The 113,962-nt window shown below is 63.9% G+C and carries 98 protein-coding genes, 2 tRNA genes and 1 pseudogene (2 of these 101 only partly in view); 56 read left to right on the forward strand and 45 right to left on the reverse strand.

Translation table 11 applies throughout. The annotated features are described in order from the left end of the window. Both ACUCV0_RS08160 and ACUCV0_RS08165 read right to left on the reverse strand, forming a co-directional pair. On the reverse strand, nucleotides 1–554 hold the 5' portion of the coding sequence (locus ACUCV0_RS08160) for a GNAT family N-acetyltransferase (protein ID WP_482212470.1). It extends 277 nt beyond the left edge of the window; 554 of the gene's 831 nt are visible here — the first part of the coding sequence; it begins with the start codon at nucleotides 552–554; its stop codon lies beyond the left edge, outside the window. Continuing rightward, complete coding sequence (locus tag ACUCV0_RS08165; protein ID WP_482212471.1) at nucleotides 545–1,066, reverse strand: cupin domain-containing protein; 522 nt, start codon at nucleotides 1,064–1,066, stop codon at nucleotides 545–547. The genes ACUCV0_RS08160 and ACUCV0_RS08165 overlap by 10 nt, the downstream gene beginning before the upstream one ends. 88 nt (nucleotides 1,067–1,154) lie before the next feature. Between ACUCV0_RS08165 and ACUCV0_RS08170 the strand changes: the two genes are divergently transcribed. From ACUCV0_RS08170 to ACUCV0_RS08195, 6 genes are read left to right on the forward strand one after another with little or no spacing between them, the layout of a single operon-like run. Next, nucleotides 1,155–3,380, forward strand: coding sequence for an ABC transporter substrate-binding protein (locus ACUCV0_RS08170; protein ID WP_482212472.1), 2,226 nt, complete (start codon nucleotides 1,155–1,157; stop codon nucleotides 3,378–3,380). Next, nucleotides 3,377–4,354, forward strand: a complete 978-nt coding sequence (locus tag ACUCV0_RS08175) for an ABC transporter permease subunit (protein WP_313647510.1) — start codon at nucleotides 3,377–3,379, stop codon at nucleotides 4,352–4,354. Before ACUCV0_RS08170 ends, ACUCV0_RS08175 begins: the two co-directional genes overlap by 4 nt. A 5-nt stretch (nucleotides 4,355–4,359) precedes the next feature. Next, nucleotides 4,360–5,817, forward strand: coding sequence for an ABC transporter permease (locus ACUCV0_RS08180; protein WP_482212473.1), 1,458 nt, complete (start codon nucleotides 4,360–4,362; stop codon nucleotides 5,815–5,817). Further along, nucleotides 5,814–7,466: an ABC transporter ATP-binding protein gene (locus ACUCV0_RS08185; RefSeq protein ID WP_482212474.1), complete on the forward strand. Its 1,653-nt coding sequence runs from the start codon at nucleotides 5,814–5,816 to the stop codon at nucleotides 7,464–7,466. The genes ACUCV0_RS08180 and ACUCV0_RS08185 overlap by 4 nt, the downstream gene beginning before the upstream one ends. Continuing rightward, nucleotides 7,463–7,999, forward strand: coding sequence for a GNAT family N-acetyltransferase (locus tag ACUCV0_RS08190; protein WP_059315445.1), 537 nt, complete (start codon nucleotides 7,463–7,465; stop codon nucleotides 7,997–7,999). Before ACUCV0_RS08185 ends, ACUCV0_RS08190 begins: the two co-directional genes overlap by 4 nt. Further along, nucleotides 7,996–8,568: a GNAT family N-acetyltransferase gene (locus ACUCV0_RS08195; RefSeq protein WP_482212475.1), complete on the forward strand. Its 573-nt coding sequence runs from the start codon at nucleotides 7,996–7,998 to the stop codon at nucleotides 8,566–8,568. The genes ACUCV0_RS08190 and ACUCV0_RS08195 overlap by 4 nt, the downstream gene beginning before the upstream one ends. A 39-nt stretch (nucleotides 8,569–8,607) precedes the next feature. On the opposite strand, the gene ACUCV0_RS08200 is transcribed toward ACUCV0_RS08195, so the two are convergent. The 3 genes from ACUCV0_RS08200 to ACUCV0_RS08210 form a co-directional block, all read right to left on the reverse strand. Beyond that, entirely contained in the window at nucleotides 8,608–9,819 is a 1,212-nt protein-coding gene (locus ACUCV0_RS08200) for a nitrate/nitrite transporter (protein ID WP_313647514.1), read from the reverse strand. Between the two features lie 354 nt (nucleotides 9,820–10,173). Continuing rightward, the gene (locus ACUCV0_RS08205; protein ID WP_059315443.1) at nucleotides 10,174–10,689 is read right to left on the reverse strand and encodes a DUF4142 domain-containing protein; all 516 of its coding nucleotides are present in this window, start codon (nucleotides 10,687–10,689) and stop codon (nucleotides 10,174–10,176) included. 123 nt (nucleotides 10,690–10,812) lie between these two features. Then, nucleotides 10,813–10,980, reverse strand: coding sequence for a hypothetical protein (locus ACUCV0_RS08210; protein ID WP_482212476.1), 168 nt, complete (start codon nucleotides 10,978–10,980; stop codon nucleotides 10,813–10,815). Nucleotides 10,981–11,035: 55 nt separating this feature from the next. Here ACUCV0_RS08210 and ACUCV0_RS08215 point away from each other — a divergent pair, with 55 nt between their 5' ends. The 5 genes from ACUCV0_RS08215 (at nucleotide 11,036) to ACUCV0_RS08235 (ending at nucleotide 18,335) form a co-directional block, all read left to right on the forward strand. Further along, complete coding sequence (locus tag ACUCV0_RS08215) at nucleotides 11,036–12,658, forward strand: recombinase family protein (RefSeq protein ID WP_482212477.1); 1,623 nt, start codon at nucleotides 11,036–11,038, stop codon at nucleotides 12,656–12,658. Nucleotides 12,659–12,772: 114 nt separating this feature from the next. Next, the gene (locus ACUCV0_RS08220) at nucleotides 12,773–13,954 is read left to right on the forward strand and encodes a hypothetical protein (RefSeq protein ID WP_482212478.1); all 1,182 of its coding nucleotides are present in this window, start codon (nucleotides 12,773–12,775) and stop codon (nucleotides 13,952–13,954) included. A 77-nt stretch (nucleotides 13,955–14,031) separates the two neighbouring features. Continuing rightward, nucleotides 14,032–14,448 carry a hypothetical protein gene (locus tag ACUCV0_RS08225; RefSeq protein WP_482212479.1) on the forward strand — a complete coding sequence of 139 codons (417 nt, stop codon included), beginning with the start codon at nucleotides 14,032–14,034 and terminating at the stop codon, nucleotides 14,446–14,448. 425 nt (nucleotides 14,449–14,873) lie between these two features. After that, nucleotides 14,874–16,415: a hypothetical protein gene (locus ACUCV0_RS08230; RefSeq protein ID WP_482212480.1), complete on the forward strand. Its 1,542-nt coding sequence runs from the start codon at nucleotides 14,874–14,876 to the stop codon at nucleotides 16,413–16,415. 219 nt (nucleotides 16,416–16,634) lie between these two features. Continuing rightward, nucleotides 16,635–18,335 carry a replication endonuclease gene (locus ACUCV0_RS08235; RefSeq protein ID WP_482212481.1) on the forward strand — a complete coding sequence of 567 codons (1,701 nt, stop codon included), beginning with the start codon at nucleotides 16,635–16,637 and terminating at the stop codon, nucleotides 18,333–18,335. 445 nt (nucleotides 18,336–18,780) lie between these two features. Here the strand turns inward: ACUCV0_RS08235 and ACUCV0_RS08240 are convergent, their stop codons facing one another. The 9 genes from ACUCV0_RS08240 to ACUCV0_RS08280 all read right to left on the reverse strand — a co-directional run bounded on the left by ACUCV0_RS08240 (nucleotide 18,781) and on the right by ACUCV0_RS08280 (nucleotide 27,806). Then, on the reverse strand, nucleotides 18,781–19,380 hold the full coding sequence (locus tag ACUCV0_RS08240; protein WP_482212482.1) for a hypothetical protein: 600 nt from the start codon (nucleotides 19,378–19,380) through the stop codon (nucleotides 18,781–18,783). Beyond that, on the reverse strand, nucleotides 19,380–19,574 hold the full coding sequence (locus ACUCV0_RS08245; RefSeq protein WP_017642174.1) for a hypothetical protein: 195 nt from the start codon (nucleotides 19,572–19,574) through the stop codon (nucleotides 19,380–19,382). The genes ACUCV0_RS08240 and ACUCV0_RS08245 overlap by 1 nt, the downstream gene beginning before the upstream one ends. Before the next feature lie 94 nt (nucleotides 19,575–19,668). Then, nucleotides 19,669–20,910: an alanine transaminase gene (gene alaC, locus ACUCV0_RS08250; RefSeq protein WP_482212483.1), complete on the reverse strand. Its 1,242-nt coding sequence runs from the start codon at nucleotides 20,908–20,910 to the stop codon at nucleotides 19,669–19,671. 150 nt (nucleotides 20,911–21,060) lie between these two features. Next, complete coding sequence (locus tag ACUCV0_RS08255) at nucleotides 21,061–21,384, reverse strand: TM2 domain-containing protein (protein WP_237140520.1); 324 nt, start codon at nucleotides 21,382–21,384, stop codon at nucleotides 21,061–21,063. Nucleotides 21,385–21,482: 98 nt separating this feature from the next. Next, nucleotides 21,483–22,055, reverse strand: coding sequence for an ANTAR domain-containing response regulator (locus ACUCV0_RS08260; protein ID WP_059315440.1), 573 nt, complete (start codon nucleotides 22,053–22,055; stop codon nucleotides 21,483–21,485). An 11-nt stretch (nucleotides 22,056–22,066) separates the two neighbouring features. Next, nucleotides 22,067–23,263, reverse strand: coding sequence for a CmpA/NrtA family ABC transporter substrate-binding protein (locus ACUCV0_RS08265; RefSeq protein ID WP_313647518.1), 1,197 nt, complete (start codon nucleotides 23,261–23,263; stop codon nucleotides 22,067–22,069). 244 nt (nucleotides 23,264–23,507) lie between these two features. Then, nucleotides 23,508–25,889: a penicillin acylase family protein gene (locus ACUCV0_RS08270; RefSeq protein WP_482212484.1), complete on the reverse strand. Its 2,382-nt coding sequence runs from the start codon at nucleotides 25,887–25,889 to the stop codon at nucleotides 23,508–23,510. A gap of 126 nt (nucleotides 25,890–26,015) precedes the next feature. Next, nucleotides 26,016–26,795 (reverse strand): hypothetical protein, encoded by a 780-nt coding sequence (locus tag ACUCV0_RS08275; RefSeq protein WP_482212485.1) that lies wholly within the window; start codon nucleotides 26,793–26,795, stop codon nucleotides 26,016–26,018. A gap of 42 nt (nucleotides 26,796–26,837) precedes the next feature. Continuing rightward, the gene (locus ACUCV0_RS08280) at nucleotides 26,838–27,806 is read right to left on the reverse strand and encodes an alpha/beta hydrolase (RefSeq protein WP_313647521.1); all 969 of its coding nucleotides are present in this window, start codon (nucleotides 27,804–27,806) and stop codon (nucleotides 26,838–26,840) included. 134 nt (nucleotides 27,807–27,940) lie between these two features. On the opposite strand from ACUCV0_RS08280, the gene aroC reads away from it, so the two are divergent. The 12 genes from aroC to ACUCV0_RS08340 all read left to right on the forward strand — a co-directional run bounded on the left by aroC (nucleotide 27,941) and on the right by ACUCV0_RS08340 (nucleotide 38,352). Then, on the forward strand, nucleotides 27,941–29,032 hold the full coding sequence (gene aroC / locus ACUCV0_RS08285; protein ID WP_313647522.1) for a chorismate synthase: 1,092 nt from the start codon (nucleotides 27,941–27,943) through the stop codon (nucleotides 29,030–29,032). 157 nt (nucleotides 29,033–29,189) lie between these two features. After that, on the forward strand, nucleotides 29,190–30,350 hold the full coding sequence (locus ACUCV0_RS08290; RefSeq protein ID WP_313647523.1) for an MFS transporter: 1,161 nt from the start codon (nucleotides 29,190–29,192) through the stop codon (nucleotides 30,348–30,350). Next, on the forward strand, nucleotides 30,334–30,948 hold the full coding sequence (locus ACUCV0_RS08295) for a methylthioribulose 1-phosphate dehydratase (RefSeq protein WP_059315433.1): 615 nt from the start codon (nucleotides 30,334–30,336) through the stop codon (nucleotides 30,946–30,948). The genes ACUCV0_RS08290 and ACUCV0_RS08295 overlap by 17 nt, the downstream gene beginning before the upstream one ends. Further along, complete coding sequence (locus tag ACUCV0_RS08300) at nucleotides 30,945–31,496, forward strand: cupin domain-containing protein (RefSeq protein WP_313647524.1); 552 nt, start codon at nucleotides 30,945–30,947, stop codon at nucleotides 31,494–31,496. The genes ACUCV0_RS08295 and ACUCV0_RS08300 overlap by 4 nt, the downstream gene beginning before the upstream one ends. Further along, nucleotides 31,493–32,179 (forward strand): acireductone synthase, encoded by a 687-nt coding sequence (mtnC, locus tag ACUCV0_RS08305; protein ID WP_313647525.1) that lies wholly within the window; start codon nucleotides 31,493–31,495, stop codon nucleotides 32,177–32,179. Before ACUCV0_RS08300 ends, mtnC begins: the two co-directional genes overlap by 4 nt. 105 nt (nucleotides 32,180–32,284) lie before the next feature. Next, nucleotides 32,285–32,497, forward strand: a complete 213-nt coding sequence (locus ACUCV0_RS08310) for a PLD nuclease N-terminal domain-containing protein (protein WP_420480519.1) — start codon at nucleotides 32,285–32,287, stop codon at nucleotides 32,495–32,497. Nucleotides 32,498–32,593: 96 nt separating this feature from the next. After that, nucleotides 32,594–33,445, forward strand: coding sequence for a polyamine aminopropyltransferase (gene speE, locus ACUCV0_RS08315; RefSeq protein WP_271655319.1), 852 nt, complete (start codon nucleotides 32,594–32,596; stop codon nucleotides 33,443–33,445). A gap of 102 nt (nucleotides 33,446–33,547) precedes the next feature. Next, entirely contained in the window at nucleotides 33,548–33,889 is a 342-nt protein-coding gene (locus ACUCV0_RS08320) for a ribonuclease E inhibitor RraB (RefSeq protein WP_059315428.1), read from the forward strand. Between the two features lie 257 nt (nucleotides 33,890–34,146). Further along, nucleotides 34,147–35,556: a circularly permuted type 2 ATP-grasp protein gene (locus ACUCV0_RS08325; RefSeq protein WP_313647527.1), complete on the forward strand. Its 1,410-nt coding sequence runs from the start codon at nucleotides 34,147–34,149 to the stop codon at nucleotides 35,554–35,556. A 62-nt stretch (nucleotides 35,557–35,618) separates the two neighbouring features. After that, nucleotides 35,619–36,572 carry an alpha-E domain-containing protein gene (locus ACUCV0_RS08330; RefSeq protein ID WP_059315426.1) on the forward strand — a complete coding sequence of 318 codons (954 nt, stop codon included), beginning with the start codon at nucleotides 35,619–35,621 and terminating at the stop codon, nucleotides 36,570–36,572. Continuing rightward, nucleotides 36,569–37,369, forward strand: a complete 801-nt coding sequence (locus ACUCV0_RS08335; RefSeq protein ID WP_059315425.1) for a transglutaminase family protein — start codon at nucleotides 36,569–36,571, stop codon at nucleotides 37,367–37,369. The genes ACUCV0_RS08330 and ACUCV0_RS08335 overlap by 4 nt, the downstream gene beginning before the upstream one ends. Before the next feature lie 893 nt (nucleotides 37,370–38,262). Next, nucleotides 38,263–38,352 (forward strand) — tRNA-Ser (locus ACUCV0_RS08340). A 73-nt stretch (nucleotides 38,353–38,425) separates the two neighbouring features. Here ACUCV0_RS08340 and ACUCV0_RS08345 read toward each other — a convergent pair. The 3 genes from ACUCV0_RS08345 to ACUCV0_RS08355 all read right to left on the reverse strand — a co-directional run bounded on the left by ACUCV0_RS08345 (nucleotide 38,426) and on the right by ACUCV0_RS08355 (nucleotide 40,641). Continuing rightward, nucleotides 38,426–39,238 (reverse strand): HDOD domain-containing protein, encoded by an 813-nt coding sequence (locus tag ACUCV0_RS08345; protein ID WP_482212486.1) that lies wholly within the window; start codon nucleotides 39,236–39,238, stop codon nucleotides 38,426–38,428. Between the two features lie 183 nt (nucleotides 39,239–39,421). Further along, complete coding sequence (lpxH, locus tag ACUCV0_RS08350) at nucleotides 39,422–40,150, reverse strand: UDP-2,3-diacylglucosamine diphosphatase (protein WP_313647528.1); 729 nt, start codon at nucleotides 40,148–40,150, stop codon at nucleotides 39,422–39,424. Beyond that, complete coding sequence (locus ACUCV0_RS08355) at nucleotides 40,147–40,641, reverse strand: peptidylprolyl isomerase (protein ID WP_059315422.1); 495 nt, start codon at nucleotides 40,639–40,641, stop codon at nucleotides 40,147–40,149. The genes lpxH and ACUCV0_RS08355 overlap by 4 nt, the downstream gene beginning before the upstream one ends. Before the next feature lie 146 nt (nucleotides 40,642–40,787). Here ACUCV0_RS08355 and ACUCV0_RS08360 point away from each other — a divergent pair, with 146 nt between their 5' ends. Both ACUCV0_RS08360 and cysS read left to right on the forward strand, forming a co-directional pair. Continuing rightward, complete coding sequence (locus ACUCV0_RS08360) at nucleotides 40,788–42,476, forward strand: glutamine--tRNA ligase/YqeY domain fusion protein (RefSeq protein WP_313647529.1); 1,689 nt, start codon at nucleotides 40,788–40,790, stop codon at nucleotides 42,474–42,476. Further along, the gene (cysS, locus tag ACUCV0_RS08365) at nucleotides 42,476–43,861 is read left to right on the forward strand and encodes a cysteine--tRNA ligase (RefSeq protein WP_313647530.1); all 1,386 of its coding nucleotides are present in this window, start codon (nucleotides 42,476–42,478) and stop codon (nucleotides 43,859–43,861) included. The genes ACUCV0_RS08360 and cysS overlap by 1 nt, the downstream gene beginning before the upstream one ends. A 210-nt stretch (nucleotides 43,862–44,071) precedes the next feature. Here cysS and rhlE1 read toward each other — a convergent pair whose 3' ends face one another. Then, complete coding sequence (rhlE1, locus tag ACUCV0_RS08370) at nucleotides 44,072–45,388, reverse strand: RNA helicase RhlE1 (RefSeq protein ID WP_434774518.1); 1,317 nt, start codon at nucleotides 45,386–45,388, stop codon at nucleotides 44,072–44,074. 138 nt (nucleotides 45,389–45,526) lie between these two features. Between rhlE1 and ACUCV0_RS08375 the strand changes: the two genes are divergently transcribed. Then, nucleotides 45,527–47,419 carry an alkaline phosphatase family protein gene (locus ACUCV0_RS08375; RefSeq protein WP_313647532.1) on the forward strand — a complete coding sequence of 631 codons (1,893 nt, stop codon included), beginning with the start codon at nucleotides 45,527–45,529 and terminating at the stop codon, nucleotides 47,417–47,419. Nucleotides 47,420–47,421: 2 nt separating this feature from the next. Here ACUCV0_RS08375 and ACUCV0_RS08380 read toward each other — a convergent pair whose 3' ends face one another. The 6 genes from ACUCV0_RS08380 to ACUCV0_RS08405 all read right to left on the reverse strand — a co-directional run bounded on the left by ACUCV0_RS08380 (nucleotide 47,422) and on the right by ACUCV0_RS08405 (nucleotide 54,061). Further along, nucleotides 47,422–48,654: a TIGR03862 family flavoprotein gene (locus ACUCV0_RS08380; protein WP_482212487.1), complete on the reverse strand. Its 1,233-nt coding sequence runs from the start codon at nucleotides 48,652–48,654 to the stop codon at nucleotides 47,422–47,424. A 55-nt stretch (nucleotides 48,655–48,709) separates the two neighbouring features. Further along, nucleotides 48,710–49,951: a zinc-dependent alcohol dehydrogenase gene (locus ACUCV0_RS08385; protein ID WP_059315416.1), complete on the reverse strand. Its 1,242-nt coding sequence runs from the start codon at nucleotides 49,949–49,951 to the stop codon at nucleotides 48,710–48,712. Between the two features lie 155 nt (nucleotides 49,952–50,106). Continuing rightward, nucleotides 50,107–50,880 carry an NYN domain-containing protein gene (locus ACUCV0_RS08390; protein ID WP_059315415.1) on the reverse strand — a complete coding sequence of 258 codons (774 nt, stop codon included), beginning with the start codon at nucleotides 50,878–50,880 and terminating at the stop codon, nucleotides 50,107–50,109. Nucleotides 50,881–50,892: 12 nt separating this feature from the next. Next, nucleotides 50,893–51,819, reverse strand: coding sequence for a histone deacetylase family protein (locus tag ACUCV0_RS08395; protein WP_059315414.1), 927 nt, complete (start codon nucleotides 51,817–51,819; stop codon nucleotides 50,893–50,895). Next, a complete protein-coding gene (locus tag ACUCV0_RS08400) occupies nucleotides 51,816–52,448 on the reverse strand; it encodes an exopolysaccharide biosynthesis protein (protein ID WP_313647534.1) in 633 nt (210 codons plus the stop codon). The genes ACUCV0_RS08395 and ACUCV0_RS08400 overlap by 4 nt, the downstream gene beginning before the upstream one ends. Further along, a complete protein-coding gene (locus tag ACUCV0_RS08405) occupies nucleotides 52,445–54,061 on the reverse strand; it encodes a histidine kinase famiy protein (RefSeq protein WP_313647535.1) in 1,617 nt (538 codons plus the stop codon). The genes ACUCV0_RS08400 and ACUCV0_RS08405 overlap by 4 nt, the downstream gene beginning before the upstream one ends. A gap of 171 nt (nucleotides 54,062–54,232) precedes the next feature. On the opposite strand from ACUCV0_RS08405, the gene tesB reads away from it, so the two are divergent. The 3 genes from tesB (at nucleotide 54,233) to ACUCV0_RS08420 (ending at nucleotide 57,050) form a co-directional block, all read left to right on the forward strand. Continuing rightward, a complete protein-coding gene (tesB, locus tag ACUCV0_RS08410) occupies nucleotides 54,233–55,093 on the forward strand; it encodes an acyl-CoA thioesterase II (RefSeq protein ID WP_482212488.1) in 861 nt (286 codons plus the stop codon). A 114-nt stretch (nucleotides 55,094–55,207) separates the two neighbouring features. After that, on the forward strand, nucleotides 55,208–56,656 hold the full coding sequence (locus tag ACUCV0_RS08415; protein ID WP_059315410.1) for an ATPase domain-containing protein: 1,449 nt from the start codon (nucleotides 55,208–55,210) through the stop codon (nucleotides 56,654–56,656). Nucleotides 56,657–56,681: 25 nt separating this feature from the next. Next, nucleotides 56,682–57,050 carry a response regulator gene (locus ACUCV0_RS08420; protein WP_059315409.1) on the forward strand — a complete coding sequence of 123 codons (369 nt, stop codon included), beginning with the start codon at nucleotides 56,682–56,684 and terminating at the stop codon, nucleotides 57,048–57,050. An 80-nt stretch (nucleotides 57,051–57,130) separates the two neighbouring features. On the opposite strand, the gene ACUCV0_RS08425 is transcribed toward ACUCV0_RS08420, so the two are convergent. After that, nucleotides 57,131–57,496, reverse strand: coding sequence for a CsbD family protein (locus ACUCV0_RS08425; RefSeq protein WP_313647538.1), 366 nt, complete (start codon nucleotides 57,494–57,496; stop codon nucleotides 57,131–57,133). A gap of 24 nt (nucleotides 57,497–57,520) precedes the next feature. On the opposite strand from ACUCV0_RS08425, the gene ACUCV0_RS08430 reads away from it, so the two are divergent. The 3 genes from ACUCV0_RS08430 to cadR all read left to right on the forward strand — a co-directional run bounded on the left by ACUCV0_RS08430 (nucleotide 57,521) and on the right by cadR (nucleotide 59,946). Then, complete coding sequence (locus ACUCV0_RS08430) at nucleotides 57,521–58,933, forward strand: hypothetical protein (protein ID WP_482212489.1); 1,413 nt, start codon at nucleotides 57,521–57,523, stop codon at nucleotides 58,931–58,933. A 161-nt stretch (nucleotides 58,934–59,094) separates the two neighbouring features. After that, nucleotides 59,095–59,274: a hypothetical protein gene (locus tag ACUCV0_RS08435; RefSeq protein WP_059315406.1), complete on the forward strand. Its 180-nt coding sequence runs from the start codon at nucleotides 59,095–59,097 to the stop codon at nucleotides 59,272–59,274. 201 nt (nucleotides 59,275–59,475) lie between these two features. Next, on the forward strand, nucleotides 59,476–59,946 hold the full coding sequence (cadR, locus tag ACUCV0_RS08440) for a Cd(II)/Pb(II)-responsive transcriptional regulator (protein WP_313647540.1): 471 nt from the start codon (nucleotides 59,476–59,478) through the stop codon (nucleotides 59,944–59,946). Here the strand turns inward: cadR and rimO are convergent. Further along, nucleotides 59,943–61,268 (reverse strand): 30S ribosomal protein S12 methylthiotransferase RimO, encoded by a 1,326-nt coding sequence (gene rimO, locus ACUCV0_RS08445; RefSeq protein ID WP_059316908.1) that lies wholly within the window; start codon nucleotides 61,266–61,268, stop codon nucleotides 59,943–59,945. The two genes, cadR and rimO, sit on opposite strands and share 4 nt — an antisense overlap. 305 nt (nucleotides 61,269–61,573) lie before the next feature. On the opposite strand from rimO, the gene ACUCV0_RS08450 reads away from it, so the two are divergent. Then, the gene (locus ACUCV0_RS08450) at nucleotides 61,574–63,415 is read left to right on the forward strand and encodes a potassium transporter Kup (RefSeq protein ID WP_059315404.1); all 1,842 of its coding nucleotides are present in this window, start codon (nucleotides 61,574–61,576) and stop codon (nucleotides 63,413–63,415) included. Nucleotides 63,416–63,461: 46 nt separating this feature from the next. On the opposite strand, the gene ACUCV0_RS08455 is transcribed toward ACUCV0_RS08450, so the two are convergent. From ACUCV0_RS08455 to ACUCV0_RS08475, 5 genes are all read right to left on the reverse strand, one after another. Then, nucleotides 63,462–63,767 carry a hypothetical protein gene (locus ACUCV0_RS08455; protein ID WP_059315403.1) on the reverse strand — a complete coding sequence of 102 codons (306 nt, stop codon included), beginning with the start codon at nucleotides 63,765–63,767 and terminating at the stop codon, nucleotides 63,462–63,464. Between the two features lie 268 nt (nucleotides 63,768–64,035). After that, nucleotides 64,036–65,310, reverse strand: coding sequence for an AcvB/VirJ family lysyl-phosphatidylglycerol hydrolase (locus tag ACUCV0_RS08460; RefSeq protein ID WP_313647541.1), 1,275 nt, complete (start codon nucleotides 65,308–65,310; stop codon nucleotides 64,036–64,038). A gap of 7 nt (nucleotides 65,311–65,317) precedes the next feature. Then, on the reverse strand, nucleotides 65,318–67,975 hold the full coding sequence (mprF, locus tag ACUCV0_RS08465; protein WP_059315401.1) for a bifunctional lysylphosphatidylglycerol flippase/synthetase MprF: 2,658 nt from the start codon (nucleotides 67,973–67,975) through the stop codon (nucleotides 65,318–65,320). 191 nt (nucleotides 67,976–68,166) lie between these two features. Further along, nucleotides 68,167–68,243, reverse strand: a tRNA-Met gene (locus ACUCV0_RS08470). A 91-nt stretch (nucleotides 68,244–68,334) separates the two neighbouring features. Then, nucleotides 68,335–68,481, reverse strand: a complete 147-nt coding sequence (locus ACUCV0_RS08475) for a hypothetical protein (RefSeq protein ID WP_167348565.1) — start codon at nucleotides 68,479–68,481, stop codon at nucleotides 68,335–68,337. 168 nt (nucleotides 68,482–68,649) lie between these two features. On the opposite strand from ACUCV0_RS08475, the gene ACUCV0_RS08480 reads away from it, so the two are divergent. The 3 genes from ACUCV0_RS08480 (at nucleotide 68,650) to dinB (ending at nucleotide 70,424) form a co-directional block, all read left to right on the forward strand. Next, nucleotides 68,650–68,967: a hypothetical protein gene (locus tag ACUCV0_RS08480; RefSeq protein WP_059315400.1), complete on the forward strand. Its 318-nt coding sequence runs from the start codon at nucleotides 68,650–68,652 to the stop codon at nucleotides 68,965–68,967. 32 nt (nucleotides 68,968–68,999) lie between these two features. Then, nucleotides 69,000–69,233 (forward strand): hypothetical protein, encoded by a 234-nt coding sequence (locus ACUCV0_RS08485; protein WP_059315399.1) that lies wholly within the window; start codon nucleotides 69,000–69,002, stop codon nucleotides 69,231–69,233. 93 nt (nucleotides 69,234–69,326) lie between these two features. Continuing rightward, nucleotides 69,327–70,424 (forward strand): DNA polymerase IV, encoded by a 1,098-nt coding sequence (gene dinB / locus ACUCV0_RS08490; protein WP_482212490.1) that lies wholly within the window; start codon nucleotides 69,327–69,329, stop codon nucleotides 70,422–70,424. Between the two features lie 6 nt (nucleotides 70,425–70,430). Here the strand turns inward: dinB and ACUCV0_RS08495 are convergent, their stop codons facing one another. Continuing rightward, nucleotides 70,431–73,199, reverse strand: coding sequence for a response regulator (locus ACUCV0_RS08495; RefSeq protein ID WP_482212491.1), 2,769 nt, complete (start codon nucleotides 73,197–73,199; stop codon nucleotides 70,431–70,433). A gap of 212 nt (nucleotides 73,200–73,411) precedes the next feature. Between ACUCV0_RS08495 and ACUCV0_RS08500 the strand changes: the two genes are divergently transcribed. The 5 genes from ACUCV0_RS08500 (at nucleotide 73,412) to mazG (ending at nucleotide 79,852) form a co-directional block, all read left to right on the forward strand. Further along, a complete protein-coding gene (locus ACUCV0_RS08500; RefSeq protein ID WP_313647544.1) occupies nucleotides 73,412–74,302 on the forward strand; it encodes an alpha/beta hydrolase in 891 nt (296 codons plus the stop codon). Nucleotides 74,303–74,383: 81 nt separating this feature from the next. Continuing rightward, entirely contained in the window at nucleotides 74,384–75,283 is a 900-nt protein-coding gene (gene cysM / locus ACUCV0_RS08505) for a cysteine synthase CysM (protein WP_059315395.1), read from the forward strand. Further along, nucleotides 75,270–76,634: a 23S rRNA (uracil(1939)-C(5))-methyltransferase RlmD gene (gene rlmD / locus ACUCV0_RS08510; protein ID WP_482212492.1), complete on the forward strand. Its 1,365-nt coding sequence runs from the start codon at nucleotides 75,270–75,272 to the stop codon at nucleotides 76,632–76,634. The genes cysM and rlmD overlap by 14 nt, the downstream gene beginning before the upstream one ends. Before the next feature lie 63 nt (nucleotides 76,635–76,697). After that, complete coding sequence (relA, locus tag ACUCV0_RS08515; protein WP_434774509.1) at nucleotides 76,698–78,938, forward strand: GTP diphosphokinase; 2,241 nt, start codon at nucleotides 76,698–76,700, stop codon at nucleotides 78,936–78,938. 68 nt (nucleotides 78,939–79,006) lie between these two features. Further along, on the forward strand, nucleotides 79,007–79,852 hold the full coding sequence (mazG, locus tag ACUCV0_RS08520) for a nucleoside triphosphate pyrophosphohydrolase (RefSeq protein ID WP_482212493.1): 846 nt from the start codon (nucleotides 79,007–79,009) through the stop codon (nucleotides 79,850–79,852). A gap of 114 nt (nucleotides 79,853–79,966) precedes the next feature. Here mazG and ACUCV0_RS08525 read toward each other — a convergent pair whose 3' ends face one another. Together ACUCV0_RS08525 and fliK are read right to left on the reverse strand one after the other, a co-directional pair. Then, entirely contained in the window at nucleotides 79,967–80,281 is a 315-nt protein-coding gene (locus tag ACUCV0_RS08525; protein WP_059315391.1) for an EscU/YscU/HrcU family type III secretion system export apparatus switch protein, read from the reverse strand. Next, nucleotides 80,278–81,852: a flagellar hook-length control protein FliK gene (fliK, locus tag ACUCV0_RS08530; RefSeq protein ID WP_313647546.1), complete on the reverse strand. Its 1,575-nt coding sequence runs from the start codon at nucleotides 81,850–81,852 to the stop codon at nucleotides 80,278–80,280. Before fliK ends, ACUCV0_RS08525 begins: the two co-directional genes overlap by 4 nt. 107 nt (nucleotides 81,853–81,959) lie before the next feature. On the opposite strand from fliK, the gene ccmA reads away from it, so the two are divergent. From ccmA to ACUCV0_RS08580, 10 genes are read left to right on the forward strand one after another with little or no spacing between them, the layout of a single operon-like run. Then, nucleotides 81,960–82,565 (forward strand): cytochrome c biogenesis heme-transporting ATPase CcmA, encoded by a 606-nt coding sequence (gene ccmA, locus ACUCV0_RS08535; RefSeq protein WP_482212494.1) that lies wholly within the window; start codon nucleotides 81,960–81,962, stop codon nucleotides 82,563–82,565. Continuing rightward, on the forward strand, nucleotides 82,562–83,233 hold the full coding sequence (gene ccmB, locus ACUCV0_RS08540) for a heme exporter protein CcmB (RefSeq protein WP_482212495.1): 672 nt from the start codon (nucleotides 82,562–82,564) through the stop codon (nucleotides 83,231–83,233). Before ccmA ends, ccmB begins: the two co-directional genes overlap by 4 nt. A 10-nt stretch (nucleotides 83,234–83,243) precedes the next feature. Next, a complete protein-coding gene (locus ACUCV0_RS08545; RefSeq protein WP_313647549.1) occupies nucleotides 83,244–83,990 on the forward strand; it encodes a heme ABC transporter permease CcmC in 747 nt (248 codons plus the stop codon). Further along, a complete protein-coding gene (ccmD, locus tag ACUCV0_RS08550) occupies nucleotides 83,987–84,163 on the forward strand; it encodes a heme exporter protein CcmD (protein WP_313647550.1) in 177 nt (58 codons plus the stop codon). The genes ACUCV0_RS08545 and ccmD overlap by 4 nt, the downstream gene beginning before the upstream one ends. Next, a complete protein-coding gene (gene ccmE / locus ACUCV0_RS08555; protein WP_482212496.1) occupies nucleotides 84,160–84,615 on the forward strand; it encodes a cytochrome c maturation protein CcmE in 456 nt (151 codons plus the stop codon). Before ccmD ends, ccmE begins: the two co-directional genes overlap by 4 nt. Beyond that, nucleotides 84,612–86,570, forward strand: a complete 1,959-nt coding sequence (locus tag ACUCV0_RS08560) for a heme lyase CcmF/NrfE family subunit (protein WP_482212497.1) — start codon at nucleotides 84,612–84,614, stop codon at nucleotides 86,568–86,570. Before ccmE ends, ACUCV0_RS08560 begins: the two co-directional genes overlap by 4 nt. Then, nucleotides 86,570–87,103, forward strand: coding sequence for a DsbE family thiol:disulfide interchange protein (locus ACUCV0_RS08565; protein ID WP_313647561.1), 534 nt, complete (start codon nucleotides 86,570–86,572; stop codon nucleotides 87,101–87,103). The genes ACUCV0_RS08560 and ACUCV0_RS08565 overlap by 1 nt, the downstream gene beginning before the upstream one ends. Continuing rightward, the gene (locus tag ACUCV0_RS08570) at nucleotides 87,100–87,546 is read left to right on the forward strand and encodes a cytochrome c-type biogenesis protein CcmH (RefSeq protein WP_313647552.1); all 447 of its coding nucleotides are present in this window, start codon (nucleotides 87,100–87,102) and stop codon (nucleotides 87,544–87,546) included. The genes ACUCV0_RS08565 and ACUCV0_RS08570 overlap by 4 nt, the downstream gene beginning before the upstream one ends. Continuing rightward, a complete protein-coding gene (gene ccmI / locus ACUCV0_RS08575; protein WP_482212498.1) occupies nucleotides 87,546–88,730 on the forward strand; it encodes a c-type cytochrome biogenesis protein CcmI in 1,185 nt (394 codons plus the stop codon). The genes ACUCV0_RS08570 and ccmI overlap by 1 nt, the downstream gene beginning before the upstream one ends. Nucleotides 88,731–88,765: 35 nt before the next feature. Further along, nucleotides 88,766–89,662, forward strand: coding sequence for a hypothetical protein (locus ACUCV0_RS08580; protein ID WP_313647554.1), 897 nt, complete (start codon nucleotides 88,766–88,768; stop codon nucleotides 89,660–89,662). Here ACUCV0_RS08580 and ACUCV0_RS08585 read toward each other — a convergent pair. Next, entirely contained in the window at nucleotides 89,588–91,693 is a 2,106-nt protein-coding gene (locus ACUCV0_RS08585; protein ID WP_323149822.1) for an NAD(P)/FAD-dependent oxidoreductase, read from the reverse strand. The genes ACUCV0_RS08580 and ACUCV0_RS08585 overlap by 75 nt on opposite strands. Before the next feature lie 172 nt (nucleotides 91,694–91,865). Here ACUCV0_RS08585 and ACUCV0_RS08590 point away from each other — a divergent pair, with 172 nt between their 5' ends. Both ACUCV0_RS08590 and ACUCV0_RS08595 read left to right on the forward strand, forming a co-directional pair. After that, complete coding sequence (locus ACUCV0_RS08590; RefSeq protein WP_482212499.1) at nucleotides 91,866–98,477, forward strand: response regulator; 6,612 nt, start codon at nucleotides 91,866–91,868, stop codon at nucleotides 98,475–98,477. A gap of 6 nt (nucleotides 98,478–98,483) precedes the next feature. Beyond that, nucleotides 98,484–99,398: a diguanylate cyclase domain-containing protein gene (locus tag ACUCV0_RS08595; protein WP_059315379.1), complete on the forward strand. Its 915-nt coding sequence runs from the start codon at nucleotides 98,484–98,486 to the stop codon at nucleotides 99,396–99,398. Between the two features lie 17 nt (nucleotides 99,399–99,415). Here ACUCV0_RS08595 and ACUCV0_RS08600 read toward each other — a convergent pair whose 3' ends face one another. From ACUCV0_RS08600 to ACUCV0_RS08635, 8 genes and pseudogenes are all read right to left on the reverse strand, one after another. After that, entirely contained in the window at nucleotides 99,416–100,438 is a 1,023-nt protein-coding gene (locus ACUCV0_RS08600; RefSeq protein ID WP_059315378.1) for a GGDEF domain-containing response regulator, read from the reverse strand. A gap of 96 nt (nucleotides 100,439–100,534) precedes the next feature. Then, complete coding sequence (gene cheB, locus ACUCV0_RS08605) at nucleotides 100,535–101,572, reverse strand: chemotaxis-specific protein-glutamate methyltransferase CheB (protein ID WP_059315377.1); 1,038 nt, start codon at nucleotides 101,570–101,572, stop codon at nucleotides 100,535–100,537. Further along, nucleotides 101,569–103,755, reverse strand: coding sequence for a hybrid sensor histidine kinase/response regulator (locus tag ACUCV0_RS08610; protein WP_059315376.1), 2,187 nt, complete (start codon nucleotides 103,753–103,755; stop codon nucleotides 101,569–101,571). Before ACUCV0_RS08610 ends, cheB begins: the two co-directional genes overlap by 4 nt. After that, nucleotides 103,752–104,279: a chemotaxis protein CheW gene (locus ACUCV0_RS08615; protein ID WP_482212500.1), complete on the reverse strand. Its 528-nt coding sequence runs from the start codon at nucleotides 104,277–104,279 to the stop codon at nucleotides 103,752–103,754. The genes ACUCV0_RS08610 and ACUCV0_RS08615 overlap by 4 nt, the downstream gene beginning before the upstream one ends. Next, nucleotides 104,276–105,526: a CheR family methyltransferase gene (locus ACUCV0_RS08620; RefSeq protein ID WP_482212501.1), complete on the reverse strand. Its 1,251-nt coding sequence runs from the start codon at nucleotides 105,524–105,526 to the stop codon at nucleotides 104,276–104,278. The genes ACUCV0_RS08615 and ACUCV0_RS08620 overlap by 4 nt, the downstream gene beginning before the upstream one ends. Beyond that, nucleotides 105,523–105,978: a chemotaxis protein CheW gene (locus ACUCV0_RS08625; protein WP_482212588.1), complete on the reverse strand. Its 456-nt coding sequence runs from the start codon at nucleotides 105,976–105,978 to the stop codon at nucleotides 105,523–105,525. Before ACUCV0_RS08625 ends, ACUCV0_RS08620 begins: the two co-directional genes overlap by 4 nt. Nucleotides 105,979–105,980: 2 nt before the next feature. Next, nucleotides 105,981–107,786 (reverse strand): methyl-accepting chemotaxis protein, encoded by a 1,806-nt coding sequence (locus tag ACUCV0_RS08630; RefSeq protein ID WP_313647208.1) that lies wholly within the window; start codon nucleotides 107,784–107,786, stop codon nucleotides 105,981–105,983. Between the two features lie 215 nt (nucleotides 107,787–108,001). Then, nucleotides 108,002–108,178 (reverse strand): annotated as a pseudogene (locus ACUCV0_RS08635) (con-10 family general stress protein); the annotation flags it as partial. A 650-nt stretch (nucleotides 108,179–108,828) separates the two neighbouring features. Between ACUCV0_RS08635 and ACUCV0_RS08640 the strand changes: the two are divergent. From ACUCV0_RS08640 to cysE, 3 genes are read left to right on the forward strand one after another with little or no spacing between them, the layout of a single operon-like run. Then, nucleotides 108,829–109,371, forward strand: coding sequence for a helix-turn-helix domain-containing protein (locus ACUCV0_RS08640; RefSeq protein ID WP_482212502.1), 543 nt, complete (start codon nucleotides 108,829–108,831; stop codon nucleotides 109,369–109,371). Nucleotides 109,372–109,380: 9 nt separating this feature from the next. Beyond that, nucleotides 109,381–109,947, forward strand: coding sequence for a GNAT family N-acetyltransferase (locus ACUCV0_RS08645; RefSeq protein WP_059315369.1), 567 nt, complete (start codon nucleotides 109,381–109,383; stop codon nucleotides 109,945–109,947). Between the two features lie 15 nt (nucleotides 109,948–109,962). Continuing rightward, nucleotides 109,963–110,751, forward strand: coding sequence for a serine O-acetyltransferase (gene cysE, locus ACUCV0_RS08650; protein WP_059315368.1), 789 nt, complete (start codon nucleotides 109,963–109,965; stop codon nucleotides 110,749–110,751). Here cysE and ACUCV0_RS08655 read toward each other — a convergent pair. Beyond that, the gene (locus ACUCV0_RS08655; protein WP_313647210.1) at nucleotides 110,733–111,473 is read right to left on the reverse strand and encodes an NUDIX domain-containing protein; all 741 of its coding nucleotides are present in this window, start codon (nucleotides 111,471–111,473) and stop codon (nucleotides 110,733–110,735) included. The two genes, cysE and ACUCV0_RS08655, sit on opposite strands and share 19 nt — an antisense overlap. Before the next feature lie 5 nt (nucleotides 111,474–111,478). Next, nucleotides 111,479–113,962, reverse strand: the 3' portion of a protein-coding gene (locus tag ACUCV0_RS08660; RefSeq protein WP_482212503.1) for a mechanosensitive ion channel domain-containing protein. 48 nt of this gene lie beyond the right edge of the window; the window shows 2,484 of its 2,532 coding nt (coding positions 49–2,532); its start codon lies beyond the right edge, outside the window — the gene reads right to left on this strand; its stop codon occupies nucleotides 111,479–111,481.

Here is a 113,962-nt window from a genome sequence, read left to right on the forward strand (position 1 = left end):
ACACCCCACCAGTCGCCCAGGCCGCTGTCGCTCAGTGATCGATAGCGTCGCGCCTGGTAATCCAGATAGCGCCGGTGCGCTTCCGGATCCTCCGCGCCCGGAGTCACCTCTGCTTGGAGCTCACGCCACTGTTGCCAATCGGCCGGCTGTTGAAAGGTTCTGATGTGGAGCCCCTCAGGCAGGACCGGGGCGGGCTGCAGGGCATCGGCGGCCAGACGCATCCAGACCAGGCGCTGATAATCGTAGGCGCAAGGCAGGTCCGCCGGTGGCGCCTTGGCCTGCTGCTCTGGCCAGACGAAAGCACGATGCCCCAGGGGCTGTGGGCTGCCGAGCAGCTGCTCGAAGTCCGCGGACCAGGCCAATACCTGCTGGGCGGTCGGGCGCTGGTCCAGCAGGAGGTAGTTGCCGAAGTAGTAGTCGGGGCAGTCCGGTGTGCGGATCGCCACCTCATGCTCACCGTAGGTCAGGCGGGTATCGGGCGCCAATTGCAGCTGGGTGAGAAGTCCTGCGTTGGCGCGAATGGAGGCAGGGAGTCGCAACGGATTCACGGGCATTCGTCGTCCTCTCGTGGCGACATTGCCTCACCCGAATGCGGCCCCAATTCTCGCTTGGGACACTCCCGCCACTGCTTGTCCCCAAGACCTGCGGTGTATTCCGGATGCAGCGGATAGTGCAGCCGATTGTCCGCCCGGCTGGTATCGCCCACCACCAGCAGCTCCACCGGCTCCGTGGTCTCGTTGATGAAGGTGTGGGTGACGCCATCGCCGGCCTTGAAGCCTACGCCATCGCCCGGTTCCAGCCGGTGGGCGTGGCCGTCGATCCAGGCCGTGGGGTGGCCCGCGATCACATAGATGAATTCGTCCTCGGTGGCCTCGGCATGGGGCCTTGAGGTACGCCGGCCAGGTGGCAGCCATTCATGGTGGATGCCCAGGCGGGCGAAGCCGAAGTGGCGGCCGAAGGCGGCGCCCAGGGAAAAGCGCTCGTCACTGTCGGGATAGCCGGGGCCATCGGGGGCCTGGAGCTGGGACCAGTGGACGATCTTGTCGAAATCTTTCCGGGATTGCATGGGGTGCTGCGCCTCGCGGGAAAATAGCTCAAGCTTAGTCGTTTAGGCCGGCGCTGCCGCCTCAGGTCTCTTTCGGTGCAGGAACGCGATGCCCAGACTGTCCAGACAACTCCTCGCACTGCTGACCCTGGTGCTACTCGGTGGCTGTTCACCCGACGATACGCCGATCAACAGCCCCTACCGCGCCGGAGCCGAAGGCCAGAATACCCTCTATACCGCCTTTACCACCCGTTCGCCGAAGTACCTGGATCCGGCCAGTTCCTATTCCGGCGACGAGACCAACTTCACCTACAACATCTATGAGCCGCTCTATGGCTATCACTATCTCAAGCGGCCCTATGAGCTGATCGCCCGCGGCGCGGAGCGAGTGGTCGCACCCTATTACCTGGATGCCCAGGGCCGGCGACTGCCGGACGATGCGCCGCCGGCGCAGATCGCCGAGAGCGTCTACGACATTCCCATCCGCCGTGATGCCCGCTATGCGCCGCATCCGGCCTTTGCCCGCGATGCCCAGGGCAATTACCGTTACTTCCCAATCAAGCCGGACGATCTGGCCGATCGCTACCAGATCCCCGACTTCCCCGAGACCGGCAGCCGCGCCCTGACCGCCGCCGACTATGCCTACGGCCTGCGCCGCCTGGCCAGTCCGCGGCTGGTCTCGCCCAGCTACGCCATCTTCGCCGAGCACCTGGTGGGCATGCAGGCGTTTGGCGATAGCCTGCGCGCCGCCGACAAGACCCTGCGCGCCGGCCTGCCCAAGGGCGCGCCGCTGCCCTGGCTGGACCTGCGCCAGGGCGAGTTGCCCGGGATAGAAGTGCTGGATGACCACACCCTGAGGTTGCGGGTGATCGGCAAATACCCCCAGTTCAGCTACTGGCTGGCCACGACCTTTGCCGCGCCGGTGCCCTGGGAGGCGGATCGCTTCTACAGCCAGCCGGGCATGGCCGAGCACAACCTAAGCTTCAACAGCTGGCCGGTGGGTACCGGGCCCTATCGCCTGGCCGAATCCATTCCCAATCGCCGCCATGTGCTGGAGCGCAATCCCAACTACCGCGCCGATCCCTATCCCTGCGAAGGTGAGCCTGGTGATCGCGAGGAGGGTCGGCTGGACGACTGCGGTAAGCCCATGCCGCTGATCGACCGCGCGGTGTTCAGCCTGGAAAAGGAAGGGGTGCCGCTGATGGGCAAGTTCATCCAGGGCTACTACGATACCCCGCAGGTCGAGCGCGGCGAGTATGGCGTGGCGCTGCGCACCAAGGCGGGCGACTCGGCCGACTCCGCCGAACTCTATCGCGAGCGCGGCCTCAAGTTACCCACCGCGGTGGAGGCCTCCAACTGGTACCTGGGCTTCAACTGGCTGGATCCGGTGGTAGGGCAGGGCGCGACCCCCGAGCAGCAGGTGCGTAATCGCAAGCTGCGCCAGGCGCTGTCCATCGCCTTCGACTGGGAGAGCTACATCACCGTCTTCCTCAACGGCAACGGCCTGGTCGCCAATGGCCCGCTGCCGCCCGGTGTGCTGGGCTATGAGGCGTCGCCGGCCGGTACCAACCCGGTGGTCTACCGGTTGGTGGACGGCAAGCCCGAACGGCGGCCCATCGAAGACGCGCGGCAGCTGCTGGCCGAAGCCGGCTATCCCGATGGCCGCGATGCCAAGAGCGGGCGGCCGCTGATCCTGCAGTACGACGCCCAGAGCAGTGGCGACAGCGCCATGTTCGACTGGATGCGCCAGCAGACCGCCAAGCTGGGTATCCAGCTGGAACTGCGCGGCTCGGACTACAACCGATTCCAGGACAAGATGCGCAAGGGCGCGGCGCAGATCTTCTTCTGGGGGTGGAACGCCGACTATCCCGACGCCGAGAACTTCCTGTTCCTTTTCTACGGCCCCCAGGGCAAGGCCAAGCATGGTGGCGAGAATGCCGGCAACTACAGCAATCCCGAGTACGACCGGCTGTTCGAGCAGATGAAGAGTCTCGACGACGGTCCCGAAAAGGTGGCGCTGATCCGGCGCATGGTTGCCATCGTGCAACAGGATGCGCCCTGGCTGTTCGGCTGGAATCCCCTATCGGCGGGTGCCTATCAGCAGTGGGTGTACAACGCCAAGCCGACCCAGATGGTGCGCGACCAACTGCGCTACCTGCGCCTGGATCCGGCCCTGCGTGAGCGCAAGGTCCAGGAGTGGAACCAACCGGTGCTCTGGCCACTGTGGCTGCTGCTAGGGCTCGCGCTGCTGCTGGTGTGGCCGGCCTGGCGCATCCTCCGGCGCCGTGAACGCCAGACCGCCTTTGGCGATTCGGCAGGGGAGAAGCGGCCATGATCGGCTATCTGCTGCGGCGCCTGGCCTATGGCGTGCTCATCCTCATCGGGGTGAACCTGCTCACCTTCGTGCTGTTCTTTGCCGTCAACACCCCGGACGACATGGCGCGCCTGGCGATTGGCGGCAAGTACGTCACCGCCGATGCCATCGAGGACTGGAAGGCGGAGCACGGCTACGACAAGCCGCTGCTTATTAATACCACCCGTGAAGGGGTGGGGCGATTCACCGATACGCTCTTCTTCGAGCGCTCGGTGAAGCTGCTGGCCTTCGATTTCGGCACCGCCGACAGCGGTCGCAGTATCGCCCGGGAGATCGGCGAGCGCGCCGGGCCCAGCCTGGCGCTGGCGCTGCCGACTTTCGTGCTCGGCCTGGTCGCCAGCGTGGGCTTCGCCCTGCTGCTGGTGTTCTTTCGCGCCACCCGCCTGGACTTCTGGGGCGTGGTGCTCTGTGTGGTGCTGCTGTCGATCTCCTCGCTGTTCTACATCATCGCCGGTCAGTGGCTGTTCGCGAAGATCCTGCGGCTGGTGCCCTATTCGGGCTACGAGGAAGGCTGGAATCTGCTGCGCTTCCTGCTGCTGCCAGTGGTGGTGGCGGTGATCTCCGGCCTCGGCAGCCAGGCGCGCTTTTACCGCGCGCTGTTTCTCGAAGAGATCGGCAAGGACTATGTGCGCACCGCCCGCGCCAAGGGCCTGGCCGAGCGCCAGGTACTGCTGCGCCATGTCCTGCGCAATGCGGCCCTGCCGATTCTCACCGGGGTGGTTTCGGCCATCCCGCTGCTGATCATGGGCAGCCTGATCGCCGAGTCCTTCTTTGGCATCCCGGGCCTGGGCAGCTACACCATCGACGCCATCAACGGCCAGGACTTCGCCGTGGTCCGCACCATGGTGTTCCTGGGTTCGGTGCTCTACATCGTCGGGCTGATCCTGGCGGACCTGTCCTACACCCTCGCTGATCCGCGCGTTCGCTTCAGGTAGCCGCCATGCCGAAATTCGTCTTGCTCTGGACCGATATCGCCCTCTACCTGCTGGTGGCCGGTAGCCTGTTTTACGCCTGGCGTGCCCGTCGTCAGCCGGCCCTGCGCGCCAGTTGGCGACGGGTGCTGCAGGACGCGCCAGCGATGAGCGCGGCCGTGGTGCTGGCCAGCTTCGTCGCCATCGCCCTGCTGGATTCCGTGCACTACCGTCCGCAACTGCCGGCCGCGCCTGGCGCGACGGCGCCTATCTATTCACCCACGGTGCTCTCGGCCCTCGACGGCCTGCTGGCCGGGACCAGTCTCACCCAGCGCGAGAAAACCTACTCCGCACCGCTGGCCACCCACCAGTTCTCCAAGGAGACCCTGGGCACCACCGCCGATGGCCAGCCGCTACGCGACTTTCCGCGTCTCAAGCATGCCGGTACGACCTTGGCCGATCCTGCTAGAGAGTGGCGCGGCGATGTGCTCCAGCGGTTGCTGGTGGGGCTTCTCGGCGGTCTGGCAGTGGCCTTGGTGGCCGCTGTGCTGGCGGCGGCGCGGTTGCGCGAGGCGGGCGGCCTGGGTGCGCGCTGCCTGCTGATCCTTCGCGGTCATACCACCACCCCCTGGCGCGCCATCCTGCTGACCTGGCTGGGCGTCTGCCTGGTGGCCGGCAGCGTGACCGCCCTGGCCAGCGGCTATCACGTGCTGGGGACCGACAGCACCGGCAACGATGTCCTCTACCAGTCGCTCAAGAGCATCCGCACCGCCTTCGTGATCGGTAGTCTGACCACCCTGGCCATGCTGCCACCGGCCATCGGTTTCGGCCTGGCCGCTGGCTACTTCAAGGGCCGGGTGGACGACATCATCACCTATCTCTACACCACCCTGACCTCCATCCCCGGCGTGCTGCTGGTGGCGGCCTGCGTGCTGATGATGCAGGTGTTCATCGACCGTCACCCGGAGCTGTTCGACACCGGTGCGGCGCGCGCCGACCTGCGGTTGTTCATGCTCTGCCTGATCCTCGGCCTCACCGGTTGGGCCGGGCTGTGCCGCCTGCTGCGCGCCGAGGCGCTCAAGCTGCGCGAGCTGGAATACGTCCAGGCGGCGCGCGCCTTTGGCGTCTCTCACTTCACCATCCTGCGCCGGCACCTGCTGCCCAATGTCTTCTACCTGGTGCTCATCACCCTGACCCTGGAGTTCTCCAGCCTGGTGCTCTACGAGGCAGTGCTGTCGTACCTGGGTATTGGGGTCGATCCGACCATGAATTCCTTCGGTTCCATGATCAATGACGCCCGCACCGAGATGTCCCGCAGCCCCATGATCTGGTGGAATCTGCTGAGCGCCTTCGCCTTCATGCTGACGCTGGTGCTGGCCGCCAATCTCTTCGCCGATGCCGTGCGCGACGCCTTCGATCCGCGCAGTCGCCGATTGAGGTCCGCCTGGCTCGGAAGAAGGCCTGGCCAGGGTGAGGTGCAGCCATGAATCCAGTGCTGGAAATTCGTGACCTGGAGATCCTGATCGAAGGCGAGGAGGGCACGCGCCAGGCGGTCAAGCAGCTGGGGCTGGCCATCGCCCGTGGCCAGACCTTTGCCCTGGTGGGCGAGTCCGGCAGCGGCAAGAGCGTCACGGCGCTCTCCCTGCTGCGGTTGCTGCCCCCCTCGCTGGGTATCACCCGCGGCGCGGCGCTGCTGGCCGGTACCGACCTGCATCGCCTGCCGGAGCGCCGCCTGCGCGAATTGCGCGGCGGGCGCATCGGCACCATCTTCCAGGAGCCTGCGACCAGTCTGAATCCGGTGATGCGCATCGGCGAGCAGATCGAGGAAACCCTGCGCGCCCACACCCCGCTGCGCGGCGCCGCCGCGAGAGCCCGGGTGATGGACTGGCTGCGCCGAGTCGGCATTCCCGAGCCGGAGCGGCGGATCGACGACTATCCCTTCCAATTCTCCGGTGGCCAGAAGCAGCGCATCATGATCGCCCTGGCGCTGGCGGCCGAGCCTGACCTGCTGATCGCCGACGAGCCCACCACGGCGCTGGACGTCACCGTCCAGGCGCAGATCCTGACCCTGCTGGCCGACATCCAGCGCGAGCTGGGCATGGCCATCCTGCTCATCACCCATGACCTGGCGGTGGTGCGCCAGGTGGCCCATCACGTGGCCCTGATGCGCCACGGCGAGATCGTCGAAAGCGCCCCGGCGGAGGACTTCTTCCAGGCGCCCCGGCATCCCTATGCCCGCGAGCTGTTCGCCGCCATCCCCACCTTCGCCAAACGCGGTCAGACCCTGGCGGGCACACCCCGGGCCTTGCCCGCGCGCGACCCAGGTGAGCGGCTGCTGGAGGTGCGCGACCTGGCCGTGCACTATCCCATCCGCCGCGGTGCCTGGGGCCGGACCCGCGACTGGGTCAAGGCGGTGGACGGCGTGACCTTCGATCTGCACGCCGGCGAGACCCTCGCATTGCTGGGCGAATCCGGCTGCGGCAAGACCACCACCGGCAAGGCCCTGCTGCGGCTGCTCGACGGCCCACGCATCCAAGGTAGCGCGCGCCTGGGCGGCGCAGACCTGCTCACCGCCGACAGACGTACCCTGCAACGGCTGCGCCGGCAGATCCAGATCGTCTTCCAGGATCCCTTCGCCTCCCTGGATCCGCGCATGCGCATCGGCGCCACCCTGGAGCAGGGGCTGCTGGCCCTGCGGCCGGAGCTGGACGCCAGCGAGCGCCAGCGCCGCGCCGCGGCCCTGGTGGAGCGGGTTGGCCTGCCCGGCGATACCCTGCAGCGTTTCCCCCACGAGTTTTCCGGCGGCCAGCGCCAGCGCATCGCCATCGCCCGGGCGCTGATCGTCGAACCTCAGGTACTGGTCTGCGACGAACCCACCTCGGCGCTGGACGTCTCGGTGCAGGCGCAGATCCTCGATCTCTTGCGCGAACTGCAGGCGGAGATGGGCCTGGCCTATCTCTTCATCACCCACAACTTCGGCGTGGTCGAGTACCTGGCCGATCGCATCGCGGTCATGGACGGCGGCCGTATCGTCGAACAGGGCAGCGCCGAGCAGGTGCTGCGCGCGCCCGCTCACGCCATGACCCAACGCCTGCTGGCCGCGGTGCCACGGCTGGATTTCGGACCCACGCCATGAACTTTCCGCCCCGTATCGCCCTGGCCGACTTCGAGCTGGTGTGGCCGCAACCGCGCCTGGCAGAGGCCTTCGCCGAGGCGCTTAACTGGAGCTATGCCGAGCATCGCCGCTTCCTCGGCTGGGCCCGGGAGCACACCACGGTCGCCCAGGCGCGCGACAGCCTGCTCGCGGCCCGCGGCGCCTTCACCCTGGCCCAGGGCGAGAAGCGCTACTTCCTGGTGCGCGGTGACGAGATGCTCGGCTGCCTGGGACTCACCCCGCTGGAGGGCGGCCGCCGCTACGAGATCGGCTACTGGACGCACAGCCGTCACGCGGGGCAGGGCCATATGACCGCGGCGCTGCGCCACTTCGTCGAAGGGCGCGGCGCCGCGGGGCTCTATCTCACCACCTCGGCGGCCAATGCCGCCAGCCAGCGGCTGGCCGAGCGGGTCGGCTTTCGCCGCATCCGGGTGCTGGAGAACGATCGTGAGGGACCCGAGGGCGGACGCTGCGCCACCTGGGTCTACGAATTGCCGCCGGAGACGAAGCGATGACCGCTCTGACCATTCCGCTGCAGTATCCACCCCGCTTCACCGTGACCGAGGCGGTGGAACTGATCGATCTAACCCTGGCCGATCCCGCCGCAGTGGCCGACTACTATCGGCGCAATCGCCAGCATCTGGCGCAGTCGATGCCGCGGCGCTCCGACGCCTTCTACACCCAGGCCCAATGGCAGGGGCAGGTAGCGGCCTATCGGGCGGGCGGACCGGGCGTGAGCGAAGTACGCCTGGTCCTGCGGGCAGGGCCCCTAGTGATAGGCACGGTAAATTTTAGCCAGATCTTTCGCGGCGGCTTCCAGGCTTGCTTCCTGGGCTATGGCCTGGACGAGGCCTGGCAGGGGCGCGGCCTGATGCGCAATGCCGTACGGTTGGGCCGCGATTTCGTCATCGGCGAGTTGGGCCTCAATCGCATCATGGCCAACCATCTGCCGGACAACCTGCGCAGCGCTCATCTGCTCCGGAGCCTGGGCTTCGAACGCGAGGGCCTGGCCCGCCGTTATCTGCAAATCGACGGCGTCTGGCGGGACCATGTGCTGACCAGCTACGTCCGTCCCGCCCCTTGAAGGACGAAACCCGGCGAGGTTGATCCGCCGGGTCCTGGCTCAGACGCGTGCCGCCGTGACCGCGGCCGAGCCCCAGGTGGTGCGCCAGCGGCGCTTGACGCTCAGCAGGCCGAACCAGGCGAGTACGCCCAGGCCCGCGAACAGCCAGAGGCCGAGCTGGTAGTCACCGGTGGCCTGCTTGATCGTGCCCAGGCCCGCGGTGAGGGCGAAGCCGCCGATGCCGCCCGCCATGCCGATCAGTCCGGTCATGACGCCGATCTCCTTGCGAAAGCGCTGGGGCACCAGTTGGAACACCGCGCCGTTGCCGGCGCCCAGGCTGAGCATGGCGACCACGAACAGCGCCAGGGCGGCCATGGCGCTGGGCAGGTGGAAGCCCACGGCGGCGATGCAGATGGCCGCCACGGTGTACATGCCCAGCAAGGCACGGATGCCACCGATGCGGTCGGCCAGGGCGCCGCCCAGGGGCCGCATCAGGCTGCCAGCGAAGACGCAGGCGGCGGTGTAGTAGCCGGCGATCACCGGTTCCAGGGCGTACTGGTCATGGAAGTAGCCGGGCAGGGTGCTGGCCAGACCCAGGAAGCCACCAAAGGTCACGCTGTAGAAGAACATGAACCACCAGCTGTCCTGGTCGCCCAGGGCACGGGCGTAGTCCGCCAGCTTCTTCGGGGCCGGGCGTTCCGGTGCGTTGCGCGCACAGAGCACGAAGACCACCAGGGTCAGGATCAACGGGATCAGCGCGAAGCCGAACACGTTGGTCCAGCCAAAGGCCTTGGCCAGCGCCGGGGCGAAGAGAGCGGCGAACACGGTGCCGGAATTGCCGGCGCCGGCGATGCCCAGGGCCTTGCCCTGGTGCTGCGGCGGATACCACTGGGAGGCCAGCGGCAGGGCTACGGCGAAGGAGGCCCCGGCGAAGCCGAGGAACAGGCCCAGCACCAGGGTTTGCTCATAGCTGTGCACGCCATGCTGCCAGGCCACCAGCAGCGCCAGGATCACCACCACCTGGCCGATGATGCCGGCGGTCTTCGGCGACAGTCGATCAGCGACGAAGCCCAGGATCAGGCGCAGGACCGCACCGGCGAGGATGGGCGTCGCCACCATCAGGCTGCGCTGCTGGGTGGTCAATTGCAGGTCAGTGGCGATCTGCACGGCCATGGGGCCGAGCACGTACCAGACCATGAAGCTCAGATCGAAGTAGAGGAAGGCGGCGAACAGGGTCGGCGCATGGCCGGCTTTCCAGAAACTGGGACTCATGGAGGCACCTCGGGCACGTCACGGGCATGAAAAAGGCGCCAGTCACCCTGACCCGTTGCCGGGAGGTGAACTGACGCCTTTGTCGATTGGGGTGACCGCCGTTGGCCACCGCTGCCCAGGTCTTTGCAAGAGCGACGCCAAGTCGTGCGTGCCTTGTATTGACGGGGCTTGGCGGGATTCGGAGCGGGTATCGGGGCAAGCCAGCGCCCAAGGATTGGGCGTAGCTACAAGAAGTCGCCCTCTATTGGCGCCCTGTGGGAGCGGCCGCATCCGCGGACCGCCATGGCCGCGATAGGCTAGAAGAAAAGGCCGTGGCGATCACTCGCCACGGCCTTTTCTATCGGGATAACGCTATTACTTGGCGTACTTGGTCTGCAGCGCCTTGGCTTCCTGCAGGTGGTGTTCCAGCTTCGGCAGAGTCTTCTCGGCGAAAGCCTTCAGCGCTGCGTCATCGCTGTTCTTGGCTTCGGTGCGGAAGATCTCGATGGTCTGCTCGTGGGCGACGACCTGGTTGTTGGCGTAGGAGCGATCGAAGGAATCGTCACGCACCTGCAGGATCATGGCCTTGGCCTTGTCCATCAGCTCGGCGTCGGTGGAGACTTTCAGCTTCTTCTCCTGGGCCAGACTCTTGAGCTGCTCGTTGGCCTTGGTGTGGTCGTCGATCATGCTCTGGGCGAAGGTCTTGATGTCCTGGGACTTGCTCTTTTCCAGGGCCAGCTTGCCTGCTTCGATCTCAGCGATGCCCTTGGCCGAGGCGTCGTCGACGAATTCGGCCGGAGACAGCTTGTCAGCGGCCTGGGCCAGACCGGCACCGGCAGCCAGCAGGATGGCGAGGGACAGGCTGGAGGCTTTCTTCAGCATGGGCGTCATGGACGTGCTCCTGATTTCTTAGGCAGTTAGGAAAGGGCGTCACCGCGTGGCAGTGAACGCGCCTGCAAAATGGGACCTGCCTAAAAAGTCATACGTTCCCTGCGAAAGCGTCGTCAAACCCTATCAATTGCGGCTGACACTTGAGCGAAACGCTTCATAGGCGTCGAAATCGAAGCGCGTCGCCGAGACGATCTGGCTCTGTTTCAGCGTCAGGTAGATGTCCTTGCCCTTGTCCGCATAATGGGTGGTGAAGGTCACCCAGAGTTTGTCCTTGTCGCGGTAGCCGCTCATGAGCGGTTTCTGTTATTGTCAAAGCCTTTAGAAGTCCATCTTAGAGGCTTTTCAGATGTCTCTTGCATACGCATACGTCCGCTATTCCACCGCTCGCCAAGGTGCGGAAGGTCGAGACAGCGAGACACGTCAGACGGCCCCGCTTGCAGCTTTCGAGCAGGCTTTTGACATAACTATAGATGAGCGGAACATTGTCTATGACAGAGGGCGAAGTGCTTTCGATGGCTCTAACGCCCTCAAAGGCAACCTGAAAGCCCTGCTTGAAAAGCTACGAGAAGACGACTTTCTTGTAGTCGAGTCGATTGACCGACTTACCCGGCAACGAGTCTTGAACGGTGTAGAACTTATCCAAAACCTCCTGAAAAGAGGCATAAAGCTCTACACCACATCCGATAAAAAGCTTTATGAAATATCTGACCCTTCTCGTGACCTAGAAACGCTTCTGCTCATTTCTGTAATCGCAAAACGGGCAAATGAAGAATCAGAAACAAAGAGTATTAGACGAAAATCTGCTTATCAATATGCGAAGAATGCGGCAGCAGAAAGCGGGAAGATTTTCAATAAGAAAACCCCTCCTTATGGGATTAGATTTGATAACGAAGCTCAAAAGTTTGTAGAGGATAAAGAAGAAGCCGATGAGATTCGGGAGATTTTCTCTTCACTCAAGACCTTTGGGTTGACCGAGACATTAAAGCGTATCAATAAAACTTCGAAGCGTAGGTGGTCCAACAGAGCAGTTGAAATTCTAATACAGAACAAGAGCCCACTGGGCACGTTGGCGGTTTATTCAAGGTTGAAGAAAGATGGTAAAGAAAAACGAGTCTTCGAAAGATTTATTGATAATTACTATCCGCAAACAGTAAGCGAGAGCGATTTCTTTGGCGCAATCGAAGCAATGAAAAAAAGAAAGACAAATCATGCTTCCGGAAGGACAACAAAAGAAAATATAAACATCTTTAAGAAAGCAGTTTTGTGCGCTAAATGCAATGGAACAATGCTTTTTTCCCGCACAAACTTAAAGGCAAATGAGAAGGGATATACTTATCTAATCTGTAGGAACAAAAGAGAAATCGGTAATTGCGACGCAGAAAACATCAATTTCGACTATGCATTAGGGTCGCTTTTTAAACTCAACGAGATGGCTTTGGTAGTAAATTCTCATTTTGAAAAGCTCAACATTCCTCATAACCGACTTGCAAGCACTTCTAGCCTATTTCTAAAGCTGGCAACAGAAAAATCTAAATCCTCAAAAAATGATTTTGAACTCACCTCTAAATTAAAGCAGCGCTCCGAGAAAGAAAACCAGCTAAAAAACATTACATCATCATTAGATTTCAACGCTAAAATACCGTCGTTTTTGGTTCAGCAAATGAGTAAGCTTGAACAGGAAATAGAAGAGCTGAATAGGCAAGTAGCCACATTGAATTTATCACTAAGCGTTGATTCCAATCAAAATCTCGGAGAGTTTATCGACCTGAAAAACTCGGTTTCGACAGAAGAGGGACGAATAAAGGTAAATAGATTTTTTGTAGACAATGGGATACTCTTCAAGTTCTTAACATATAAAGACTCAGCAACAGACGAAAAAGTCATTGCAACTACTATCTTAAAGAAAGACGATAATTCGATAAATGCGGTGTTGTCGAATATAGTTAGCATTGCAGAATTACAGAATTAGCCTCTCGCACTGCTGTCTTTCCAATGGTCTGCGCGCTTCGCCTCTTGACGAGTAAAAGGCGCCCTGCTTTACTCAGGGCATTGATGCATAAATAGCATAGTAGTAGGAGAAAGGATGTCTACCGTCAAGCGCAGTGATAATAGCGGCTACTTGAACTTTTTCGAGATAGACCTGAGCGGGCTTTACAAGATACAAAGAAGGAAAAGCGAAGAAGACATCGTATCGACCTGCTTCGGCCTCGAAACGAAGACAGTCTTTAAAGCAATGGCTGCTTGGATGGAAGGCCGGCAGTTTAGAGAAACGTGCCCCTGGGTATTGGAAGGAAAAACAGGGGAAGACCCTGTAATGTGCTATTGCAAGGAGATAAAGGAGTTCGATAATGGCGACTTTATTTTAGTATTGTGGAAGCACGACCCTAGCGACGTTAGGGGTTTCAGAGGTCTTGAGATAGACAAAGATGGCAATCCAACTGGAAAATACATCAGTAGCACTGCCGATAAGACCAGTGATAACTATATCTGGGGACACCCTTGCTACTACTGGATAATTCCAGACCATGACCTGGTCGTGTCATTGAAGTTTGAAGACTCAAAGTGTGACACAAATTTGATGCAAAAATGGGTTTCCCACATGGTGAGGCATCGCATCAAATTTAAGGACTACAACCAAAGGGCATCGGGCGACACAGAGACCCGAATTATGTTCAGCACGCCGAACGCGCCCGAAACTTATGATGTTTTGTATAAGTTCAAGGTCAAGATAAAAGAGTTCAAAACAAGTGTTGAAAGGCTCGAACAAATATGCGCTTCAACGAAAAGTGTTTTGCTTAGAAACGAGGTTTATGTAAGTGCTACCGCTGCTAGCGTAGAGGCCGCCTCTATTCTAGATAAGAAAAATGGTTTAGAAAAAGCTAACGGCGAACTTTTCGACCTCTTTCAGACTTTTCTAAGCAAGTTCTTTTCTAAAGAAAGTGATGATGAAGACAACGTAAGAAAGGTGGAGATACTCATTGAAGCCACTCCGTCCATTGAGCAAATGGCAGAGCTTATGGAGTATTCAGCTGACTTTTCGGAAGACGGGTATGCAGATGTAATATTTGTAGACGAAGAAGGCAAAAAGACTTCCATAAAGAAACATCGGCTTGTAGAGCGAGTCATATTGCCACAAGGAATTGGTGCATATAGTTGCGAAAGCCTCTATGGCATCATCAATGAACAGCGTGCTTATTATATACATAGCGTTAGGCCAGATTTGGCCACTCACACAGAGCCGGCTCCGCAACCTGCGCAAGGTTAAATATGTCGATAATACTTTTATGTATTATAGTCCCGACTGGGCTGTGGATATTCGGCATCGACCTTAAACAAGATTCAGTGCCTAATATTCTCAGCCTATTAGTTGCCGTCGCTGGTGCAATTTTTACGATAATGAGTATTTGGGTAGCTTTTTTATACCCCAATGTTCTAAAGACGCTACGCGGCGAAAATCTATTAAATGTAGATTTTTCTGGTGGCGGTGAAGATAACGTCCGACTGAAAGAGATAATTAGCGTAATAGTCCAGTCTGCTCTGACAATGATTGTGGCTTTGTCATTATTGATATTTTCAGCGTTTCTGGATGGTTTCTCCTTTCGCTATAAGCCATATGCGGAAAGCGTAATTCAGTTTCTTATGATTGCTTTCAGCTGCCTTCAAATAAGCGCACTGATAAGCACCATAGCTATTAATATGAGCTTCATTAGTGTTCTTGATAAGCAGGCAAAAAAGCGTGCTAAAGACCACGATGCATAGAATTTGAATTGCTCATTCAAGCCCTCCACGAGAGGGCTTTTTTATTGGTGCTGTATAGCGCGCTTCAATTTATTAGAATCTATTAGCCATTTCTGTTTTTAATTAAAATCAGACTTTTGCGTATGGTATATTTTTAGTAGGGCCTATGGTAACTATGGTAACTCGCTACACCTTTCACCACACTTTGCTTCGCAAAGACGCACTTCGTGCTTGCGGTTTCAGGTTAGCTCGCAACTTGTCGTTGAGACAGAATCAAAAGCAAGAGCCAAAGCACTCTACGAAACTGATTAAAAATTTTCGCTCTCGCTCTAATTTTAAATCATTTCTACTACTGATTTAGAAAAAAATATCGCTATGTCGCTCAATATTTTTCTCTAAATCGATAATAAAAGGAACACAAAAAAACAAAAAATAATGGTGATATTATGACAACAAAAAAAGCAGTAACGATGATATACAAACATTTGAATTTTAAAAATGACAAATTCGGAAAAGCGAAACTTTTCAAATCTGTTGCTCACTCTCTTCGTATAGCTCCACATGAAAACAGTCAAATAATTTCGACAAAAATTTTAGAGTGGGACGAAGATAAATCAGATGAGAATTTGGTTTGGTTCCCCTCAATAACTGGCACAAATACAATAAAACTCAACGAGCTTACAGAAGAACAAAAAAAAATAATCCAAGAATCATTCATCCACAAAGTCAATGCAGAACAAAAATCCAAAAACGAAAAATCAGATGCTACTGATGCTTTGAGTAAATACAAAGCAAAAGTTAATAAGTGGCATAATTCAATCCCAGATAATAACGATGCTTTAAAGATATATCTTGCAAAAATCTTGGAGAAAAAAGAAAGTTTCAACATAAACGAAGAAATTGAGCAGCTTTCAGAGTTCGATTTTTCACGCAAAAATCAGAAGATTGAAACAGTAAGGAAATTCTTAAATCTTCACAATGAAGTAATAGAAAATAAATCTGACATTGCTCGCAATAAAGTTTTCATACAAGAAGCATTTTTCAAAATCCCAATGCATAACAAAGTCAACATAAAACCCTTAGATATGCTCTCAAACATTCACTCTTTCTATTCTAAAAACTTCCCAGATTATCCAGTCAAGTTAGTTGTCTTTCACGGTGATGAAGTCGGGAATCATCCTCATATTTTTGTCGAAGCAAAAAATAAAAAGACAGGTAAATATGACTTGCTTAATGCTCAAAAGCAATTCGTGAACGACAACATCGAGAAAATCAAGCAACAATATCCAGACGCTGAAAAGCTCGACTTCTCAAATCGTTCATACAAATCAAAAAAACTACAAGCTCAATATTTTCAAACATTATTTTATCAACATACCAACAATATGCTTCTGAAATATAATGTCGAAGCAAAAAAACTAGATAACACAGAAGAGCACAAAAAGAGAATGAAGCTCATAGAAGAAGATGCGAGAAAGCCTAAAATCGAGAGAGTAGCGAGCTTTCACAATAAACAGATTCTTGACTTAAACGATGAGCTTAGCAAAATCAAAGTCGATATTAAGAACGATGAAGACATTCAGAAAGCTCTGAATAATTCGATTATGGAAGACCAAAAAATTCATCAGGCAATTATTAGCTCCATAGCTGAGAAACAAGATGAAGAAGAAAATCTAGATGTAAAAATAGATAACAAGAGGACAATTTTTGAAAGGTTAAATTCAGACATTCAAAGAATAAAAGATGAACTTCTCGATTTCTCTAATCTCATCATTGAAAGAGTGATTGATATATTCTCGAACTCAGAAGAAAGCAAAAGCCTTGATAAAAAAATTGCAGGTAAATATGAATCTTTTGAAGATAAAACACCGGCTGACAATTTGCTAGATAAAGTATCAGTGAACTTAAAGACAAAGAAAAAACTTAACGAAGATATAGAGTTCGAGAAGTTGAAAAAGTATTACCGAAGTGGAAAGGTGAAAATTTAAAACCCTCAAAACTGCACAATCAGGGCTTGCGACAGTTATTTTAGAGTTATCCAAGAAGAGCAAAAATCGAAGAGCCATGTCGAAAACTTGATTTATGTTTAAGCGACATAAGATTATTAAAGACGACATAACTTATTCAAATCAATAAAAAAGAGCCTTTCGGCTCTTTACTTATTTTTTTATTTGTTATAATGAATTTACCACAATTTAATATAACAAATGACTTTACTTAGATATATCATACCATTTATTTCAGAAACACAACCCCTTTCATCAGAATTCAAAAAAAATATTTCTGATGCTGCTGCACTATACGAAAAAGAAGATATTCATATTTATGAACTTTGTGCAAAGCTTAAAGTAATAATATCTAACTTATCTATAGCTACCAAAACTTTTGACTATATAGACAATGTTAGTTTCGAGCAAAAACCCTTTATCCCCTTCCTTTCTAGCGCTGAACAAGAGCCAGAATTTCAAAAGATTCTATTAGGCAAAAAACTTGTTACGCTAAAAAACTTCAAGGCATCTACATTTTCATACAGAGAAAAAATCACTGATTACGATAAAGAAACAATATCTTTTGCCAACATAATCAACAGAATCTTTCACTATATTTGCGAAAACAAAGCTATTAAAAAATTGATTCTGGAAGCTTCATATATAAATTTGTATAGAAAAGAGCTTGCAGATTTGCATATTTATAAGAGCATTCGATTTAGAGACTTGAAGGGCCAAGGCACAATTTTCGATAAGATTTCAAACTACTACATAGAAACGTCTGAAATAGTTAAAGCGAACAATAGCAATATTGTTAAGGCGGATTTTTCTATTACCGAAAATCGCGAATTCAGGAAATTAAAGAAAATAATCGAGCGTGTGGCAAGGCGAGATAGAGAGCTACACTTATTGAAAATTGGTGCTATTGGCAAAAATAAGACCCAATATTGCAGTGATGAGCTTCTTGCATATCAAGAGAAAATTGATTTGGAACAAGCTGAATTTATTGAAAATGCAGAGGTGGTCATCATCAAAGATGACCAAACAGAAGAACGTAAAAAGTTATCAGACTTTGCACTGACTGATGAGCGCAAGGCATCTGAACTCTACATGAAGGCAAAGGACCTTGAAGAGCAAGCCGTCAGCCTTGGCTATATGGCTCTATTCACTACGTTCACGTGCCCAGCGAGCTTCCACCCCAACCCTGGTAACGGAGCTACAAAATGGAACGGATCAACACCACGAGAAGCCTCAGATTGGCTTTCTAGCAGGCTTGTCGCTCTCAACAAAGACAGAGAGCGCCACGGCATCGAGACGCTTGGATTGTGGTCAAAAGAAGCACACAAAGACCAATGCCCGCATATGCACAGCCTTTTTTATGTTCATCCAACCCAATCGGAAGAACTCAAAAGACTCATCTACAAGCACTTTGGACATAGCGATAAAGCTGTTCGCATTGTCGAAATTTCAGAAGCGGAAGCAAAAAAAGCGGGTGTAAAGGCTGCATCGCCAACCTCGTATATCACTAAATACATAATGAAAAGTCTTCGAGACAAGACAGATGATGCAATGAAAAATAAAGCAGTAGCTCGGCTCTGGAGATATAAGACTTACAATTTCTTCGGAAAGACAAAATCGGTAATGTGGAGAAAATTTAATCGATTCTTTAATCTTGACTTGAAGAGCTTACAGAAAAACCTGGGAAATCAAAACTTGGTTAAATTAGCACTATTAAGACAGGAGAATAAATTTTGGCAATTTTGCAGGCTAGCAGATGAGCATATTGAGAATATTGTTCTAGAAGATTGCCTAGAAACAATGAGCGGCTTTGAATACATTAAATATACGCTATGGGGTTATCGAATAAAGGGAACGGATGACTGCTTACAAACAAAGTTTAATTGCTATTTAGCTGTATAATGTAAAAAAACCACTTTGATTCCTATGGGATACTGTAAAGCTTGCGATTTATTTTTTTTAATATTCTGTTTATTCTGCTTTGTGCTATATGTAAATCCGCAAAATTTTTCGCCTGAGTCGATTGCCGCTTCAAAAGAAAGAAACGCACATAATAAAAAGCAATTAGATGAAAAAACAAATCAAGATAAAATTATTTATGCGTGTTTAAGTAGAGCTACCATTGAGTTTAAACACGAGAGCACAAAAAATGGCGGCGCTTACACTCGTGCAACAAAGCACGTATTTAGCTATAAAAATGACAAATGCGAAGAACGCATTGATGAGTATTTCATCGAAGGTTATGTTTAATCACGCTTTGAAGGGTTATCGCTAGTGATGACTGCGCTATTCGAGGTAGGCGTTTCCTAGGCAGAACAAGCACTATTAGTTTTTTCTGACAAAAGACCTAGCCGATCATGATCGGCTTGATGCAGACGTCCTGGTCGGCCCCTTCCGTTTCGCTCGGCTCGCCCAGGGTGGTAATGCGACCGACATACACCTTGCGCTCTTCCAGGGTCAGCATCAGCGTCTCCCGGTTGATCGAGGCGGTCATCAGCAGATCGTCCAGCGGACTGTCCTTGAGGATGCCGGCCAGGATGAAGGTGCGGTAGTTGTCCTCGGTGAGGCCGTACTTGCGCTTGATGGTCGCGCGAGCCAGTGCTGCCCAGGCCGTGGGGATCAGCAAGGCGGTCACTGTCACCAGCAGGATCCAGGCGGCCTGCAGCGGATCGTCCAGGGTACCGGTACGGCGCAACAACTCGGCGAGACCGGCGAAATAGTCGAAGGAAAAGGTCCGCTCACCCCATGACCAGCTGCGCCCCTGCAGCAATTGGGCGATGCCCAGGTGCAGGCTCACGGCGAGCAGGGTGCAGAACAGACCGAAGCGGGCGCTCTGCAGATAGAGGTACTGGCCCTCGTAGCGATGCAGGCGATAGAAGTACAGCGGATGCTTGTGGCAGACGAGAAAACCGCTGACCAGGATCGGCAGGAGCAGCAGCAGGAACATCAGCGGTTGATGAGCCGCCGGGCGCGGTCCAGGTCTTCCTTGAATTCGGGGGAGTCGAAGACCTCCGCCGGATCGATGCGCAGGGTGCCGCGGCCGACCACGCGCATGGACTTGTAGGAGTTGTTGATGCTCGCGGCCAGCTTGAGGTCGTCCGCGGAGGGCGATTTGAGCAGGTTGAACAGGCCTTTCAGCATGACGATATCCCGAGGGTGCACTAGGCGCTTATAGCTTGGAACACCAGAACCGGCAAGGATTCGCCGCGCCGCCGGTCGACGGCGCGGCGAGGACTCAGGCCGGTTCGACCCCCGTTTTACGCGAGGCAACCTTGGGCAGCACGCCATCGGCGCGGAACATCTGCTTGATGCCGCGCACCGCCTGGCGGATGCGGTCCTGGTTCTCGATCAGCGCGAAGCGCACGTGGTCGTCGCCATAGTCGCCGAAGCCCAGACCGGGCGAGACGCAGACCTTGGCCTCGGCGAGCAGCTTCTTGGCGAACTCCAGCGAGCCCAGCTGGGCGTAGGGTTCGGGAATCTTGGCCCAGACGTACATGGAGGCCTTGGGGATCTCCACCATCCAGCCGGCTTCGTGCAGGCCACGCACCAGCACGTCACGCCGGTGCTGGTACTGCTGGGCGATGTCGCGCACGCACTGCTGGTCGCCTTCCAGGGCGGCGATGGCCGCTACCTGCAATGGGGTGAAGGTGCCGTAGTCGTGATAGCTCTTGATGCGCGCCAGGGCGGCGACCAGCTCGGGATTGCCGACCATGAAGCCGATCCGCCAGCCGGCCATGTTATAGCTCTTGGACAGGGTGAAGAATTCCACCGCGATCTCCTTGGCCCCGGGCACCTGCATGATGGAGGGCGCCTGCCAGCCGTCGAAGACGATGTCGGCATAGGCCAGGTCATGCACCACCAGCACGTTGTAGCGCTTGGCCAGCTCCACCACGCGCTCGAAGAAGTCCAGCTCCACGCACTGGGCGGTGGGGTTGGAGGGGAAACCGAGGATCATCATCTTCGGCTTGGGAATGCTTTCGCGAATGGCTCTTTCCAGTTCGGCGAAGAAGTCCATGCCCTGCACCAGGGGCACCGAGCGCACCTGGGCCCCGGCGATCACCGCGCCATAGATGTGGATCGGGTAGCTGGGATTGGGCACCAGCACGGTATCGCCGGCATCCAGGGTCGCCAGCATCAGGTGCGCCAGGCCTTCCTTGGAGCCAATGGTGACGATGGCTTCGCTGTCGGCGTCGATTTCCACCTGATAGCGGTCGCGATACCAGTGGGAGATGGCGCGGCGCAGGCGGGGAATGCCCTTGGAGCTGGAATAGCCGTGAGTATCTTCGCGCTGGGCGACCTGGCAGAGCTTCTCGACGATGTGCGGCGGGGTAGGGCCGTCGGGATTGCCCATGGACAGGTCGATGATGTCCTCACCCCGACGGCGCGCGGCCATCTTGAGTTCGGCGGTGATGTTGAAGACGTAGGGGGGCAGGCGATCGATGCGCGCAAAGCGGCGCACGGGACTGGAATCAGTCATGCGTTCCTCGAAGTACGTAAGCGCCCGGAACCGTCCGAGCGACGTGGGTCACAGGAGGTGACCTGCATCGGACAGTAGCCGCAGGCCGCTGCGCTTGTCGAGGAAAAAATCAGCGGGGTGCTGTGGGGTGGCGAAGCGCCCCGGAACGGCTCAGAGCGCGTGGCTCGTCTGCAGCGCCGCCACTTCCAGCCGCGCCTGCTGGCGTGCCTTGTCCTGATGCTGCTGGATCATGCCAGGGATGAGGAAGGCGTCGATCAGGCACCAGATACCCAGGATGATCCAGGGGATGAAGAAGGTGACCCAGCCGAGCAGCGAGAGCACCAGCATGATGGCGGCGGTGCCGGTGCGGCCGAGGTAAAAGCGATGACCGCCGAGCATGCCGAGAAAAAACCAGATCAGGTAGGCGGCGCCGGTGGATTTGCGCGCATTGGCGACCTTTTGTTCGACCAGCATTTCAGCTTGCAGCGAGCTCATGACAGAAGTCCTTTTCGAGCGTGGATATCCAGGGGGCGCGGATATTGCCACACAAATCGGTGCCAGACTATTTCCAGAGTTCTGCCCCTGGCGCCGGTTCAGCCCAGCAATTCGCTCATGGCGATGATCTGGTCGGCCACCTGGATCAGCTTCTGTTGCTTGCTCATGGCCTGGCGGCGCATCAGGGTGTAGGCCTCGTCCTCGCTGCAACCACGCATCTTCATCAGCAGGCCCTTGGCCTGGTCGACCTTCTTGCGCTCCAGCAACTGCTGCTCGCGGGCCTGGAGTTCGGCGCGCAGCGCCTGGTCGGTCTCGAAGCGGGCGCGGGCGACGTCGATGATGGCCTGCAGGCGACTGGTCTGGATGCCCTCCACGATATAGGCGCTTACCCCGGACTGGATGGCCCGGCGCATCACCGCCGGGTCGTGTTCGTCGGTGAACATGACGATGGGGCGCGGCTGGTCGCGGGTCACCAGACAGACCTGTTCCATGACGTCGCGACCGGGTGACTGGGTGTCGAACAGGATGACGTCCGGCCGTAGCGTCTCGATGCGCGCCGGCAGGTCGATGGTCAGGCCGGATTCCTCGATGACCTCGAAACCGGCTTCGATCAGCGCGCTCTTCAGGCGGCCGACCTGCTTGGGGGTGTCGTCGATGAGCAGAATGCGCAAGGTCGTTCTCCCTAGTGATCGCTGAGCGCGTGGATGGCGAAGCTGCGGGCGTAACCGGCTGGATCGCTGCCGTCCCAGGTGCGACCGTCGAACAGGGTGCTGCTGCGCCGGGGCGGCGGTACCGCCAGACCGAGCTCGGTGGCAGCCTCGCGGTACAGCTCGGTGCATTGCACGGCCTCGGCGATGGCCAAGTAGTCCGGGTCCTCGCGCAGCAGGCCCCAGCGGCGGAACTGGGTAAGGAACCAGAGGCCGTCGGAGAGATAGGGCGGGTTGACCGCGCCCTGGCGATGGAAGGCCAGGGGATGTTCGTCCTCCCAGCGGCGGTCGAGGCCATCTTCGTAGTGGCCGAGGAAGCGTCCGGCCAGCAACGCCGGATCGGCGTTCACGTAGGCGGCATCGCTGATCAGCTGGGCGGTGCCGAGGCGGTTCTCACGACTTTCCTCGATGAAGCGGCTGGCATCGAGCAGGGTGCGGATCAACGCCCGGGCCGTATTGGGATAGCGCTCGGCGAAGCGGCCGGTGCAGGCCAGCACCTTTTCCGGATGGTCCGGCCAGATCGCCTGGGTGGTGGTCAGGGTGAAACCCTGGCCGCGTGCGACGGCGGCGGCGCCCCAGGGCTCGCCGACGCAGAAGCCATCGACCCGGCCGGCGGCCAGGTGCTCGGGCATCTGCGGTGGCGGTACCAGCGCGGTGCGCACGTCCCGTAGCGGATGAATGCCCTGGGCAGCCAGCCAGTAGTAGAGCCAGAAAATGTGGGTGCCGGTGGGAAAGGTGTGCGCCAGGGTCAGGGGGCTGGTGCCCGGCTGGCGGATCCGCTCGACCAGCGAGGCCGTGTCCTGAACCCCTTCCCGGGTCAGGCTGCGCGCCAGGTTGAGGCTCTGGCCATTCTGCGCGAGACCCATCAGCACCGCCATGTCGGTGGCGGGAGTGCCGCCCAGCCCCAGGTGCATGCCATAGACCAGGCCATAGAGGCAGTGGGCGGCGTCGAGGTGGCCGTTGAGCAGGTTGTCGCGCAGGGCCGACCAGGATGGCTGGCGGTGCAGGTTCAGGGTCAGGCCGTGTGGCTCGCCAAAGCCCTGGGTCGCCGCCACGATTAGCGAGGCGGCGTCGCTCAGCGGGAGAAAGCCCAGATTGAGCTCGGGCTTTTCCGGGGCATCCGAACCCGCGACCCAGAGATGCGCGGCGTGAGGAGGAAACTGGGCAGGCATGGTGTCTCCGGCAGCTGACGGACGCCAGGGCACCTTTCTGTGCACCGCTATGGACGTCTCGACTAGGGTCTGCACCATTGTGGTGACAGGCACGGCACCATCACCGGGCGCTTCCATTGCCAGGCACCTGCGGGACCGCGCCTCTGCAGCGGTCCGCGGCGCGGTGGAAGGAAGCGACGCCGGCTGAGGTCTGCCAGAGCAGGGGCAAAACCCGCGCCAAGTCGCGGGTTGCCGGTGGAGAAGTCTACTTCTGCGGAATCAACAGCAGGCGGTCGCGCCCATAGACGCGCTCCAGATTCTGCGGCTGTAGCGGCAGGCTCTGGTACTGCCCGCGGGCCCACCCCTTGCCCAGGGTGCCGGCCTGACTCGCCTGCAGGGGTTCGGCCAGGCCGAAGTCCACCACTAGGCGAAGTGCGGGTGCCAGCCAGACCTGATCGTTACCGCCCCAATGGCTGGCGGTCAGGTCCAGGGTCGAGCCGTCACCACCGCTCGCATTGCCGTCCAGACGATGCAGGCGGCCCCACTGCCAGGCGGCGCGATCGCTGCCCAGTTTGGCCTCGCAGGTCGCGATGGCCCCGGCCAGGGCGCGGGCGAAGATCGCCGGCTTGTCTTCGCGAGTGGGCGTGCTGACGTCATCCCAATAGGGGCTGTCGTCGCGGGCCAGGAGGTGATCGACGATGGCGTTGTAGCCGGTATCGCTGAGGGTGGTGAAGGCTTGCCAGGCCTTGCTCCTGGTGCCACCCAGTTCATCGGCGAAGGTCTGTTCGGCCAAGGCCTGCAAGAAGGCCTCGTAGAGCGCCGCATCGGCGGAGCCGCCGGCCAGGCGACCGTCGAAGCCCTGCAGACGCCGCAGGGCTTCTTCCGCCGCCTGGCGCTGGGCAGCGGGTAGCGCCGCGATGGCCTGGCGCAGCGGGGCGGCGAAGCCGGGGGCGTCGAGTTGCGTCTTCAGCTTGGCGGCGAGGGTGGTGGTCTGGTCCTGCTGTAGCGCCATGGCGTCGCGGCTGTCCAGGCGCGCCGAGCGCCCGGCCAGTTGCGCCAGGCGCTCCTGGCGCTCGGGGCCCGACCAGTTGCTGGACAGCTGCATGCCGTAGCCGCGCGGCACCACACGCTGGTTGGCGGCGCCCAGCCAGCCCTGGGCCGGGTCCTGATCATAGGGGTGCAGCATGGGATCGGCGTAGCCGTCCCAGGCGTAACGTTCGTCCCAGCCGGGCGAGGGCAGCAGCCCCAAACCGCTGCGGCGATTGGGATAGCGCCCGGTCACCTGCCAGCCGACGTGCTCGGCATCGGCGAACACCAGGTTCCAGTCACTGGCGCGCAGCTCGCGGGCCAGTTCGAAGGCGCGTTCCACGTCCTTGGCGCGGGACAGGTCGAAGAGCGCGTCCAGGCTCTTGTCGGCTTCCAGACGGCTGCTGCGCAAGGCCAGGCCATAGCCGTTGGCGTCCGGCGCCAGCGCCAGATTCAGCAGGGGGCCGCGCGGGCTGGTGTAAAGGGTTTCGCGACGCGGTTTCTCGCCGCGCACGAAGAAGGTTTCCACCCGTTCGCCGGCGGGTTGCCACTGGCCGCCGCTCTGCACCTGCAGGCGACCGCCCTGGCGTTGCAGGCGCTCGAGGTAGAGGTCCTGGCTGTCGCCCATCAGGGTCGCGGCGCCCCAGGCCAGCTTGCCGTTGTAGCCATCGAGCAGCAGCGGCAGGCCGGGCAGGGTGGTGCCCACGGCTTCGAAACGGGGCGCTCTCAGGGTCACCAGGGTGAAGGGCGACTGGCCATTGAAGGCGCTAACCTTGTCCACCCCGAGCAGGCTGCGGCCGCTGCGGGTGTGGCCCGGAGTGGCCGCCCAGGCGGTACCGGTCGGGCCACCGAAGGGCGCCAGTTGAGCCAGCTGGCGCTGGACGTCCAGCAGGGCGTCGAGGCCGGGCAACTGGCCCCGCAGATTCAAGCCACGCAGCTTGGCCGTCTCCTCCTCGGGCAGGGGTTCGTCCGGATAGGTGGGCAGCAGCCAGGCGAGGCGCTCGGGGCCGACCTGGGCGGCCAGTGCCAGCGCGGCGGTCTCCTTGCGCAGGTCCACTGCCTGGGCGAAGTTCAGCAGTTCGAAGAGCAGGGCACTGTCTTCCGGCTTCCAGTACTCGGCGCGGTACTCGTTGCCATCCAGCTCGACTCGTTCGCCGGCGCGATAGAGGTAGGCATTGACGCCTCGGGCATAGACCTCGAAAAAGGTCTTCATGCGCGGCGAGGCGTTGTTGTAAGCCACCTGGGCAGCCTTGCGCAGATCGACCGCGCGCATGAAACGGTCGGTATCCAGCCGGCTGTCACCATAGGCTTCGGCCAATCGGCCCTGGGCCAGCAGGCGCAGCTCGACCATCTGCGCCAAGCGTTCGCTGGCGTGAACATAGCCGAGGGCGAAGAGGGCGTCGTGGAAGGTGGTGGTCTCGATCAACGGCTGGCCATCGGCGTTACGGCGCACCGAAGCGGTCTGCGCCAGGCCGCGCAGGGGCAGGCTGCCCTTGAGTTGCGGCTGGCTGCGTGTCGGCTGCTCCTCGGCGAAGTACTGGCAACCGGCGAGGGCGGTCAGCAGGCCGAGGGTGGCGAGGCGCAGAGGCGCTCGCTGGCGAAACAGAAGAGACGAGACCATGAACAGCGGGCACTCCGAGCGGATGGATGCGAACGGGTGGCTACGTTAGCAGGGTCCACGGGGGGAGCAAGCCTCTGGCGAGGGGTGGCGCCTGGGCGCTGCCGACAGGTCGTCCGGGCCTGCCACCTAGCGCAGGGCCATCCAGATCAGCAGCGCGGCCTGGAACAGGCAGAACACCGCCAGGCAGCCGATGGCGAAACGCAGCGAGATGTCATCGCGGCGATAGAGGGCGATGCGGTCCTCCAGTTGCCTCAGGCTGGCGTCACGCTCGTCGATCACCCGATCGCACTGTTCCAGCAGGGTAGCGCCGTCCAGTAGCGACAGCAGCTGCACCTTGTCGGCATTCCAGTCCTCGCGCAGCTGGCTGACCCGTGCCGCCCGGCAGAGCTGCTGGCGCTCGTCGTCCGCGGCCGTCTCGACGGTGAAGCCCTGGGCACTGAGCACGTGGTCACGGCGCTTGCGGCTGTCTTCGTCGAGGGCGTCGCGGCGCGCCAGGGGCAGGTCCTGTACCCGGTAGTGGTTCCAGCGCAGGCGCGCCCAGGCGGCCGCTCGGGCCAGCAGGAAGCGTCCCAGGCCGCGTTCTTCCGGCTCGACTTGCAGACCCCGCTCGGGGCCCAGGCGGATTTCGCCGAGGCGATGGTCGACCCAGACCTCCAGCACGTTGACCTCCCGGTGCAACAGTTGCCCGGGAATCTGCACCGTCAGCCGCAGCAGGCTTTCCTCCTCGCCATGGCGCTCGACGAGGCCGAGTTGCACGAAGCGCAGGGGGCGTGACCCAACCCGGCGATCCGCCGGCTGGGGCATCAGCCGCAGCAGCTGGAAACGCTCGGGCGGCAGGCTGGCCCAGGGATGGGGCTCATGGGGGGCAGCCTCGACGGCCGGCGATTCTTGGTCACGGGTTTCCACGGGCAGGCTCCAGCTGGCGCGCCTCCTGGGCGCCTTTACGGCTTATCGGCCGGTGTGCGGGGAACCTGAGCGCTGGACAAAGGCGGCTACGCGCTCGATCAACTCGCGGGCCAGGGGCAGGTTGGGATTGTCATAGGTGGGCAGTTGCGCCTGGAAGTCCGCCGGGGCGATGCGCAGCACGTGGTTCATCCCGGGAATGATCGCCAGTTCGGCATCCGGCTTGGCCCGGTGCAGCGCCCGGGCGTCATCGACCTCCACCTGGACATCGTGGGTGCCCTGGATGATCAGCGCCGGTGCCTGGATGCCGGCAAAGGCCTTGGCCGGATCCTGGCGGAACAGCGAGATCAGATAGGGCTGGACGCTGGGGCGGAACAGCACCAGCAGCTCCTTCGGCACCTCGGGTACCGGCGTGCCACGCAGCAACTGGTCGATGATCCACTGGGCGCTGGCCAGGGCCGCGGGCGACAGCTTGCCCGCCAGCTGCTCGCGCAGCACCACGTCGATCGGGCGGCCGCTGCCGGCCAGGGTCACCACGCCCGCGACCGGCACCCGGTCGGCGGCCAAGCTGGCGATCAGGGCGCCTTCGCTGTGACCGAGCAGGATCACCTGGGAAAAGCGCGGATCGGCGCGCAGCAGCCGGATCCAGCCGACCAGATCGTCGACATAGCGCTCTACGCTCAAATGGCTCTCGTCCGGCTCGGCGCTGCGGCTTTCCGCCACGCCGCGCTTGTCGAAGCGCACGCTGGCGATCCGCCGCTTGCCGAGGGCCTCGGCCAGGCGTTGCAGGGCGGCATTGCGGGCGCCGGGGGCGTTGCCATTGCGGTCGAGGGGGCCCGAGCCGGAAACGAAGAGCACCACCGGTTGCGGACGCTCGCTGCGGGGCAGGATCAGGCTGCCCTTGAGCACGCCGCTGCCGGTGTCGAGCTGGAGGGGACGAAAGAGCACGGGATCGGCGGCCTTGGCCAGGGCGGGCAGGGCGAGGCACAGCAGCAGGGAGAACAGCAGACGCATGACGAGGAGGGCACCGAAGGCTGGGGTGTGAGGGCCTATCCCGCACACAATCCGTGTAAAAGACCACGGCGCGTGTAAAATCGCCCATTCCCATTTTGAATCTATACCTTTCACCCGTAGCGCGGAGCCCTCGCATGTCCGGCAATACCCTCGGCACGCTGTTTACCGTCACCACCGCCGGCGAAAGCCATGGCCCGGCGCTGGTCGCCATCGTCGACGGTTGCCCACCCGGACTGCCCCTGGACACCGCCGACCTGCAGCGCGACCTGGATCGGCGCAAGCCCGGCACCAGCCGCCACACCACCCAGCGCCAGGAAGCGGACGAGGTGGAGATCCTGTCCGGGGTCTTCGAAGGGGTCACTACCGGCACGCCGATTGGCCTGCTGATCCGCAACACCGACCAGAAGTCCAAGGACTACTCGGCGATCAAGGACCTGTTCCGCCCGGCCCACGCCGATTACGCCTACCACCATAAATATGGCCTGCGCGACTACCGCGGCGGCGGTCGCAGCTCGGCGCGGGAAACCGCCATGCGTGTGGCGGCCGGTGCCATCGCCAAGAAGTACCTGGCGACCCAGGGCATCCGGGTGCGCGGCTACATGAGCCAGCTGGGTCCGATCGAGATCCCCTTCAAGACCTGGGATAGCGTGGAAGAGAACGCTTTCTTCAGCCCCGACCCTGCCAAGGTGCCGGAGCTGGAGGCCTACATGGATCAGCTGCGTCGCGACCAGGATTCGGTGGGTGCGCGCATCACCGTGGTCGCCGACGGCGTGCCACCCGGTCTGGGCGAGCCCATCTTCGACCGCCTCGACGCCGAACTGGCCTATGCGCTGATGAGCGTCAACGCGGTCAAGGGTGTGGAAATTGGCGCCGGCTTCGCCAGCGTCGCCCAACGCGGTACCGAGCACCGTGACGAGCTGACCCCGGAAGGCTTCCTGTCCAACAACGCCGGTGGCGTGCTGGGCGGCATCTCGTCCGGCCAGCCCATCGTTGCCCATCTGGCGCTCAAGCCCACCTCCAGTATCACCACTTCGGGACGCTCCATCGACGTCCACGGCAATCCGGTCGAACTCATCACCAAGGGTCGCCACGATCCCTGTGTGGGCATCCGCGCCACTCCCATCGCCGAAGCCATGATGGCCCTGGTGTTGATGGATCACCTCCTGCGCCATCGCGCGCAGAACACCGAGGTGCGGGTCTCCACGCCCGTCCTGCCCCAGCTCTGAGCACCTGTTCATGATCAGCTGCGCGTCGGCCAAACAGCGTTGAAAATGCCTTCGGAATGCTCATTTACCTTTTGTAAACTCCGCTTCCTCAGGCATTTTCGCCTTGTTTGCCTCTAGCTCGCGAGATCCTGAACGCGCGCCAGGCACCGGGCAGACGATGCCGGTTCCCTATTGGCGACTGTCAGGCTTCTACTTCGCCTACTTCGCCTTGTTAGGTGCCACGGCGCCCTACCTGGGGCTGTACTTCCACCACCTGGGCTTTTCCGGCACCGCCATCGGCCAATTGGTGGCCATTCCCATGCTGATGCGGGTGCTGGCGCCTAATCTCTGGGGCTGGCTGGCCGATCGTACCGGGCGCCGGTTGAGCATCGTCCGCCTGGGCGCCGCCTGCACCCTGCTGTGTTTCTCCGGCATCTACCTGGGCCAGGGGTTCGCCTGGCTGGCGCTGATCATGGCGGGCCATGCCTTCTTCTGGCACGCCGTGCTGCCCCAGTTCGAAGCCATCACCCTGGCCCATCTGCGTGACCAGCCCCAGCGCTATGCGCGTATCCGCCTCTGGGGCTCGGTGGGTTTCATCGCCGCGGTGGCCGGACTCGGCTGGGCCTTCGAATACGTCAGCCTGGATCTCTATCCGGCCTATCTGCTGCTGGTGATGGCGATCATCCTGCTCGCCTCGCTCGCGGTGCCCGGGGTGGCGGTGGATCCCGGCCAGCGCTCCGAGGCGCCGGCCGAGCCCTTCCTGACCACCCTGCGGCAACCACGGGTACTGGCCTTCTTCGCTGCCGCGGCGCTGATGCAGCTGTCCCACGGCCCCTACTACACGGTCTTCACCCTGCACCTGGAAGCCCTTGGCTATGGCCGTGGTGTCATTGGCCAGCTCTGGTCCCTGGGGGTGATCACCGAGGTGCTGATCTTCCTGTTCATGCCCCAGCTGCTGGCGCGGATCGCCCTGACCACCCTGCTGGTCGGCGCCTTCCTGATCGCTGCCGGGCGCTGGCTGCTGCTGGGCGCCCTGGCGGACCAGTTGCCAGTGCTATTGTTCGCCCAGCTCCTGCATGCGGCCACCTTCGCCTGCTTCCACGCCGCCGCCATTCAGTTCGTCCAATCCCATTTCGACCGCCGCCGCCAGGGCCAGGCCCAATCGCTCTACGCGGCACTTTCCGGGGCTGGCGGTGCGCTGGGCGCGCTGTATGCTGGCTATGCCTGGCAGGTATCCGGCGCTCTTGCCGCCTTTGCCGGTGCCTCCTTGGCGGCATTGGCAGGGGCCTTCCTCATCCTCTTGTCCGTTAGGAGAACCCTCCATGATCCAGCAGCGTGAGCAACTGGCCCAGGAAATCATCGACGCCGGTCGCTTCCTCTATGGCCGCGGCTGGTCGCCGGCCACCAGTAGCAACTACTCGGTACGGCTGTCCGACAGCCGCCTGCTGCTGACCGTCTCCGGCAAGCACAAGGGTCAACTTGAGCTGGACGACATCCTCGCCACGGATCTCGACGGTACCCCGCTGGAGGACAAGAAGCCTTCCGCGGAGACGGCGCTGCATACCCAGCTCTACCGCTGGCAGCCGGAGATCGGCGCGGTACTGCATACCCATTCGGTGAACTCGACGGTGCTCTCGCGCCAGCTCCAAGGCGATCGTCTGCTGCTGGATGGCTATGAGCTGCAAAAAGCCCTGCACGGCGTCACCACCCATGACGTCAGGGTGGAGATCCCGGTGTTCGATAACGACCAGGACATCCCGCGCCTGGCCGACCAGGTGCAGACCTGGCTGGACGTGCACCCCGACTGCGTGGGGTACCTGATCCGCGGACACGGCCTCTATACTTGGGGCCCGCGCATGGCCGATGCCTTGCGCCACGTGGAAGCCTTCGAATTCCTCTTCGAATGCGAACTCAAGACCCGGAGCCTGCGCCCATGAGCCGACTGACCGTCTACCATGATGCCGAACCCCGCCAGCCGCTGAAGGTGATCAGCGATGGCGAACACATCGCCGCCACCCTGGCCGAGGTCGGGGTGCGTTTCGAGCGCTGGCAGGCCACCGCACCGGTGGCGCCCGGTGCCAGTCAGGAGGAGGTGATCGCCGCCTACCGGCCGGAGATCGACCGCCTGATCCAGGAGCGCGGCTACCAGACCGTCGACGTCATCAGCATGAGCCCGGAGCACCCGCAGAGGGAGGCATTGCGTGCCAAGTTCCTCGAAGAGCACCGTCACAACGAGGACGAGGTGCGCTTCTTCGTCGCCGGTCAGGGCCTCTTCACCCTGCACATCGACGACCAGGTCTATGCCGTACTCTGTGAGAAGGATGACCTCATCTCGGTGCCGGCCGGCACGCCGCATTGGTTCGACATGAGCGAGTCGCCGTCCTTTGTCGCCATCCGCCTGTTCGACAATCCCGACGGCTGGGTCGCCCACTTCACCGGTGTGGACATCGCCCAGCGCTTCCCGCGCCTGGAGGTCGAGGCGTGACCATCAAGGGCATCCTGACCGACATAGAAGGCACCACCAGCGCCGTCAGCTTCGTCTTCGACGTGCTCTTTCCCTATGCCCGCGAGCATCTGCCGGCCCATGTCCGTGCCCATGCCGGGGAGCCGGCAGTAGCCGAACAGCTCGACGCCGTGCGCGCCGAAGCCGGCGAGCTGGATGCCGATGTGGAGCGAGTGATCGTCATCCTGATGGAGTGGCTCGCCAGCGACCGCAAGGCCACGCCGCTTAAGGCGCTGCAGGGCCAGGTGTGGGAGGAGGGCTATCGCGCTGGCACGCTCCAGGGGCACGTCTATCCCGACGCCGTCCAGGCCCTGCGCCAGTGGCACGCTGCCGGTATTCCACTGTACGTCTATTCCTCGGGCTCGGTGCAGGCGCAGAAGCTGATCTTCGGCTGCTCCGAGCATGGTGATCTCACTCCGCTGTTTTCCGGGTATTTCGATACCCTGACCGGCGGCAAGCGCGAGGCCGAGTCCTATGCGCGCATCGCCTCGGCTACCACCCACGTGCCGGCGGAACTGCTGTTCCTGTCCGACGTGGTGGAAGAGCTGGATGCCGCGCGGCAGGCCGGTCTGCCCACCTGTGGCCTGGTGCGTGCCGGCGGCCAGCTGGGCGATCATCCTTGCGTTACGTCCTTCGCCGACATCGATCTCGCCGCCTTCGGTTGACGCTCATGGCCGGCGCCGCTGCCAAGCGAGCCGGCCGAACTCCACGCCCTCATCGCCAGTCCCAATTGACGAGACCTTTGTCCTCGCAACGGGAGTCGCGACATGATCAATTCCACCATCGGCGGTGTACTGGGCTTCATCGTCTTCCTGCTCGACATCTGGGCAATCGTCAATGTGATCCGCAGTGATAGCACCAGCAACGCCAAGATCGTCTGGACGGTGCTCATCATCGTACTGCCGGTGATCGGCCTGATCGCCTGGGCCGCCGCCGGTCCGCGCGGCAATCGATCGGCCACCGCGCCTACCCATAAAGGCTAGTCAGCGCAACGCTGGAGCCTGTCACATCCAGCTCTTACAATGCCCGGCTTTTGGTCGGGCATTGTCTGTCTCGGCCAGCTACCTGCGGAGATCGACATGAGCGACTACCTGGAAACCCTCTACGACGGCTACGGTCAGCGGTTCACCGTCCAGCGCCTGCTCCACGAGGTGCGGACCGAGCATCAGCACCTGGTGATCTTCGAGAACGCGGTGCTGGGCAAGGTCATGGCCCTGGATGGCGTCATCCAGACCACCGAGGCCGATGAATTCATCTATCACGAGATGCTGACCCAGGTGCCCTTGCTCGCCCATCCGGCCCCGCGGCGGGTGCTCATCATCGGCGGCGGTGACGGCGGCATCCTGCGTGAAGTGGCCAAGCATCAGGGCGTCGAGCACATCACCATGGTCGAGATCGATGGCTCGGTGGTGGAGATGTGCAAGGAATACTTCCCCGGTCATTCGGCGGGTGCCTTCGACGATCCGCGCCTGAATCTGGTAATCGACGACGGCATGAATTTCGTCGCCAACACCACCGAGCGCTACGACGTCATCATCTCCGATTCCACCGACCCCATCGGCCCGGCCGAGGTGCTCTTTTCCGAGAATTTCTATGAGGCCTGCCACCGCTGCCTGAACGACAACGGGGTGATGGTCGCGCAGAACGGTACCCCGTTCCTGCAGCTGGACGAGGTCAAGACCACCGCCAGCCGCCTGTCCGGGCTGTTCGCCGATTGGCACTTTTATCTGTCGGCGGTGCCTACCTACATAGGGGGCGTCATGACCCTGGCCTGGGGTAGCAAGGACCCGACCTTGCGTCGGCAGAGTGCCGAAACCCTGGCGCAACGCTACAGTGATACAGGCATCCAGACCCGTTATTACACCCCGGAGCTGCATGCCGCTGCCTTTGCTCTACCTCGATACGTGCTGGAGGCCATCGGTAAGGCGTAAGCCCTGGCGGTCGCGGCACCGTTCGAGTTCTCAGCCGCGACTCGCTGGCGTCGGTAGCGATGGCCAGCGAGACGATCATCCGAACCAGAGGAGGGAAGTCCTATGTCCTTGTCGTTTGCCGATGATGTGAGCTTGAACCTGCTGCAGCGGATGAAAGAGGGCGGCTTCGATTTCGCCCGCTTTCATCCCATCGACTTCTTCGCCATCTTCGCCGATGAAGGCAAGGCCCGCATCGCTGCGGACCAGTTTCACGGCGAGTCCCTTAACGCCCAGGTGGTGCCCCACGAAGAGGGCGGCTGGCACCTGCAGGTCAGCAAGGTGATGTTCGCTACCCACGCCACCATCGATGATTTCGAAAGCGATCTCGAGGCCGTGGTGGTACCTCTCGGCGGGCAGCTCGATGGCTGGGGCGTCACCCAGGAAGTCAACCGCAGCCCCGCCTGATCCCACGCGTTGCGAGGCGGCATCCCGGACGGGATGCCCGTCTCATCTTCGGTAACCGTCGCGCCCCTCAATCATCGCACTTTCCGCTTGGCGCACCGTCTTAGGCTCATGACGGAAACGTTGCGGTGCATGCGCACGCTTACGTGCCTGGCTTTGGTGCACCGCGCGCCTCGCAGCTACGCGAGGGCCTGATCTTGAGGGCCCTTACGGTGGCACGCGGCTTGCGACGCTGCACCGTGGGTGACAAGGAGATCGGCATGAGCCGCCAACTGTATAACGAGATGTACGACGTCCAGGCGCAATGCCGACCGCACTATGGTCGCTATGCCCAGTGGCTGAAGGAAACACCCCCTGAACTCCTGGCCCAGCGCCGCCGCGAAGCCGACCTGCTGTTCCATCGCGCGGGTATCACCTTCACCCTCTATGGGGACGAGCAGGGCACGGAACGTCTGATTCCCTTCGACGCCCTGCCGCGGGCGATTCCCGCCAGCGAGTGGCAGATCATCGAGCGAGGCTGCATTCAGCGGGTCCAGGCGCTGAACATGTTTCTCCATGACCTCTATCATGACCAGCGCATCATCAAGGCCGGGGTCATTCCGGCCGAGCAGGTGCTGGCCAACGACCAGTACCAGCTGGCCATGCAGGGGCTGGATCTGCCCAACGGCATCTATGCCCATATCGCCGGTGTCGATCTGGTCCGCGACGGCGATGGTGCCTACTACGTACTGGAAGACAACCTGCGTACTCCGAGCGGGGTGTCCTACATGCTCGAAAACCGCAAGATGATGATGCGGTTGTTTCCCGAGCTGTTCACCCTGGAGCGCATCGCGCCCATCGACCACTATCCGAACATCCTGCTCGATACCTTGCGCAGCTCCACCCCGGTCAATAACCCCACGGTGGTGGTCCTCACACCAGGCCGTTTCAACAGCGCCTACTTCGAACATGCCTTCCTGGCTCGTGAGATGGGCGTGGAACTGGTGGAGGGGGCCGACTTGCTGGTGCGCGACGAACAGGTGTTCATGCGTACCACGTCGGGCTTCCGAAAGGTCGATGTCATCTACCGACGTCTCGACGATGCCTTCCTTGATCCCCTGGCCTTCAATCCGGACTCCATGCTCGGCGTGCCGGGCCTGCTGGCCGCCTATCGCGCCGGTAACGTCATCCTGGCCAATGCCATCGGCACCGGGGTCGCTGACGACAAGTCGATCTATCCCTATGTGCCGGAGATGATCCGCTTCTATCTCAGTGAGGAACCCATCCTCTACAACGTGCCCACCTGGCAGTGCCGCAAGCCGGACGAGCTGTCCCATGTGCTGGCCAATCTGCCCGAGCTGGTCGTCAAGGAAGTCCATGGCTCCGGCGGCTACGGCATGCTGGTCGGTCCCGCCGCCAGCAGCATGGAGATCGAAGCCTTTCGCGCGCGGCTCAAGGCCAATCCCAGCGCCTACATCGCCCAACCGACCCTGTCGCTGTCCACCTGTCCGACCTTCGTCGAAAGCGGCATCGCGCCGCGGCACATCGACCTGCGGCCCTTCGTGCTGTCCGGGCGCAAGACGCGTCTGGTGCCCGGCGGCCTGACCCGGGTCGCGCTGCGGGAAGGCTCGCTGGTGGTGAATTCCTCCCAAGGCGGCGGCACCAAGGACACCTGGGTGGTCCAGGACTAGATCGCCACAGAACAGTGGCCGCCACGGCGGCCCCGCAAGGACCTTTGAAAGGCGACCCCACCATGTTGAGTCGTACCGCTGCCGATCTGTACTGGATGTCCCGCAACCTTGAGCGCGCCGAGAATCTCGCGCGGATGCTGGACGTGAGCTATTCGCTGTCGATGATGCCGCAGAGCGGGCAGGGCGGAGGCCTGGATGAATTGGCCATGCCACTGCTCATCACCGGCACCCTGGATGACTACCGGGAAAAGCACGGGGCCCTGCACCCCGAGCGCCTGCTGCACTTCTTCGCCCTGGACGAGCGCAATCCCGGCAGCATCTATTGCTGTCTGCAGGCCGCGCGCAGCAATGCTCACGCAGTGCGTGGGCGCATCACCGCCGACATGTGGGAGAACGTCAACGCTACCTGGCTGGAGATGCGCGAGATCGCCGTCACCGGCCTGATCCGCTTCGGCATCAGCCGCTTCTGCGAATGGGTCAAGGAGCGGTCCCACCTGTTCCGTGGGGCCACCGTCGGCACCATCATGAGAAACGACGCCTATCGTTTCATCCGCCTGGGTACCTTCGTCGAGCGCGCTGACAACACCCTGCGCATGCTCGACGCCCGCTACCAGGTACTGGGCGAGGAGGAGGCCGAAGCCATCAGCGACGCCTCCGCCCGCGGCTTCTATCAGTGGAGTGCGCTCTTGCGCGCCCTGAGCGCCTTCGAGGCCTACACCGAGCTCTATCGCGATGCCCTCAATGTGCGCAACGGTGCCGAGTTGCTGTTGTTGCAGGAAGACCTGCCACGCTCGCTACTGGCCTGCGTGATCGAACTGCACCGGGTGCTGGCCAGCCTGCCCGGGGAGAACGGCCGCGAGGCCAAGCGCCTGGCCGCCGGCCTGGAGGCGCGGCTGCGCTATACCAGCATCGACGAGGTGCTGGACGAAGGGCTGCATGCCTGGATCGGCGGCTTCATCGTCCATGTCCGCCAGCTCGCCAGCGCCATCAACACCGCTTATCTGGAGGCCGTATGAGGCTCGCGATCCATCACGAAACGCTGTATCGCTACGCCGATCAGGTTCGCGCCAGCATCCAGTACCTGCGGCTCACGCCCCAGGATGACGCGCGTCAGCGAATCCTCGGCTGGGAACTGTCGTTGCCGCGCCCGGCGCGGGCACAGCGCGATCCCTTCGGCAACATCCTGCATGTCCTGACCCTGGACACCCCGCATGACGCCATCACTATCACCGCCAGTGGTCAGGTGGAAATCGACGAGGGCTTCGAATCCGAGCCCTGCCAGGCCTCACCCTTTCCCTTCCTGCGTCAGACCCGCCTGACGGACGCCGACGAGGCCCTGACGGCCTTCGCCCGTGACATCTGCGACGGTCGCCGGGATCGCGCCACGCTGATCCAGCTCATGGAGCGGCTACACGAGCGCATGACCTATCTACCTGGCTCCACCGAGGTGGATGGCAACGCCGCCCAGGCTTTCGCCAAGGGCGCTGGCGTCTGCCAGGACCATGCCCATGCCTTCCTGGCCTGCGCCCGCAGTCTGGGCATTCCGGCGCGCTACGTGTCCGGCTATCTATGCACCGACGACAGCGCGCACCTCTCCAGCCATGCCTGGGCCGAAGCCTGGCATGAAGGTGCCTGGTACAGCTATGACGTCACCAATCGCCTGATCCGGCCGGAGCGCCACCTGCGCCTGGCCATAGGCCTGGACTACCTCGATGCCTGTCCGGTACGGGGCATGCGCCGAGGTGGTGGGGTAGAGCAGATGGAAGCCAGGGTGCTGGTCGAGCCGCTGCAGCAGGTGCAGCAACAGCAATGATCAAAGGTGCCTGCAACAGACGCGGAGGCGGCCAGGGGCCACCTTCGTCTGTTGCGCTGCCATAGAGCAGCCTTACGGCAATGGCACAGGTGTCGTCCACGATAGGTCTGCTCGCCAGATCGGTGTGAACAGGTAAGGCAAGCCAATGCTCTATTGCCTGCTAGCGATGGCGTGCGCGGCGCGCTGTCTTCTTGTCATCCGCAGCGACGTGCCGTTAGGGCTGCCGCTGGTACCGATGGTCCAGCCACGATTCATTCGGATGCAGGTCAGTAGCCGGCGCTTCGGGGATGCAATGAACCCGGCGTCCAGGCCTCATGCAAGGGCTGGGCGAAGGGACGCGCCTGCGAACGGTGGTCCTGGGAGATCAGCCAAAGAACCGCGAGAGGTTGGGTATGACCAACACCACGGTGGTAACGATAAATACGAAGCTCGCCTGACGCCACTTGGGGACGGGATTCTTGAACATGACTCGGGGCCTTTATTGTTAGCTGTTTAGAGCCTTTACGTCTTCAGCGCGTAGCGCTTGCGCAACAGCGGCATGTAGCTACTGATTCCCGCGGACTTAAGCACTATCCAGTAGCTATAGAACATAAATTTCAGTTTTGTGGCAGGTAACGACCAACTGGTTATCAAAAGTGTCGTCTTGCAATATTTCTCCTTTGCTTTCAGGCGATTAGTGAATTGGTTACGACGCTACCATTGGTCGGACGCCTGACAGGCGGGCGGGCTAGCAACAGCGACCGGCCGGTCATCCTGTGAACGGTGCTTACGACCCCTCGCGCCAGTGCGTCGTGCAAATGCATGAATAGATTGAAGAAAAAGCTTGCCATCGAAATCGTCTTTGCCTATAGTTGCGCGCCTCGGTGATGCAGATGCAGATGCCGAGCAAATCTGGTGAGGTGTCCGAGCGGTTGAAGGAGCACGCCTGGAAAGTGTGTATAGGAGAAATCTTATCGAGGGTTCGAATCCCTCCCTCACCGCCAGATCTGAGAGAACCCCTGAGAGCCAAGCTCCAGGGGTTTTTTCTTGCCTGCGATTCGGCCAGGCGCCAGGAATTCAGGCGGCCTGACTGAAGCTTGCCGCGGTATCCCGGGCGCTTGGCAGTACGGCGGTGAGCTGTTCCAGGTCGATGCTGGCGAACAGCGGGCCGCCCAGGTCCTGCACCTTGCTGTCACCGGCGTTCTCGTGAAGGACCTCGGCCACGGCCACTGCCTGGGCCACGATCAGTGCATAGCCCTTGCCCTCGGGCGCCTGCAGCGGACGCGCCTGGAAGGCGATGGCGTCGCGCAGTACCTGGGGCAGCTGCCAGCGGCGGGCCAGTTCCGCACCGACTTCCGGATAGCCGAAGCCCAGTTGCAGAGTCTCGTCGGCGGCGCGGTGGCTGCTGGCGGTCGCGCGACCGGCCAGGCTCGGTGCCAGTTCGGGCGCGCCGCTCTGGATCAGCAATTCGCCAATGTCATGCAGCATGCCGCAAGTGAAGGCGGTTTCCTGGTCCAGGCCGGCCTGCTTGGCCAGTGGCTTGCACAGGCTGGCGACCAGAAAACTGTTGTACCAGAAGGCCTGCAGGTCGAAGCCAGGCGCGGCCTTGAAGCCGCTGGCGAAGGCCGAGGCCAGCACCAGGGTGCGCAGGGTGTTGAAGCCCAGGCGCAGGGCAGCGTCTTCGATACTGGTAGATTCGCGGGCGCCACGGAAACGCGCCGAGTTGGCCAGGCGCAGTACCTTGGCGGCAATGACCGGGTCACGCGCCACGGTGCGCGACAGGGTTTCGATGCTGGTGTTGGGGTCGTCGAACTGCTGGATCAGGACCTGCGCCACTTCGGGGGCGTTGGGCAGGTTGTGCAGCTGGGCAAAGAGGGTATCGAGTTGCATGGGCGTCTCCGCGAAAAGGGTTACATCTCCTTACACCCTCGTCATCGGTCGCCTGCGCAGATTTCTGTAGCGGTCATGTGACGATCGGTCGCAGCCGGAGTGGCCGCGACCGGGTAGCCAAGCAAAATTGCTTTGCTGATCAGGTAATTGCTGCAAGAAAGCCAGGCATGCCTGGCCGCGCCATTACCGTTCGTCGAGAGCGAAATCGACCTGGGTCAGGCCCGCTTCGCTGGCTTCCAGCACCCAGCCTCGGCGGTCCCAGTCCCCCAGCACGATGCGCTCGGCCGGCTGGCCATCGAGCAGCAGCTCATGGCGAGCGGGTCTGTGGGTATGGCCGTGGATCAGCGTCGTCACCTGGGCAGCGCGCATCTCTCGCTCGACCTCGGCCTCGGTGACATCGGTGATGTCCATGGCCTTGGCCCGGGTCTGCTGGCGACTCTCGCTGCGCAGCTTGCGCGCCAGCTTCTGGCGGCTGGCCAGCGGCAGGTGGCGCAGTACGAAGAGGGTGAGGGGGTTGCGCAGGATGCGGCGCAGCTTCTGGTAGCCCTCGTCACGGGTGCAGAGGGTATCACCATGCATCAGCAGCACCCGGCGGCCGTGGAAGTCGGCGATATGGCGATCCGGCAGCAGGCGGCAGCCGGCCTGGCGGCAGAAGGCCTTGCCGATGAGGAAGTCGCGATTGCCATGCATCAGGTAGACGGCCGTGCCGCTGTCCGCCAGCTGGCGCAGGGCGGTGGCGATCTCCTGCTCGAAGGGACCCATGGCGTCATCGCCGATCCAGGCCTCGAACAGATCCCCAAGGATGTACAGCGCCTCGGCACCGCGGGCGCGGTTCTGGAGGAAATGCAAAAACGCCCGGACCAGGTCCGGGCGTTGCGGTTCGAGATGCAGGTCTGAGACCAGTAAAATCACTCGACGATCTCGGCCTTCTCGATGATCACGTCTTCGCTCGGCACGTCCTGGTGACCGGCCTTGCTGGTGGTGGCGACGGCCTTGATGGCGTTGACCACGTCCATGCCCTCGACGACCTTGCCGAACACTGCATAGCCCCAGCCCTGGCTGGTAGGCGCGGTGTGGTTGAGGAAGGTGTTGTCGGACACGTTGATGAAGAACTGCGCCGAGGCGGAATGCGGATCCATGGTACGAGCCATGGCGACGGTGCCGATCTCGTTGGAAACGCCGTTGTTGGCCTCGTTCTTGATCGGGGCGCGGGTCGGCTTCTGCTTCATGCCCGGCTCGAAACCACCGCCCTGGACCATGAAGTTGCTGATCACACGGTGGAAGATGGTGCCGTCGTAGTGACCGCTCTTGACGTATTCCTTGAAGTTGGCCGCGGTTTCAGGCGCCTTGTCCTCGAACAGTTCCAAGGTGATGACGCCGTGGTTGGTGTGCAGCTTGATCATGGCAGCGAATCCGTAGCTAAGGGGGACAGCATCCAGACCCGGCGAGGGCCTCAAGGGTTTCGCCGGGACTTGACGGGTTGGGCTATGATACGGGTTTACCTTTGCTCGGCCTACCCTGGCCGTGCGCCTGCCCAGTTAAGGATCCCATGAGCAAGCCGACTTCCGACTCGTCCACCGCCGCCAAAGCCGCCCCCGCGCATTTCCTGCGGCAGATCGTCCAGGCTGACCTGGACGCCGGCAAGCAGGCCAAGATCGTCACCCGCTTTCCCCCCGAGCCCAATGGCTACCTGCACATCGGCCACGCCAAGTCGATCTGCGTGAACTTCGGCCTGGCCAAGGAATTCGGCGGCGACTGCCATCTGCGCTTCGACGACACCAACCCGGCCAAGGAAGACCAGGAATACATCGACGCCATCAAGAGCGACGTGCACTGGCTGGGCTTCGACTGGGCCGGCGAGGTGCGCTACGCCTCCGCCTATTTCGACCAGCTCTATGCCTGGGCGGTGAACCTGATCGAGCAGGGCCTGGCCTATGTCTGCGACCTGACGCCCGAGCAGGCTCGCGAATACCGCGGCAGCCTCACCGAGCCGGGTCGCAACAGTCCTTTCCGCGACCGCTCGGTGGCCGAGAACCTGGACCTCTTCGCCCGCATGAAGGCCGGCGAGTTCAAGGACGGCGAAAAGGTGCTGCGCGGTAAGATCGACATGGCCTCGCCCAACATGAACCTGCGCGATCCCATCCTCTATCGCATCCGCCACGCCCATCACCACCAGACCGGTGACGCCTGGTGCATCTACCCGAGCTATGACTTCACTCATGGTCAGTCCGATGCCCTGGAAGGCGTGACCCACTCCATCTGCACCCTGGAGTTTGAGGACCATCGTCCGCTGTACGAGTGGTTCCTGGCCAAGCTGCCGGTGCCGGCCCAGCCGCGCCAGTACGAATTCGCCCGCCTCAACCTGAACTACACCGTCACCAGCAAGCGCAAGCTCAAGCAACTGGTGGACGAGGCCCATGTGCAGGGTTGGGACGATCCGCGCATGTCGACCCTGTCGGGCTATCGCCGTCGTGGCTACACCCCGGCCGCCATCCGCAACTTCTGCGAGATGATCGGCGTGACCCGCTCCAATGGCGTGGTCGACGTGGCCATGCTGGAATTCGCCATTCGCGAGGACCTGGACCAGAACGCGCCGCGTGCCATGTGCGTGCTCAAGCCGCTCAAGGTGGTGATCACCAACTACCCTGAGGGCCAGGTGGAAAACCTGGAGCTGGCGCGGCATCCCAAGCAGGATCTGGGGCTGCGTCAGCTGCCCTTTGCCCGCGAGCTGTACATCGACCAGGGTGACTACGAAGAGAATCCGCCCAAGGGCTACAAGCGCCTGGAGCCGGGTGGCGAGGTGCGCCTGCGCGGCAGCTACGTGATCCGCGCCGACGAGGCCATCAAGGATGCCGACGGCAACGTGGTCGAGCTGCGTTGCAGCTACGATCCGGACACCCTGGGCAAGAACCCGGAAGGGCGCAAGGTCAAGGGCGTGATCCACTGGGTGCCGGCCGAGGGCAGCGTGGAGTGCGAGGTGCGCCTCTACGATCGCCTGTTCCGTTCGGCGCAGCCGGAGAAGAGCGAGGAGGGCGGCAGCTTCCTCGACAACATCAATCCTGATTCCCTGGTGGTGCTCAAGGGCTGCCGTGCCGAGCCGTCGCTGGCCCAGGCTCAGCCGGAAGACCGCTTCCAGTTCGAGCGCGAAGGCTACTTCTGCGTCGATCTGAAGGATTCGGCGCCGGGCAAGCCGGTGTTCAACCGTACCGTGACCCTGCGCGATTCCTGGGGGCAATGATGGCGCTGCACCTCTACAACACCCTGACCAAGACCAAGGAAGCCTTCACGCCGCTGGTACCGGGGCAGGTGCGCATGTACGTCTGCGGCATGACCGTCTACGACTACTGCCACCTGGGTCATGGTCGCAGCATGGTGGCCTTCGACGTCATCACGCGCTGGTTGCGCCATAGCGGCTATGAGCTGACCTATGTGCGCAATATCACCGACATCGACGACAAGATCATCAACCGCGCCAACGCCAACGATGAGCCCTTCACCGACCTGGTGGCGCGGATGATCGAGGCGATGCACGAGGACGAGGCACGGCTGAATATCAAGAAGCCGGACCAGGAGCCGCGCGCCACCGATCACATCGATGGCATGCACGCCATGATCCAGACCCTGATCGACAAGGGCTATGCCTATGCCCCGGGTAACGGTGACGTCTACTACCGGGTCAACCGCTTCGCCGGCTACGGCAAGCTGTCGCGGCGGCGCGTCGAGGACCTGCGCATCGGCGCTCGCATCGAGCCGGGCGAGGCCAAGGAAGATCCCCTGGACTTCGTCCTGTGGAAGGCCGCCAAGCCGGGTGAGCCGAGCTGGCCGTCGCCCTGGGGCACCGGGCGTCCGGGCTGGCACATCGAGTGCTCGGTGATGTCCACCTGCTGCCTGGGCGACACCTTCGACATCCACGGTGGCGGCAACGACCTGGAATTCCCGCACCACGAGAACGAGATCGCCCAGAGCGAGGCGGCCACTGGCAAGCCCTACGCCAACGCCTGGCTGCACTGCGGGATGATCACCATCAATGGCGAGAAGATGTCCAAGTCCCTGGGCAACTTCTTCACCCTGCGCGAGGTGCTGGAGAAGTATCACCCGGAAGTGGTGCGCTACCTTCTGATCGCCAGCCACTACCGCAGCCCGATCAATTACTCGGAAGACAACCTACGCGAAGCCAAGGGCGCCCTGGAGCGCTTCTACCACTCGCTCAAGGGTTTGCCCCAGGCTCCGGCGCAAGGCGGCGAAAGCTACGCCGAGCGCTTCGCCCAGTGCATGGACGACGACTTCAACACCGCCGGTGCCTGCGGCGTGCTGTTCGAACTGGCGCGTGAGATCAATCGCCTGCGCGAGAGCGATCCCGCCGCCGCGGCCGGTCTGGCCGGGCGTCTGCGCGAGCTGGCTGATGTGCTGGGTGTGCTGCAGCTGGAGCCGGAAGCCTTCCTGCGCGCCGATGCGGCGGGCCGGGTGGATGCGGCCGAGGTCGAGGCACTGATCCAGGCGCGCCTGAGCGCGCGTGCCGAAAAGAACTGGGCGGAATCCGACCGTATCCGCGACCAGCTCACCGCTCTGGGCGTGGTGCTGGAAGACGGCAAGGGCGGTACGACCTGGCGCCTGGCGGAGTAGGAGTCATGGCCGGGTGAATGACGGCTCCGCCTCCTTCACCCGGTGCAAGACACTTCGATCCCGTCCCTGGAAAACGCTGCGCGGTTTTCCAGGCTATCGGTACGGATTCTCTTGTAGGAGCGGCCCATGGCCGCGATCACCCTCTACCGCCGCTCCACCGTCAATCCCATAGGGTGGACAACGGCGCAGCCTTTTCCACCACCCCAATCCTCAGGGCTTCTTGCGCGCCTTGCCGAAGCCGGGTGACTTGCGTACCGACTTGACCTTGGGCTTGCCATCTTCCACCCAGCGCCCCAGCGGCTTGTCGGACACCGGTGCGCCGACCTTGGGCTTCTTCGGCTTCTTGGGCTTTTTCACCACCAGCCCGTTGGGCCGGGTTTCCGGAACACGGTGATCGGGGATGAAGTCCGGTTCGTCGCGGCGCGGCAGGACCTGGCCGATGAGGGTCTCGATTGCCGCCAACTGGTCCACCTCGTCGGCGCAGACCAGCGAAACCGCCTGGCCCTGGTTGCCCGCGCGGCCGGTCCGGCCAATGCGGTGCACGTAATCCTCGGCGACGATGGGCAGGTCCAGGTTGACCACCAGGGGCAGGTCCTGGATGTCCAGGCCGCGGGCGGCCACGTCGGTGGCGACCAGGATGTCCGCCTCGCCAGCCTTGAAGCGAGCGAGGGCGCGCAGCCGCGCCGGCTGGGGCTTGTCACCATGGATGGATTCCGCCGCCAGGCCTTCGGCCTGCAGCACCTCCACCAGTTGTTCCACGCCCTTGCGCGTCTTGGCGAACACCAGCACCTGCTGGCGAGGACCGCTGCGATAGAGGTGCAGGAAGAGTTCGGTCTTGCGCTTCTTGTCCACCGGCACGACCCACTGCTTGACGGTCACGGCAGCCGTATTGCGCGGGCTGACGTCGATGGTCTGGGGATCGCGCAGCACCGGGGCGGCCAGCTGGCGCACGGCGTCGGAGAAGGTCGCCGAGAACAGCAGGGTCTGGCGCTTGCGCGGCAGCATGACGAACAGCTCGCCCAGTTGGCGGGAAAAGCCGAGGTCGAGCATGCGATCGGCTTCATCCAGCACCAGCAGCTGCACCTGATCGAAGCGCACGGCGTTCTGGCTGAACAGGTCGAGCAGGCGACCCGGGGTCGCCACCAGCACATCGACACCCTTGCGCAGTTTCATCATCTGCGGATTGATGCTCACGCCGCCATAGGCCACCGCGGTGCGCAGCGGCAGGTGCCGGGCATAGTCATGCAGGCTGGCATGGACCTGCTCGGCCAGTTCGCGGGTAGGTGTGAGGATCAGCGCACGGATATGGTTGGGCGCCACCGCCGGACCTTCCTGCACCAGTCGCTGCAAGAGCGGCAGCCCGAAGGCGCCGGTCTTGCCGGTACCGGTCTGGGCCGCGGCCAGCAGATCGCGTCCGGCCAGCACCGCCGGGATGGCCTGGCGCTGGATGGGAGTGGGGGAGCTGTGCTCCAGCGCAGCGAGCGCCTGCAGCAGCGGATCGATGAGGCCGAGGTCGGCAAAGGTCATGACAGGCCCGGATGGCGACGAAAAGGGAGCGAATTCTAGGCTGACTGTGATGCGCGCTCAAACTTTGTAGCCAAGCGGCGGCTGCGGGCTGAATCCGGACGCGGCATAGTGGTCAGTTCTGCGTCCACAGGAGAGCCCATGAGCGATACCTCTGCCTTGCCCCCGGTACTGGCCGGTCCGCTGTTGCGCCGGGTCGAGTCGTCCCGGTTGCTGCTCTGGCTGGTGACCACCACCGCCGAGCCACCTGTGCCGCGGCTTTGGCAGGGTGAGGCCGTGTGGGGGATACAGAGCGAGGTCCAGTGCCTGCGCCTGGGCGAGCAGGCCTATCTGCAGTTGCTGGACGTCAGGCCCGAGATCGAGCTGCCGCTGGATACCTTCATCCAATACGACCTGCAATTGAGCGCGGGCGGGATCCGCGACTGGGCGCCGCATCTGCTCTCGGCCAACGGCGACCTGCCACGCCTGGTGCTGCGCGCCCGCTTCGATCATCTGCTCCATGGTTCCTGTCGCAAGCCCCATCATTCCTCGGCCGATGGCTTGGTCGCGGTCGATCGCCTGCTGCAGGACTGTGCGGCGCCCGAGGAGCGGCCGGCGGCGCTGCTGCTCACCGGCGACCAGGTCTATGCCGACGACGTGGCCGGCCCCATGCTGCTGGCCGTACAGGCGCTGATCCGGCGCCTCGGCCTTTATGGCGAATGTCTCGAAGGCGCCGTGGTGGCGGACAGCGATGCGCTGATGGCCCATGCCGCCAACCTCTATCACCGCGAAGACCTGCTGCCGGCCTTCAAGTCCAATCGGGCGCTGCGCGAGCGCTTCTTCGGTGGGGTGGAAAAGCCGATCTTCACCTCCACCAATGCCCACAATCATCTGGTGACCCTGAGCGAGGTGCTGGCGCTGTACCTGCTCAGCTGGTCGCCGACGCCCTGGACCCTGATCGAGGTCGTGCCACCCGTGCTCGACGACAAGGACCGCGAGCGGTACGCGGCCGAATCGGAGTGCATAAGGGCTTTCGTCGCGACGCTGCCCCAGGCGGCGCGGGCCCTGGCCGGAGTGCCGACCTTGATGATCTTCGATGATCACGATGTCACCGACGACTGGAATCTATCGGCGCGCTGGGAAGAGACCGCCTATGGTCATCCGTTCTCCCGCCGGATCATCGGCAATGCCCTGCTGGCCTATCTCCTCTGCCAGGCCTGGGGCAACGCGCCCGAGTCGGTGGCCGAACCCCTGGCGGCGGCCGATCGACTACTGGCCACGGCCGCCGAAGACGGCTGGCTGGATTGCCAGACGCAGAATGCCTGCATCGACGACCTCTTGCGTTTCCAGGGCTGGCACTATGTGCTCAAGACCGAACCGCCGCTGATCGTGCTGGACACCCGTACCCGCCGCTGGCGCAGCGAGCGGCGTCTGGGGCACCCCTCGGGGCTGATGGACTGGGAGGCCCTGTGCGAGCTGCAGCAGGAGCTGCTGGATCATCCCTCGGCGGTGATCGTCTCGGCCGCGCCCATGTTCGGCGTCAAGCTGATCGAGGCGGTGCAGCGGATCTTCACCTGGTTCGGCCAGCCGCTGATGGTGGATGCCGAGAACTGGATGGCCCACCCCGGTGCCGCCAAGACCATGCTCAATATCTTTCGCCATCGCCGTACCCCGGGCAACTATGTGGTGCTCTCCGGCGATGTCCACTATTCCTTTGCCTACGACATCCGTATTCGCGACAGGCGCGGCGAGCCACGGCTGTGGCAGATCACCAGTAGCGGTATCAAGAACGAGTTTCCGCCGCGTCTGCTGGCGACCCTGGACAGGCTCAATCGCTGGCTCTATGCGCCCTGGTCGCCCCTCAACGGCTTCACCAAGCGACGGCGCTGGGAGTTGCAGCCGCGTCTACCGGACCGTCGTGAGGCTGGCGAGCGCCTGTGGAACGGGGCCGGTATCGGTCAGGTGCTACTGGATGAGGAAGGGCGCCCGGCGGTGATCCGCCAGCACAATGCCAATGGCTCCCCAGCCACCGAGTTCGTCGAGCGCCCGGCCTGACGCTAGCGGCCGGCCAGCCAGCGCAACACGCCCTGGCCCGCTGCCCGACCACTGGCGAAGCAGGCGGTGAGCAGATAGCCGCCCGTGGGAGATTCCCAATCAAGCATCTCGCCGGCACAGAAGACCCCCGGCAGTTGCCGGAGCATCAGGCCGTCGTCCAGCGCCTCCAGGGGCACGCCGCCAGCGCTGCTGATGGCTTCCGCCAGGGGGCGCGGTCGGACCACGGTGAGGGGCACGGCCTTGCAGGCCTGGGCCAGCCGGGTCATGTCCTGGAAGGCCTCGGCCGGAGCCAGCTCGCGAAGCAGGGCGGCTCGGGCGCCGTCGATTCCGGCATGGCGCCGCAGATGGTTGGCAAGGGACTGGCTGCCACGGGGTCTGCAAAGGGCCCGGTCCAGTTCGGCCAGGTTGCGCTGGGGTGCCAGATCCAGGCTCAGGGTTGCCTGGCCGTCGCGGTCGATGGCCGTACGGATCTCGGCAGCTAGCGCGTAGACCAGGCTGCCTTCGATCCCGGTATCGGTCAGGACGAATTCGCCCTGGCGCGCTGGCCGGCCGGGCAAGGCCAGGGCGGCGGGCTTGATCGGCGCGCCGGCATGGCGGGTCTTGAGAAAATCGCTCCAGCCCTTTACCTCGAAACCGCAGTTGGCCGGTTCCAGTGGGCGCAATTCGATGCCGCGCGAGGCCAGCAGGGTTTGCCAGGCGCCATCCGAGCCCAGGCGTGGCCAGCTGCCGCCGCCCAATGCCAACACACAGGCTTGTGGTTGCAACAGCCGTTCACCTTCTGGAGTGGCGAGGCGTAGCCGGCCTTCGGTGTCCCAGCCGAGCCAACGGCTGCGGGTATGGATCCGCACCCCTTGGTCACGCAGGCGATGTAGCCAGGCGCGCAGCAGCGGCGCGGCCTTCATGTCGGCGGGAAACACCCGCCCCGAGGTGCCGACGAAGGTCTCGATGCCCAGCTCATGTATCCAGGCGCGCAAGGCTTCGCTGTCGAAGGTGTCGAGCCAGACGCCTACCTGGCTTTCGCGCTCACGGTATCGCTGACGGAACGATGCCTGCTCTTCAGCATGGGTGATGTTCATACCGCCCACGCCTGCCAGCAGGAACTTGCGGCCGACAGAGGGCATGGCATCGAAGAGGTCGACAGGCATGCCGGCTGCGGCCAGGGTCTCGGCCGCCATCAGACCGGCGGGGCCACCCCCGATGACAGCGACGGCAGGGGTGGAAGGGGAGAGCGGCATGGCGGCATCCAGGGGACTACGGAAAGGCCGCCATTGTACGCGAGGTGCTAGGCTCTTAGACCACGCCGGCTTGGCCCAGTGGCGCTGCCAAGGGCTCTTCCAGGCGCTCGGGCACCAGTGGCTCGGTCCGGCCAGGCGTGAGGATCACCTTGCGACAGTCTTCCTGCTTCTTGTCGAAGATCTTGTAGCCTTCGACCGCCTGCTCCAGGGACATCCGGTGGGTAATGATTGCCTCAGGGGCGAGATCGCCGCGCTCGATGTGTTCGAGCAGCTCCGGCAGATAGCGCTGGACATGCGTCTGGCCCATCTTGAAGGTCAGGCCCTTGTCGAAGGCGTCGCCGAACAGGAAGCCATGGATGAAGCCGGCATAGACCCCGGGGACACTCACGGTGCCACCGCGTCGTACGGCCGCGATGCACTGGCGCAGGGCCTTGCCACTGCTGCCTTCCAGCTTGAGGTTGGCGAGAATGGTCTCGGTGGTGCTGCCCTTGGCCTCGAAGCCCACGGCATCCACGACTCCGTCCACGCCCCGCTTGCCGGGCGTCTGCTCGATGATGGTGGCCGCTGGATCGTCGTCCTCGTCGAAATTGATCGGGATGACGCCATAGGTCTGCTGGGCATAGGCCAGGCGGTAGGGGTGGTGGTCGACCATGAAGATACGGTCGGCACCCAGCATCCGCGCGCAGGCGGCCGACAGCAGGCCGACCGGTCCGGCGCCATAGATGGCGATGCTCGAACCCTGGCCGATGCCGGTGTTGAGCACGGCCTGCCAGGCGGTGGGCAGGATATCGGAAAGGAACAGTACCTTTTCGTCAGCGAGGGTGCCGGGCACCTTGAAGGGGCCGGTATTGGCCTTGGGTACGCGCACGTATTCGGCCTGGCCGCCCGGTACGCCACCGTAGAGATGGCTGAATCCGAACAGCGCCGCGCCCGGCGGGATCTGCTTCTTGTTGAGAATGGCGCCGCGCCCGGTATTGGTGGTCTCGCAGGCCGCGTAGAGATCCTGGTTGCAGAAGAAGCAGCTGCCGCAGGCGATGACGAAGGGAATCACTACCCGGTCGCCTTTCTGGACCGCGGTGACGGCTGGTCCGGTTTCCTCGACGACGCCCATGAATTCGTGGCCGAAGATATCGCCATGCTCGACCGTGGGAATCTTGCCGCGATACAGGTGCAGGTCCGAGCCGCAGATGGCCGTGGCGGTTACCCGCAGGACGATGTCGTCGGCATCCTGGATGGTCGGATCAGGTACGGTATCGACACGGACATCGTGGGCACCGTGGTAGGTCAAGGCTCGCATGGCGGTCTCCGTTGGGTAGCGTTTACCTAGAGGTGGAGGCCGCCGCCAGCCGAGCGGTTCCGCAACGTCAGACCGATGGTATGGCACCTTGATGGCGACCGATCACCGGCTTTCGCTGCCATTGCCCGGTCCAGAGCCGGGCAAGCGGGACGGCGTCAACGGTTGCGGATGTAGACGGCCTTGCCGGCGCTGCCATCGGCGGGATCCCGTTCCTGAACCTCGAATCGATCGCCATGGGCCTTTACCAGACCGCTGAACTTGCGATGCCCATAGAGGCGGGCATCGAAGTCCGGACGCACCTTGCCCAAGTTGGTACCGACCAGCCCCAAATTCGCCCAGCCGCCTTCGTCGGAGGCATCTTCCACCGCCTGTTCGATGAGCTTGAGGATGGCGCTCAACTTGGGCTTGCCGCGGTTGCTGCTGGCGGGCTTGTCGGCAGGCGTCGTCTCGCGATTCTCCTCGCGTGGCTTGGACCTGAGAATCTCGGTGTAGATGAATCTGTCGCACGCCGAGACGAAGGGATCCGGCGTCTTCTCCTCGCCGAAGCCATAGACCGTCAGCCCTTCCTCGCGCAGTCGCGCGGCCAGGCGGGTGAAGTCGCTGTCGCTGGAGACCAGGCAGAAACCATCGAAGCGCCGGGTGTAGAGCAGGTCCATGGCGTCGATGATCAGGGCGCTGTCGGTAGCGTTCTTGCCCTTGGTGTAGCCGAATTGCTGCACCGGCTGGATGGAATGGTCGAGCAGCACCTTCTTCCAGCTGTTCAGTTGCGGCTGGGTCCAGTCGCCATAGATGCGCTTGACGCTGGCCACGCCGAAGCGGGCGATCTCGGCCATGAGCCCGTCGACGATGGCGGCGGGTGCGTTGTCAGCGTCGATCAGCACGGCCAGGCGTGCCTGGCTGGATTCAGATGTCTTGGCGGTCTTGCTCATGAAAACTCCCGTTCAGTTCAGGCCCAGCTCATGCCAGACCTGGGTCGCCGTGTGGTGCAGGATCCCGTGGCGGCGGGCCAGGGCGGTGCGATCGGCCGAGTAGCCGCCGCCGATCACCCCTGCCACCGGTATATCCGCCGCCAGGCAGCGTCGCAAGACCAGGCCATCACGAGCCGCGAGGCCGGCGTCGGTGAGCGCCAGATACCCCAGGGCATCGTCGCGATGCACATCCACCCCGGCGTCGTAGAGCACCACGTCGGGCTGGTGGAGGGGCAGCAGATAGCCCAGGGCGTCGTCGAGGACCCGCAGATAGCCAGCGTCGTCCAGGCCGCGTGGCAACGGGATATCCCAGTCGCTTTGCGCCTTGCGTGCCGGATAGTTGGTGGCGCAGTGCAGCGAGACGGTGATAGCGTCAGGGACCTCGGCGAGAATGCGCGCCGTGCCATCGCCCTGGTGGACGTCGCAATCCAGGATCAGTACCCGCCCGGCGCGACCGCTTTCCAGCAGTGACAACGCCAGGATCGCCAGGTCATTGAAGATGCAGAAGCCGGCCGGATAGTCATGGTGGGCATGGTGGGTGCCGCCGGCGAGGTGGCAGGCTAGGCCATGGCGCAGCGCCAATTCCAGGGTGAGCAAGGAGCCGCCCACCGCGCGGACGGTGCGGCGCACCAGGGCTTCGCTCCAGGGCAGGCCCAGCTGGCGCTGCAGCGGTGGTGCCAGTTCGCCGGCTTGGAAGGCCTGAATGTAGTCGGGCGCGTGTGCCAGGGCCAGCAGCGCGTCTGGGCATGGCTCGGGGCGCTGCCAATTGTCCGCGCCCAGTATGCCGGTCGCGCTCAGGTGCTCGTGCAGCAGGCGAAATTTATCCATCGGAAAGCGATGGCTGGCGGGGAAGGGCGGACTGTAGTCCTCGTGATAGACCAGCGGCAGACGGGCGCTCAAAACACCAACAGCTCCAGGATGAACCAGATGATCCCGGTGCAGAAGCCCAGTGCCAGGAGGAATAGCAGCCCGTCGCGGGCGATCAGCGACAGGGCGAAGGAGGTCAGGGCCAGCCCGGCCGTGGTGTTGGCGAAGGGCACCAGATCCAGCACCGGCATGGTCGCGGCGATGAGGATGCAGAGCAGGGCAGTGACGAAGTGCGCCGGTCGCGAGGTGAGCACCCGCAGGCGTGACCTGACCACCTTGTCCACCCACCGCGCCGGCTTCTGCAGCAGCCGCAGCGATTTGCGCAGCTTGCCGCGCGAAACATTGCGCTGCAGGACCCAGCGCGGCAGCCAGAAATGGTCGCGTCCCAGCAGCAACTGGGCACTCACCAGCATCACGAAGACGGCGATGGCGGTGGCGATGCCGGGAATGCCGGTCAGCGGCGAAATCGCCAGCACACCTGGCAAGAGGATCATGGGGCCGAAGGAGCGACTGCCGATGGCATCGATCAGATGCTGGACCGACACCTGCTCGGGACTGTTGCCCACCCGTTCGAGACAGGCCAGGAAGCTCTGGAGATCCACCGGGCCATCCTGCCCGGCGTCACAGCTGGCTGGCTCGCGCTCCAGGGCTTCGTCACTCATGGCTGCTCGGCGTCCAGCATGCGGCGAATCCAACGGGTCAGATCCTGGCGACCATAGGGCTTGTTGAGGATGGGAAAGCGCTCGCCATTGCCTTCCTCGACGTCCAGGGCATTGTTGGCATAGCCGGTGGTGAGCAGGATACGCAGGTGCGGTTGCCGCTTTTGCGCCTCCTTGGCCAGCATGACACCGTTCATACCGCCGGGCATGATCAGATCACTGAACAGTAGATCGATGGAAGGCTCACGGGCGAGGATATCCAGAGCCTGTTGCCCGTTGTGCGCGACCAGCACCTGATAGCCAGTTTCTTCCAGGATGGCCTGGGCCAGGGCTGCCACGTCCGGGCGGTCGTCCACCACCAGAATCGTTTCGGAGCCACCGCCATCCTCGTGCAGGCTAGGGAGCGGTGCCGCATGCTCGCGCGCCTCCTCCTCCGAGACCGGGAAGTAGAGACGTACTGAAGTTCCTATCCCAACTTCGGAATAGAGCCGGACCAGACCGCCCGACTGCTTGAGAAAGCCATAGACCATGGACAGGCCCAGGCCGCTGCCCTGGCCCTCGTCACGGGTGGTGAAGAAGGGATCCAGCGCACGCCCGAGCACATCGGTGGACATGCCACATCCGGTGTCGGTGAGGGCGATGCAGACATAGTGTCCCTGGGAAAGTCCACCATGGGCCAGATCCTGCCCATTGACCTCTACATTGAGGGTTTCCAGAGTCAGGGTGCCAGTACCACGCTCCACCATGGCCAGGCGGGCGTTGTCGATGATGTTGAGCAGCGCTGTTTCCAGCTGGATTGGATCGAGGCGACAATTCCACAGACTGTGGGCGGGACGGAAGATGAAGCGGAAGGGGGCGCCCAACGCCTGCGAGAAACGTCCCTGGCCGGCTTCGATGAGCTTGTTCAGGTCCACCGCACGCCCGGTCAGGCGCTGCTTGCGGGCGAAGGCCAGCAACTGCTGCGTCAGGGTCGCGGCTCGATTCACCGCATCGCGGGTGTTGTCGACATGCCGCTTGGCCTTGTCGCGGTCCAATTCGGGACGATTCAGATTGATTCGCAGGATGTCCAGGTAGCCGACCATCACCTGCAGCAGGTTGTTGAAATCGTGGGCGATACCGCCTGTGAGTTGGCCCAGCGCCTCCATCTTCTGCGACTGGCGCAAGGCGTCCTCGGCATCGCGGCGGCGGGACACATCCAATTGCGAGGCAAAGTAGTAGATGAGCGTGCCTTCCGCGTCGAGGACCGGCGATATGAAGAGGGCATTCCAGAAGGTGGTGCCATCCTTGCGATAGTTCAGCAACTCGACGTTGCAATCGCGGTGTTCGCGCAGGGCGTTGCGGATTTCGGCGATGTGTTCCGGACGGGTATCGGGCCCCTGCAGGAAACGGCAATTGCGGCCCATCACTTCATCCAGCTCGTAGCCGGTGGTGCGCAAGAAGGCCTCGTTGGCGAAGATGATCGGATTGTCCGGCTGATGCGGGTCCGTCACGATCATCGGCATACGCGTCTTCTTCACGGCGGCGAAGAAGACGTCGTTGTGCCCGAGACGCTTGCCCAGCTCCGCAATCTGAGGCGCGGAGGGTGCAGGAGACGAAGCGGTTGAGGTTTCGGTCATGGAGAGGAAGCCTGCGAGCGAACAGCGAATACGTCATTGTGACCGCTATTGCAGCCACAAGCTCCACCAATTGTCGTCATACGATGAGTAACGTGGGCAGATGCACGGCGAACGCACAGGATTTGACCGGTTTTGCGTATGATGGCCACTCTCTGTCAAGGAACCCTACCCATGAGCAAGGTGCTGGACAACCTGGTCGATCTCCTGAGCCTCGACTCCCTGGCTCCCGACCTGTATCGCGGCGGCAGTCAGGACCTTGGCTTTCCCCAGCTCTTTGGTGGCCAGGTACTGGGGCAGGCCCTGTCGGCGGCCAGTCAGACCGTCCCGGCGGAGCGCCGCGTGCATTCCCTGCATGGTTATTTCTTGCGCGCGGGCTCGGCGGTGGAAGCGGTGACCTATCAGGTGGATCGCATCCGCGACGGTGGCAGCTTCTCCACGCGCCGGGTCACCGCCTTTCAGGATGAGCAACCCATCTTCTTCTGCAGCGCCTCCTTCCATATAGAGGAGCCGGGTTTCGAGCATCAGACCTCCATGCCCGAGGTGCCCGCGCCCGAGACCCTGCAATCGGAGATCGCCCACGCCCAGCGCTATGCCGAGCTGATTCCGGCTCCGCTGCGCGACAAGCTACTGGGACCACGACCTATCGAGATGCGCCCAGTGGTCTTTACCGACCCCTTCAAGCCGGAACCCACCGAGCCGGTCCGCCACGTCTGGTTCCGCGCCACTGGCGATCTGCCGGATAAGCCAGCGTTGCACCGCTACCTGCTGGCCTATGCATCGGACTTCAATCTGCTGCCCAGTTCGCTGCTGCCCCATGGCACCAGTTTCTGGGATCGCTCCCTGCAGATCGCCAGTCTCGACCACGCGGTCTGGTTTCATCGCGATTTCCGCCTGGACGACTGGCTGCTCTACGCCATCGACAGCCCCTGGGCGGGCGGCGCGCGTGGCCTGTGCCGCGGCAGCATCTACAACCGCGCGGGCCAGCTGGTGGCCTCGGTGGCCCAGGAAGGCCTGATTCGCAAACGCGGCTGAACGCGCGCGCTCTAGCTGGCTATTTGCGCACCAGGCTTATACCCTCTTGCCTGCGAAGCACCGGGCGCCTGTCCAAAGGCGTCCCAGACACATCATTAGTTTGAGGCATCGTTCTTGAATCGACTCGAGCGCGTCGTAACCGGTATCCAGGGGCTGGATGAGATCTTGAAAGGAGGCCTGGTTGCAGGTGCGTCCTATGTCATCCAGGGTCGTCCGGGTTCCGGCAAATCGATCATGGCCAATCAGATCGCCTTCAATCATGTGCGTGGCGGTGGCCGGGTGCTGTTCGCGACCATGCTGTCGGAAACTCACGAGCGGATGTTCCAGTTCTTTTCCACACTGGATTTCTTCGATCGTTCCTGCATCGGGGATCAGGTCCAGTACCTGAGTGCCTTCGATACCATGGAAGGCGAAGGGCTGGATGAGGTCGTGCGGCTCTTGCGGCGAGAAATCAGCCGGCAGAAGGCCAGTCTGCTGGTGGTGGACGGCCTGCTCAATGCCCGCTCGCGCGCGGAAACGCCCATCGACACCAAGAAGTTCATCGCCGAACTGCAGGGGCACGCGGCCTTCGCCGGCTGTACGGTGATCTTTCTCACCAGCGCTCGCCTCGAAGACGGCAGTCCGGAACACACCATGGTCGATGGCGTGCTGGATCTGCACGAAGAGGACATCGGCAGTCGCAGTATCCGCCGTATGGCGCTGCGCAAGACCCGCGGTAGCGGAGCCCTGTCGGGTTTTCACGAATTCACCATCTCCAATGCCGGCATCACGGTGTTTCCACGGCTGGAAACCCTGTATCGAGATCCCTCGGCCGGGGCAACCTACCGCGTCGGTCACCAGCGGGTGACCAGCGGCGTGGCCTCGCTGGATGCGATGATCGAAAACGGGTTGCCGGAAAGTTCGACCACGCTGCTCATGGGGCCTTCGGGGGCCGGCAAGACGTCCATCTGCCTGAACTTCCTGGCCGCCTGCACGCCCGAGGCACCCGGTCTGATGTTCAGCTTCTATGAGCCGCCGGAGCGGCTGCAGCTCAAGGCCAATGCCCTAGGGCTCGATCTGGCCGGCCGTATCGACGAGGGCGCGCTGCATATGCACTGGCAGCCCACGACCGAATTGCGCCTTGATGAGGTAGGTCTGAAGCTGCTCGCGCTGGTCAAGCAGCATGGCATCAAGCGGCTGGTGATCGACAGTCTGGGCGCCATCGCCCGCTTCGCCCTGCCCCAGGGGCGGCTCATCGAATACTTCAGCGCATTACTGAACGAGCTGCGTACCCAGGGCGTCACAGTTCTAGCCACCTGGGAATTACGGGACGTGTTTGGCGCGGATATAGCAGCGCCGGCCCCCGAACTTTCGAGCATGGTGGACAATCTGATCTTGCTGCGATTCGTCGAGGCTGAGGCAGAGATCAAAAGGGTCCTGTCCATCCTCAAGGTGCGGGATAGCCTTTATGACCCCTCGCTACGCGAGATGGTGATAGATGACTCGGGAATCGAACTGAAAAAGGCGTTCAAAGACATGGTGAAGGTGCTTTCAGGTTCAGCCATGCCCTCAATACAACCATGATCGCGTCGGCTGGGAGAGCTTCCACATGACGACGATACTGGTAGTCGATGACGAATTTCTGATAGCGGACATCCTGGCCTTCGCTCTTGAAGACGAAGGCTACATGGTGGTCAAGGCGAGCAACGGCCGCCGAGCGCTAGACGTATTCGATCGCGAACTACCGTCGCTGGTCATCACCGATTTCATGATGCCGGTGATGAATGGCCGCGAGCTCGCAGAAGCGCTACGTGAACGTCAGGGCCTGCAGCACCTTCCAATCATCCTGATGAGCGGCGCCCAGGCGCATCTGGCGCAGGAGAGTTCCGAGCTGTTCGACGCCGTCTTCCAGAAGCCCTTCAATATCGGCGACATCGTGGAGACGGTACGCAAGCATCTCCTCACCCTCAATCAGTGAAAAGCCCCAAAACAAAAAGGCCTGTCTGAGCAGGCCTTTTTGTTTTGGGGCTGGCATCACGGCCAGCCCCGCGTCTCCGATCAGGAGCGCGACAGCAGTACGCCGAGGACGAAACCGATGCCACCGGCCACGGCCAGTGCGGTAAAGGGTTTGTCGGCAGTCACGTTGCGTGCGCAATCGACAGCCTGGCCATACTGCTCTTGCAGTTTGCCCTCTAGCTGACGGGACTTGCCTTCGGCTTGCCAGTCGGTGTTGCCGGTGGCGGCACCAAAGCTATCCTGGACCTTGCCGGTAGCGTCCTTGGCATTGCCTATGATCTGATCGGTATTCATAAATGCACCTCGTGTTGTGGGAACGGGGGAGGTCATGCCAAACGACATGCTTCCCTTATTGATCCGCACCAGACGCATTTCGTTCAGGTCCAGTTCGTTGTTCGCGATATCCATCGCGATTTGCTGCCGAGAGGATCCATGATTCCCAGTCGTCTTTCCGCCCTCTGCCTGCTATCGATCCTGGCCGGCTGCACCCTTCAGCAGCAGTCGACCGAGCCTGCTCCCCAGGCCGAAGACCTCTTCACTCGTCCTCTCATGCCAGAAAGCGTGCTACGAGACGGCTCTCGGCTCCAATTCGCGCTGGCTTTGCCGGAAGAGGGGTCGGCGCTGGTCGCTCTGGACTGCGCCGCCGACCAGGCGGAGCTGCTCTATCTCGATGGCGCCCAGCGAGTCTATCCAGGGCAGGTGAATGCCTATGCCGCACCGCTGCCCCTGAGCACCGCCAAGAGCGCCGCGCTGAGGCAGCGTGCCGATATCGCGGCACTTTGCGCCCAGCCGGCGAACACGGATTGGCGCGTCCTGGCCAGTTCCGCCGGTGGCGATACCCTGGTCATCGACCGCAACAGCCTGGTGGACGGTCAAGGCGTCCGTCGTTTTTGGCGCGGGCAGCAACTGGGCGTTACGGTCAAGACGCCGCGCTACAGCGCCCCCGTGCGCCAGTGGCGTGAATCCCTGGCCGCGGATTGCACGGCGCGCCGCTACCTCCTGCTGGCGCGCTATGGCCTCGATGACAGCGGTCGCATCACCGATAGCGAACCGGCCAGGTTGACCCAGGAGACCTTCACCACCGCTCCGGTCGAACGTCGGCATGTGCTGGAAGCCGTATGCGATCATCGTGACGCTCTGCTGGCCGCACCGCGAATGCCTGCGGTGGCGACCACTCCGGCCGCCGCGGCCCCAGGCTCGACCATGGCATCTCCGACCGAGTTGCCTGTGGCCCAGCCTCAGCCATTGCAGGCCCTCCAGGCGCTGGCGCTACCCGCGCCCCGTGCCGCCATTCAGACCGTAGTGGAGGAGGGCGAGAGTCGCTACGCCGGCCAGTCTCATCCCTATCGCCAGGCCCTGCAGGTCAGTGCCGGCCCCTTGCCAGGCCTGTTCAGGTTCACTGCACAGGGCAAGGCAGCACGGATGGATGCGCTCAGCTGGCGTGGCCTGATCGATCTGGTGCGGCGTACGGAGGTCGACAACGGTGGGTTGCCGGTCGAAGAATCGGCCAGCCTGACACACCTGACGTTCAATGGTGACTGGCGGGCACTGGCCGTGGGCAGTCAGGTCGGTTATCAGGCGCAGCAGACCCTGACCGGCAATCTGCAGGGTCGCGAGCAGCGGGAGATCCAGGTGTCCTGCAAGGTGGTAGCCGAGGGCGAGGCCCGCCAGGTACTGGCGTCCTTGAGCGGACGAGCCAAGGCGCTGGAGTGTCGGCATGGCAAGGCGAGCAAGGGGCCCCTGAGTCACTGGAGCTATCTGGAGGACTATGGCTTCTTCCACATGACCAGCCTGGGTGCTGATGACGCCATGGGGCTGAAAAAGCATCTGGTAGAGCTGCGCTAGCCGCTGGACAATCAGGCAAGAGACGACCGGAGAGTGGCAAGAGTTCTCCTACGATATTTGCCTTTTAGGTAATGATCACTCTCTAAAAGGCTACTTTTTAGCGGATTGGTACTAGAGGTACGCTGTGTCTATTGAAACAGCACAACCAAGAGGTATTCGCTATGAAAGTCCTAGGCGTCCAAGCCATCGTTACCGTTCTGTTCCTGGGTCTACTGTCAGGCACCGCATCGGCTGCCAGCCGTGATGTGTCCAGCAAGTCCATTCGCGCCAATTCCCAGACCCAGTTCCAGTCGGAACATCCGGCGCGCGCCTCCGCGCTCTACCAGAACAACGCCAACTAGGTTGGTCGCTGTTACGACGCCCTGGCGATCCACTCATCGCCGGGGCGTCGGCTTTTCTCCACCGCCCCGCCGTCGCGGCCGGCTCCATCCGCCGCCCACTGACGCTCCCTAGCCAGCACCTCCCTCCTGCGCCGATAAACCTTGCTCCAGAGCCTCTGGCGCGGCAGTCTGTATGGCTGACAGAGCGTTGAGGTGGGGGCGATGAAGATCGGCGAATTGGCCAAGCGTACCGACTGCGCGGTCGAGACCATCAGATACTATGAGCGTGAGGGCCTGCTGAGTCCTGCCGCCCGCAGCAGCAGCAATTACCGTAGTTACGACGAGAGCCACGTCGAGCGACTGCTTTTCGTACGTCATTGCCGCTCTCTCGACATGACCCTGGAAGAGATACGCGCGTTGCTGGCCCTGCGCGATACCAGCGAACCCGGCTGTGCCCAGGTGGATGCCCTGATCGGTGCTCATCTGCACCATGTCGAGGTGCGCATCCGCGAGCTGGATCAGCTACGCGAGCAACTGGTGACCCTGAGGCGCCAGTGCCAGGGGGAAGGCGAGGGAGATCGCTGCGGGATCCTGCGCGAACTCGGCCAGCCGGCGGCGCCGTCATCGACCACCGCCAGTTGCAGTGCGGCCGGGCATGCCCATGTGCCCGGCACTCACCGCTTGCAGGATTAGATCACTTCCGCCCAGAGATCGTATTCATCGGCGTCGGTGACCCGCACCCAGACCTTGTCGCCCGGCTTGAGCGGAGTCGCGCTGTCGACATAGACGTTGCCGTCGATTTCCGGGGCATCGGCATAGGAGCGGCCGATCGCGCCCTGGTCATCCACTTCGTCGATCAGCACCTCAATCTCACGACCTACCTTGAGTTGTAGCCGCGCCGCGGAAATGGCCTGCTGATGCGCCATGAAGCGTTCCCAACGATCCTGCTTGATCTCGTCCGGAACAGGCTCCAGGCCCAGCTCGTTGGCCGGTGCGCCCTCAACGGGCGAATACTGGAAGCAGCCGACGCGATCCAGCTGGGCTTCGGTCAGCCAATCCAGCAGGTACTGGAAGTCTTCCTCGGTCTCGCCGGGAAAGCCGACGATGAAGGTGGAGCGGATGGTCAGCTCCGGGCAGATCTCCCGCCAGCGCTTGATGCGCGCCAGGGTCTTGTCCTCGAAGGCCGGCCGCTTCATGGACTTGAGCACCTTGGGGCTGGCGTGCTGGAAGGGGATGTCCAGGTAGGGCAGCAGCTTGCCGGCGGCCATCAGCGGGATGACGTCGTCGACATTGGGGTAGGGGTAGACATAATGCAGGCGCACCCAGACCCCCATGCCCGACAGCGCCTCGCAGAGTTCCAGCATGCGCGTCTTGACCGGCTGGCCGTTCCAGAAGTCCAGCCGGTACTTGAGGTCGACGCCGTAGGCGCTGGTGTCCTGGGAAATCACTAGCAGCTCCTTCACGCCCGCCTTGACCAGCCGCTCGGCCTCGGACAGCACATCGCCCACCGGGCGGCTGACCAGCTTGCCGCGCATGGAGGGGATGATGCAGAAGCTGCAGCTGTGGTTGCAGCCTTCGGAAATCTTCAGGTAGGCGTAGTGGCGCGGGGTCAGCTTGATGCCTTGGGGCGGCACCAGATCGATCAGTGGATTGTGCTCCAGCTGTGGCGGCACCACCTCGTGCACGGCGCTGACCACCTGCTCGTACTGCTGCGGACCGGTCACTGCCAGCACACTGGGGTGGACGCCGCGGATATTACCCTCGTCCACACCCATGCACCCGGTGACGATCACCTTGCCGTTCTCGGCGATGGCCTCGCCAATGGCATCCAGGGACTCGGCCTTGGCACTGTCGATGAAGCCACAGGTGTTGACCACCACTACGTCGGCGTCTTCATAGGTCGGTACGATCTCGTAGCCTTCCATGCGCAGCTGGGTGAGGATGCGTTCGGAATCGACGGTGGCCTTGGGGCAGCCGAGGCTGACGAAACCGACCTTGGGGGCGGACGTTTGGATGGACATGGGCTAACCTCGGCGGGCGCTCAGGAGGCGCCTTGATCAAAAAACGCGCGATTCTAGCCATCTCTGTCGCTGCTTGGAAGGGGCATGCAAGCCCTGTCGACAGCACGAGCTTTTTGCCGACGAGAGAGTCTAGGGTGCGTGAAGCGCGGCGCTGAGAAGTTGCCGGCACCACGCCCCTGGCCTTTTCAGCTTGATCCCGGCGCCGCTTCGGCGCAGGATGCGCCGATTTTCGACTCTAGGAGCCTCGCATGAGCCGTCCGGAACACGAGCACGGTGGTAAAGCCCCTTCGGCCTTGGGAATGATCGTGCTCGCCACCGGCGTGGTCTACGGCGACATCGGCACCAGCCCTCTCTATACGCTCAAGGAAGTCTTTTCCCCGCACTACGGCCTGCCGCTGAATCACGACAGCGTACTCGGCATCCTGTCGCTGATCTTCTGGTCGCTCATCTGGGTCGTCACCCTCAAGTACATCACCTTTGTCATGCGCGCCGACAACCAGGGCGAGGGCGGCATCATGGCCCTGACCGCGCTGGCCCGTCGCGCGGCGCAAGGCTCGCCCCGGCTGGCCACGACCCTGGTGCTGCTGGGTCTGTTCGGTGCAGCGCTCTTCTATGGCGACAGCATGATCACCCCGGCGGTCTCGGTGCTGTCGGCGGTGGAAGGCCTGGAACTGGCCTTCGATGGGCTGGAAGCCTGGGTGGTACCCATCGCCCTGGTGATCCTGGTCGGCATCTTCGCCATTCAGAAGCGCGGCACGGCCACCATCGGCAAGTTCTTCGGGCCGGTGATGGTGCTCTGGTTCACCACCCTGGGCGCTCTGGGCGTCTATGGCATCGTCCAGCAGCCCGAGGTGCTCAAGGCCTTCAATCCCTACTGGGCGGTGGAGTTCTTTGCCGCCAACCCGGTGAAGGGCTTCATCGTCCTGGGCGCCGCCGTGCTGGCGCTTACCGGCGCCGAAGCGCTCTATGCCGACATGGGCCACTTCGGCCGCAAGCCTATCGCTCGCGCCTGGCTGATGCTGGTGTTGCCGGGACTGGTGCTCAATTATTTCGGTCAGGGTGCGCTGTTGCTCGCCGATCCCGCGGCCGTGCGCAATCCCTTCTATCTGCTGGCGCCGGAATGGCTGCTGTTGCCGATGATCGGCCTGGCGACCCTGGCCACCGTCATCGCCTCCCAGGCGGTGATCACCGGTGCCTTCTCCATGACTCGCCAGGCCATCCAGCTGGGCTACATCCCGCGCATGCAGATCCAGCACACCTCCAGCCAGGAGCAGGGGCAGATCTACATCCCGCTGATGAATTGGGCGCTGATGCTGGGCGTGATCTTCCTGATCCTCACCTTCCAGTCTTCCGCCAACCTGGCCGAAGCCTATGGCGTCGCCGTGACCGGTACCATGCTGATCACCAGCTGCCTGGTGTCGGCGGTGATCCTGCTGCTGTGGAAGTGGCCACGCTGGATCATGGTGCCGCTGCTGATCGGCTTCCTGATGGTGGATGTCCTGTACTTCTCCGCCAACGCGCCGAAGATCTTCTCCGGCGGCTCCTTCCCGGTGATCGCCGGTATCATCATCTTCATCCTGCTGACCACCTGGAAGCGTGGCCGGCAGCTGGTGGTGGAGCGCCTGGACGACGGGGCGCTGCCGCTGCCGATTTTTATCAGCAGCATCCGCGCCCAGCCGCCATTCCGCGCCAAGGGCACCGCGGTGTTCCTCACGGCGCGGACCGATGTGGTCCCCCATGCCATGCTGCACAACCTGCTGCACAACCAGGTGCTGCATGAGCAGGTGGTGCTGCTCACGGTGCGCTATGAGGACCGGCCGCGGGTATCGCGCGGCGAGCGCATGGAGGTCGAGGACTTTGGTGACGGCTTCTATCGGGTGGTACTGCACTACGGCTTCATGGACGAGCCGGACATCCCCCTGGCGCTCAGCCATTGCCCCTATCCAGGTCTGGATTTCACCCCGATGCGCACCACCTACTTCCTCAGCCGGGAAACGGTGATCGCCTCCAAGCGCCTGGGCATGGCGCCCTGGCGAGAAAATCTCTTCGTCTTCCTGATGAAGAACGCCAACGGCAACCTGAGATTCTTCAAGCTGCCGGTGAATCGGGTGATCGAGCTGGGCACCCAGGTCGAGATCTGACCGAGCGCAGAAAGAACAAAGGCCCCGGAAGGGGCCTTTTCTTTGCCTAGTTGAATACCGGCGGGGGCAGGGCGTCAGGATCGGTGATGAAGGGCATCTGCCAGCTATCGAGGGTCTGGCCGCGGCCTTCCAGTTCGCTGCGCACGGTGCCTATGTAGCCGGCCAGGCGTAGCGGATCGCTGTAGTCGGCTTCGCCGAGCTGCTCTTCCGCGTAGAGCGTCTTACCTTGCGCATCGACTACACCCAATGCCAGGTCATGGCCATCGGCGCCAGAGGACACCACGCAACCCAGAGGCTGGAAGGCGTCGACCAGGATCTTGCTGGCGGCGTCGGCAGAAAGCGGTGTAGTCATGGCGAAGGTCTCCGGGGCTGATGGAGCGATAGACCGCGGGAGACCGCCCTGTTGTTCCAGCCGTTCGTCCGGGCCCCGAGTGACTGCCCAGTCTCTGCTAGGCGCTGGTCAGGCTGCGTTGGACATGGCCTGGAAGGATGCTCCCTTGCCCGTCTTAAATTCGGGCGACTCCGGTACCGTCTTCAGCGGGTTTCACGGGACCTTGCAGGCCTGCCTGTCTCCAACTCAGGAGACGTAGAGCGGGCTTCACGCCCGCTCTACCCAACAGCTACTGCGGCGTACGGGCCTCGATAGCCTTGACCATGAAGTCAGCCAGCCTGTCGTAGTTCTCGTCGAAGTGGTGACCGCCCGGGCGACCCAGCTTCTCGCCCGGCTGACCGGGTTGCGTGCAGCCACTGTCGTCCTTCTCTTCCTCGCCATAGACGCAAAATTGCTTGGCAGCGGGAATCTTGCTGGTTTCCGGCAGGGTGTCGGCTTCGTCGCCCGGTTTGCCCAGCCAGCCTTCCACGGCGATCTCAAAGTTGCTCTTGCGGCTGAAGGCCAGCAGCAGCAGCGAGGACACCTGGTCCTGATCCGCCTTGGGCAGACGGTTGTAGACCGCCGGCAGGATGTCGGCACCAAAGGAGTAGCCTGCCAGCACGAAGTGCTTGGCGTTCCACTTCTCGCGGTACTCCTGCATCAGGTTGGCCAGGTCGGCAGCCACCTGTTCCGGGCTCTTGTGCTGCCAGAAGTAGCGCAGCGAATCCACGCCGATCACCGGATAACCTGCTTCGTTCATGGCCTGAGCCGAGAGACGATCGATGTCGCGCCAGCCGCCGTCACCGGAGTAGAAGATGGTCACTACGTCGGGGTGGCCGGGCTTGACGTCCGGATCGGCCGGCATCTCGATGGTGGGGATATCGTTGTGCTCGCCCAGCAGCCGGGTCTTGAGCTGCTCGCGCAGTACCACCGGCAGGGCGGTGCCATAGTCGGCGATGGTCAGATCGGCATTGCTCTGCTGGCGCACGAAGATGGCGGAGTCATCAGTGGGATGATCGTTCCAGGCGATATGCCAGTGGCCGTTCGCGGCCTTGGCCGGCAGTGCATCCGGGCAATCCAGGGATTCCACGTTGAAGCCGACGCTCAGGGCCGCAGCCTTGGCGTTGTCCTGGGTGGCCAGCCAGCGCCATGCCCGGGACGCGCCTGGGCCGATACCGCCGACGAAGGTTGGAGCACCGCTCAGTTCCTTGGCCGCAGTGGCGAAATCGTCACCCTGGGCCTGGCAGCTGTTGAGCACTTTGATTTCGTACTGAACGATCTCGGCGCCGGTGTCGGTTGCCAGGCTCAGCAGGTCGGCATCCGCCAGCTGCAGATCGGGCGGGGTCGCCAGCACGACGCGGGCATGCGGCTCACCCTTGGGCGCGGCCATGGTCAGCAGACGGCCGTCCGGCTGCGCCAGGACCTTGACCTGGGGAGCCGATGGCCAGCGATGAAACCACCACCAGCCCAGGCCCGCGGCGATCAGCAGAAGGACGAGCAGTACGACGAGTGCACGTTTCAGCATAGGACTCTCAACGTTTGACCAGGCCGGTATAACCCCCGGCGATTAGGGCGGCGGTGTCTGCGAAGGCTACCAGGGGATCCAGGCCGGCAGGCACGGCCATGTAGCGCGGCTCCCATTCCGGATCGAACTTGTCCTTGAAGCGACGCAGTCCCTGGAAGTTATAGAACTGTTCCCCGCGCCTGAACACCATGGCGCCCAGGCGCTGGGTAATGGGTGCGCCGCGACGGGGGTGTAGTCCTGCCAGTGGCACCATGCCCAGCGAGAAGCGGGCGAAACCGGCGGCCTTGAAATGCAGGATCAGGCCGAGCATGAGGAATTCCATGGTCTGCTTGGGCGCATCGGCGGTGACACGCATCAGATCGATGCTGGCCAGGTCAGGCCGTTCGGTTTCCAGCAGATTGGCAAAGGCCACCGCTCGGTCCTGGAAGCGCACCACGGCGATGCGGAAGTGCTTGAGGTAAGCCTGATCGAAACGGCCCAGAGAGAAGCCTTTCTCCCGCACCTGCTTGCTCTCCAGCCAGACGTCGGAGATGGCCTTGAGTTCGTCGAAGGGCGCTTCGCCGGGTGCATGGAATTCGATGGACAGGCCATCGCGCTGGCCCCGGTTCCAGGTATAGCGCAGGTCCTTCTTGCCTTTGCTGTCGAGATCGAAGGCGTGCAGATCGACCCGCGCCTCCTCACCCAGCTTCAGGGCTGTCAGGCCGATGTCCATGTAGAACGGCAGGTTCTCGGCGCGTACCTGATAGAACACCGGTCGCGCATGGTGCAGATCGCACAGGTCGCGGAATTTCCAGATCAGCTCGGCGCGGGGTTGTGCCCGACCGATGGGGTCGAACAAGGCGATCAGGCTGCGCCCGCGGCGACCGTACATCAGGAAGGCGTCGTCACTCTCGTGGAAGAGCAGGGCCTTGTCCCCGGTCATCACCAGGCCGCCATCCGGCTGACTGGATTTGCGCACGATGCCGAAGGCCCGTTCGAGCTCTGCCGTATCGGGCGCTTCGATGGGTGGCGGCGCGGCGCGCAGCAGCCAGCCCAGGGCAATGATCAGCAGCAGTACCGAACTGCCCAAGGCCGCGCGCAGACCGCGGGGGGCATCGGCGTCCAGCGCGAATTGCCACCACAGGCGCGTATCGTAGGGAACGTCCTGATAGGCGAACAGCAGCAGCCAGACCGAGGCCGCGACCACGCAGATGCTGGCGGTCACGTACAGCGGCGAGAACGGCTGCTCCATCAGCCGGCTACGGCGATAGAAGGATTTGCGAAAGATGGCGAGCAGCGCGGCCGTCAGCGCCAGGATGGAGGCTTCCTCCCAGTCGAAACCTTTCAACAGGGACAGCAGAGAGCCCAGCAACAGCAAAACCAAGGTCACCGCCCAAGCCGCGGACAGGCGCCGGCGCAATCCCTGCGCCAGCAATAGACATACGACGCCAATCAGGCTCGCGCCCAGGTGGGAGGCGTCGATCAACCGCTGGGGCAGCAGGAAATCCATGCCTTCCAGACGGGTGTCTATTTCAGGGGTGACCCCAGAAAAAAGCAGGACTACCCCGGAAAAGAACACCAGGATAGCCAGGATGGGCGCGGCCAGGCCGGACGCCACGCGAACCGCCGGACTGTTCGACAGCAGGCGGCGGCCTTCGCTGAACAGCAGCACCAGGCAGGCGAGCACGAAGGGCAGCAGCACATAGAACAGCCGGTAGACCACCAGGGCGGCAGCCAGCTGGGCAGCGCCCAGCTCGTTGGCGAAGGCTGCCAGCAGTACGGCTTCGAAGACCCCGACGCCGCCCGGGACGTGGCTGAGTACCCCGGCGGCCAGCGCCAGCAGATAAACGAGCAGGAAGGCACCGAAGGGTGGTGCGGTCGGCAGCAGCAGGTAGAGCACCATGGACGCGGCGACGACGTCGAGGATGGTGATCGCCAGCTGCAGGGCGGACAGGCGCAGGGTCGGCAGACGCAGCGCTCTCTTGCCGATGCGGAAGTGCAGGGCATGGGCAGAGGGCTGTTCGGGGGCGCGCCAGCGACGCAATGCCAGGATACCCACCGCATAGCCGACCAGGATCAGCCCGGCCACGGTGATGATCACCGCCTCCGGTACCCGCAGGGCCTGGGTGGAGGCCTGCAGATTGGTCAAGGCGGCGATAGCGGCCAGCGGTGGCAGTGCGGTTCCCAGCGCCAGGCTGGAAAATACCGTCATCTGCGCCACTTCCAGGGCACTGAGGCCCTTGCGCGCATAGAGGCGATAGCGCACCGAACCACCGGACAGCATGGACAGACCCACCGCGTTGCCGATGGCGAAGGCAGTGAAACCACCTAGGGTCCAGGTCCGCGCCGGCAGCTTGACGTCGGCGAAGTGCATGGCCGACCACTCGTAGCCCAACAGGATGGTGAAGCCGGCTGCCGCCGCCAGGAGGGCGCCGATCAGTGACGAGTGCGGGATGTCATGCAGGGCATCGTGCAGGGCTTCGCCATCGATGCTGCTCAGCAGGTGCCAGCACACCACCAGTGCGACGGCGAACAACACCAGCGTGAGACCCAGCTCGATGGGTTGCCGGTAGGCGGTCAGCCGTTCCAGCAGGCGCCAGGGTAGGGCGGGAGGGGGCGAAACGGGATGATCCGCAGGGGATACCGGCTTCGAGGAGACCTCTTTGGCTGGATCAGGTGCAGTCATGCAAACTCCTCTAGACAGGAAACGCGCGTCAGATTACTGCTCGCGCGCGGTTTGCCAAGCCTTGTACAGATAAAAAAGCTCTATACCAACCTTTGTAGCTCTTGTAGCTCCAGAGTTCGCACCGCTGGGATCTGGCCCAGGTCAAATTCAGCGCAAAAAAAAACCACTCAGAAGAGTGGTTTTTTCGAATTTGGTTGCGGGAGCTGGATTTGAACCAACGACCTTCGGGTTATGAGCCCGACGAGCTACCAGACTGCTCCATCCCGCGTCCGATGTGGCTCAGTATAGGGCCAAGAAAAAAAACGTCAAGGAAAAAATTTAATATTCTTCAAAGGCTTATTTAAGGAGGCGAGGGAAGGTCACTTGTCGGTATCGCTTTTCTGCATCTGCACCGAGGCCTTTTCACCGCTGGAGCGATTTTGCTGATCCGACTGGTCACGGTCGAAGCAGCCGCTGAGTGCCAGGGTGATCAACAGGGCGGAAGAAAGCAGTAGGGGACGTTTCATGGGGGATCTCCTGGTTGCACGTCATCAGTCGACCCGTGTGCGTGGCAAAGGGTCCACGAATCCGATGAGAGCGCGCGAGCAAGTGAGACGGTGATAGCAAAACGCCGCATCACCACCAGGGCTGGTGGTGGCCATATGCTATCCTCGAGGTGTCTCGCGGAGAACCCCATGCACCCTTCCCAGGATTCGAGTTGTCTGGATCAGCGCATCATGCGCATGATGGAACAGGATGTAGCGACGCTCGTCGCCCAGCTGTGCAATCTTTCCCTTGCCCTGACCGGCAGCAGTATCAACGGCGCAGGCGAGATGGCACTTCAAGTCGTGCAGAAAGTCGAATTGCTCGTCGACGACATGAAGACGCTTCGTACCGCAGCGCAAGCGCTGCTGGATACCCCGTCTCGCCATGTTCGATCCGGCCAATTAGAAGATCGGATCGTCATCGCCGGCGACGAGAGTGCACCTTTCGACGATGGGCAGCGCGACTGAGCCGTTTGACCAGGAAAGTCCAAGGGGCCGCCATGAATCTCCTGCTGGAAACCTTGCTTCATCATCTTCAGGGTCTGGGACGCATCGAGTTCTTCGAGCGCAGCGACCATTTCGCGCGACTGATGGTCACCACGCCAGATGGGGTAATCGCCGAGCGTCACCTCTATTATGATCAGTTGCATCACGCCCATGACCTCAAGGCCGTGGTCGATGAGCTGCGTGAAGAGGTCGTTCATCGCCAACGCCTGTTGCAGGACGTCGGTTAACGGTCGATTCGTCGTTCGCCATGGACAAATGCGGACGGGCTTGGCTTACTGTACGGATAATCAGCCGCAGTGCCCGGCCCGGCATCTCTCTCCATGGCTCCGGACAACTCCACCGCCCAACTTCCCCCCAAGCGTCAGCGCAAGATCATTCATGTCGATTGCGACTGCTTCTATGCGTCCATCGAGATGCGCGACGATCCGCGTCTGGGCGGCAAGCCCCTGGCGGTAGGCGGTACCCCTGATCGGCGTGGGGTGGTCGCCACCTGCAACTATGAGGCCCGCGCCTTCGGTGTGCGCTCCGCCATGTCGTCCCATCAGGCGCAGAAACTCTGTCCCGACCTGGTCTTCGTCAAGCCGCGCTTCGATGTCTATAAGGAAGTGTCGCGGCAGATCCATGGGATCTTCCAGGACTACACCGAGCTGATCGAGCCGCTGTCCCTCGACGAGGCTTACCTGGATGTCACCCAGTGCGACCTGTTCAACGGCAGCGCCACCCTGATCGCGCGCGACATCCGCCGTCGGGTGTGGCATGAGCTGAACATCACGGTGTCAGCGGGGGTGGCGCCCAACAAGTTTCTTGCCAAGATCGCCAGCGACTGGAAAAAGCCCAACGGCCTGTTCGTCATCGCGCCGCACGAGGTGGATGATTTCGTCGCCACATTGCCGGTGGCCAAGCTGCACGGCGTCGGCAAGGTCACCGCGGACAAGCTCAAGCGGCGCGGCATCGTCCTGTGCAGCGATCTGCAGACCTGGTCGCGCTTCGATCTGTTGCGAGAATTCGGCAGCTTCGGCGAGCGACTCTGGTCGTTGGCCCATGGTATCGACGAGCGCCAGGTCAAGGTGGACAGTCAGCGGCGATCGGCCAGCGTGGAGCGCACCTATGACCAGGACCTGCCTGACGCCGCTGCCTGTGTGAAGGAGTTGCCGGAATTGCTGGCCAAGCTCGAAGAGCGGTTGGTGCGGCTGGCCGATCGCTATCGCCCGGAACGGCCCTTCATCAAGGTCAAGTTCCACGACTTCACCCAGACCACCCTGGAGCAGCAGGGCGCCGGTCGGGATCTCGACAGCTATCGGCGCCTGCTGGAGCAGGCCTATCGCCGTGGCAATCGGCCGGTCCGGTTGCTGGGCGTCGGCGTGCGCCTGCTGGATCTGCGCGAAGCCGCGCTGCAGCTCAGGCTGTTCGAGGACTAGCGCCCGCTAGAGCGGGCTCTTGGCCTGGGCGGAGAGGTTGACGATGGCGGCGTCCAGCTCTTCCAGCGCCGGGCTGGAGGTCGGAGCACCCTGCTTGAGCAGGGTTTCGCTGTGCTGGCAGGCGGCCCGCAGCTGGGGTACGCCGCAATAGCGGGTAGCGCCATGCAGACGGTGGACGCGTTCGATGAGCGCAATGCGATCACCGTCCTCGCGGGCCTGGCGGATGGCCTGGCGATCCGCCGCCAGGGAGGCGAGCAGCATGCTCAGCAGGTCCTTGGCCAGGTCGGGCTTGTTGGCGGCGAGGCGCAGGCCTTCGTCCGCGTCCATCACCGGTAGGGTGGAAATGTCCTGGCCGCCGCTGTTGAGGCTGGTGACCTCGGGTGCCGAGCTGTGCAGCAGGCGCAAGCCCGTCCACTTGAGAATGACCTGGGCCAGTTGCCGATCGCTGATGGGCTTGGTCAGGTAGTCGTCCATGCCGCTCTGCAGCAGGGCGCGTTTCTCGTTGGCCATGGCGTGGGCGGTGAGCGCGACGATAGGCACCGGGGTGCCGCCCTCGCTGGCTTCCCAGTCGCGAATGGCCTCGGTGGCCTGGCGACCGTCCATGCCGGGCATCTGCACATCCATGAATACCAGGTCGAAGCGCTCCTGCTGAACCGCCTCCACCGCGGCATAGCCACTGTCCACCGCGGTGACCTGGGCACCAAGATCGGTCAGCAGGGTTTCTACCAGCAGCAGGTTGGCTGGATTGTCATCCACGCAGAGCAGGCGGGGCGGACGGTCGGTGATGCCCATCCCGCCGCTTTCGTTGCGCTGTGGGCGCTGGTTGAGCAGTTCGGCCACGGCCTGTTCGAGCTTGCGGCTGCAGGCCGGCTTGGCGTGCAGCTGGCAGTGGACGTCCGGCAGGGAGGCGTGGAACACCGCCTGGTCGGTGGTCGGGCAATAGACCAGGGTGTTGCAGTCCTGGCGACCCAGCTCCCAGATGCGCTCGGTGAGCAGATCCGGGGGAATGGTACGCGCGCTGACGCCAAGCACCGCCAGGCTGATCGGCAGCTTGCCGGACGCCGGATGGGCGACGGCATCACTCAGCTGTTCAAGGGTCTCGAAGGCTTCGACGCTCAGGCCGCACTCCTCGAGCTGGTGCTGCAGCGCCTGGCGGGTGAGGGGGTGCGGTTCCACCAGGCCAACGCGACGGCCGGCCAGGGCGATGCGCTTGTGGTTTTCGACGCTGCCATGGGCCTTGGGTAAGGTAAGGGTGATCCAGAATTCCGAGCCTTCGCCGGGAATGCTTTCCAGGCCGATCTCGCCGCCCATCTGCTCGATCAGGCGCTTGGAGATGACCAGGCCCAGCCCGGTGCCGCCCGCCTGGCGGGTCAGGGAGTTGTCGGCCTGGGAAAAGGCCTGGAACAGCATCTGCCGGTCTTCGTCGGTCAGCCCGACCCCGGTGTCCTGCACGCTGATGCGCAGCTGGGCATGGTCGTCGGTTTCTTCCTCGACCATGGCCCGTACGGCGATGGTGCCGGAGTGGGTGAACTTGATGGCGTTGCTCACCAGGTTGGTGAGCACCTGGCGCAGGCGCTGGGGATCGCCGACCAGGTGGGTCGGGGTGTCGCGATACACCAGGCAGACCAGTTCGAGGTGCTTTTCGTGGGCCGAGGGCGCGAGGATGGTCAGGGTGTCCTGGATCATGTCGCGCAGATTGAACGGCAGGTTTTCCAGCACGAGCTTGCCGGCCTCGATCTTCGAGAAGTCGAGGATCTCGTTGATGATGCCCAGCAGGCTTTCCGCGGAGTTCTGGATGGTGCTCAGGTAGTCCTGCTGGCGGGGAGTCAGCTCGCTTTTCTGCATCAGGTTGGTGAAGCCGATGATGCCGTTGAGCGGGGTGCGGATCTCATGGCTCATGTTGGCCAGGAATTCCGACTTGATGCGGCTGGCCTCCAGGGCGGCCTTGCGTGCCAGGTCCAGTTCGATGTTCTGGATTTCGATGGTTTCCAGATTCTGGCGTACGTCTTCGGTGGCCTGGTCGATGTTGTTCTGCATCTCGAACTGGGCGTTTTCCATGGCTTCGGCCATGCGATTGATACCGGTCGCCAGTTCGTCGAATTCGGGGCTGCCGAGCTGGGTGGGCAGGCGCGTTTCCAGGCGGCCTTCCTGCAGCTGGCTGACACCCTGGGCGATCACCTGCAGGGGACGATTGATCCGCCGGCCCATGCGCACCGCGATGAAGGCGGTGAAGGCCAGGCCCAGCAGGATCAGCAGCAGGCCGGCCACCAGGTTGCGATAACCGCGCAGCAGGGTGGCGTGGTGGGAGAGTTCGAGCTGGATCCAGCCCAGGGTCTGGGGCGAGGCCGGACTGCCGTCGCTGCGGGTCAGGCGCAGATCGTGGGTCTGCACCGGCAGATTGAAGTGGGTGATGTCGAGGCCGGATCTCATGCTGATGGTCTGGAAGTCGCGCCCGGTCAGCTCCACGGTCATGGAGGGGCCGGCATGGGCGAGGACGTTGCCATCGGCATCAAGGAAGCTGATCGCCCGGACGTCGGCCTGATCGAGGGCCCGTTGGGCGATGCGATTGAGCTGATCGTTGTCACCGGTGCGCATGGCCGGCGCGATAAGAGGCGCCATCTGCTGGGCGACCAGCTGGCCGTGCTCGATGAGCTGGCTGCGCATGTCCGACAGCTGGACCCAGCTGAAGTAGACCCCGAGCAGGGCCGCCATGCAGCAGGTCGGGAGGACGCTCAACAGCAGAATGCGTCCCTTGAGTCCCAATTCGTCCAGCACTACGCGTCCCCCGAGGAAATTGGCGAGTCTAACCTCTTTACCAAATGTAAAGAGAGTCTTTGCGAAAGGGGTCGCACCCCCTCGCGACATTGATCCGCGAAAATGCGCGAAGGCTGCCACGGTCCCTGGCCGGGGTGGACAACCATTGGCGCCATCGGCGGTCTGGTAGGGATTGCCGGTCGTTCCGGTACGGTTATGTTCGAGGAGATCCTTTGAAGAAGAGTTGCAGTCTGATGCTGGCGGGCGCCCTGTTGCTGGGGGCCGGCTGGATGGCACCGACCCAGGCCCAGGAAACGAAGCAGGCCACCCTGGTGGAGCGGGGGTCGATGTACTACAGCTTCGAGACGCACCTGCTCGACTCGGCGGACGGCAAGCGGCGCTATCGGGTCTATATCGGCATCCCCAAGCAACCGGCACCCATGATGGGCTATCCCGCGCTGTTCCTGCTCGACGGCGAGACGGCCCTGGCGCAGCTCCAGGATGTCTGGCTGTCGCCGCATAAACTGAAAAGTCCCCCGGTTCTGGTCGCCATTGGCTATGCCGACGCGGCGGATGCCATGCAGGAGCGCACCTACGACTACACCCCGGCGGTCAATGGCGGGCGCAATCGTGACGATGCACGCAAGGAGTGGCCAACCGGCGGCTCGCGGGCCTTTCTCGATCTGATCGAACAGCGCATCAAGCCATTGCTGACCCAGAGCGTGCCGTTCGATCCCAATCGCCAGACCCTCTGGGGGCATGGCTACGGTGGCCTGTTCGTGCTCGATACGCTCTTCAGGCAACCCCAGGCCTTCCAGCGTTATGTCGCGAGCGACGTGGCCTATGGCTGGCAGCAGGGCTACATCCTCAAGCGTGCCCAGGAGTTCCAGGGGGTGGGTGGTGCCCGTCCCGTGCAGCTCTCGCTGTTTTCCGGCACCGAGGACATGACCCGCAAGGTCGCGCCCGAGGCCGCCAAACGACTGGCCGAACGGCTGGCGGGGCTGCCCGGGCTGGAGGTGACGCCCCAGCTGCGGCCCAACTTGGGGCCGGAAGCCATCCTGTCGCTGAGCCTGCCGGCCGCCCTGGAGCTGGCCAGCGACGGTGCCGCTGCACCGCGACCCTAGCCCTGCGTCGGGTGGGTAGGGTCGACGCGGGTTTGGGGGTATCATGGAAGGCTTTCACCCCCTGGCGGAACGAGCTGATTCATGAGTCTGCACTATCCCACCATCGCCGATTGCATCGGTAACACGCCGCTGGTGCGCCTGCAGCGCCTGGCCGGCGACACCCGCAGTACCGTGCTGCTCAAGCTGGAAGGCAACAACCCGGCCGGCTCGGTCAAGGATCGCCCGGCGCTGTCGATGATCCGGCAGGCCGAGTCCCGCGGCGATATCCAGCCGGGGGATACCCTCATCGAGGCGACCTCCGGCAACACCGGGATCGCCCTGGCCATGGCCGCCGCCATCATGGGCTATCGCATGATCCTGATCATGCCCGACAACTCCAGTGCCGAACGCAAGGCGGCCATGACCGCCTATGGCGCCGAGCTGATCCTGGTCAGCAAGGAAGACGGCATGGAAGGCGCGCGGGATCTGGCTACCCGCATGCAGGCCGAAGGCCGCGGCAAGGTGCTCGACCAGTTCGGTAATGGCGACAACCCCGTTGCCCACTACCTGGGTACCGGTCCGGAGATCTGGCGCCAGACCCATGGCAGCATCACCCACTTCGTCAGCTCCATGGGCACCACCGGGACCATCATGGGCACCTCGCGCTACCTCAAGGAGCAGAATCCCAAGGTGCAGATCGTCGGGCTGCAGCCGGAAGAGGGTGCGGCCATTCCCGGCATCCGCCGCTGGCCGGAGGCCTATCTGCCCAAGATCTACGAATCCAGCCGCGTGGATCGCATCATCGACATGGGCCAGCAGGAAGCCGAAGACACCATGCGCCGACTGGCGCGGGAAGAAGGCATCTTCTGCGGCGTGTCTTCCGGCGGTTCGGTGGCGGGCGCCCTGCGTATCGCCCGGGAAGTGGACAATGCGGTGATCGTCGCGATCATCTGTGACCGAGGCGATCGCTACCTGTCGACCGGCGTCTATGACCCGCGCTAAGCGAGGCGGTGGCGGCCTGCGTTTCCAGCCGGCCGGCGGAGCGCGTTCGGTCGCGGTACCCACCGGCAAGCGCCAGGTGCTGGGCATCGATCGTCTGTCCAATGACGGCCGTGGCATCGGTCACGAAGGCGGGCGGACCTGGTTCGTCGCCGGTGCCCTGCCGGGCGAGCGCGTCGAGGCACGGGTGCTCGGTGCCCGCAGCCAGGTGGTCGAGGCCCGTACCCTGAAGGTGCTGGACGCCAGCCCGTTGCGGCGCACCCCGCCCTGTACCGTGGCCGACCGTTGTGGCGGTTGCACTTTGCAGCACCTGCCCCATGCCGATCAGCTGACCCTCAAGCAGCAGGCGCTGGCAGAGCAGTTCCAGCGCCTGGCGGGGGTCCAGCCGCTGGTCTGGGCTGCGCCTTTGGTGGGCCCCGAATTCGGCTATCGCCGGCGCGCCCGGGTCGCGGTGCGCTGGGATGAGCGGCAGAATCGGCTGGAAGTGGGGTTTCGCGCCGAAGCCAGTCAGGACATCGTCACGCCCGACGACTGCCTGGTGCTGGTACCCGAGCTGCAGGTTCTCTTACGGGCGCTGCCGGGCGTGCTGGGGAGCCTGGAACGGCCCCAGGCCATCGGCCATGTCGAGCTTTTCCAGGGCACGGCGACGGCGCTGCTGGTGCGCCATACCCAGGCGCTGCTGCCGGGCGATCAGGTTCGTCTGCGCGAGTTCTGCGCCGCTGCGCAGGTACAGCTCTGGTGGCAGGGCAAGGGTGAGCCCGAGCCGGATCAGGTCGATGCCGTTCTGGCTTACCAGCTGGCGCCGTGGGCGTTGACCCTTGCCTATCGGCCAGGGGATTTTGTCCAGGTCAATGCGCCCATCAACGAGGCCATGGTGGCCCAGGCCCTGGACTGGCTGGCGCCAACGGCTGACGATCGGGTGCTCGACCTGTTCTCCGGCCTGGGCAACTTCGCCTTGCCGCTGGCTCGGCAGGCGGCTGCGGTCACCGGCATCGAAGGTGTCGCGGCGATGACATCCCGGGCAATACAAAATGCGCGTGACAACGGCATCGGCAACGCGCACTTTCTACAGGTGGACCTGTCGAACCCGCTACCCGCCGATCTGGGTACCCATTCGCTGGCCCTGCTCGATCCACCGCGCGACGGTGCGCTGGAGGTGGTCCGGCAGCTCAGGGGCCTGGGCATAGGGCGGCTGGTCTATGTGTCCTGCAATCCGTCCACCCTGGCACGGGATGCGGGAGAGCTGGTGCGACAGGGCTATCGCATGACACGAGCGGGCATTCTCGACATGTTTCCGCAGACCGCCCATGTGGAAGCCATGGTGTTGTTCGAAGCGGGCGGGATGCCCGGGTAACGACGGCTCGCCAACCGATGCGAGCCAATCCGGCGAGAACGCTGCGCCGTGAGGAAGGGGTAGATGGTACAGGTCAGAGCGCATCAGCCAGTCAATGTCGATGGCAGCATCAACCTTCACGCCTGGCTGGATCATATCCAGAGCGTGGATCCAAATCTCGATCGCGAGGCCTTGCTGGATGCCTGCGGCTTCGCCCGCACGGCGGAAGAGAACTCCGGGCAGGTCGAGCATACCTGGGCGGAGGGCACGTCCAGTTTCCGTACCGGCCTGGAGATGGCCGAGATCCTCGCCGACCTCAAGCTGGATCAGGACAGCCTGATCGCCGCCGTCGTCTATCGGGCGGTGCGCGAGGGCAAGGCGACCCTGGAGGCCGCGGCCGAGCATTTCGGGCCGGTGGTGGCCAAGCTGATCGAAGGCGTGCTGCGCATGGCGGCGATCAGCGAGAGTCTCAATCCGCGCAAGTCCATGGTGCTGGGTAGCCAAACCCAGGTCGACAACCTGCGGCGCATGCTGGTGGCCATGGTCGACGACGTTCGCGTCGCCCTGATCAAGCTGGCCGAACGCACCTGCGCCATCCGCGCGGTCAAGAATGCCACTGAAGAACGCCGCAACCGGGTGGCCCGTGAGGTCGCCGACATCTATGCGCCGCTGGCCCATCGCCTGGGCATCGGTCATATCAAGTGGGAGCTGGAGGACCTGTCCTTCCGCTACCTGGAGCCGCAGCAGTACAAGCAGATCGCCACCTTGCTGCACGAGCGGCGGCTGGATCGTGAACAGTACATCGCCGACGTCATGCGGCAGTTGCGCGACGAACTCACTGCCACCGGGATCAAATCCGACCTCAGTGGCCGGGCCAAGCACATCTATTCCATCTGGCGGAAGATGCAGCGCAAGGGCCTGGAGTTCAGCCAGATCTATGACGTGCGCGCGGTGCGCGTGCTGGTACCCGAGGTGCGTGACTGTTATACCGCGCTGGGCATCGTGCACACCCTCTGGCGGCACATTCCCCGCGAATTCGACGACTATATCGCCAATCCCAAGGAGAACGGCTACCGTTCCCTGCACACGGCGGTGATCGGCCCGGAAGGCAAGGTGCTGGAGGTGCAGATCCGCACCCACGCCATGCACGAGGAGGCCGAGTTGGGGGTTTGCGCGCATTGGCGCTACAAGGGCACCGACGTCAAATCGGCCTCCAATCACTACGAAGAGAAAATCTCCTGGCTGCGCCAGGTGCTGGAGTGGCACGAGGAGCTGGGCGACATCGGCGGTCTGGCCGATCAGTTGCGCGTCGACATCGAGCCGGACCGGGTCTATGTCTTCACGCCCGACGGCCACGCCATCGATCTGCCCAAGGGCGCGACCCCGCTGGACTTCGCCTATCGGGTACACACCGAGATCGGTCACAACTGCCGCGGCGCCAAGATCAATGGCCGCATTGTGCCGCTGAACTACCAGCTGCAGACCGGTGAGCAGGTGGAGATCATCACCGGCAAGCAGGGCTCGCCCAGTCGTGACTGGCTCAACCCCAACCTCGGCTACGTCAACACCTCGCGAGCGCGGGCCAAGATCGTCCACTGGTTCAAGTTCCAGGCGCGGGATCAGAACGTCGCCGCCGGCAAGGCCATGGTGGAGCGCGAGCTGTCGCGCTTGGCACTGCCGCCGGTGGACTTCAACACCCTCGCCGAAAAGGTCAACTACAAGGGCGCCGAGGACATGCTCGCGGCCCTGGGTGCCGGCGATCTGCGCCTGGCCCACGTGATGCACGCGGCCCAGCAGCTGGTGGAGCCGGACAAGGGCGTCGATACCCTCGATCTGCTTCCGCGCAAACCCACCAACAAGCCGGGCAAGCGCGGTGACGTGCAGATCCAGGGCGTCGGCAACCTGCTCACCCAGATCGCCGGGTGCTGCCAGCCGGTACCGGGCGATGCCATCGTCGGCTACATCACCCTGGGGCGCGGCGTGACCATCCACCGGCAGGACTGCGCCAACGCCCTGCAGCTGGCCAGTCGCGAACCGGAGCGGACCATTCAGGTGAGCTGGGGACCGGTGCCGGTGCAGACCTATCCGGTCGACATCCTCATCAAGGCCTTCGACCGCTCCGGCCTCTTGCGTGACGTTTCGCAGATCCTGCTCAACGAGCGGATCAACGTGCTGGCGGTGAACACCCGCTCCAATCGCGAGGAGAACACCGCCAACATGCTGCTGACCATCGAGATCCCTGGTCTGGACGCCCTGGGGCGCTTGCTGGGGCGCATCTCGCAGCTGCCCAACATCATCGAAGCCCGTCGTAATCGCGCCGCCTGAGCGATGTGGTGACGACCCCACGAGGCGCCTCTGGCGCCTCGTTCTTTTTCCAGTGACAGGATTTACCCATGTACCAGCTCGACGACTTGCTGCACCTCATGGCCCGGCTGCGCGATCCCCAGCACGGCTGCCCCTGGGATCTGCGGCAGGACTACGCCAGCATCGTGCCGCATACCCTGGAAGAGGCCTATGAGGTCGCCGATGCCATTGCCAAGCAGGACTTCCCCCAGGTGCGCGACGAGCTGGGCGACTTGCTGTTCCAGGTCGTCTACTACAGCCAGCTGGGCCGCGAGGATGGCCATTTCGACTTTGCCCAGGTGGTGGACGGCATTACCCGCAAGCTGGTGCGCCGTCATCCCCATGTCTTTCCCGACGGCGACCTGCACGGCCCCCTGGACCTGCCGCGCCTCGACGAGGCCACCATCAAGCGGCGCTGGGAGGAGATCAAGGCCGAGGAGCGCGCGGAAAAGGCCATGGCGCCCGAGCAGCTGTCGCTGCTGGACGACGTGCCAGCCGCGTTGCCGGCCCTGAGCCGCGCGGCCAAGCTGCAGAAGCGCGCCGCCAACGTGGGCTTCGACTGGGCCGATGCGACCCCGGTGGTGACCAAGATCCAGGAAGAGCTGGATGAGGTGCGCGACGCCATGGCCAACGGCCAGGCCGCTCAGGTGGCGGAGGAGGTGGGCGATCTGCTGTTCGTGATGGTCAACCTGGCGCGCCACCTGCACGTCGATGCCGAAGACGCCCTGCGCCAGGCCAATGCCAAGTTCGAACGACGCTTTCGCTATATAGAAGAGGCGCTGAAAGCCCAGGGACGCACGCCGCAGGAAGCCAGCCTGGAGGAGATGGACGCATTCTGGGACGCCGCCAAGGTGGAAGAGAAGGGCGTCGTCGGGCATTCGTTGCAGGGCCGCTGAAACCGGGCGTAGGTTGGTGCTGAGCATAGCGAAGCCCAACGCTGCCGAGATCTGGACGGGTTTCGACGTGTCGTCCAAGCCCGGCTGTTGGGCTTCGCTGCGCTCAACCGCAACCTACGGCATCCGCTCCCAGCCGTACGACAGGTCCGGTTGGTCGGCCAGGTGCGCTGGGCACTTGCCCTTGAGGTGCCAGGCGAAGGCGATGATTTCCGCCAGGGTGCGATAGAGCGCCTCGGGAATTTCCGAGCCCAATTCCAGGCGTGCCAGGATGCGCACCAGGTCGGCGTTCTCGTAGATGGGCACCTCGTGCTCGCGGGCCGTGGCCAGGATGAGCTCGGCCAGTTCGGCATCACCCTTGGCGGAGAGGATCGGAGCGCTGCTGCCGTCATAGGACAGGGCGATGGCCTGGCGGGGGGAGGGCGTGCTCATGCGGTGTCGTCGATCCAGCGTTGTTCGAGGGAGGTGCGCGGATTGCGTGCGGGGCGGCCCTGGCGGCTGCTGAGGTCGCCGACCACGAAGCCGGCGGCCAGCAGACGGTCGCGCAGGTGGGGCAATTCGGTATCGATCAGGGTCGCGGTGGCACCTTTTTCCGCCCAGAATTCGCTCGATAGCCGGCCGCTGGCGAGTTGGGCCCTGACCTGCAGCGGGCCGAGCGGCGCCAGGTCGAAGGCCAGCTCCACCTTCCACAGGCTGTCGCGGGCCTCGCCGCGGCTATCTGGCGGAGGGCGTTCTTCCTGGAAGCGGACCTGCACCGCGCCAAGGCGCTCGCCGTCGCGCCAGGGGATCTCGGTCTGCCAGGTGGACAGGTAGTAGCCATCCGGCAGTACCTGGGTCTGGGCCAGGCTGGCCAACTGATGGGTCTGCAGCCGGGCGATGACACCCGTGGCCAGTTGCAGCAATTCGTCGAGTTCGGCATTGGCGGCGCTGAGGCCACGGCCATCGCGCTCGCCCAGCGGAAAGTCCAGGGCGGTGGGTTGGCGATTGGCGGTGGCGGCGTCGCCCAGGGCCCGACGCAGGGCATCGGGCAGATTCTGCTGGGCGGTCTGAACCGCGACCTGGGGATTGCGCAGCGCATCGCCCGGTACGCTGGCCAGCAGGCGATCCACCAGGCGCAAGAGATTGGCCTTGAAATCTTCCTGGAGGTCGGGACCGCTGCGATCCAGCAACTGCTGCTCCAGTTGCAGTCCGCTGCGGGCCAGGGCGCGGGTCCAGCCCTGGGCCGTGGTGAGGGCCTCGGTGTGTTCCAGGTTGGCCAGCAGCGACTTGAGGGCCGCGCCGACCGAGGGCGGCAGGTCTGCCTCGGGGACGTCCTCCAGCCATTGCAGCAGGGCGTTCATCGACAGCTGCCGCTGTCCCTGGCCCTGCAGTTGCCGATCGATGTCGAGCTGGTCGAGGCGCTGCGCCATGGGCAGCACCGTGACCTCCTGGCTGTCCTTGATCACCACGGTCAACAGGCTGCCCACCGGCACCGGACGAGCTGATTCCAGCTTGAGCTGGCGGCCTTCGAGGTTGGAGCTCAGCGCCTTGGCGATCACCTCGTAGGTAGGCGCCGTTCCCGGGGACTGTTGCAGCAGGTTGCTCAGCACCCGTAGTTGCAGCGTGGTGCCTACCGGCAACTGGCGCAGATCCAGTTGCTGCAAGGGCGGCGGCGGCGCGTCGCCCTCCAGGCTTTGCAGCAGCACCGCCAGCTGGGTGGATCCCAGGGTACTCACCAGCAGCTGGCTGCCCACCGGCAAATTGTTGGTCGGGCTCTGGGTGGTGAGCAGGACGCTGCCACCTTGGGCGAGCTGCAGTTGCAGCAGGAACTGGAAATTCTGGCCGGCCGGCCGCGTGGCGAGCACCTCGGCAGTGGCCGTGCTGCCGGGCGGAATCAGGTCGTCGAGGGACTGCAGCGCCTGCAGGATCTGCGCGCCGGCATCCGACGCCTGCGCCGCCGCGGCCCGGACGGGCAGGGCGGGCGTGACGCCGACGCTGGGTGGGATCGCAGAGATGGAGTTCATCGGGCAGGTCCGGAAGAGTCGCCTGTGTATAATGGCGCGCCTTCAAAGGCGTGTGCCGGGTTAACGGCCATTGCCCGACCGACTTTAGTGCCGTGAGATCTCCTGTCTTGAACCAGCCCCTGCTCGACGCCGTCGCGCTCCGTTGCGAACGGGGCGGCCGCCTGCTGTTCGACAATCTGAGCCTGAGCGTGCAGGCGGGTGAGCTGCTGCAGATCGGGGGCGTCAATGGCAGCGGCAAGACCAGCCTGCTGCGTATCCTGGCGGGGCTGCTGCCGGCCGATGGCGGTGACGTGCGCCGGCCACCGGCGGCCGAGCTGCTCTGGCTGGGGCATGCGCCCGGCGTCAGCGAAGCCCTGACAGCGGTGGAAAATCTCCAGGTCCTGGCGAATCTGTGGCGACCGGCTACGACCGAGGTCTGCGTCGCCGCCTTGGCGGCGGTCGGTCTGGTCGAGTGGGCGGACGAACCCTGCGCACAGCTGTCCGCCGGCCAGCGACGCCGCGTCGCCCTGGCACGTCTGTATCTGCCCCATCCTCCGCGGCTTTGGCTGCTGGACGAACCCTTCACGGCCCTGGATGCCGGCACCTGCCGGCATCTGGAGGAGCGCTTGCACGAGCATTGCGCCGCCGGCGGCGCCGTGGCGCTGACCAGCCATCGTGAGCTGGATGACCTGCCTGCCGGTCATCGTCGTCTGCAACTGGACGGTGACCGGTGAGCGGCGCCTGCCGGGCCATCTTGCGCCGCGAATGGCGTCTGGCCTGTCGCCGCCCGGCGCTGTGGCTTACGCCGCTGGCGTTCCACGCCCTAGTGGTGATCCTGTTTCCCCTGGCCCTGGGCCCGGACAGCCGGCAACTCGCCGTGTTGGCACCCGGGCTCTTGTGGATCGCGCTGCTGCTGGCCCTGCTGCTGGGCGAGGAGGCCCTGTTTCGCAGCGAGTGGCAGGACGGTTCCCTCGAGCATTGGCTACTGGCGCCCCAGCCCCTGGCGCTGCTGGTGCTGCTCAAGCTGCTGGTGCACTGGTGCTTCGCCGGCCTGGCGCTGGTGGCCCTGACTCCGCTGCTGGCGCTGATGCTGGGGCTGCCGGCCGCGGCCCTGCCAGCGACCCTGGCGGCCTTGACCCTCGGCAGCCTGGCGCTGACCCTGATCGGTGCCATCGGCGCGGCGCTCACCGTGGGCCTGGCGCGCGGTGGCCTGCTGCTGGCGCTGCTCAACCTGCCGTTGCAGATCCCGGTGCTCATTCTTGGCGCCAGCACCCTGGATGCTGCCCGGTTGGGCCTGCCGGTGACGGGGCTACTGCTCTGGCTGGGTTGCCTGACCCTGCTGGCCCTGACCCTGGCACCCCTGGCGGTGGCCGCCAGCCTGCGCATCGGCGCCGCCCAATGACGAGGACGACATGAACTGGACCTGGCTGCATCGCCTGGGCTCGCCGGCGATCTTCTACCGGCTGGCTGGCCGCCTGCAGGGACCCTGCCTGGCGCTGGCCGGCCTGCTGCTGGCGGTCGGGCTGGTCTGGGGGCTGTTCCTGGCGCCGCCGGACTACCAGCAGGGCGACAGCTTTCGCATCATCTATGTGCACGTGCCGGCCGCCTTCCTGGCGCAGACCTGCTATCTGCTGCTCGCCATCGCCGGCGCCATCGGCCTGATCTGGCGGCTCAAGCTGGCCGACGTGGCCCTGCGCGCAGCCGCGCCCCTGGGCGCCTGGATGACGGTGATCGCCCTGGCCACTGGGTCGCTGTGGGGCATCCCCACCTGGGGCACCTGGTGGATCTGGGATGCCCGCCTCACCTCGATGCTGGTGTTGCTGTTCCTCTACCTGGGCGTCATCGCCCTCGGGCAGGCCATCGGCCAGCGTGAAAGCGCTGCCCGGGCCTGCGCCATCCTGGCGCTGGTGGGGTCGGTGAATCTGCCGATCATCAAGTACTCGGTGGAATGGTGGAGCACCCTGCACCAGCCGGCGACCTTCAGCCTGGTGGAGCGCCCGCCGATGCCGCCAGCCATGTGGCTGCCGCTGCTGGTGATGGTGCTGGGTTTCTATCTGTTCTTCGCTGGCGTGCTGTTGCAGCGGATGCGTCTGGAGCTGCTGCGGCGCGAGTGGCGCAGTCGGTGGGTGCAGGCGGAACTGGGCGAGGCGCGGGCATGACCGGGGTGGACTGGACTCAAGCCCTGAGCATGGGACGCCATGGCCTCTATGTCTGGCCCGCCTTTGGCCTGACCCTGGCGGTCCTCGGCGGTCTGCTGTTGCAGGGTTGGTTGGCGCGTCGACGTCTGGAACGGACGTTGCGCCAGCGCTGGCGCCGGGAGCGGCGTCCATGAATCCGATCCGGCGCCGACGGCTGTTGTGGATCCTGTTGCTGCTGCTTGGCGTAGGCGGCGCGGCAGCGCTGGCCCTCAGCGCGCTGCAGCAGAACATCAACCTCTTCTATACCCCCAGCCAGATCGCCCAGGGCGAGGCGCTGCGGGATACCCGCATCCGCGCCGGCGGCATGGTGGAAAAGGGCAGCCTGGTGCGCGCCGCGGATTCGCTGGCGGTAAGCTTCGTCATCACCGACTTCCAGCGTGAGGTGCGGGTGAGCTATGCCGGCATCCTGCCAGACCTGTTCCGCGAAGGGCAGGGCGTGGTGGCCCTGGGTCGGCTGGATGACCAGGGGCGGCTGGTGGCCGACCAGATTCTCGCCAAGCACGACGAGAAGTACATGCCACCGGAGGTCAGCCAGGCGCTGCGCCAGGCCGGGCAGCCACTGGACGGCGCGAGGCCGGCGCCATGATTCCTGAACTGGGGCAACTCTGCCTGCTGCTGGCACTCGTCATGGCCCTGGTGCAGGGCACCTTGCCGCTGCTGGGCGCCTGGCGCGGTCAGGTCGACTGGATGCGGCTGGCACGTCCGGCCGCCTTCGGCCAGTGCCTGTTTTTGGTGCTGGCCTTCGCTGCCCTGACCTGGGCCTTCCTGCAGGACGACTTCTCGGTGGCCTATGTAGCCGCCAATTCCAACAGTCGCCTGCCCTGGTATTACAAGGTCAGTGCCACCTGGGGTGCCCACGAGGGGTCCCTGCTGCTCTGGGCGTTGACGCTTTCGGCCTGGAGCCTGGCGGTGGCGGTCCGTTCGCGGCAACTGCCCGAGGCGCTGCTGGCGCGGGTGCTGGGGATTCTCGGGCTGGTGGCCACGGGCTTTCTAGCCTTCACGGTCGCCACCTCCAATCCCTTCGCCCGACTGCTGCCGCAGTTTCCGCGCGAGGGCAACGACCTCAATCCGCTGCTGCAGGATCCCGGTCTCATCCTGCATCCGCCCATGCTCTACATGGGCTATGTCGGCTTTTCGGTGGCCTTCGCCTTCGCCCTCGCGGCCCTGCTGGAAGGGCGCCTGGACGCCGCCTGGGCGCGCTGGGCACGACCCTGGACCCTGCTGGCCTGGGCTTTTCTCGGCTGCGGCATCGTGCTGGGCTCCTGGTGGGCCTACTACGAACTGGGCTGGGGAGGCTGGTGGTTCTGGGATCCGGTGGAGAACGCCTCCTTCATGCCCTGGCTGGTAGGGACGGCCCTGCTGCATTCCCTGGCGGTGACCGAGAAACGCGGCCTGTTCAAGGGCTGGACGGTACTCCTGGCCATCGCCGCTTTTTCCCTCAGCCTGCTGGGGACCTTCCTGGTGCGCTCGGGGGTGCTGACCTCGGTCCACGCCTTCGCCAGCGATCCCACCCGCGGCGTCTTCATCCTGGCCTTCCTGCTGTTGGTGGTTGGCGGCTCCCTGACGCTGTTCGCCTGGCGAGCGCCCGCGCTCACGGGTACGGCATCCTTCAGCCTGGCCTCGCGCGAGGCGCTGCTGCTGGTCAACAACCTGATCCTGGTGACCGCCGCCGCCACGGTCCTGCTGGGTACCCTCTATCCGTTGATCATCGACAGCCTCACCGGGGCCAAGCTGTCGGTCGGCCCGCCCTATTTTGACCTGCTGTTCGTGCCGCTGATGGCGCTGCTGATGCTGGCCCTGGGTGTCGGGGTGCTGGTGCGCTGGAAAAACAGTCCGGGGCGCTGGCTGGCCCGCTTGCTGGCGCCCCTCCTGCTGGCCTGCGCCGCCCTGGCCGGCCTTGCGGCCTTCTGGCTGGACCAGCCCAAGGCGGCGATCCTCGCGGTGCTGGCGCTGGCCGCCTGGATCGTCCTCACCGCGCTGCGCGATCTGCTGGGCAAGGTCGCGGCCCTGGGTTGGCGGCGCGGCCTGCGCGGCCAGCCACGCAGCTACTGGGGCATGCAGCTGGCGCATCTGGGCCTGGCGGTGCTGGCCCTGGGCGTGGTGCTGGCCAGCCAGCTGGATATGCAGCGCGATCTGCGCCTGGCGCCGGGTGAGCACGTCGAGCTTGGCGGCTATCGCTTCGGCTTCGCGGGCACCCAGCACTACGAGGGGCCGAACTTCACCGCCGAACGTGCCTTGTTGCAGGTCGAGCGTGACGGTCGGGTCGTCGCTTTGCTGACACCGGAAAAACGCCGCTACCTGGCCAGCGGCGCGGTCATGACCGAAGCCGCCATCGACGCCGGCCTGACCCGCGATCTCTATGTGGCCCTCGGTGAGTCACTGGGGGAGGGCGCCTGGGCCGTGCGCCTGCAGATCAAGCCCTTCGTCAGGCTGATCTGGCTGGGTGGCCTGCTTACCGCCCTGGGTGGCCTGGTGGCGCTGACCGATCCTCGCTATCGCCGCCGCCGGGCAGGCGCCTCCTTGCCCGTGGAGTCCCCATGATGCGTCGTCGCCTGTTGCTCTGTCTGCCACTGCTGGCCTTTCTGGTCCTGGCCGGTTTTCTCTTTCGCGGGCTCCATCGCGATCCTCAGGCCTTGCCCTCGGCGCTGGTGGGGCAGCCATTTCCCTCCTTTTCGCTGCCGGGCGTGAAGGATGACCAACTGTTCAGCCGCCAGGACCTGCTCGGCCGCCCGGCGCTGGTCAATGTCTGGGGCACCTGGTGCGTGGCCTGCCGCGAAGAGCACCCCGTGCTGAATCAGCTCAAGGCCCAGGGTGTGGTGATCCACGGCATCAACTACAAGGACGACAACGCCAGCGCCCGCCGCTGGCTGGCGGAATTCCACGATCCCTATCAGCTCGATCTCCGCGACGACGCCGGTCGCCTGGGGCTGGACCTGGGCGTCTATGGCGCGCCGGAAACCTTCCTGATCGACGCCCAAGGCGTGGTGCGCTATCGCCATGTCGGCGTGGTCGATCAGCGGGTCTGGGCTGAAGAGCTCGGCCCGCGCTATCACGCCCTGGTGGCGGCGCCATGAGGTGGCTGGCGCTGGTCCTGCTGGTCTGGTCGGCCCTGGCCGGTGCCGCCATCGATCCCTATGGCTTTCACGACGAGGCCGAGCGTGATCGCTTCCAGGCCCTCACCCGCGAGTTGCGCTGTCCCAAGTGCCAGAACCAGGACCTGGCCGACTCCAATGCTCCTATCGCCGGCGATCTGCGTCGCGAGATCCAGCGGCTGATGGCGGCCGGGCAGAGCGACGACGAGATCATCACCCACCTGGAACAGCGCTACGGCGAATTCATCCGTTATCGGCCGCCTTTTGAAGGCCGCACCCTGCTGCTCTGGCTGCTGCCTGGCCTGGGCCTGCTGGCTGGAGCCGGACTGCTCATCGCCCTGACGCGGCGGCGCCGTCCGGCGCCAGAGCTGAGCGAGGCGGAGCGGCAACGGCTGGCGGCGCTGCAGGCGGAGGAGGAGGCCTGATGCTGACGTTCTGGGGCTTGGCCGGACTGCTGCTGATCCTGGCGGTCCTGATCCTGCTGGTTCCGCTGCTGCGCGGCGGACGGGCAGCCGCCGATCAGCGCGCGGTCCTCAATCGCACCCTCTATCGGGAGCGCCTGACCGAGCTACGGGCGCGTGCCGAGCGGGGTGAGCTGGATGCCGAGGCGCTGGCGCTGGCTGAAGCGGAGGCAGGTCGGAGCCTGCTCGCCGACAGCCCGGCCCGGGCGGCATCCCCCCTGCGACGTGGCCGGCGCCTGGGTGTTGGCGCTGCCCTGGCGGTGCCGGCCTTGGCCCTGGGCCTCTACCTGCTGCTCGGCGCCTGGCCGGCGCTGCAGCTGAGTCGGCAGCTTGCCGCGCCACCGCGCTCTCCCCAGGCGCTGCTGGCCAACCTGGAAGCGGCCACCCGCCTGCAACCCCAGGCGGCCGACAACTGGTACCTGCTTGCCCGCGCCTATGCCGGCCTGGGCCGCTACCAGGACGCGGTGGCGGCCTTCGAGCAGGTCCTGCCGCGCGATGGCCGGCGACCTGAGGTGTTGGGGCAACTGGCTCAGGCACGTTTCTTCGCCGCCGGCCGCACCCTGGATGCCCAGACCCAGGCGCTGGCCGATGAGGCCCTGGCGGCGGATGCCGGCGAGCCCACCACCCTGGGCCTGCTGGGCATGGCCGCCTACGAGCGTGGCGACTATGCCGGCGCGGCCCGCTACTGGCAGAGGCTGGTCGCCGTTCTACCGCCCGCGGATCCTCTGCGTCGCACCCTTGCCGACGGGGTCGCCCGGGCAGAAACGGCGGCCCGAGCCGCTGGCCAGGCGCTTGCGCGGCCTGGACTGGAGGTGGAGGTCAGTCTGTCGCCCGCCGTGGCGCAACGGGTAAGGCCCGAGGACAGCGTCTTCGTGCTGGCGCTGGCGGTGGACGAGCCGGGACCGCCGCTGGCGGTTCGGCGCCTGCGGGCTGCCGATCTGCCACGGCGGGTGCATCTGGACGATGGCGACGCCATGTTGCCCAGCCGGCGGCTGTCCGCTCATCGTCAGGTACGGCCCGTGGTGGTCATCGCTCGCGGCGGCGATCCGCTCAAGGGTGACTGGCGCCATGAGGGAGGCCCGTTGGACCTCTCTTCTAGTACGTTCAGCCTATTGCGCGTGGAGCCTGGTGATAGCATTGCGCCATGATTGTGCGGAATTTCGACAGCGGAGGCAGGGAAGTCATGTACAGCTACGAAGAGGCGGTTGCCGCGACTACCGAGCTCTGTCGCCAGATCGAGAATTGCCCCACGCGGCGGCGAGCGGTCCGTGAAGCCTTCTATCAGCGCTTCGGCGATACCGATAACGATGGCCTGAGCTACGGTGATTCGGAGCTGGCCTTTCTCGATTGGGAACTCCAGGCCGGTGTCCTGGAGCCGGTGACCGGCAGCCCCTGGTGGCGCAACGTCAATCTGCACTTCATCTATCTGGCCGAGCTGGCCGGGTGCCTGGCGCACCATGGCCTGCCGGATGACCAGGCGCCGTATCCAACCCGCTGCTGGCTGACCTTCATCGCCGATCCTAGCCCGCGGCACTGGTACCGGGCGCACAACGCTTCCATCCTTGCCGGTTTTGCCCGCTATCAGCAGGATGCCCGCGCGGAAAACGCCGTAGGCCAGCTGTTTCTCAACATCACCCTGTATCGGCTGATGTTCGCCCAGGCGCTGGTCGAGGAGGCGACGCTGTTCGCCGAGCTGGGCGCGCTGCTGGCCGATCCGCGCGGCTTCTCGGTCAAGCTGCTGGTCAGCCTGGCCGATTTCTATCCGCCGCACTATCCGCTCACCGAGGCGGATCGCGAGGTGATCGAGGGGCATGGCCTGGGCATCGGCGAGTTGGGCGTGCGGCTCATGGACGGCTGGATCCGCATGGAGCTGCCTCGGCTCTATGCCGAGGCCGCCGAATGGAACCAGGCTCCCGAACTGCTGGCGTACCTGAATGGCGACGAGCCGGCCTATCCGCCCGTCGCGGACCGTTGCGCCGAGCGCGCCGCGGCCGAAACGGTGGCGCTACTGGAAGGCGTCCTCGCCGGGCAGGACCTCGGTGTGGCCGAGCAGGGCGCGAGCGGTCTGCAGGCCGGATAGGGTCGCCGACTCCACGCAGCCCATGTTGAAGCCGTTGCGGATCCAATCCCCGGTCAGATAGAGGTTGCGGCAGACCGTGCCGTCGGTGGGCAGCCGATAGCGACTGCTGCCGGCCACGCTCTGTACATAGCGCTCACTGGGGTCGACGTTGGCGCGCCAGTACTGATAGTCGAAGCGTGCCGGTCCCTGGACATCGTCGGGCGCCAGCAGATAGTCCCAGCGGTAGCCCGCCGTGGTCACGGCCTCCGGCCAGTAGGCGCCCAGCTTGGCGTTCATGAGATCGATGAAATCTGCTCTTACCTGGGCGGCCTGTTTTTGCGGATAGTCGTCTCGCTTGCCGATAGGCGGGGCGGGCGGAGCCTCGAGTACGCCGCAGAAATAGCTGATGTCCGCCGGCGGCGTGCCGTGCGACCAGTCTTCACGCTCCACCAGATAGCTGACGTCGGCCCAGGAATCCATCGCCTGGGCGGCGAAGCCCAACAGCTCCGGCGCCTGGCCGCCCTGGGGCGAACCGGTCCAGCCCAGTTGCCAGGCATCACGGTTCTGCCAGAGCTGCACGGCCTGGGTGGCAACGGTCGCCACTGCCTGGGTCATCCGGGCGAAGGCCGGGTCCAGGGCACATAGGCTGGGGGAGAGAGCGGCGAGGCCAGCCACGGAAATGCCCAGCACCACCTCGTCGAAGTCCCGCTCGACCTGCAACTCCAGCTGCTCGACGCCCTGCCAGCCACTCCAGTTGGATTCCAGGTTGATCTGGCCGTCTTGCAGGTCCTTGGCGACCTGGTCGTCGATCTGCTCGTATAGCGGCGCCGAAGGCCAGCAGGGCAGGCCCTTGACGTCCACCAGCGGCTGATAGACGTCACCCTTGAGGGGGACCTGGCGCTGAATCTGCAGGCGGGTCACCCGTGGGCCCTGGCCATCGTCGGCGGCTTCGATGCCGGTGACCTGGTGGAAGAAGCGGAATTCCACCCCGCGGCGGGCCAGCACCTCGTAGTAGGGCGCAAAGACCACGTCGCCCATGCCGGCCTGCATGCGCCAGATAAAGGAGCTCTTGGCGGTGGTCAGGGCCAGCAGGGCGGCGCGCAGCACGGTGCCGGCCTCGACATCGGGTTGGCCGAGATCGCCGTCGCGATAGGCGAAGATGCCGCCGTGCAACGACTTGAGCACCGCACCGTCCAGGGTCGCGGTGCTGGCGCCATGGCGTTCGAGCCAGGCCAGGAAGGTTTCCGCGTTGAGCGCCTCGAAGCCCTTGGAGTAGACCTCGTCGGCGAGCATGCCGATGAGCACCGTGAGACCGAAGTCCATCAGCAGCCACAGCCGGTGGGCGCTGAGGCGGGTCTGGCTGCGCTCGTGCAGCACCTTGGCCAGCAGGCCTCGTGCTTCGCGCAGCAGCCACAGCAGTAGCGGATGATCGACGCCATCGGGCAGTGCCTTGCGGGCCCGCTGCAGGTGTCGCTCCGCCTCATCCAGCGCCAGCTCCTGCAACTCCTCGCGACAATGGGCGCGCAACCGGGCGAACAGGCCGGCCGGCTCGGCAGTGACCGGGGTGTCGTCCACCTCGCCCAGGCGCAAGAGCCACTCCAGCAGGTCGCCGAGGGCGGCCATGAAGGGTTTGGGATTCCAGCCTTCGCCAGGCTTGCCGGGCAACGCCAGGGTATCGATGGGCCAGGTGGTCCAGTGGCCCTGGAACTCGTCGGCGAAGGCGGTATGGGAGTGGGGGAAGAAGGCCTCGTCGAGCGTGGCCAGGGGCGCTCCCGCCGGTCGAGCCAGTTCTTCGTAGCACTGCCTCAGGTTATGGAAGGCGTTGTAGTAGAAGCCGAACCAGACATGGATGCCGTGCTCCTCGATCCGCTGGTGATCGGCGGCGTTGCGTCCGCTTGCCCCCTTGCCCCCCAGGCGCCAGCCCTGTTGATACAGGGTGATCTGGTAACGCTCACGCCAGTTAGGCTCACTAGTAAGACGAAAGGCGGCGGTGACGGCGGACACTCCTCCACCCAGAATGGCGATCTTGCGGACAGAGGGTAACGCTTCCATGCCTATTGCTCCGGAGTGTGCAAATTGTTGCCTGAGTGGACGAATGCCAAGTGATGGCTAAGGTAATATCACTTTATCGAAAGGTTCCCTTGAAGCTTTAGCAAGGCAACGGAAATAGTGGAGGCGCTGACCTGGCATTGCGCCTGGTCAGACGAGGACTGAGGCGAACGCGTTGTTGAATATTCCAGGCTACAGCTGCACGACGCGGGTGAGTGAAAGCCGCCATGCGCTGATCTATCGAGGAACCCGGCTGGACGATGGTCAGCCGGTGATCCTCAAGCTGCTGGCCACCGACTACCCCACGCCCCAGGCCCAGGCTGCGCTGCGCCAGGAGTTCGAGTTGACCCGCCGGGCCAGCGCCAGTGGTGCTGTGAGCGCGGCCCTGGACCTGCTGGACCACGAGGGCAGCCTGGTCCTGGTACTCGAAGACATCGGCGGTACCGATCTGGGCGAGCTGCTCGCGGCGGGCCCTCTGGCCCTGGATGACTTCTTCGACTGGGCGCTGTCCATCGTTCGTGCCCTGGCGCGACTGCACCGGCTGCGTATCGCCCACAACGACCTCAATCCGCGCAACATCGTCTGCAACTGCGCCACCGGCACGCTACGCCTCACCGACCTGGGGATCGCCACGGCCTTTGGCGCCGTCAATGGCACCGATGTCCGTCTGGAAGGCTCCCTCACCTATCTGGCTCCCGAGCAGAGCGGGCGAACCGGGCGTCATCAGGACTATCGCAGCGATTTCTACGCCTTGGGCGTGACCTTCTACGAGATGCTCGCCGGTGAGCCGCCCTTTCGCGCCCAGGATCCCCTGGAATTGATGCACGCGCACCTGGCGATGCGGCCGCCGTCGCTGGTCGAGCGCGTGCCGACGGTACCGCCCATGCTGGCGGCGCTGGTGGACAAGCTCATGGCCAAGGCCGCCGAGGAACGTTACCAGGGCTGTTTCGGCATCCTGAGTGATCTGACGCGTTGCCAGGCAGCCTATCAAGGGGGCGATTCGTCAGACTTCACCCTGGGTGAACAGGATCCGCCGGCCCGGCTGATGCCGGTGCGCACCCTGCAGGGGCGCGGCGTGCCCTTGCGGATGCTGGAGGAGGCCCTGGCCCGGGCGACCCTGGGCCGGATCGAGGCGGTCTTCGTCAGCGGCAGCTCCGGGGTGGGCAAGTCGGCACTGGTACAGGCCTTCGTTCGCCGCCAGGGCGAACGGGTGATCCTGGCCCATGGCAAGTTCGAAACGCTCGGCAGCGGCGTGCCCTATGGTGCCCTGCGCCAGGCCGTGCGTGAGCTGGTCGAGATCGGCCAGACCCTGGGCGAGGCGTTCGCCGAACGCCTGGTAGGCGCCCTGGCTGGCAACGCGGGTGTGCTGACCGAGGTCTCTCCTGAGCTGGCCACCTGGCTCGGGCCCCAGCCTCCGGTGGCCGAGCTACCGCCGCAGCAGGCCGAACAGCGCTTCGACGAAACCGTGATCACCTTGTTGCGGGCCTTTGCCACGGACACCCGCCCGCTGTTGCTTTGGCTGGATGACCTGCAATGGGCCGACAGCGCCTCGTTGCGACTGATCGAACGCCTGCTGGCGCGGGGCGACCACGGCTCGCTGCTGCTGGTGGCCACCCATCGCGAAGAGCAGTTGGCCGGTAGTAGCCTGGAAAGACTGCTGAGCGCGGGGTTGATCCGCACCCTCTCGCTGGGCCCGCTGTCACGGGTGGAGATCGAGCGGCTGATCGCCGAACTGCTGCCGGCCCCGGCTGCGGACCAGGCGGCCCTGGCTGGCCTGTGCCTGGACAAGACCCTCGGCAATCCCTTCTTCATCGAACAGCTGCTGCGTAGCCTGCAGCAGGATGGCCTGCTGGAATTCGATGGTGAACGCGGGCAGTGGCAATGGGAGCTGCAGCGCCTTCAGGCACTGGACGTCTATGACAATGTCGTCGACTTCATGGTCGGCAAGCTCAAGGAACTGCCGGCGGCGACCTCGCAGCTGCTGCAGTGGGCGGCCTGCCTGGGCACGCATTTCTCCAGCGACCGTCTCGCCGCGCTGATGGCCGAATCACCGGCGGATATCCGCCGGCTCTGCCAATCGCTGGTGCAGGAAGGCCTGCTCACCGAAACCGACGGCGGCCAGACGGGCGAGGCGACGCCCACCCGCTACAGCTTCCCCCACGATCAGGTGCGGCACGCCGCCTACTCGCTGCTGGCGCCCGCCGAACGCGAGCGGGTCCATCTGCGCGCCGGTCAGCTGTACCTCGCCGAGGGCAGCGGCCAGCGGCTGGACGCCGTGAGTCATCTCAATCTGGCGCTGGCACTGATCGAATCGCCCGCCGAGCGCCTGCAACTGCTGGAACTCAACCTGGAGGCCGCACGCAAGGCGCGTCAGGCCAATGCCTATCCCGCTGCGCTGGACTTCCTGCGCACGGCCGTCACGCTGATCGACGAGGCGGCCTGGGGCAGCTGCCACGCGCTGCTGTTCCAGGTACATCGGGAATGGGCCGAAGTGGCCCATCTCTGTGGCGATGCCAGCGAAGCGTTGCGCATCTGCGAACTCTTGCTGCCGCGAGCCCTTACCACTTTCGAAGAGGCCGGGGTCCGGGCCCTGCAGATCGATCTGTACAGCGGCCTGGGTCGCTTCACCGAGGCCGTGGCCGTCGCGGTGGCCGGTATCCAGGCGCTGGACGAACCCTGGCCGGAGGCGCCAGAGGCGATCAACCAGGCCATCGGCAGCGACAGTGCCGAGGTCGAGGCCTGGCTGGCCGAGCACACCCCGGCGGCGCTGCTCGACCTACCGCGCATGGAAGATCCCCGCGCCCAGTTGCTGATCCGCTTGCTGGGCCTGCTCTGGGGACCGGCCACCAACGTCGACCTGGCCATGAGCCTGCTGGCGATCATGCGCATCGTCAAACTGTCGATCCAGTACGGCAACGGCGATCTGTCGCCTTTCGGCTACGCCAACTACGGCTCCGTGCTGTCGGCCTTTCATGGCCGCTACGAACTGGGTTATCAGATCGGCCGACTGGCCGTCGACCTGGTGGACCGCACCGGCAATCTGCCGCTCAAGTGCAAGGTCTACACCATGTTCGCGGTGACCAATAGTCCCTGGTCGAGCCCCATCGCGGACAACGTCACCCTGCTGCGCGAAGCCCTGGCAGCCGGGCAACGCACCGGCGAGATCATCTTTACCGCCTATAGCGCCTTCCACATCCTCAAGCACCTGCAGCATGCCGGCGCACCGCTGGACGACATCCTGGCCGAAACCGAGGAGATCGAGCGGATCCTGCTGGGGATCGGCGATCCCAACACCCTCGAGGTCTTCACCATTCTGCGTCAGTCACTGCGCCTGCTGCAGGGCCTCACGCCGGGGCAGGAGCGCTGGGACGAAGAGGGACAGGACGAGGCGGCGCTGGTGCAGCAGATGCAGGACAGTGGTCATGTCCTCTGCCTGAACTACTACGACTTCAACAAGATGCAGGCGGCGCTGCTGTTCCGCCGGCTACCCCAGGCGCGGCACCATGCCGAAGCCATGGAGGCATCGCTGGCGGCGAGCTTCGGCTGGTTCAGCATCGCCGAACATGCCTTCTATCAGGCGCTGATCCTGCTCGCGGAAGGCGAACTGGTGGACGAGGACCTGGCGAAGATCCAGAGCGCCCGCGAGCGTCTGGCCGGGTGGGCGGAGCACTGCCCGGAGAACTTCGCGCACAAGCGTGACCTGGTGGACGCCGAGCTGGCCCGGCGCGACGGACGCGTCGAGGCTGCCATGGATCTCTACGAGCAGGCGCTGGAGTCCGCTCGCCTGCACGGTTTCCGGCAGGGCGCGGCGCTGGCCGAAGAGCTCTATGGCCGCTTCTGGCTGGAGCGGCAGCGACCGCGTCTGGCCCGGACCTATCTGCAGGATGCCCAGCGCAGCTACCTGCACTGGGGCGCGGCGGCCAAGGCCCAGGCGCTGGAAGACGAATTCCCACACTGGCTGCGCGTGGCCGAGACCAGCGCCCTGACGATGCAGCGTACCCAGGGCCAGTCCACCAGCGAGATGATGCGCCTGGACTGGCTGTCGGTGCTGAAGTCGCTACAGACCATCTCCAACGAGCTGGCGCTGGATCAGCTGCTGGCGCGGATGATGCGCATCATCCTGGAGGAGGGCGGGGCTCAGCAGGGTCTGTTGCTGCTGCCCGAAGGCGGGCGCTGGCTGGTCCAGGCCTCGGTGAGCAGCGGCGCGACGGAGCCCAGGGTGCTGCAGGGCCTGCCCCTGGCGCTTAACGAGCAGGACGCCGGCGAAGGGCTGGTGCCCCTGACCCTGGTGGCCCACGTCATCCGTCATCGGGAGCCGGTGATTCTCGACGATGCCGCCCGTGCCGGGCGTTTCGTCCGCGATGCCTATATCCGCGCTCGCCGTCCGCGCTCGATCTGCTGCCTGCCGGTGCTGCGCCAGGGGCGCTTGATCGGCATCCTCTATCTGGAAAACAACCTGCTGGCCCAGGCCTTTACCCCGGGTCGCCTGCAGGTGCTGGGCATCCTGGCCACGCAGGCGGCCATTTCCCTGGAACACGCGCAGATCTACGAGACCCTGGAGCATCGCGTCGCCGAACGGACCCTCGAGCTGGACCAGGCACGGATCCGCGCCGAGGAAGCGGCGGCGGCGAAGTCGCTGTTCCTGGCGACCATGAGCCACGAGATCCGCACGCCACTCAATGCGGTGATCGGTCTGAGTCGCCTGACGCTGGGTACCCGGCTGTCCGGCGAGCAGCGCGGTCATGTCGGCAAGATCCTCGATTCCGGCGAGACCCTGCTGGGCGTGATCAACGACGTGCTCGACTACTCGCGTAACGAAGCCGGCGGTACCCAGCTCGAACGGTTGGGCTTCAACCTGGCCAAGGTACTCGAACGCACGCTCAATCTCTGCGCGCTCAAGGCCCACGAGAAGGGGGTCGAACTGATCCTGGATTGCAGCCCGGACATTCCCCTGGCGCTGGAAGGGGATCCGCTGCGGCTGCAGCAGGTGCTGGTCAATCTGCTGAGCAACGCGGTCAAGTTCACCGAGCGGGGCCATGTGCTGATTCGTGTCGGCGCCGTCTGCGAGGAGGGTCGCGCGCATTTCAGCCTGGCGGTGGAAGACACCGGTATCGGCCTGACCGAGGCACAGCAGGCACAGCTCTTCCAGCCCTTTACCCAGGCGGATGGCTCCATCAGTCGCCGCTATGGTGGCACCGGCCTGGGCCTGGCGATCTCGCGTCAGCTCACCGAGCTCATGGGCGGCACCTTGGAGGTTCACAGCGAGGCGGGACGGGGCTCCTGCTTCACCCTGCGCCTGACGCTGCCAATGGTCGGCGAGCCCGAGCGGCTGCCCAGCCAAACCCCGCGCCAGGTGCTGCTGGTGGACGATCATGGCCTGGCCCGGCGTACCCTCGGCCAGCGCCTGCGCGAACTGGGCATGCAGGTGGTGGAAGCGGAGTCCGGCGAGCAGGCCCTGGGGGCGATGATCGATCACGCCGCGGCCTTCGAACTGGCCATCGTCGACTGGCGTCTCGGCGCCGAGGATGGCCTGGTGCTGGCACGGCGTCTGCGCGAATGCCAGCCGCAGCTGGCGCTGACCCTGCTGGCCTCCCCCTATGAGGCGGAGGAGGTGCGCAGCCTGGGCGAGGATCTGCCAGGGCTGGAGTTGCTGGACAAGCCGGTCACCGGGCCGGCCTTGCAGCGCCTGCTGGCCGGCATGGGCATGGCGCCCGTCGCCTCGCCGACCATGGGCCAGAGCGTGGTGGACCTGCAGGGCATCCGCCTGCTGCTGGTGGACGACAATGCCATCAATCGCCAGGTGGTCATCGGCTTCCTGCAGGGCAGCGGTATTCTCATCGACGTGGCCGAGGACGGCCAGGCGGCGCTGGATCAGCTGGAGCGCGAGCGCTACGACCTGGTGCTGATGGATGTGCACATGCCGCGACTGGATGGCCTGTCGGCGACCCGCGAGCTGCGTACCCGCCCGGCGCTGGCAGCGCTGCCGGTCATCGCCATGACCGCCAACGGCCTCCCAGGGGATCGGGAACGCTGCCTGGACGCGGGCATGAATGATCACCTGGTGAAGCCGCTCGATCCCGCCGAATTGTTCCGCATCATCGCCGCCTGGGCCAACCTCGAACAGCTGCAGCGTGCCGAGCGCAAGGCGGTGGAAGAGGTCGAGGAGAGCAAGGACGTTGGCGTGCTGGCCCGGGCCCGCGCCAGTGCGGTACTCGAACCCGAGCCGGCGTTGCACCTGCTGCGCGGCAGTGCCGAGCTCTACGAACAGCTGCTCCGGGATTTCCGCCTGCAGCAGGCCGAATTGCCCGAGAAGGTCGCCGCCTGGCGCGCGGCGGACGATGTCACCGCTCTATTCGAGTGTGCCCACAGTTTGCAGGCCACGGCAGCCTATGTCGGGGCCAGCGCCTTGCAGGAGGCCGCTCAGCGTCTCACCCAGCGGATTCGTCTGGCTCAGCCCATCGGTGACGACGTGCGCCGGCTACAGGTGGAGGCCGAGCGCTGCCTGACGGCGCTCGACGAGATCCTGCTGCCGGTCGACCAGGATGTGGAGGCCTCCACGGAAGCCTTCGAGGTCTTGCTCGAACGGCTGGTCGGGCTTCTGCAGACCTCGGACTTCGCCGCTGAAGAGCTGCTCGATACCCTGCTGCGGGCCTGCGTAAGTAACACCCATGGCGCCGACGTGGCGCGGATCCGGGAGTGGGTGAACGACGTCGAGTTCGAGCATGCCGCCGATGCCACCGCGGATCTGCTGCGGCGGGTGCGTCAGGCCGGACAACGGTCGGGATAGCGGCCGATGGAGGGGCGTCGTCCCGAATTGCCGTTGATCCTCATCGTCGACGATCAGAAGAGCAACCTGCGTGTCCTCGGTGATCTGCTGCGCAACGAGGCGCGCATCATGCTGGCCAAGAGTGGCGTCCAGGCGCTGACCAAAGCGGCCCGCGAGCATCCCGATCTGATCCTGCTGGACGTGGTGATGCCAGGCATCGACGGCCTGCAGCTGATCCAGCTGTTCAAGCGCCGCGCCGAGACCAGTGCCATCCCGGTGATCTTCATCACCGCCGCCAACGACCTGCACCGCGAGGTCGAGTGTTTCGAGCTGGGCGCCAGCGATTTCATCCAGAAGCCCTTCAATCCGCTCGCCGTGCTGGCGCGGGTACGGCTGCACCTGCAACTGGCCCGGCAGCGCCGGCTGCTGGAAGAGCTGGCGCACATGGATCCGCTGACGGCGGTGGGCAACCGCCGCCGCTTCGATGAGCAACTGGCGATCGAATGGCAGCTGGCGGTCTCCCGCCGTGGTTCCCTGGCTATCGCCATGCTCGATATCGACTACTTCAAGCAGTACAACGATACCCACGGCCATGGTGCGGGCGATCAGGCGCTGGCGCGGGTGGCCCAGGTGCTGGAACAGCGCATCCGTGAGCGGGACTGCCTGGCGCGTTATGGTGGGGAGGAGTTCGTGCTGTTGCTGCCGGGCGCCTCGCGTACCGCGGCCGAAGCGGTGCTGGAGCGCTGCCGCCAGGGCATCGCCGAATTGCGCATCGCCCACCCGCTGGCGGAGGACCGCCTCTGGCTGACCATGAGCATGGGCCTGGCGTGCTGCAATCCGACGCCCGAGCAGACCCCGGAAGAGATGCTCAAGGCCGCCGACAACCTGCTCTATCAGGCCAAGGCGGAAGGTCGCGATCGCCTGGTCAGTCGCAGCTTCTAGTCCTGCCGAAGGGCTGGCTAGGCGTCCTTGCCGGGGCTTGGCAGCAGATGCACCCGGTTACGGCCTTCGGCCTTGGCCTGATACAGCGCCTGGTCGGTCTGTTCGATGAAGGCTTCGTGGTCATCGCCGCTTTGCGGCTGGATGCTGCCAACGCCGATGGAAATGGTGACGAAGCCCAGGTCACTGCCGGAGTGGGCGACCTGCAGTCGCTCGACGCCCGCGCGGCAGGCTTCGGCAACCTTGCGCGCGCCTTCGGCGTCGGTCTCCGGCAGCACCATGGCGAATTCCTCGCCACCGTAGCGGGCTACCAGATCCGCCGGGCGCTTGAGTTGCTCGGTCAGCACCGCGGCCACCTTCTTCAGGCAGAGGTCGCCGCTGAGATGGCCATAGGTATCGTTGTAGCGCTTGAAGTGGTCGACGTCGCACAGCAGCAGGGCCAGCGGCTGGCGATTGCGCCGGGCACGCAGCCATTCGCCTTCGTAGGTCTGGTCGAAGTGACGACGGTTGTTGATGCCGGTGAGGCTGTCGATGGCCACCAGCTTCTGCAGCTGAATGTTGGCCTCGGCGAGCTGGCGTTGGCTTTCGCGCAGGAAGCGGAACGCTTCGTCGCGCTGGGCCCGCAGCACATGGGCCTCGGAGTGGTAGCGCACCCGCGCCAGCAGCTCCAGCTTGTCGGGCAGCTTGACCAGGTAGTCGTTGGCGCCCGTGGCGAAGCTCTGCGCCTTGACCTGGGGGTCTTCCTTGGACGAGAGCACCACGATGGGGACATCGCGCAGCGCCGGCTCGGCACGGAAGCGCTTGACCGTTTCCAGGCCGTCGATCTCGGGCATGATCAGGTCCTGCAAGACCACCGTGGGCTTGAGTTGCAGGGCCATGTTGACCGCCTGGTTGGCATCCAGGCAGTAATGCAGTTCGATGTCGGGCTGATCCGCGACCATCCGGCGCAGGGCTTCGATGATGATCAGCTGATCATCCACCAGCAGCAGGCGCACCTTGGGGGCGGTCAGGCTGTCCAGGGCGTTACCCTCGTCTGTGGCCATTACTGCGAGTCCTTCTGCGAGCGGGGTCGGGCGTCCCGAGTCTCATCTTGGCCAGTCCCTGCCGCTGCATCGTCCAACGCTCCTGTTGGCGACCTGTCATGTCGAGCTCCGTGAGCCTGCGCCGAAGCGCCTTTGCAGCCAGGCACCGATCTGGGTGGGGCTGAGGACGCGCTCCGCGGCGCCCATTCTAACCGCAGCCGCGGGCATGCCGTATACGGCGCAACTGGCTTCATCCTGGGCCAGCGTCGGAGAGCCGCTCTGGCGCAGGGCATAGAGGCCGCTGGCACCGTCGCGTCCCATGCCGGTCAGCAGGATACCCAGCGCCTTGCCCGACCTTAGCGGGTGGCTGGCGAGGTGGGTGAAGAACACATCCACCGAGGGACGATAGGGATAGTCGAGCGGTTCGGCGGTGTAGGCGAAGCGTCCCTGTTCGTCCAGCAGCAGGTGGTCATCGCCCAGGGCCACGCAGACCTGGCCAGGCTGCGGCAGGGCGCCGGGCATGGCCGCCGTGACCGGCCAGGCGAGTTGCGTACCGAGCCAGCCAATGAAGCTGGGGGCGAAGCGCCGGTCGATGTGCTGCACCAGCACCACACTCGCCTGGGGCGTTGGCGTCCAGGCGTCGAACAGACTCACCAGGGCCGCCGGGCCGCCGGTGGAGGCACCGATGGCGACCAGGGTGTCCGTGGGTGAGGAAACCGTGCCGGCGGGCGCCGGCGCGGTGAAGGGCGCGGGGCGGGCGGCGCGCTCTGGCAGGCGCACCAGCGGCTCGATCCGGGCGATCTTGCGCAGCAGGGCGCCGCCATCGGCGCCGCCGCTCAGTGCCGGGGTGGCGGTCACGTCCAGGGCGCCCGCGCCCATGGCGCGAAACACCCCTTCGCAATCGTCGGGGGTGGCGGTCACCATGAGGATGGCGCAAGGCGATCGGGCCATGATCCGGCGCGTCGCCTCGATGCCATCCAGACGCGGCATCTGCAGATCCATGAGGATGAGGTCGGGGCGGTCTTCGGCGCAGCGTGCCACGGCTTCCTCGCCGTCGTGGGCGATCCAGGCGACCGTATGGCGCCCGTCGCTCGCCAGCAGGCGGCGCAGGGCTTCGGTGGCCAGCAGCAGATCGTTGACGATGGCGATTCTCATGGCGCTCCGATGAGGTCCTGCACGGCGGTGATGAGGGCGTCGTCGTGGAAACTGCCCTTGGTCAGATAGTAGTCGGCACCAGCCTGCATGCCCTTGAGCCGATCCTCCGGACGGTCCTTGTAGGACACGATCATGACCGGCAGGGCATGCAGCCGCGGATCGCGGCGTACCAGCTCCACCAGTTCGATGCCGTTCATGCGCGGCATGTCGATGTCCGACAGCAGCATGTCGAATTCGCCGGCGCGCACCGCGTTCCAGCCGTCCATGCCATCGACCGCGACCTCTACCTCGTAACCCTGGCCTTCCAGCAGCTTGCGCTCCATCTCGCGCACGGTAAGGGAATCGTCCACCACCAGGATTCGCTTGACCCGGCGACTGGCGGCGACGGTGCCACCCTGCACCTGGCGCAGGCGGCCCTCGCCGAGCAGACGCTCGATACCCGTCAGCAGGTCGGCGACGTCCAGCAGGAGCACCGGGCTGCCATCGTCGAGCAGGGCGCCCGCGGTGACCGAGCGCAGCTTGCCGAAGATCTCGTCGAGCGGCTTGAGCGCCAGGCCCTGCTCGCCACGCAGGCGATCCACCACCAGGCCATAACGCCGCTCGCCGCCGCCGATCACTAGCACCGCCAGATCACCGCTGGGCGGAGCGCCCTCCAGTTCCAGCAGCTGGTGGGCGGCGACCAGGCCCAGGCGATCGTCGCCCAGCAGGAAGAAGGCCTTGCCCTCCAGCGAATGGACCTCGGCCGCTTCCAGGCGCAGCACTCGTTCGATGCGATTGACCGGCAGGGCATAGGCCTCGCCGGCAATGTCGACGATGAGGGCGCGGACGATGGAGCGGCTGACCGGCACCAGCAGATGGGTGCTGAAGCCTTCACCGGGACGGGTTTCCAGGCGCACCTCGCCATCCAGGGCGCGGATGGCGTCGGCTACCACGTCGAGCCCCACGCCGCGCCCGGACAACTCGGTAACCGTTTCCTTGAGGCTGAAGCCTGGCAGCAGCAGGAATTCCAGCAGTTCGGCCGGGCTCAACTCGGCGGCGACCTGGGGTGGACTCAGCCGCCGGGCGATGACCGCGGCGCGAATGCGCTCCAGGTCCAGGCCGCGACCATCGTCGTGCAGGCTGACCTGCAGGCGGCCGGCGACATGGCGGGCCTCGAGACGGATCTGACCGCAGTCGGGCTTGCCCAGGGCGCGGCGTTCGGCAGGTAACTCCAGACCGTGGTCCACGGCATTGCGCAACAGATGGTTGAGCGGACTCTCCAGGCGCGTGAGCACCTCGCGGTCGATCAGGGTATCGGCGCCGTCCACCTGCAGCACCGCTTCCTTGTCCAGGCCGCGGGCCAGATCCCGTACCAAGCGGGGAAAACCCTGGACCGCGTCGCGCAGCGGGCGCATCCGTACCCCGAGCACCTCGTCCAGCAGGCCCTGGCAGACTCCCAGCAGGCGTCGTTCATAGGCTTCCAGGGCCTGCAGCTGCTGCTGATAGCGATCGAGCAGGCTCTCCTGGCGCTGGCGCAGTTCGCTGCTGGCCGCCGATGCCTGACCGAACAGGCCCTGCAGCTCCCCGCGATAACCCTGGAAACCCTGGACCAGGCCGTGCAGCCCAAGGCCCATCACGCGGGCCTCGCTGGTCAGGGCGAGAATCTGGTTGAAGCGGCCGCTATCGACCCGCAGAAGGTCACGGGTGCGTTCGGCGTCGGCAGCGGGTTCTTCCGGCGCGGTCGGTGCGGGCGGCGGATCGCGCGGGACCACCGGGGCGGGCGAGGCCGGGGCGCTGTCACCGGCGCTGAGGGCTTGCGCCAGTGCGCGCTGGGCATCGCGCTGTTCGACCTGCCAGCGCTGGCTGGCGGCTTCGTCCAGGCGGCTGACCTCGCCGAGGAAATCGACGCAGCGAAACAGCTGATCCAGATCCCCGGCGCCGAGCTGACGGCGCCCGGTCTGCACCGCCACCAGACAATCCTCCATGGCGTGGGTGAGTTCGACCAGTCCGTCCAGGTCGACGATACGCGCCGCGCCCTTGATGGAATGGGCCGCACGCATCATGGGTTCGATCACCGAGGTATCGGTGGGATCACGCTCCAGCCGCAGCAGGCCGGCATCCAGCGCCTGCAGATGACTCTGCACCTCGCTGGCGAAGAGATCATAGAGCGACATCTCGCGCACATCGCGCGGTGGCTGGCTCATCGCAGCGCCTCTTCCAGGGCCCGCTCCAGCCGCGCCAGATCGATCAGGCCGACCTGATGCGGACCTTCGCGATAGACGCCGCCGAGATAGCTGAGCAGTTCGCCGCCCAAGGTGGCCGGCGGCAGCTGCACGTCGCTCGGCGCATAGCGCTGCAGGCCCAGGACCTCGTCCACCTGCACGGCCCAGTCACGGCGACCGATGCGCAGCAGCAACAAGCGTGGAAAGCCGCCGGTCTGGCCTGCCGGGGCCACCGCCAAGAGGAGATCCAGGGCGATACAGGGATGCAGCTGGCCGCGCACCGGCACGATGCCGCGCAGCAGCGGCGAGCGTCGGTGGGGGATGCGGTGCGCCACGGTGGGTTCGCTGGCCGTGACCAGGCAACTGCCGGGCAGACCCAGCCATTCCGCACCGAGGCGGAAGACCAGAGCGCTGGCCGAACGGGCCTGACGATCATCCGGTGGCTGGGCATAGCGTTCGGCCCAGTCGAGGCGCTCCGTGGAGGTGAGGTCGCGCGTCAGACTCATGCGTCCTCACCTCCGCGGGTCTGGATGCGGGCGGCGCGTTCGCGCAGGCGACCGGCTTCGTCCAGGCGACCGGCTCTTTCGCAGATCAACGCCAGGCGACAGAGCGCCGGATAGTGGCCGGGCTCCAGATAGAGTGCCTGGCGCAGCGCCCGCTCGGCCTCGGCGGCGCGGTCGTCGGGCAGGATGAGCGCCAGCAGGAAGTGGGCGCCCGCTTGGCCACGGTCTGCCTCCAGCAGGCGGCGCAGCAGGGCTTCGGCTTCGGCGCCGCGCCCCGCATCGGCGAGGCGCTGGGCTTCCTCTAGTGCCGGGCGTGGGGGGGCGACGGGCGCGGCCGGCTCGGACGCTGGCGCGCTTCTGGACCGCAGGCGCGCAGGCAGCGGATGACTGGGGCCGGTCGAGCGGGTGGTGGCCTTGCGGCGAGGCGCCGGCGCCGTAGCCGGAGACCGCACCAGCTCGGGCGTGGCCGCCTGCCGCTTGATCAACGCCGAGGCGTGGGCGACGCCCAGGCTGGCGAAGCCATGGCGCATGGCGCTCACCATTTCCGAACTGCCAACGCAGAGCAGGCCGTCGTCGTGCATCAGCGCCGCCAGGTGGCTGAGGGCACGGCCCTGGGTCTGGTCATCGAAGTAGATCAGCAGATTGCGGCAGAGCACCACGTCGAAGGCGGCGCCGTCGCGCAGGCTGCCCAGCTGAAGGATATTGCCCTGGCGAAAGCGCACCTGGTTGCGCACCGCCTCGGCCAGGCGGTGGCGATCGCCTTCGGGGGCGAAGTAGCGCTCGCGAAAGGCGAGATCCCGCGCGCGAAAGGAGTTGCGCCCATAGAGCCCACGGCGGGCACGCTCCAGCGACGGTTCGTTGATATCCACCGCAGTGACCTGGAACGCGATGGCTGGCAGCCCGGTATCGAACAGGGCCATCGCCAGGGTGTAGGGCTCTTCGCCGGTGGAGCAGGGCAGGCTGAGCAGGCGTACCGGCAAACCGGTCCGGGCATGGCGCTCCTGGGCAAAGCGGGCGGCGTGGGCGATCGCCTGGGGATCGCGAAAGAACCAGGTCTCGGGAATGACTAGCAGGTCCAGCAGATCGGCGAATTCGGCCTCGTCTTCTAGGATGCGCGCGACATAGGACTCCGCGTCGTTTTCCTGGCGCTCGCGCAGCCGCTGGCGGATGGCGCGGGCCAGCATGTCGTCGGCGATGGCCAGGCCGGTGCGCGCCCGCACCAGGGGGGCAAGACGGGGATCGAGCGTCACGCGGCCTCCTGGAACAGCAGGGCGGCCAGGGCCGGCGAGAGCAGCCGGTCCAGGTCCAGCCACAACCAGAGGCCTTCGGGTGTTTCCAGCACGTCGCCGAGCCAGGGATAGTCGGGCAGGCGGATACCGGCCGGACGCGGCGGGGTGGCGCTGATCCGGTGTACGCCAGCGACGCCTTCCACCACCAGGCCGAGCGGCCGATGGCCACCGGCGGGCAGGGGATAGTCCACCAGCAGGATGCGCGTGTCCTGCCGCGCTTGGGCGCCCGAGGCACCGCTCATGGCGGCGACGTCCACCACCGGGATCGCCTCACCATGGAGGTTCATCAGGCCGGCGACCCCGGGCGGGGCGGCGGGAAACCGGGAGAGCTGGAGAAAGGGCAGCACCTGGCGAATGACCGCCGTGGGCAGGGCCGCGGCGGTATCGGCCAGTTGAAAGACCAGGATCTGCATGCTCAACGGGTGACCGAGAAAGTAGCGACACTGCTCTGCAGGTCCTGCGCCGCCTGCTGGAGATACTGGACGGCCTCACTGGTGGCCTTGAGCGCCTCGGTGGTCTGCTGGGTGCTGTCGTTGAGCTGGGTGATGGTCTCGGCGATCTGGCCGGCGCCTATCGCCTGGGACTGCATGCCTTCCAGGACGATGTCGAAGCGCGCAGGCAATTTCTGTACGTCTTCGATCACCTCGGCCAGCTGATCGCTGACGCTTGCCACTTCCTGCACGCTGCGGCGGATTTCCTCGGAGAACTTGTCCATGCCCATGACGCTGGCGGAGACCGCGGAATTCATGTCCTTGAGCATCTGCTCGATATCATCGGTCGCGGCGGTGGTCTGGTCCGACAGGCGGCGGATCTCGGTCGCCACCACCGAGAAGCCGCGGCCTGCTTCACCGGCCTTCTCCGCCTCGATGGCGGCGTTGAGCGACAGCAGATTGGTCTGGTCGGCCACCTTGGTGATGGTGGTCAGCACCTTGTTGATGTGGCTGGACTTCTCCGACAGGGCGGCGAGCTTGGCGTTGATGGAGTCGGTCGCCGCCACCATGCGCTGCATGGTGCCATCCATGCTCGTCAGGCTGGTGCGCGCCTGTACCGCGCCATTGGTGGTCTCGTCCGCCACCTGCACGGCTTCTTCCATGGTACGGACCAGGGCATTGGCGTTGGCGGCGATTTCCCGTGTGGTGCTCAGCACCTCCACGCTGGTCTGGGCCTGTTCGATGCTGGTGGCTTCCTGCTGGCGCGAGGACGCGGCGATTTCCGTCGTGGAAGAGGTCACCTGGATACCAGCGCGCTGGACCTTGGCGATCATGCCGCGCAGGTCCTCGATCATCTTGCCCAGGCCGCGGGCCAGTTGGCCGATGGCATCGTCGCCACTGACCGCGGTGCGCCCGGTGAGGTCTCCCGCTGCGGCCTTGTTGACCACCCCGAGCAGGTCGTCGACGTCGGCGCGCAGGCGCTGCATCAATGCCTGCTCGCGGGCATGGTCGTCCTGGATCTGCTGGGCCATCTGATTGAAGGCCAGCCCCACTTGGCCGAGTTCGTCCCGGCCCTGCACCTTCACCCGGGCGCTGCTTTCGCCCGCAGAGATCCGTGCCACCGTGTCGGTCAGGGCACGAATCGAGCGCAGCAGGTGATGAGAGAGCAACCAGGCGATGAGCGCGGCCAGCAGTACGCAGAAGGAGCCGCCCGCGACCAGGGTCCAGGTCAGCTGGCTGCGTACTTCCTCGGTATGGTCGGCGCGCTGGGCGGACAGGTGGCGCTCGTCATCGGCGATGCTCTGGATCTGCTGGCGCATGGCAGCGACCTGGCTGATCAAGGCGGTGATCAGCGGCTCGTTGGCCAACTGCGCTGGAGAGAGATTGCCGGTGTCACGCAGCCGCAGCAGGGGTTCGAAAGTCTGTTGCCGCCAACTGTCGAGATCCGCGGTCAGCCGCGCGAGGCGCTGCTGTTGCTCGGGATTGTCCTGGGTCAGCCGCTGGGGCACGCGCACCGCTGCCATCAGTAGAGGCAGCGCCTGGCGGGCAAGCTCGGCGTCGGCGGCGGCTCCGGAATACCAGTAGTTGCGCACCTTGGCACGGGCTTCGAGGAGGTTGTTGTCCAGCGCCGTGACGGACAGCAGTACCTCGGCGGTATGCCGGTCCCAGCGATTGGCATCGACCAGGCTCTGCAACGAGGCATAGGTCAACCAGAGCAGCAGGACCACCAGGGCAATGATGGCGGCGAAGCCGGCGAAGAGTTTGTTCTGGATGCGAATGTTGTTGAGCATGGGCACCGGTGCTGGCGGACGAGGGCTGGGGGAGTGAGCCCTGCGGGCCACTCGGGCTGTCCGCTAAAAGTAGCACGGCCATACATTTATGTGAGTTGAAGCTCAGTTCCGGACAGGCTGAGTAAAGTGGGGCGGAGGGGTGCCCAGGCTCAACGCCAAGGGCAGCCTGCCAAGGGTAGCAACTACCAGGCGGCTGCCGGCCCGATGGGCGGTTGTCAGGAGGAGACAGCGTCGCTTTCAGCCTCGGTCTTACGGGTACCGTGGCTGTTCTGGCCACCCTTGCGCCCGGCTTCAGAGGCTCGCGCGGGATTGTTGGCGAAGTTTCCACCACTGGCTCGTCCACCCTTGCGTCCGGCATCGGCGGCACGTTCGCGATTGTTGGCGAAGTTGCCTGGATTGCTGCTCTTGTTAGCCATAAGAACTTCTCCCACTTCAGGTTACTCACGAGTCGAGCGCCGTGCCCCCCAAAGGCCAGGCGGTTCGCTTATTGAGAGTAGGAGTTAAACGAGCGAGTTCGAGCAGGCTGATAGGAGGGCGTTTTATTGGACGACGTTTAATTTGAATACAAGGCTTGAGTTTCTACTGGCCGGACTAGAGCCCCTGAAAAGAAAGTTGTACAGGGGTTGTAAAGGATTTCAGCGGTTTTACTGCCAATGTCTGGGCAATAACCCTGGAGTGCCGACATTTTTTGAAATAGATCGCAGAAAGGCGCGCCCAGGCTGGTGTCCGGCGCGGTCAATAACTGAGACGTCTATTCTGCCGTCGCGTTCTTTTTGGACATGGAAGATGTCATTCCAAGGTTCCGTATTTAGCGCGGTGGTTTAGCGGCCTCTCAATAAGCAAAATTGTTCAGGCACTCTTTCCAGAGCCTCTGGTTGCCTTATTAACGGACGCCGGGTCCCTAATATGATAGCCAGGGATTAAAGGGTTTTTCCGATAAAGTTTAATGCGATAGTTATAGACTGGATAGCAAGTTTCCCAAAAAACGGGTTGCTCGATTTTCTCTTTTGTGAGAAAAAATCCCGAAAATGGGAGGTGAACCATGCTCGATGAACGCCTGGCACTCAGACTCAAGGCCTTGCGCCTCGAAGGTGGTCTGTCACTCGAACAGCTGGCGACCCTCAGCGGAGTGAGTCGCGCAACCCTGTCACGGCTGGAAAATGCCGAGGTCAACCCGACGACGGCGGTGCTTGGCCAGCTCTGTTCGGCCTACGGCCTGACCCTGACGCGCCTGCTGCATAGCGTGGAGCAGTCTTTTCCGGCACAGGTCCAGCGCCAGGCCCAGCAGGTCTGGACGGATCCCGCGCAGGCCTTTAGCCGCCGCTCCGTGTCACCGCCGGCCCAGGCGCTGGCGGGTGAGGTGATCGAGAGTCAGTTGGGCCCCGGCGTCGATATCCGCTATGAGGCCTCCCCTCGACCAGGCCTCGAACACCATCTGCTGATGCTGGAGGGCGAGTTGCAGCTCTGGATCGAGGAGCAGCCCTATCGGCTGAGCAGTGGCGATTGCCTGCGCTATCGCCTGTGGGGCAGCAGTCGTTTTCTCAGCGGCGCTGCCGGCGCTCGCTATCTCTTGTTCATGATCTGAGGAGCTGCCATGACCACTGCTTGTCGCATCGAACGGCTAGAGGTCGCCGACCTCAAGGCGCACCTGGACGAATTCCAGCAGCTGCTGGCCGCCTGTGTGCTGGAGGGGGCGAGCATCGGCTTCATCCTGCCGCTCACCGACGCCGTGAATCATCGCTTCTGGACCGAAGGAGTCGCGCCGGGCCTGGCCCGCGGCGATCGCCTGCTGTTCGCCGCCCTCCAGGCCGGGCGTGTGGTCGGCAGCGTGCAACTGGTGCTGGATACCCCGGCCAATCAGCCGCACCGCGCGGAGGTGGTCAAGCTACTGGTGCATCCGGCGTACCGCCGGCAGGGCCTGGCCCGTCGGCTGATGCAGGCGGTGGAAGCGGCCGCCCAGGCCCAGAGGCGTGAGTTGCTGACCCTGGATACCCGCAGTGATGACCATGCCGAGCCGCTCTATCTGTCCCTCGGCTATCAGGTGGTCGGCAGGATTCCTGGCTACGCCCTGGATGCCCGGCAACCCGAGCGCCGTGACAGCACCACCCTGATGTACAAGACGCTGTCCGCCAGGCCCGCTAAGCTTGGCGCCCCTCGCTGAAAGACACCGCTCGCCATGCGCCTTCGCTCCGCTACCCAACTCTGGCAACTCCTGCGCGCCCAGGCCGAGGCCGGGTGCCGTGAGGCGCCTGCCCTGGCCGCTGGGCTGACGCGTGCGCTGCTTGAACCGGAGGACCTGGCTGCGGCCCTGGGCCGGCGCTGCGCGGAGGCCCTGGCCGAAGATCCGCAACAGGCCGACCGGCTCGCACAGCGCTTCGCCGCCCTGCATGCCGAGCGTCCGGCGCTGGTCGCATCCGCCTGCGCGGACCTGGAAGCGGTGCTGGCACGGGATCCGGCCTATGCCAGCCTGCTGGAGATATTTCTCTTTTCCAAGGGCTTCCTGGCGCTGCAGGCCCATCGCCTGGGACATGCCCTCTGGGCCCACGACGAGCGTCTGCTGGCGCTGCACCTGCAGGCGCGCTGCAATCGCCTGCTGGCCATCGACATCCACCCGGCCGCACGGCTGGGCTGCGGCATCATGCTCGACCACGGCACCGGCATCGTCATTGGTGAGACCGCGGTGGTGGAGGATGAGGTGTCCATCCTGCAGCAGGTGACCCTGGGCGGTACCGGCAAGGAGCAGGGCGATCGTCATCCCAAGGTGCGTCGCGGCGTGATGATCGGCGCCGGGGTCAAGATCCTTGGGAATCTGGAGATCGGCGAAGGCGCCAAGATCGGTGCCAACAGCGTGGTGCTGCGCCCCGTGGCGCCCCATACCACGGTGGTGGGCATTCCCGCCCGGCCGGTAGGCCGCCCGCGCGACGCCCATCCGGCCGAGAGCATGGATCAGTCCTTCGACGGCTGAGCCAGAAAGACTTCTGCCTTGGGATAGCGCTCGCTGTTCAGGGCGCTGGGCAGCAGGCCCTCGGCCTGGACCAGGCTGCGCACCAGCTCGCGATTGAAGGCGCTGTTGCCCGGATCGGCCAGGTAGTCGGGCAGCGGTAGCCAGCGGGCGTCCTCGATCTCCTCGGGATCCTGGATGGCGATATCGACATCCAGCGGGTCAAGGCGGCAGACCACATAGAGATTGGACTTGCCGAAACGGTAGGGATGGGTGGTCACCAGGCCGGCGATGCTGCGAAAGGCGCTGTGGATGCCGGTTTCTTCCCAGACCTCGCGGATCACCGCAGGACCCAGGTCCTCGCCCAGCTCGACGTGGCCACCCGGTAGCTTGTAGCCCTGGCTGCCGCGTTCGCGGATCGCCAGGAGTTCGCCGTGGCTGTTCAGTGCCAGTCCGCCCACACCCAGGCTGTGGGTCGGCACGAAGGGCGCGAAGGCCGTGGGCGTGCCGCGCCACACCAGGGTCAGTTCCTGTTCGAGACAGTTGTGAAAGACGAAGCCGGCAGCGGTCGCCACGCCGACCAGTTCGCCCAGGGCCAGGGGCAGGGTCAGCCAGATCAGGTTGCGACCTTCGCGCCGGGCGCCGTCGAGCAGCTCCGCCAGGGCTGGGGCGAAGGCCTCGCGGGTGGTGGGCAGCGAGGCGGCGTCGATGATCAGGCCATTGAAGGCATCTTGGCGAAACTGCACGAGGTCTACTCCGCGGGACGTGGCTGAATGGGCGTGGAGGGTACGATACCGGCTTCGCTGGGCAGCAACAGGCTGGCACGCGGGTTTGCGATCTCGATGCCGCGCTCGCGGAAGCGTTCGAGGATGCGGCGGTTGAGTTCGCGCTGCACACCCCAGCGGCCCTTGTCGATGCATCTCATCTGGCCGGCGATGGTCACCATGGAGCCATCGACGGCATCTACGCCCCAGATTTCCAGATCGGCGAGGATCAGGTCCTTGAAGGCGTCATCGGCGCGCATGCCGGCACCGATATCCTTGAGTTCGGCGATGGCACGCTCGATGTCTTCGGCGTAGCCCACGCTGATGCGCAAGGCGGCGTTGCCCAGGCCGCGGTTGATGTTGTTGACCGCTGACACCGAGCTGAAGGGCACGATGTGCAGGGAGCCGTCCCCGGCGCGCAGGCGCACGGTGCGAATCGACAGGTATTCCACGGTGCCCGAGACCCCGGCCACGGTGACCCAGTCGCCGACCTGCATGGCGTTTTCCAGCAGCAGAAAGATGCCGGTGATGAAGTCCTGCACCAGCTTCTGCGAGCCGAAGCCCAGGGCCACGCCGATGATGCTGGCGCTGGCCAGCAGGGGCGTGGTGTTGATGCCCAGTTCGCTCAGGGCGGTCAGGCCGACGATGAGTGCGACCAGGATGAACAGGCCGGTGCGCAACATGGGCAGCAGGGTGCGCAGACGGGCCGCGCGTACCGTATCGCCGCGTTCGGTCCAGCTGCTCAGGCGCCGGTTTACCGTGACATTGGCGCCTTCCCAGACCACCACGGCGATGATGGCGGCAATGAGGATGGTGAGGAAGGCGGAAAGCAGGCTGCGCCCGATGCTGCCGTCACCGAACCAGTCCAGCACGCTCCAGCCCCAGGACTGGAACAGCGCCAGGACCGTGACCAGGGTGACGATCACCCCCACCAGCCAGCGGGCCAGCGGATAGTAGCGCTGCAGGTGCAGATCGATGCTGCTGGCGCCTTCGCTCGGTGCCGGCTGGAACAGGCGACCGAGCAGGCCGAGCAGGAAAACCGCTGCCAGGCGGCCGAGGATGACGATGCCGGCCGAAAGGGCGACGAAATTCATCAGCCGTGGCAGGCCGTCTTCGATGTCGAGCGCCCACATGGTCCAGCCGCCCAGCACGAAGACCGCGGCGAACAGGGCCCACACCTGACCCAGCCAGGCACGCAGCACGGTCAGGGCGCCATTGCCGTCCTGGCGCCCGGCGATGCGCATGGCCACCGGACGGCGGACGTGAAAGATCAGGCCGACCACCAGCAGGTGCGCCAGCAGCGAAACCAGTTTGACGATGGCTTCGCGTCCGGCCTCGCTGGCGCCGAGGATGTCCGCCGCCTGTGCCAGAGCCAGGCCAAAGGTGACCAGCGCGACGAAGGCATGCAGCCAGCGCAGCAGCGTGCAGGCCAGTCCCGCCCTTACCTTGAGCAGGCGAATGCCGTGGGCGGCCGGATCGATCAGCAGGCGGATGATGATCAGCGCGAGGCGGGTGGTGAGATAGGCACCGATAAACCCTCCGACCAGCTCGTGCTCGCTGGCATCCGCCCCCACCAGGTAGTGGATGAGCAGTGCCGCGATCGTCCAGAACACCAGTAGCGGCAGCAGTTCCAGCAGCAGCAGGCCCAGGGCGAAGGGCAGGTGACGCAGCGTGGTCCAGTGTTCCTCGGCGGTGGGCCGGGCGCGAGCCGCGGCGCTGGCGACCGGATGGTCGGGTTCGGCCACAGGCTCGCTTGGTGGTGGCGCAGCACTGTCGGAAGGCGCGATGGGTACTTCTTCCAGCTGGTCCACGCCATCGCGCTGGATCTTGACCAGCGCCACGGCAGGGTCGGCGGGGCGGGTAGCGGCTTCCTCGTCGGCGGCGGTGGCAGCGGGCGAAGGCTGCTGAGCGGGCGCCTGCTGGGCGCGGCGCCGAGCCCGACCGTCGGCCTGATCGGCATGGCGCTGCAGGTTCTGCCGCGGGCGTTGGAGCATCCGGCGCACCAGCCATTCGCCGAGCAGGCCGGCGGCGAACAGGGTCGCGAGGGTCAACAGGGCTTGCAACAGGGCGCGGCGGCCCGCTTCGGAGGTAAAGCTGGCGCGCGACCAGTCCGGCAACTTGCGTACCGCCCGCTGCACCTGATTCAGCTCGGTGCCCAGGTTGTCGGCCCAGCGACCGACGCGATTGAGCGTCTGGGCGATAAGGCCGTTGGCCTCCAGGGGTACCAGCGCCTTTTCCTCGCTGGCTGCCTGAGCGGGGGCTGGGGCAGCCGCCGTGGCCGGCGCCGCGGCGGCAGGCGTTCCGCTGGCGCTCGCCGGCTGGCTGGCGATGGCCTGAAGCGTCAGGATCAGCTCCTGGCGACGTTGCGGATCCTGCAACAGGGCCGCGACCTGGCGCGCCTGCTGGGGGTCGAGTCCGGCAGGGGCGTTGGCGGGGGTTTCGGCAGCCCGCAGGGGCAGGGCGAGGAGCAG

Source organism: Pseudomonas sp. VMV1 (assembly GCF_056790235.1).

Bases quoted from the DNA above. Each gene is read 5' to 3' on its own strand.
- ACUCV0_RS08165 (WP_482212471.1), bottom strand. From the start codon at position 1,066: ATGCAATCCCGGAAAGATTTCGACAAGATCGTCCACTGGTCCCAGCTC.
- ACUCV0_RS08170 (WP_482212472.1), top strand. From the start codon at position 1,155: ATGCCCAGACTGTCCAGACAACTCCTCGCACTGCTGACCCTGGTGCTA.
- ACUCV0_RS08175 (WP_313647510.1), top strand. From the start codon at position 3,377: ATGATCGGCTATCTGCTGCGGCGCCTGGCCTATGGCGTGCTCATCCTC.
- ACUCV0_RS08180 (WP_482212473.1), top strand. From the start codon at position 4,360: ATGCCGAAATTCGTCTTGCTCTGGACCGATATCGCCCTCTACCTGCTG.
- ACUCV0_RS08185 (WP_482212474.1), top strand. From the start codon at position 5,814: ATGAATCCAGTGCTGGAAATTCGTGACCTGGAGATCCTGATCGAAGGC.
- ACUCV0_RS08190 (WP_059315445.1), top strand. From the start codon at position 7,463: ATGAACTTTCCGCCCCGTATCGCCCTGGCCGACTTCGAGCTGGTGTGG.
- ACUCV0_RS08195 (WP_482212475.1), top strand. From the start codon at position 7,996: ATGACCGCTCTGACCATTCCGCTGCAGTATCCACCCCGCTTCACCGTG.
- ACUCV0_RS08200 (WP_313647514.1), bottom strand. From the start codon at position 9,819: ATGAGTCCCAGTTTCTGGAAAGCCGGCCATGCGCCGACCCTGTTCGCC.
- ACUCV0_RS08205 (WP_059315443.1), bottom strand. From the start codon at position 10,689: ATGACGCCCATGCTGAAGAAAGCCTCCAGCCTGTCCCTCGCCATCCTG.
- ACUCV0_RS08210 (WP_482212476.1), bottom strand. From the start codon at position 10,980: ATGAGCGGCTACCGCGACAAGGACAAACTCTGGGTGACCTTCACCACC.
- ACUCV0_RS08215 (WP_482212477.1), top strand. From the start codon at position 11,036: ATGTCTCTTGCATACGCATACGTCCGCTATTCCACCGCTCGCCAAGGT.
- ACUCV0_RS08220 (WP_482212478.1), top strand. From the start codon at position 12,773: ATGTCTACCGTCAAGCGCAGTGATAATAGCGGCTACTTGAACTTTTTC.
- ACUCV0_RS08230 (WP_482212480.1), top strand. From the start codon at position 14,874: ATGACAACAAAAAAAGCAGTAACGATGATATACAAACATTTGAATTTT.
- ACUCV0_RS08235 (WP_482212481.1), top strand. From the start codon at position 16,635: ATGACTTTACTTAGATATATCATACCATTTATTTCAGAAACACAACCC.
- ACUCV0_RS08240 (WP_482212482.1), bottom strand. From the start codon at position 19,380: ATGTTCCTGCTGCTGCTCCTGCCGATCCTGGTCAGCGGTTTTCTCGTC.
- ACUCV0_RS08245 (WP_017642174.1), bottom strand. From the start codon at position 19,574: ATGCTGAAAGGCCTGTTCAACCTGCTCAAATCGCCCTCCGCGGACGAC.
- alaC (WP_482212483.1), bottom strand. From the start codon at position 20,910: ATGACTGATTCCAGTCCCGTGCGCCGCTTTGCGCGCATCGATCGCCTG.
- ACUCV0_RS08255 (WP_237140520.1), bottom strand. From the start codon at position 21,384: ATGAGCTCGCTGCAAGCTGAAATGCTGGTCGAACAAAAGGTCGCCAAT.
- ACUCV0_RS08265 (WP_313647518.1), bottom strand. From the start codon at position 23,263: ATGCCTGCCCAGTTTCCTCCTCACGCCGCGCATCTCTGGGTCGCGGGT.
- ACUCV0_RS08270 (WP_482212484.1), bottom strand. From the start codon at position 25,889: ATGGTCTCGTCTCTTCTGTTTCGCCAGCGAGCGCCTCTGCGCCTCGCC.
- ACUCV0_RS08280 (WP_313647521.1), bottom strand. From the start codon at position 27,806: ATGCGTCTGCTGTTCTCCCTGCTGCTGTGCCTCGCCCTGCCCGCCCTG.
- aroC (WP_313647522.1), top strand. From the start codon at position 27,941: ATGTCCGGCAATACCCTCGGCACGCTGTTTACCGTCACCACCGCCGGC.
- ACUCV0_RS08290 (WP_313647523.1), top strand. From the start codon at position 29,190: ATGCCGGTTCCCTATTGGCGACTGTCAGGCTTCTACTTCGCCTACTTC.
- ACUCV0_RS08295 (WP_059315433.1), top strand. From the start codon at position 30,334: ATGATCCAGCAGCGTGAGCAACTGGCCCAGGAAATCATCGACGCCGGT.
- ACUCV0_RS08300 (WP_313647524.1), top strand. From the start codon at position 30,945: ATGAGCCGACTGACCGTCTACCATGATGCCGAACCCCGCCAGCCGCTG.
- speE (WP_271655319.1), top strand. From the start codon at position 32,594: ATGAGCGACTACCTGGAAACCCTCTACGACGGCTACGGTCAGCGGTTC.
- ACUCV0_RS08320 (WP_059315428.1), top strand. From the start codon at position 33,548: ATGTCCTTGTCGTTTGCCGATGATGTGAGCTTGAACCTGCTGCAGCGG.
- ACUCV0_RS08325 (WP_313647527.1), top strand. From the start codon at position 34,147: ATGAGCCGCCAACTGTATAACGAGATGTACGACGTCCAGGCGCAATGC.
- ACUCV0_RS08330 (WP_059315426.1), top strand. From the start codon at position 35,619: ATGTTGAGTCGTACCGCTGCCGATCTGTACTGGATGTCCCGCAACCTT.
- ACUCV0_RS08335 (WP_059315425.1), top strand. From the start codon at position 36,569: ATGAGGCTCGCGATCCATCACGAAACGCTGTATCGCTACGCCGATCAG.
- ACUCV0_RS08345 (WP_482212486.1), bottom strand. From the start codon at position 39,238: ATGCAACTCGATACCCTCTTTGCCCAGCTGCACAACCTGCCCAACGCC.
- ACUCV0_RS08355 (WP_059315422.1), bottom strand. From the start codon at position 40,641: ATGATCAAGCTGCACACCAACCACGGCGTCATCACCTTGGAACTGTTC.
- ACUCV0_RS08360 (WP_313647529.1), top strand. From the start codon at position 40,788: ATGAGCAAGCCGACTTCCGACTCGTCCACCGCCGCCAAAGCCGCCCCC.
- cysS (WP_313647530.1), top strand. From the start codon at position 42,476: ATGGCGCTGCACCTCTACAACACCCTGACCAAGACCAAGGAAGCCTTC.
- rhlE1 (WP_434774518.1), bottom strand. From the start codon at position 45,388: ATGACCTTTGCCGACCTCGGCCTCATCGATCCGCTGCTGCAGGCGCTC.
- ACUCV0_RS08375 (WP_313647532.1), top strand. From the start codon at position 45,527: ATGAGCGATACCTCTGCCTTGCCCCCGGTACTGGCCGGTCCGCTGTTG.
- ACUCV0_RS08380 (WP_482212487.1), bottom strand. From the start codon at position 48,654: ATGCCGCTCTCCCCTTCCACCCCTGCCGTCGCTGTCATCGGGGGTGGC.
- ACUCV0_RS08385 (WP_059315416.1), bottom strand. From the start codon at position 49,951: ATGCGAGCCTTGACCTACCACGGTGCCCACGATGTCCGTGTCGATACC.
- ACUCV0_RS08390 (WP_059315415.1), bottom strand. From the start codon at position 50,880: ATGAGCAAGACCGCCAAGACATCTGAATCCAGCCAGGCACGCCTGGCC.
- ACUCV0_RS08400 (WP_313647534.1), bottom strand. From the start codon at position 52,448: ATGAGTGACGAAGCCCTGGAGCGCGAGCCAGCCAGCTGTGACGCCGGG.
- ACUCV0_RS08405 (WP_313647535.1), bottom strand. From the start codon at position 54,061: ATGACCGAAACCTCAACCGCTTCGTCTCCTGCACCCTCCGCGCCTCAG.
- tesB (WP_482212488.1), top strand. From the start codon at position 54,233: ATGAGCAAGGTGCTGGACAACCTGGTCGATCTCCTGAGCCTCGACTCC.
- ACUCV0_RS08420 (WP_059315409.1), top strand. From the start codon at position 56,682: ATGACGACGATACTGGTAGTCGATGACGAATTTCTGATAGCGGACATC.
- ACUCV0_RS08425 (WP_313647538.1), bottom strand. From the start codon at position 57,496: ATGGATATCGCGAACAACGAACTGGACCTGAACGAAATGCGTCTGGTG.
- ACUCV0_RS08430 (WP_482212489.1), top strand. From the start codon at position 57,521: ATGATTCCCAGTCGTCTTTCCGCCCTCTGCCTGCTATCGATCCTGGCC.
- ACUCV0_RS08435 (WP_059315406.1), top strand. From the start codon at position 59,095: ATGAAAGTCCTAGGCGTCCAAGCCATCGTTACCGTTCTGTTCCTGGGT.
- cadR (WP_313647540.1), top strand. From the start codon at position 59,476: ATGAAGATCGGCGAATTGGCCAAGCGTACCGACTGCGCGGTCGAGACC.
- ACUCV0_RS08450 (WP_059315404.1), top strand. From the start codon at position 61,574: ATGATCGTGCTCGCCACCGGCGTGGTCTACGGCGACATCGGCACCAGC.
- ACUCV0_RS08455 (WP_059315403.1), bottom strand. From the start codon at position 63,767: ATGACTACACCGCTTTCTGCCGACGCCGCCAGCAAGATCCTGGTCGAC.
- ACUCV0_RS08460 (WP_313647541.1), bottom strand. From the start codon at position 65,310: ATGCTGAAACGTGCACTCGTCGTACTGCTCGTCCTTCTGCTGATCGCC.
- mprF (WP_059315401.1), bottom strand. From the start codon at position 67,975: ATGACTGCACCTGATCCAGCCAAAGAGGTCTCCTCGAAGCCGGTATCC.
- ACUCV0_RS08475 (WP_167348565.1), bottom strand. From the start codon at position 68,481: ATGAAACGTCCCCTACTGCTTTCTTCCGCCCTGTTGATCACCCTGGCA.
- ACUCV0_RS08480 (WP_059315400.1), top strand. From the start codon at position 68,650: ATGCACCCTTCCCAGGATTCGAGTTGTCTGGATCAGCGCATCATGCGC.
- ACUCV0_RS08485 (WP_059315399.1), top strand. From the start codon at position 69,000: ATGAATCTCCTGCTGGAAACCTTGCTTCATCATCTTCAGGGTCTGGGA.
- dinB (WP_482212490.1), top strand. From the start codon at position 69,327: ATGGCTCCGGACAACTCCACCGCCCAACTTCCCCCCAAGCGTCAGCGC.
- cysM (WP_059315395.1), top strand. From the start codon at position 74,384: ATGAGTCTGCACTATCCCACCATCGCCGATTGCATCGGTAACACGCCG.
- rlmD (WP_482212492.1), top strand. From the start codon at position 75,270: ATGACCCGCGCTAAGCGAGGCGGTGGCGGCCTGCGTTTCCAGCCGGCC.
- relA (WP_434774509.1), top strand. From the start codon at position 76,698: ATGGTACAGGTCAGAGCGCATCAGCCAGTCAATGTCGATGGCAGCATC.
- mazG (WP_482212493.1), top strand. From the start codon at position 79,007: ATGTACCAGCTCGACGACTTGCTGCACCTCATGGCCCGGCTGCGCGAT.
- ACUCV0_RS08525 (WP_059315391.1), bottom strand. From the start codon at position 80,281: ATGAGCACGCCCTCCCCCCGCCAGGCCATCGCCCTGTCCTATGACGGC.
- fliK (WP_313647546.1), bottom strand. From the start codon at position 81,852: ATGAACTCCATCTCTGCGATCCCACCCAGCGTCGGCGTCACGCCCGCC.
- ACUCV0_RS08545 (WP_313647549.1), top strand. From the start codon at position 83,244: ATGAACTGGACCTGGCTGCATCGCCTGGGCTCGCCGGCGATCTTCTAC.
- ccmD (WP_313647550.1), top strand. From the start codon at position 83,987: ATGACCGGGGTGGACTGGACTCAAGCCCTGAGCATGGGACGCCATGGC.
- ccmE (WP_482212496.1), top strand. From the start codon at position 84,160: ATGAATCCGATCCGGCGCCGACGGCTGTTGTGGATCCTGTTGCTGCTG.
- ACUCV0_RS08560 (WP_482212497.1), top strand. From the start codon at position 84,612: ATGATTCCTGAACTGGGGCAACTCTGCCTGCTGCTGGCACTCGTCATG.
- ACUCV0_RS08565 (WP_313647561.1), top strand. From the start codon at position 86,570: ATGCGTCGTCGCCTGTTGCTCTGTCTGCCACTGCTGGCCTTTCTGGTC.
- ACUCV0_RS08570 (WP_313647552.1), top strand. From the start codon at position 87,100: ATGAGGTGGCTGGCGCTGGTCCTGCTGGTCTGGTCGGCCCTGGCCGGT.
- ccmI (WP_482212498.1), top strand. From the start codon at position 87,546: ATGCTGACGTTCTGGGGCTTGGCCGGACTGCTGCTGATCCTGGCGGTC.
- ACUCV0_RS08580 (WP_313647554.1), top strand. From the start codon at position 88,766: ATGTACAGCTACGAAGAGGCGGTTGCCGCGACTACCGAGCTCTGTCGC.
- ACUCV0_RS08585 (WP_323149822.1), bottom strand. From the start codon at position 91,693: ATGGAAGCGTTACCCTCTGTCCGCAAGATCGCCATTCTGGGTGGAGGA.
- ACUCV0_RS08595 (WP_059315379.1), top strand. From the start codon at position 98,484: ATGGAGGGGCGTCGTCCCGAATTGCCGTTGATCCTCATCGTCGACGAT.
- ACUCV0_RS08600 (WP_059315378.1), bottom strand. From the start codon at position 100,438: ATGGCCACAGACGAGGGTAACGCCCTGGACAGCCTGACCGCCCCCAAG.
- cheB (WP_059315377.1), bottom strand. From the start codon at position 101,572: ATGAGAATCGCCATCGTCAACGATCTGCTGCTGGCCACCGAAGCCCTG.
- ACUCV0_RS08610 (WP_059315376.1), bottom strand. From the start codon at position 103,755: ATGAGCCAGCCACCGCGCGATGTGCGCGAGATGTCGCTCTATGATCTC.
- ACUCV0_RS08615 (WP_482212500.1), bottom strand. From the start codon at position 104,279: ATGAGTCTGACGCGCGACCTCACCTCCACGGAGCGCCTCGACTGGGCC.
- ACUCV0_RS08625 (WP_482212588.1), bottom strand. From the start codon at position 105,978: ATGCAGATCCTGGTCTTTCAACTGGCCGATACCGCCGCGGCCCTGCCC.
- ACUCV0_RS08630 (WP_313647208.1), bottom strand. From the start codon at position 107,786: ATGCTCAACAACATTCGCATCCAGAACAAACTCTTCGCCGGCTTCGCC.
- ACUCV0_RS08640 (WP_482212502.1), top strand. From the start codon at position 108,829: ATGCTCGATGAACGCCTGGCACTCAGACTCAAGGCCTTGCGCCTCGAA.
- ACUCV0_RS08645 (WP_059315369.1), top strand. From the start codon at position 109,381: ATGACCACTGCTTGTCGCATCGAACGGCTAGAGGTCGCCGACCTCAAG.
- cysE (WP_059315368.1), top strand. From the start codon at position 109,963: ATGCGCCTTCGCTCCGCTACCCAACTCTGGCAACTCCTGCGCGCCCAG.